The organism is Marisediminitalea lipolytica (genome assembly GCF_001758465.1).
In the GTDB taxonomy this organism is placed as follows: Bacteria; Pseudomonadota; Gammaproteobacteria; order Enterobacterales; family Alteromonadaceae; genus Alteromonas; species Alteromonas lipolytica.
In genome coordinates this window covers 461,372-576,714 of record NZ_MJIC01000015.1, presented here as the reverse complement: position 1 = coordinate 576,714, position 115,343 = coordinate 461,372, and the positions used below count along the sequence as shown (strand labels likewise).

Here is a 115,343-nt window from a genome sequence, read left to right as displayed (position 1 = left end):
ATCTTGGATAGGCGATGTCAGCGACTGTATTTCTCCCTGAAGGGCATAACCTTTTTTCGGCATCGTGCGAATAATATTGGCGGAGGATATCTGCTTAATTCTGCTTCTGGTCTGGCTCACCAGATTTGTAAGTGAGTCATCACTAACTATTCGTCCTTCCCATATTTTAGTGAGCAATTCTTCTCTACAGACCTTTTGGTCCTCTGCAGACAGTAATAATTGAAATAACAGCAAAGACTTGTCATCTAACTCGACAGCGGGGGTTTGAGCATTTTGATGCCTGAAAGACTCCAGGGAATAAGCCTGGGCTTTACTGAAATCAATTACAATGTCGGCGATCTGAATTTTTGAATTTGAGTCGAAATCCATAGCAACCCTTTTGCATATTCCTTGCTAATCTCACTAAATTCCTAAAACGGCAAGCCGTAACACTTTGGAACGGTATTGGTCATATTTAATACACTAATTGGTAACCGTAGCACTTGGTAGCACATACGTACACCTGTCGGTAGTTATTAATTGCCTAATTTTCCACCACCCCTGAATTGGAGCAGCAAATATCGGGGATCTCCTAAACCATTTAGAAAACCTGAAACAGCCTTATTGAGGAAGTCAGACCGTTCAGGAGATACCGGATAGCCCTTGTAGGGCTTCCGGCATGACGGGATGTTTTAATACCGGAAACCTCCTAAAGAGCTTCCGGTACGACGGGTTGTTTTTGGGGTCGTCGTCGTACCCAATATTTCCGTCATCCCCCGAATTTGCGCAGCAAATATCGGGGATCTCCTAAACCATTTAGCAAACCTGAAATGGTTTTATTGAGGTAGTCAGGCTTTTAAGGAGATACCGGATAGCCCTTGCAGGGCTTCCGGCATCACAGGATGTTTGTGTGCTGAACATTCTCCGTCATCCCCGAATTTGCGCAGCAAATATCGGGGATCTCCCAAACCAGTTAGCAAACGTGAAACAGCCTGGTTGAGGGAGTCAGACTGTTGAGGAGATACCGGATAGCCCTTACAGGCCTTCCGGCATGACGGGATGTTTGTGTGCTGAACATTCCCCTTGTTCCCCGTCATCCCCGAATTTGCGCAGCAAATATCGGGGATCTCCTAAACCATTTAGCAAACCTGAAATAACCTTATTGAGGGAGTCAGGCTTTTAAGGAGATACCGGATAGCCCTTGTAGGGCTTCCGGCATGACGGGAATTTTTTGATACCAGATAGCCCTTACAGGACTTCCGGTATGGCGGGATTTATATATATATGACTATGAGGACGTCATAGCGGAAAACCGTGAGTTAAGAAATCACCCCACCTTCTTCTACCATTTTAGCAATGGCCGCGTCGTCGTAGCCCAGGTCGGCCAGTAACTCGGTGTTGTGCTCACCTTGTTTAGGGCGCGCGAAGTCTGGCTTACCCGGCTCCTGAGCAAACTTAATAGGCACGCCCAGATGGGATTTGCCTTCGCTGTCTTTTACCACCATTTCGCGCACGGCCAGATGTTCTTCCTGCATGGCTTCGTACAGGTCACGAACCGGTGCCCAGCACACATTGACGTCTTTAAACCACTCGGTCCATTCGGCCAGGGTTTTAGTCAGAAAAGTTTCTTTGAAGAACTCAACAACCGGGCGTTGAACGGGCCCCGGCAGCTCCTGACAAAGCGGGTATAAATCCTCACGGTTAAGCGCCACCAGCAGGTTATAGGCAAACTTGGTTTCGCTGCCGCCCAGGGTTAAGTGACGGCCATCTTTAGTTTTATACACCTGATACATAGCCGAACCGCCCCAGGAGCGTTCGTCTTTCACCACTGGTGCCCGGTTTTCAGCAAACACCGGCCCCATTACGTTTGGCGTCCAGGCTACCAGGGTATCCTGCATTGATATATCAAGGTAATCGCCTTTGCCGCTGGTGTGGCGGGCATATAAAGCCATCAGAATGCCAGAGAGCGCCATCAGGCTGGATGCCATATCGGCACAAGGCACACCAGGGCTGGCAGGCTCGCCATCAGCACCTTCGTTTACGGCTACCAGACCAGAATCGGCCTGAATAGATAAGTCATGAGCGGCATTTAAGCGCTTGGGGCCGGTCTGACCATATGCAGAAATAGAACAGTACACTACACCGGGGTTACGGGCAGACACCACGTCATAGCCAATACCTAACCGGTCGACCACGCCGGGACGAAAGGCTTCGATCACCACATCGGCGCTATCCATTAATTTAAGCAGTGCTTCTTTAGCTTCAGGATGCTTAAGGTTGAGCGACAGGCTTTTTTTACCGCGACCGATGTTACGAAACCAGATTGATTCGCCATCGGTTTTTAACCCTACTGCGCGGGTTGGCTCACCCGTAGGCGGCTCAATCATAACCACATCCGCGCCGTGGTCAGCCATCATCATGGATAAATGCGGGCCAGGTAAAAACTGGGACAAATCGACAACCTTAATACCGGATAGCTTCATAACATTCTCTGCGTTAGTAGATAAATAGCCGCTACAGGCGACAACAAATATTGAAAACAGGATAGCTATAACGATAATGTTATGTCAATATAACTTATTATTGATATTGTATTCCCTAGAGAAAGCGTTATGTCTGTGACTGCATCAACACCGCCCGTTTATCAGGCCTTTTGCACTGTGCAAGGCCGAAAAGTTCGTTACCAGATTTGTGGCAACGGCCCGGCGGTACTGGTGATCCACGGCTCGCCGCAATCGTCCCGCGCGGTGATTCCGTTGGTGCAGTACCTGGCTAGCCAGGGCTTTTGTGCGATTGCCCCGGATACGCCGGGCTATGGTTTATCTGCCCCGCTTAGCGAACCTAAACAAACCACCACACTGGATTACGCCCGCGCATTACAGGCCTTCGCCAAAGAACTGGGGTTAGCACAGTATGGTTTATATGGTTTTCATACCGGCGCAGCCATTTCCTGTACGCTGGCGGCCATTGCGCCGGATGAAGTGACTGCCTTAACCTGTGATGGCCTGACTGCCTGGACGAAAGACGAGCGCAATACTATTTTGCAGGGCTATTTACCCCCCTTTACCCCGGCCTGGGATGGCAGCCATATGACCTGGCTGTGGGCGCGTATTGAAGAACAGGTGGCGTTTTTCCCCTGGCATATCGCCGAAGATCGCTGCCTGATGGAATTTGATATGAGCCCGGTACCGCGCCTGCACGGTAATGTGATGGACGTGCTGGAAGCGGGCGATGGCTATCGCCATGCCTATCATGCTGCCTTTACCTTTGTTACCGAAAACTGGTTGCCTAAGGTTAATTGCCCGCAGTTGTTTGTGTGTCACCAGCACGATCCCCTCGCCAGCCATTATGAGCGTGAGGTATTTAACGGTTTTAATACCGAATTACATGCCGACATGGGTGAGCTGTACAGCGCTATCAGCCTGTGTTTAAAACAGCAACCCGGCACTGAATTTAGCGCAGCCCCACAAACGGCGTCCGACCAAAACGGCATTACCCATGGCTGGGCGGGCAAGGCTGGTGAAGCGCTTGCGTATTCAGGAAAGTTAACTCACAACACCAAAACCCCAACGCTGCTGTTATTGCCCGGCGCAGGCGAGTCAAAAGCACTGTTTGCGCGGCTCATTTCGTTTTTATCCGTTAAATACAATGTGATTGCGCTGGATTTACCCGGCCAGGGCGATTCTGAAAGTCTGGAACACCCACCAGCCAGTGTTGCAGAGATAAGCGAGTTTATTCATCAGGCATTAAACAAGCTGGCAATTACTGAGTACTGTGTTGCCGGACATGGCCTGGGCGGACGCATTGCCGCCTGGCTGGTAGAGAATAACTATGCCTCGCGCGGCGCAGCGCTTAATGTTAATACCCAGCCGGATACTCTGACCGACGACTGGTTAGCCAACTTTGCCAGCGACTTAACCCCAGTATGGGATGGCGCGCATCTGGTACGCGCTTTTCGTATTGCACGCTGGGAGCAGATTTACACTCCCTGGTTTAACCGCACCATTGCTGGCCGTAAACGCCCGGGCGGCGTATTAGAGCCTGCGGCAATTCATCAGCGTGCGGTAAATATTTTAAAAGCACGCAATGCCTGGCCTGCTGCGGTTGCCGCTGAAACCACTTATTCATGGCTAAACAGCAAACCAGCTGGAGAATGTTTTAGTTACTACGCCGTACCGGAAAATCAGCTTTGCGATACAGCGTTACTGGAACAATCAGGTCTTAGCATTCACACCACCGGCGCTCAGGATATGGACTGGTTGGCTGCACTAGAGAAGGTAATGGCATGACGGAAATATTAATCTTTAAATACCTGCACCTGTTGTGCCTGGTGTATTGGTTAGGCGGTGATTTAGGTACCTTTATTGCCAGCCGGTATTTGCTTAATACCACGTTAAGCGCCGAAGCCCGTCTGGTTGCTACTAAGATTTTAATTGCGTGCGATCAGGGACCGCGCTTTGCCATGCCGCTGATCTTACCCACAGGGTTACAATTGGCTTATGGCCTTGGCGTACTGAATGTTCCCGCGCTGGTCATGGCGCTAATTTGGGTAATTACCGTAAGCTGGCTGGCCATTTTAATTACCTTACATTTTAAGCACGGCAAACCGCCCGGCTGGTTAACCACCAGCGATTGGGTAATTCGCATTGCCGTGTGTGTAGCCACCTTAGGCTATGGCGCTGCCAGTGTTATCACCGACACTGCACTGGGGGCCGACTGGGCTGGCTTCAAGCTCACCTTATTTGGCGTAACGGTGCTCATGGGGCTGTGTATTCGTATTCAGCTCAAACCCTTTTTTGCAGTGTTTGCCAACATTATTAATAATACCGTCGATGCGCATACCAACCAGGTAATTGCCGCAAGCATTGGCGGTGCCCGCCCTTATGTCTTTATTATCTGGGGATTATTGTTCCTGATTTCGGCATTAGGCCTTCATCTCATCATTTAATCTGTGGAGTATTAGCAATGAGCTATCAAACTATCCGGGGCAAGATTCTGTATACCAGTTTAAAGCCCGAGCGCATGAATCAGGAACGTGGCCGTGAGTACTTCTCGCTCACCGTACAACAGGACGAAACCCGCGTGATGCACGCGCACTGCGAAATCGATGATGAGCCAGCAGTTATTCGTGACATCACCATGTCGTTCGACAAAGACAACTACCCGCTGGACTGCTTTAACCGCATTACCGTAGGTCACAAGTTTGAAGGCACCGGCTGGTTCCGCTTTACCAAAGACATGGCAGAGTGTGAAACCTACAACCAGCGCGATGGTCGCATTACCCAAAAAGTGCCACTGGAAGAACCTATTCGCTGGTTAGGCTCACACCCGATTGTAGGCGATGGCCTGGCGTGTAAGGTGTACGACCGCAGTCAGGGTGTAGGTAAGCAATTATTTAAGAACATGGCGCTGACCAGCCCGGATCACCGCGGTGCCACCGGCCCTATGCTGTTTCGCTTAGGCTATGGTCTGGAATACCTCGGCGAGAAAACCATTACCGTACCGGCTGGTACCTTTGACTGTTACCACTTTGCTTACACCGATACCGCAGCAGACCTGCCGGAAGAGCACCCTAAATATGAAGTCTGGTGTACTAAGGACCACTTTATTGCGGTGGCGGCAGAAGCTGGCGGTTACATGATGACCCGCTACGAATTAGTAGAGTATTCTGTCGAATAACTACTGCGTTAGTAAGTGTTTAAACCGGTAGTGTGCGCGCCACGCCACAATGCCGGTTTTTACCAGATAGTCGATAAGGATCGTGGCAAAAATCCATTCAATATCAGCCCCCACAGCAAGCAATACGTAAGCCACGCTAAAGCGCACCAACAGTGGCCCCACAATCACACTCACCATCGGCCAGCGCGTATCACCACTGCCCTGTAATGCGCCCACATACACAAAATCCGCCGCCATTACCGGCTGAATGAGCGCAAAAAACAGGATAAACGAGGCGGTGTATTGCACTACTTCACCCTCTATCACCAGCCACACGGCAAGTTCATCAGCAAAGATGCCTAATAAAACCCCCAGTACCGACATAAGCCCTACGGCGATGGTCATCGAGGTACGCACCACGTTTTCGGCCTGTGCGGTATTATCCTGCCCCAACGCCTGACCCACCATAACGGCGGTAGCAATAGAAAAGCCAAAGCCAATCACAATAGACACCGCCATTAGCATAATACCGGCACCATAGGCGGCGTAGGCCGCATCGCCAAAATGCGCCACCACCCATAAAAACGCCAGCACCGAGCCCTGGCGAATAAGCTGTTCCAGCACTGCGGGGTAACTGATTCGCCAAATCGGCATGACCTTAGACAGTGGCCAGGCTCCTTTAAATAACCCGGTTAACTTTGGCCATAACATCACCAGCATCAGCGCCAGGCCGATAATGTTACCCAACCCGGCCGCTATCGATACCCCACCGGCGGCGGTAAAACCCAACGCGCTGTGGTGATGCACCAACCACCAGGTCAGACTCACGGTAAGCATATTTAAAAACACGCCGCAGACTAGCGGAATAGTAGTGATATTCATGGCGCGCAGGGCACTGGCCAGAATCAGGTAAATACCCACGCCCGCGATATACACCGTTAGCTGGCGAATATAATCCACACTCTCGGTGAGTGCATCGCCTTTTAGACCCAGTCCGTGCAGTAAAGGCTCTGCTGCCAGCCAGAACAACAGTGACATAGGAAGCGTAATAATTAACGACAGTAACAATGAAGCGCGCATCCATTCATTGGCCTCGGCAGGTTGTTGTTTGCCGATACTGCGCGATACCAGTGCCATGGTTCCCACATTCAGGCCCAGTAAAATGGCCTGCACAATAAAATATAAGCGCTGCCCGCCGGTAACCGCCGCCAGGGTATGACTCCCCAACGGCGCCACAATTTTAATAGTGATAATGCCAACAATGGCCGACATGGCCTGCACCCCACCGGCAGAAATCACCAGTGCCAAAAGCTGACGAATATTGACTGCATCACTTAGTAACGGCCCGGCGTCGGAGGGGCTTGTTTGCAGGGGCGTTTGGGCTTGAGCTTGGGATTCGGACATGTGACCAGACAAATAATTGAACAATAATGATAATCACTTTGTTCTAATAGCATGTCAATAATTCAACCAGGTCATAAGCACTGGCTGCAAAACAATTTTTTAAATCCTTGATAAATGTCATGAGCAAGCACGAAAGCCTTCCCTACATTGGTTATTGCAATAACAAAAAATAACCAACACCACTCACATTGAACAACCGTTGAAGGGAACCTACACATGAACAACGTTAACGTGCATTCCTCCTCTAAGGGCTTTAAGCGACTTCTTCTTGCTACCGCTGTATCGCTTGCCTGCCACAACGTTATCGCCCAGGAACTGGAAAAAATTACCGTAACCGCCCAGTACAAGGAAGAAGACTTACAATCCGTCCCCATTGCGATTACCGCGCTGGGTGAAGAAGATATTGAATTGCGTAACATGACCAACGCACTGGATATCAATGAAACCGTGCCCAACATTAACATTGCCAAAAACACCGGCGCCGCTACCGGCATGAAAGTATTTTTACGCGGTATCGGTGAAGATGAATCCCGCGCCGGTGCAGACCCCGCCATTGGTATTTATGTCGATGGTGTTTACATTGGCCGTCAGACCGGCGCGTTGCTGGATCTGGCCGACATTCAGTCTATTGAGGTACTACGCGGTCCGCAGGGTACATTGTATGGCCGTAACTCAAATGGTGGTGCACTCAGAGTAACCACTCGCCAGCCCAGTCTGGATGACGAGGTAAAATTAAAACTGAGTGCAGGTAATTACGATTTAGCTTCGGGTTATCTGATGGTCAACAAAGCGCTCAGCGACAAGCTGGCGGCACAAGTTTCGCTGTTTACCCACAACCGCGACGGCTTTATGACCAACAAAGACAACGGCGACAAGCTGGGTAAGGTAGATAAGGAAGGCGCAAAGATTGGCGTAAAATACTTCGGTGACGTGTGGGATTTACTGCTTTCTGCCGACTTTTCCGCCGATAACTCTGAGCCGGGTTATCCTGCCCGTGTGTTGGATGACGACGGTGATATCTTTACCACTACCCAGGCCGAATTTCCGCTAACGCCATTAATTGGCGGCGATACCGAACTGGGCGATTTCTTTAACAGCACCTATCAGCGTGGCTTTAGCTTCTCGGCCCATCGTGCCTTTGGCGACATGGAGTTTGATTCACTCACCTCCTACCGCTCACTGGATAACCAGTTATTCAGTATTATCAGCCTGCCTTACTATCAGGATTTAGCCCAAAGCCAGCGCACCCAGGAATTCCGTTTATCCGAAGCTAACGACAGCTACGAGTGGGTAGCGGGTTTGTATTTATACAACGAAAAAATCGACCAGTACTCTGAATTCGTTTCGGGTTACTCACGCATTTTCATTGATACCAACTCAGCTGCGTTGTTCGGCCAGTACACCTATCATGCCAGTGAGCAATTACATCTCACCGGTGGTCTGCGTTACACCTGGGAAGAAAAAGACTTTACCGGTATCGCCAGCCCGGATTACTGGAGTGCACTCGGCCGCGGTAACGCCGGCGAACAGTCTAATGACTGGAGGAATTTATCCTGGAAAGCCGTTGTGGCCTATGATGTTAGCGACGATCTGATGACCTACGCCTCGGTAACCACCGGCTTTAAATCAGGCGGTTGGTCGGTAGACAGCTTCCTGGCGGTAGAAGACGAAACGGTTGTTACCTATGAAGTGGGTATGAAGAGCGATTTAACCAAAGCGCTACGCTTAAACATCAACGGCTTCTTTAACGACTACACCGACTTACAGGTAAATGGTTCAACTGCTGTGGGCTTTACCCGGATTAATGCCGGTGACGTGGAAACCTATGGTATTGAGGCCAACCTGACCTATCAAATCACCGACGACCTGTTAATCGATGCGTACGTGGGCACCCTGGATGGCGAATATAAAAGCCTGACCGAAGAAGCCCAGGCGCTGATTGCCGATGATTATGATTTAAAACAGGCGCCACCGCTGACCTATGGCTTTAACCTGTCTTACTTCAAAGAAGTAGGAACCGGAAATATTGTGGCTAACCTGCAATATGCCTATACCGACAAGCAATACAACGATTTGGCCAATGCCGAGTTAATCGCTCGCGATGAAACCAACATCGTGAATGCACGTCTGGGCTATAAATGGGGCGGTGATATTGAATACAGCATTGCAGCATGGGCGAAAAACCTGCTGGATGAAGAATATGCTGCCGCGGGCACGGCCGGTAACTCGTCAATTTACCCCGGCGATCCACGCACCGTAGGTGTGGATTTTAGTGTGACGTTCTAAGCTGTTGTAATCTCCGTTTTAATCCGTCATCCCCGAATTTACGCAGCAAATATCGGGGATCTCCCAACCCCTCAGGCAAATCCAAAACAGCTTCAAACTGAGTCAGGCTGTTCAGGAGATACCGGCTCACAGGCCGGTATGACAGAGTATTTTGCTACCAACGCAGGGGTCAAACAGTAACCCGTCATCCCCGAATTTGCACAGCAAATATCGGGGATCTCCCAAACACTTCGGTAAATCCAAAGCAGCTTTTCGAACAGTCAGACTGTTCAGTAGATACCGGCTCACAGGCCGGTATGACAGGGTATTTTGCTACCAACGCAGGGGCCAAACAATAACCCGTCATCCCCGAATTTGCGCAGCAAATATCGGGGCTCTTCCAACCACCTCGGTAAATCCAAAACAGCTTTTCGAACAGTCAGACTATTCAGGAGATACCGGCTCAGAGGCCGGTATGACAGGGTATTTTGCTACCAACGCAGGGGCCAAACACTAACCCGTCATCCCCGAATTTGCGCAGCAAATATCGGGGATCTTCCAAACACCGAGGTAAATCCAAAACAGCTTTAAACTGAGTCAAACTGTTCAGGAGATACCGGCTCAGAGGCCGGTATGACAGGGTATTTTGATACCAACGCAGGGGCCAAACAATAACCCGTCATCCCCGAATTTGTGCAGCAAATATCGGGGATCTCCCAAACCCTTAGGCAAATCCAAAACAGCTTCAAACTGAGTCAGTCTGTTCAGGAGATACCGGCTCACAGGCCGGTATGACAGCGTATTTTGATACCAACGCAGAGGCCAAACAGTAACCCGTCATCCCCGAATTTGCACAGCAAATATCGGGGATCTCCCAAACACCTCGGTAAATCCAAAACAACTTTAAAGTGAGTCAGACTGTTCAGGAGATACCGGCTCACAGGCCGGTATGACAGGGTATTTTGCTACCAACGCAGGGGACAAACAATAACCCGTCAGCCCCGAATTTGCACAGCAAATATCGGGGATCTCCCAAACACTTCGGTAAATCCAAAACAGCTTTAAACTGAGTCAGACTGTTCAGGAGATACCGGCTCACAGGCCGGTATGACAGGATGTTTTGATTCCGGTGCAACGACCGGTATAACAGCGTATTTTGATACCGACGCAAGGGCCGGCAAGTCGGGATATTTTGATACCGGCGTAAGGAACAGTATGACGGGATATTTTTATACCAGTTGGAAGGTAAATCACAATTAAAAAAAAAGCCCCGGTATGACTGGTCGCATCCGGGGCTTTGCGTAAACTTGATTATGAGAGCAATTAGCGTTCGATAAGCTCTATAAGTTCGCCGGCGGTGCCTAAGTAAAGTGCACTCTTACGACCCTGGTACAAAGCTGTTTCACTTTGGATTACGGTGCCAAGCGCGGGCAAATCCACCGCCTCGAGGCTATCCACTAAAAAGCTCACCATGGCAATACCAGAGGGTAATCCACAGGAGGTCACAGGGCGCATGGGCAGTGACTTCACTTCGTCGATTTCGATAAATGTTTGCTCGCTAAACTGGATGCTGGCAATGGGCATACGTTCATCCACGTTGCGGCCCAGCGCATTGTTAATTACCGTTACCTTGGTATCAAATGCCAGTGGTTTGGAGTTACTTAACTGAGCATATAGCGCCATTGATTCATCCCGGTCTGCCACCAGCAGTACCGGGATAAACAAACGGTCGACTTCGCATCGCGGCATGGGCAAATCAAAAGGCGGCACTTCGCGTAATACGCGGGTTAAATAGAGTACTTCGCCAGCCGGGCCGGTAGCCTGGAAGGCTTCGATGCCATCGCTTACGTCCAGTGGCTTAGGGTCGCCAATGATGGTAAACGGACTGTCCTTAAACTTCTCGGCCAGGGCGTACACGTCATCTACCAGTACTTCCAGTGACATCCAGCCAAGGGTTGAGATAGGCTTACTAATGTCACAGCCAGGCTGCTCAATAAAACGAACCCAGGGATCGCCAAATTGATTCGCCATAAGTACATAGGGTTTACGGGCCAGTGCAGGTAAGCCCCATGCATCGGCTACTAGCGAATCTATCTGACCTTCCTCACAAACGGTCACGCCCAGATACTCGGTATAAGCGCTCACGATTTCTGCCAGATTGTTACACACCAGGGTGCCACAAAGTACGGGGCCTAAGGTGATATTGTCTTGCTGTGCTGCCATGCTGTTTTAACCTGTAAATTTGTTAGCGTAAATCGGCCAGGACTTTGCCCATGGACTGTCCGGAAAGTAACCGTTCTACCGCATCATACACGCCTTCAAGGCCGGTAAATTGCGGCTCGTCGATACAGACTTTTAGCTTGCCTTCGATAAAGTCAGCAAATAGCGCATCACGCGCTGGCGGCCATTTATCGGCGAGTAAACCGTTCATAAAACCGCGTACCGAGGCGCTCTTATAATAAAGCTTATTCGCAATGCGCGGGCGCGAGACCACTTCGGGCTTACCATCGAGATCCGCCGCGGCACCACCCACTATTAACCGTCCATGCGGAGCCAGGTTATCCAAAAACGCGTCGTGAATAGGGCCACTAACGGTATCAAAAGCAATATCGAGTTTGTCTTTGTAATGCGCATTTAAGAACTCAGACACATCGGTCGTGCGATAATCGATAATACAATCGGCGCCCAGGGATTTTACAAACTCGCCTTTCTTTTCACCGCCGCAAATAGCAATCACATGGCAATCGAGGTTCTTCGCAATCTGCACCAACAAATGACCAAGCCCACCCGCCGCAGCCGAAATTGCCACAGTCTCGCCCCGTTTAATCTCGCCGATATGATGCAATGCTACATAGGCTGATACGCCGGTGGAGGCCAACACCAGCCATTCAGGACGAGCATCCGGTACTTTATAAAAATCGCTCGCTGCACCGATGTTCCACTGACGGTAACCGGAAGGAAAACGGGTAGTCACTACCACGTCACCCTGGTCGAAATCAGTAACGCCTTCACCTACCGCTTCCACTACGCCCAGTGCTTCCACACCGGTCAGAATAGGTAAGGTTAACTTAACGTAATCCACCGCGTCGCGGGCAATCTGGGTATCAAAAATACCATTCACGCCACAATACAAATTACGCACTGCCAGTTGCCCGGCCGCTGGCTGAGCAAGAGGCAACTCAATTATATTAGTGGCTTCACGAAAGGTTTGTGCAAAGCGCTGAAGCTGAATGGCGGAATAGTGTGCTGGCAGCATTGGCGTTACCTGTTAAACAATAGAGCGGGATAAAAAATGTAGAAACAGAAGCAGAGCAAGGTTGGACTAGCTCTGCTTCAATCCGGGCACGGTTAGAAGGGTTTGGTTGCACCAATAAAGGCTACACTTGAAATGCCAATCCAGTACACATAAGCCATGTAGCGCGAAATACGGATAGACTTTTCTAAGCGGGTTTCGACTTCGTCGTTTTCGCCCTGGGCCAGAATGCGGAACATCTCGGTCCACTCACGCATAACAAAGCGCAGGTGCAGGCCAATCATCAGCATGAAAGAGAACAGTAATACTTTAACTGAGAACCATTTTTGGCCGACTTCAGCGTTAAACGGGCCGTGTCCGAGCAGTGAGCTGATAGCACAAATCAGGATAAGCGGAATAAACACAAAACGAATACGCTCATCAATCTTAGTCAGCATAATACCGCGATCGGTTTCGCGATAAATAAACGCAGACCAGCACAGGATTAACCAGGCAATAAAGAACACCCAGCTAATGGTCAGCGCGATACCACCGAAAGGCTGAACACCCCAGAAGTAGCCCATGTGAAAACCCAGCGGGAACAGTAACAAAATACCGCTACGAGCAAGAATATCAATGCGATAAGCCGTTTCCATGTGGCGGCGTCGCTCTGCCATCGGCAGCTTTCGATTTACAATGTTGTACGAGGTTTGAAAAACACCCCATTCGCCACCTAACCAGTAGACCATAGCGAGGATGTGTACCCATTTTAAAACGGCAAGTTCAGTAATTCCCATTTGCTGATTCACTATTATTGTTTATAGAAGATGCAACCAGAGTAAGTTTTCGGCGTTTGCCGCTCCTTAACAAAAATCAAAGGATCGCGACTTTTGTTTGGCTGAAAGTAAAAAGCCCGCACAGATAGCGGGCTTTGGCAGTGATTAATGCTTACAATCAGGCGCTGAAAAAGTCGCGCAGAATCCTGGCAACCTGCGCAGGCTGCTCAAAAGTGCACATGGCACCACCGTCAGTTACCACCGCAGTCTGGCAATCCTTAATCCGCTCTGGGCCGGTAGCAAGCAGTTCTTCGCTGTAGAATAAATCGTGTTCAGCGCTGAACACCAGCGTGGGGCAGCCAATTTGTTCCGGCCATTGCTCCGATGCCATCCAGTTCATGATCATTTCGTGAATATCATATTTACGTAATCGGGCTAACTGGCCATTAATGAAGGGCTTGTAACGCACTTCCAGTGGCGCAGTGGGTGCCAGCGCAGCATAACGTAACCAGGCTTCGGCAATAAACTTACCTTCGGTATCCATGGGGATATCCCGGGAAAGCGGTTTGCTTTTAATGGCAGTAAGAAAACCTTCGATTTGCGCTTTGGTGATCAGCATCTCGCAGGAAATAACCAGCTTTTCTACCCGCTCCGGGTACTTGGTTGCAACAGACGACGCCAGCGCACCACCAGAATGGTTACCGGCCAGAAACACTTTATCAAAGCCCAGAGCATCAATCAGTTTAACCGTGGCATCGGTGATCACATCCATGCTCATGGATTCTGGCTCGTAAGACTGGCCATGGCCAGCCATATCCGGCGCAACCACGGTAAAGGTATCGCTTAGCAGTGGAATGATGTCATCCCACTCTACTCCGCTCATGGGCGACTGATGCAATAAAAACAACGGTTTGCCGGTGCCCGCAATTCGATAATGTAACTGCCCTTCAGGCAAATCCAGATAACACTTACGCATGATGACTTCCATTTTGTAACGATGCCAGGATAAAACCCAGCGTGGTTATGCCAGATAACCTTCTGTAATGAACAGCTCTGGCGCATAATCAACGATGGTAGAGCTGCCTGAAAGGGACTTCTTTGATAATTGTCATACCCATATTGAAATTATCTCAGCAGGATTAGAAGCTGGATCTTAAACAACATTTGTTATAATGTTAGGTCATTATACTTTAGGCATTCCGCCGATCGTCCAGAACCCAACCTCAGGTTGGCTTTCAATGGTGCGTTTTCCAAGGAGTTTACACCATGTCTGATATTATTCAGAACCTCAAAGCCATCGTTGGTGAAGATAACCTGCTCACTGATGAATTGAGCCGCCAACTCTATGTTACCGATGTATTTACCCGCGGACCGGCTGCCCTTGCCGTTGTTCGTCCAACGTCAACAGAGCAGCTTGCTGCCGTGGTGAAAGCGGCTGTTGATGCAGATATTCCGGTGGTACCTCGTGGTGGTGGTATGTCTTATACCTCAGGTTACGTGCCTAAATACGAAAACAGCATACTGCTGGACACCTCAATGATGAACAAAGTGGTCGAAATAAACACCGACGATATGTTTGTCACCGTGCAAGCCGGTTGTACCTGGCAGGATCTGCACAACGCATTAAAAGACACAGGATTCCGTACACCGTTCTGGGGCACCTTATCCGGCGTGTATGCCACGGTAGGCGGTGGCCTGTCGCAAAACTGTATATTCTGGGGTTCAGCGCTTTACGGCCCATCGGCGGACTCTGTGGTGTCTATGTCGATAGTACTGGCCGACGGCAGCGTGCTGGACACCGGTAGTGCCGCGCATAAAAACGGTACTCCGTGGTATCGCCATTTTGGCCCGGATTTAACCGGCTTATTCGTGGGTGACTGCGGCGCGTTAGGCTTTAAAGCCACCGTTACCTTAAAACTTATTCCACAAACCCCGGCTCGTCGTGGTTTATCCTTTGCTGCTGAAACCGGCGATCAACTACTCGCCTTTGCCAGCGAAGTGTCGCGTCAGCAACTGGCTACCGAAGTCTGTGGTTTTGACCCCTTCCTGCAAGGGCAGCGCTTAAAGCGTGAAAGTCTGGCGAAAGATTTTAAAGCCCTTGGTGGCGTAATGAAGGCTGCCGGTGGTTTTGGTAAAGCTCTTAAAGCCGGCGCAAAAGTGGCACTGGCTGGCCGTGGTTATATGAAAGACGTGAAGTTTTCTATTCATACCCTGGTTGAAGAACGCTACGACGAACTGGCAGCTATCAAAGAAAAAGCCATTCGCGAACTGGCCAAAGAACATGGCCTGCGCGAAATTGAAAACAGTATTCCAACCATTATGCGCGCCAATCCGTTTGGCCCGGTCAACTCCATGATTGGCCCGGAAGCAGAGCGTTGGTTACCCGTGCACTGTGTAGCGCCGCATTCTAAAGTTCGTGATGTATTTAAAGCCATTGGCGAACTGTACGAACAGCACGCCGAGGATATCGAAAAGTACGAGATTGGCTGCGGCTACCTGTTTGCCACCATTGGTAACAGCGTTACAGTTATCGAGCCGGTATTCTTCTGGCCGGAAGCCCTTAACGAACTGCACAAACATGCGGTAGAAAAAGAGCATCTGAGCAAACTCAAAGAGCACGATCCTAACCCGGACGCCACCGCTAAAGTGTATGAACTGCGTAAGGGGCTTATCGAGATCTTTACCCGCTTTGGCACCATGCACATGCAGTTGGGTAAGTCGTACCCGTATCATGAGCAGGTAAAACCAGAAGCATTAAGACTGGTTGAGGCCATTAAACAACAAGTGGATCCGAAAGGTCTGCTTAACCCTGGCACCCTTGGCCTGGAGGCAAAATAATGGCGTTAAACAACACTAAAGTTATCCTTAAAGAAACGCCGGTAGGCATGCCAACTGCCGACCAGTTTGAAGCCGTACCAGCCGATCTGCCAGCCATTGGGGAAGGCGAGGTGCTGGTGAAAAACCTTTGGCTGTCGCTGGACCCTTACATGCGCAGCCAAATCAGTGCGCGCCATATTTCTGGTGCAGTGCTGCCCGGCGACACCATGAAAGGCGAGACCATTGCCGAGGTGGTAGAGTCCAATTCAGCCGATTTTAAAGCGGGCGACAAAGTACGCTGTTTTGGTGGCTGGCAAGCCTATGCTGCATTGCCTGCAGCGGCGCTGACCAAAGTGCCGGATAACGTAGAGCACTCGCCTTATTTGCTGTCTATTTTAGGTATGCCGGGCTTAACCGCTTACGCAGGCTTAATCTGGCAGGCACAGCCTAAAGCGGGCGATACTGTTGTAGTTGCTGCTGCAACGGGTGCCGTGGGTTCGATGGTGGTTCAACTGGCTAAGCAGCACGGTTGCCGCGTAGTCGCCATTGCCGGCGGTCAGCACAAGTGCGATTTTGCCGTTAACGAACTCGGTGCCGATGTGTGCATAGACCGACACAAGGAAGACCTTGCCACGGCGCTGGATACCCATTGCCCTGATGGCATTAATATTTATTTCGACTTAATTGGCGGTGATATTTTAGAGCTGTGCAGTCAGCGTTTGGCGGTAGGTGCGCGTATGATCCTGTGTGGTCTGGCAGCCGACTACAACCGCACCACCAGCACTCCGCCCCCGGGGCCATCGCCGGTATATATCATTAAATCCCGCGCCACGGTGTTCGGTTTGGTGGTATATGACTTTGAGCCTCGCCGGGCGGAATTTATTGAAGCCTGTGCATCGCTGGTTGGTGAAGGAAAAATTAAGATCCGCGAACAGGTAGTAGAAGGACTTGCCAACGCCGGCCAGGGATTTGTTGATCTGCTTTCCGGTGATAACTTTGGTAAGGTGCTGGTAAAAATCGCCTGATAACAGGTTTTGCCCCACCATTACATTTCGTTTGAGTAAACTCACAAGCCGACCACTTAATTAGTGATTTGGTCGGCTTTTTGTTGCGGCTTGTGGATAAATTTGCCCCCTGGCTGTTCCAGCTGAAATTGCGGTTAACCCCCTGCCTTGCAGTCAGTTTTTATTTCGATACGTTTTTAGGTTACACTTTTTGTATTAAAAACGTTAAGAAAAAAACATGACTTGTGAATTACCGCCAATCTGGCTGATAAACCTCGACAAATGCGCCGACAGACTGGTTTCGGCCACCGAACAGCTCCAACGCGCAGGGCTGACTGCCGAGCGTTTTAGTGCCGTCAACGGTAAAGCGCTCAGTGAAGAAGAAATAGCGGCCTGCTATGATGAGCAGGCTAACAAAGCCTTTTTCAGGCGGCCTATCTCACGGGGAGAAATCGGCTGTTATCTTAGCCATCGAACGCTATGGCAACGGATGGTCGATGAGCAAATTGAAGTCGCCGTAATCATTGAGGACGACATTATTATCGATCCTAAATTTGGCGAAGTTATCAGTAAAATCGCACAGGTTAAGCACTGGGATATGATAAAACTGGCGGCCCGCCGGGGTTGTGAAGGCGATGAACGTTTTGATTTAGGTGATGGCTATTCGCTGGTTAACTTTGCCAAAGTCCCAAATTGCACCACTGGCTATGCGATCACCCTGAGTGGCGCGAAAAAACTGCTTAGCCGACGCCGCTTTTTCCGACCGGTAGATGTTGATTTGCAGTTTTACCCTGAGCTCAACCTTAGCGTGTTCGCCACCCAACCTTACCGGCTCTCAGCTAACAAGGAGTTTGATAGTGAAATTGACAAAATTGGCGGCGGTACCCGTAAAAGCGGCACCACATTCTGGCGCAACATTCGCTACCGTTGGCAACTGTGGCGGATCCGTAAATTCAGTAAATCCGGCGATGTGGATAAGTTGGAATTACAACCGTAAAGGTTGTTAACGGCTTTTACAGGCTACTGTTATCCGCGCAGGACGGCAGCCAGTTGAGGATTCGAACCTTGCCAAAGATTGCTTTACTGTCGGCAATATCCGCTTGATAGTAATCAACCAGCATGGCTTTTTCGTCTTCAAACATACACGAAGGGCTAAAGGAGTAATCACCTTTTCCTTCCAGATGCTCATCTAACGCATTGGTGTAACATTCAAGGTTCTCGCTGTTACCTTCAAATACCGGGGAGAAGTAGTATGTGTCACCTTCAATCGCCAGCGCCGAGCAGTAAAACGTTTCTGCCCATGCAGACTTTAACAATCCCCCGCTAGTCACAACTAAAACCACCTTAAACAGTTTAAGGCTGAATCCCCTGTGCATACTGTGTCATCCTTTACTGTTAGCTACCTTCTTAAGTTATCTGTTTCTGGTTATTTTTTCCACAACCCGGAACACTTTAATTATTCTCAAGCTGAGCAACGGCAGGCTTATAGCCCTGCGCCGCAGATAAACTCAGCCAATGCTGACTCAACCGGGCGTCTTCCGCCTTACCCGCGGCGGTGGCATACATAACAGACAAAGCATACTGCGCTTTAGCATTACCAGCCTCGGCAGCCCGGGAAAACAACGCTGCAGCTTTTTCCAAATCCCGTTCCACCGCTAATCCGGTTTCGTATAACCAGGCCAGTTCGGTCATTGCCGCGTAATTGGGGGGAGTCTGTTCACTAAGATGAATAAGCTGGGTAAGTGCCTGCTCGTTTTCGCCGCGCATCAGCAAACGTTTTACGCTTAACATGGGGTCGCTGTCTGCGGCATCGTCGTCGGTAAGTGACTGCAACAATCGCCCGGCGTCTTCATCGCCATCCAGTGCGGCGACCATCAACCAATGGCGTGCGGTTTCAACTGCTACTAATTCAGGGTGTTCAAGCGCCATTAGCCCTACCTGATAAGCCCCAGCGCGACTGCCCGCCTCTGCTGCCTGCAGATAATAATCACGGGCTATAGTCAGGTTAGATTCCACGCCTTTCCCCTGCTCATAAAGGATCCCCAGATTAAACAAGGCTTCTGATTTTCCGGCCCCTTCGATGTGCTGCCACATGGCGTGGGCCAGCGTGTAGTTTGCCATTTTATACTCGGCATAGGCCATATAGAGCTGAACTCTGGGCTGAGCGCTAACAAACTCATCAGAAAGACGTTCTTCGGCACTGGCCTGAAATCCGGCTACCGACAGCATGAGCAGACATGCAGGAATAATATTGCGCATAGTTCACCTGTTACCTCAACCTTATTACCTAAGCCTAAGACAAAATGAAAACAGATGATCTCCTACTTTAGGCCTTTTTTGGCCAGGCCGTGTTAAACAGGCAAAAAAAAGCAGGCCAGTGGATGAGGGCCTGCTGCAAAGGATTCTAATAGAGTTAAGAGACACTATTAAAACTACGTACGCGTTTAATGTAACCTCTTAAAAAACCAATTGCAAATAATAATTATTCTCATTAATGAATTTTGCTAATACCGCTAACCAGGCTATCGATCACCATTCTGATCTTGGGTGACAGATGCCGGGTAGGCGGATACAACGCCCAAATCCCTTCCCGGGCTATCTGCTGATTGGGTAATAATTCAATCAGTTCACCCGACTCAAGGTAAGGCCTGATGTAATAATCCGGCAATTGAATAATGCCGAGGTTTTTTAGCGCCGCGTCTATTAACGCCACACCACTGTTGCAACGTAATCGAGGTTTAACCCGCACGATCTCGGTTTTACCGTTACGGTTAAATTTCCAGTTGCCTGAGGTACCTAAAATACACTGGTGATTCGGCAATTCTGATAACGAATGCGGCGTACCCTGCTTTTCCAGATAGGTTGGTGAAGCGGCAAGATGCCATGCCCGACTGGATAAGCGGCGAGCAATTAACGACGAGTCTTCCAGCTCGCCCAGGCGAATCGCCAGGTCGTAACCATCGTGAATCAAATCCACCACCTGGTTGGTAAGGGAAAGGTGAATTTCGAGGTCCGGATGGGCAGCCGAAATGTCATTAACGATTGGCGCGATTACCCTTTCTCCGTAGGTAACCGGGGCGGTCATTTTTAACTTTCCGGTAGGCTTGGCCTGCAGGTCAGTCACCACTTTTTCGGCGGCCGAGAGCTCTTCCAGAATAGGTTTGCAGTGGCGGTAGAATGTCTCACCAGAGTCGGTTACCGCCACCACCCGGGTGGTGCGGTTAAGTAATTTTGTGCTTAAGCGGTTTTCCAGTTTTGCAACCTGCCGAGAAACCTGCGCCGTAGACATGCCCAACCGTTTGGCCGCCAGGGTAAAATTCTGCGCTTCCACCACCGCCACAAACTCATTAATCCCTTCCCAGTTCGCCATAAATCCCCAATTATTACCATATGGTAAAAGTGATTTGCATAATTTAGCTATTGTTACTGATTCTATCAGGTCTACAATGAACAGACATAATATTTATGATAACCAAGAGGATTTTGAAATATGGCAGATGTGATTACCTGTAAAGCAGCGATTGCCTGGGAAGCGGGCAAACCGTTAAGCATTGAAGAAGTGCAGGTTGCACCACCGAAAGCCGGTGAAGTGCGCGTAAAAATTGTTGCCACAGGTGTTTGTCATACCGATGCTTTCACATTATCAGGTGATGATCCGGAAGGCGTTTTCCCGGCGATTTTAGGCCACGAAGGTGGCGGTATCGTTGAGTCTGTGGGCGAGGGCGTTACCTCACTGAAAGTGGGCGATCACGTTATTCCTCTTTACACTGCAGAATGTGGTAAGTGTAAATTCTGTACCTCAGGCAAAACCAACCTGTGTAGCGCAGTGCGTGAAACCCAGGGTAAAGGCCTGATGCCTGACGGCACTACCCGCTTTACCTGTAACGGAAAAGAAATTTTCCACTACATGGGCTGTTCTACGTTCTCTGAGTACACCGTACTGCCTGAGATTTCACTGGCTAAGGTAAACCCGACTGCGCCTCTGGAAGAAGTGTGTCTGCTGGGTTGTGGTGTTACCACCGGTATGGGCGCGGTAACCAAAACCGCCAAAGTACAGGAAGGCGATACCGTCGCTATCTTTGGTCTGGGCGGTATCGGCCTGTCAGCAATTATCGGTGCAGCTATGGCCAAAGCAGGCCGTATTATCGGTATCGACTTAAACGAGTCTAAGTTTGAGCTGGCTAAGAAGCTGGGCGCAACAGACTGCATCAACCCTAAAGACTACGACAAGCCTATCCAGGAGGTGATTGTTGAAATGACCGACGGCGGTGTGGACTACTCATTCGAGTGTATTGGTAACGTGAATGTAATGCGTTCGGCACTAGAGTGTTGCCACAAAGGCTGGGGTGAGTCGGTTATTATCGGTGTTGCTGGTGCCGGTCAGGAAATCTCTACCCGTCCGTTCCAGTTAGTCACTGGTCGTGTATGGCGTGGTACTGCCTTTGGTGGCGTAAAAGGCCGTTCTGAATTACCGGGTATCGTAGAAGATTACCTGGCCGGTAAATTCGCTCTGAACGATTTTATTACCCACACCATGCCGCTGGAAGACATCAACGAAGCCTTCGACCTGATGCACGAAGGTAAGAGCATCCGCAGCGTAATTCATTACAACAGTTAATAACTGCGCCCGCCGCCAGCAGTCGACCCACAATCCGGGCGGCGGGGTAGTTTTTTCTTTGGACATTGGAAAGTAACATGACAATAGAAAATATCAGTTGTAATAAGATCTTTGGTGGCTGGCATAAGCAGTATACCCATCGCTCTGAAGTCAACCGCTGTACCATGCGATTTGCGATTTATCTGCCGCCGCAGTGCAGCAACGGCACTAAAGTGCCGGTGGTTTACTGGCTTTCGGGCCTGACCTGTACCGACGAAAACTTTATGCAAAAAGCCGGTGCACAACGTGTTGCCGCTGAGCTGGGCATCGCCATTGTCGCGCCAGACACTTCACCACGCGGCGATGACGTGGCAGACGACGATAATTATGATTTGGGCAAAGGTGCAGGCTTTTACGTAAATGCCACCCAGCAGCCCTGGGCTACTCATTACCACATGTATGACTACGTGGTAAAAGAGTTACCGGCGATTATCGAAGAAAACTTCCCGGTTTCGTCAACCCGTGCGATTGCCGGTCACTCTATGGGTGGTCACGGTGCATTAAGCATTGCGCTTAAAAACCCGGGCATGTTTACCTCGGCATCGGCGTTTAGCCCAATCACCAATCCGGTTAACTGTCCGTGGGGCCAGAAAGCATTTACTGCCTATCTGGGCGATGATAAAGCAGCCTGGCAAGCCCATGACACAGTGTGCCTGATTAACGACGCCAAAGAGCAGGTGCCAATGCTGGTTGACCAGGGACTGGACGACAGTTTCCTGAGTGAACAGTTAAAACCGGAAGCACTGCAACAAGCGGCTGAAGCCAATCAGTATCCGCTCACGCTGCGTCAGCATGAAGGCTACGATCACAGCTATTACTTTATTGCCTCGTTTATTGCCGATCATCTGCGCTTCCATGCCGATCATTTCTGAATAAACGACGTTTGATTACAAAGGCTGCCTGCGAGGCGGCCTTTTTTTTGCTCTGAAAAGGTTTCAGGCTGAATAACTACTTATAATTTGCCACACCCTTAAGTGGTTTACCGTCCACCTGATTAGCTCTAAATTAAACTTATGACGATCAGGAAAAGGAAGTTGCTGCAATGAAAAAGACCCGCCATTACAGAGCTGCAGCATTAGTGGGCATGTTATCGCTTACCGTATTTATGGCCTATTCTAATTACCACAGCCAACACGGTGCAGCGCAGAAAAAACCGCAGGTAACTGCGAAGAACGAGGCTCAGGCACAGTTACTCGTACAGCGCTGATAGTGTATCCGGACTAATCAAAACTCTTGCTGATAAGACAACGCAATAAAGTCCAGACCGGGGTTTGGCTCTTTTAAGCCGGCATTGGAATAGTGAAAATATCTTACAGAAACATGATGCTCATTGTTTTTACCAAATTGCATCATGAGGCCCAGCCGGTCTTCAAACTGATAGTGGGTGCTGACATTCTTACCGGCAAAGTAAGTATCATCAATAAACGACACGCCAATACCCGCTTCTAAAAATACCGGCGCCTGATTTATATCACCAATTTGCTTAACCAGTACCGGTGAAATAGCCAGCACAAAGTTACTGTCGTGGGCATCATGTTCGCCATATTCCCACAGGTTTACGCTGGTTTCCCAAAACAGGCGAATATCTTCACTGATGGCATCAAAAGCACCGGCGTTATATCTGGCGGCCAGCTTAATTCCATCCACGTCGCCTTCACCGTGAATGTAGTCAACCGAATAACCAAAGTTACCGGCATAACTAAAACCCGGCAGGAGTGTAATTACTAAGGTCAGTAATAATTTTTTCATAATAGGATCTTTTTAGTGTGTTAGTTGAGTCACACATTTTAAATCCTATTAATATGGATGTTTATTGCTATAAAATCTCGCAAACAATCTACCATACAGAATGATCTTAACAGTTTTGTTATATCTGCTAAGCATCCGTTTTACGACTGAACAGACAAGACGATAAGTAACCAATCAACAGGATAAAGCTACGATCAACGTCCTGTTTTTCGGCGTAGTAATTAACTTGCAATTAGTTTTAGTACGATGCTGCTAATAGTGAAATAACTCCGTCAGGGATTGGGGTAGCGGCCTTGGTGTAAGTTTTTGCCATAACGACTCAGTGATCTCCGCCGGTTTACCCAACAACCGGCAACGCACAATGACACTCCCCATAATGGCGTCGATTTCGAGCTCCCGGCCTTTTTCAAAATCAATTAACATCGACGTTTTAATGGAGTTAAAGGATTTGATTAGCTGAAACATCTCATCCACTTCATCCGGCGTTATTGCAACTGCATCATAGCTCGCAGCCCTGGCAGTTTCCTGCATTGCACCATACACTTGCTTAGCCAGCTCCGGGCGATGTGTGAGATCGTAGGTTTTTAGCTGCTCCGCGGCAGACAATGGGTTTACCCCACAATTAACGATTAACTTACGCCATAACTCTTTACGAATGTCATGGCTTAGCTCCAGCGGCACCCCTTGATCCAACCAGTGTTGTGCCAGTTCAGTTAGCGCTGCGGGCAGCGTATCACTGGCAGGCCAGGGCCCTAAAATAATTTTATAAATGCCTGTAGTGGTGGCAACACCTGGTTGCGATATTTCGCCGCCACTGCGCACCGATAAGCCTCCCCACACCCGCTCAGAGCCTAAATAACTTGCCAGTAATGGCTCATTATCCACCCCGTTTTGCACTGACAATACCGGGCATGAGCCCGCTTGAAACCAACTGCCAAGTTCAGCCAGCGCACTTTGTGTCTGAGTGGCTTTCAGCGCTATTACGATAACGTCAAAGTCATCAGCCTTACACGCTTCCTTTAACTCAGCATGGGAATAAGCCGGCAAAGCGTGATGACGGACTTCACCATCGTGTACCACGGTAAGACCATTTTGTTTAAGCGCTTTCAGGTGCTCGCCACGCGCCGTTACCGAGACATTTACTTTGGCAGAGGCCAGGCGCTCGGCATAAAAGCTGCCAATCGCGCCGCAGCCCATCATCAGTACATTCATTGGTTGTCTTACAAGTATTAGTTATTACTCACACATTAATGGGAGTTTTTGCGATGTTCAACTACCAATACTGACAACGCTATATCTGACAATCCCGTATTACCGAAGACAAATAGCATGCTAGTAAAAATTTCTTACCGGATTCGAACAGATAGCGGCAATAGCTTAGTCATCCAGGTCAGAACCACAGCAACAGATTGGTAAAGTCTCTTCTAATCCGGATGTTGACGTACAATTCTTGACGACTTTTTAAAGGCAAAAAAATCCCTGTTACGTCTGAACAGGGATTTGTACCTACAAGTTATTAAGAGCTTCCCGTTAAAAGCAAGCTAATGTAGTGATTAGTCGTATTACTTTGTGCGCCACCAGAGACTGCCGATTTCGCGAATGGTATTAGTTCCGCAGTGAACCTCACCGGCTATCGCATGGTGGGTAAGCCAGTCGTCGATGTAATGCACTTTCAGGCCTGCGGACTGATACGCAGAAGTGACCGCCTGCTGTAAAATATCGCTACCCTCGATAACCGGACCAAATTGTTTAGGCGCAATATAGTTGTGCTCGTCAATGACAATACCATTAATAGCACCAGGGTGAGCTGAAAGCAGCCTGCCCGGGCCATAGGTTATTTCCATATCAGCGGCTGGCTGGACGTAATCGATTAGCTGAAAATCACGCAGGTCTTCCGGGTCGACAAATGCCTGTTTTACTATCCCCGGGATCTCTATAATTTCATCATCGCTAAGGCCGAGCTCACGTACCAGTAGCGCTCTGTTTTCGTCAATTTTTGCCTGGGCAAACTGATTATCTTCCATTAACTTAGCATTGCTGAGTAAATCATTGATGGTTTTATCGGAGTAATCAGCCTTTGAGTACGCTTTTACATCACCATAACCGTCCGCCTGGGCCTGTTTTAATATAGCAATTAAGGCTTTCGGACTAAGGATCGTCATTTTCCAGCCACGCGGTGTATCGGCAGGCACAAACTGCACAAATTCATCCACATGCCCGATTGCTAACCATGACGTATCCAGTACGATAGGATCCTGCACTTTCTGGCTCGCGAAGAAAGTACGCCAGTCTTTATGCGGCGAAATACCATCCCCGGCATCACCATAAATAATTCTGCCTACCGGATAGGTGACGCCATTCAGTGAATAGGGCGGTACAGTTTCCAGGTTGCCAAACGAATCAACCTGGTGATAGCCCACACCACCTAATTGAACCGCGCCGAATCCCGGCCCTTTAAAATCAAACACCGCCCGGCCACCAACCCGGCCCGGCTGAGATGAACGAAGCGCAATCTTAATCACTGCATGTTCGCCGTCAGGTTTAGGCATAGACACATAGCCAAACTCAACATAGTCCTGAGCCCAGTTGTCGGTTGTTGTCATTATTTTTACCGGCTCACCAAGCCCGGAGGCGGCAACACCGGCGCGCAAGTCTTTAATAAAGCCTTGGTGATTAGCACTATCGCCCGACTCAGATGACAGTACAATGTCGGCATCTTCGGTATGGTTAAACGTCACTACGGGTGCAACCTGCATCATCAGCGAATCCTGTTGAGTTCCCTGCGCTGTTTCCGCTGTGACAGTAAGTTCAATTACACCATCCCACTGCTGGCTGTCTCTGACCACATCCCTGGCATCCACGCCCAGTGTAGCACCCCGTTTAATTTCCTCTGCGGTAAATGCGGCACCAGACTCCAGGTATTGCCACTTGCTGTTACGTTGAATAAATACGCGTGTTTGGGCTTTACTGCTGGCATTAACACTAATACTGGCCGATTGAGTGCCTTCTGGTAAGGCTAATAACCTGACTGGTGCAAAGTTCTGGCTAGCACGTGGGGTATTGTCCTGTGCATCATGACAGGCTTCCAGCGCTTCATCTGACAAGGCAGAACCTGAATCTGCACAGCGATTTTCACTATCACCGATATTTGGCAACACAATCGCGCCGGCGATGATACTCGCCTGGTGTTTGTCCGTTATATCGCTGGTTCCGGCAATATCAACCATACCATCACGATTCGAGTCGCCAAGAATAAAAGTCGAGCTAACGGACTCTTGCGCAGTAGGCGCACCGTCGCAGGCAACCAACATAAAAGAGGCGCCTAAAATGGCTAAGGTTAATTTACTGAAATTATTGTTCATCCTGGATTTCTTCTTTTACCTGTAGTGAATGAGATGTCGCGTTTACCGCTATCTAACATGCATAGTTAACCTTAATAAAACGCTCAGTGCGTGTATATAACCATTGAGGGGTATGAAGAGTTGGAGCACCGTGGTGGCTTAGCCATAACCCTGACTTTATAGTGTGCTTGTTGATTAACGCGCGTTCTTGTTGTTTTTAGGCATGTTAAACAGACTTCAAAATGATATATCACATTACCGTCTGTTTTTAAAACAGGGGGAGTGACAAAGCGGAATCACTGCGAGAAAATGACCTACTAGCGCCGGTGCAAATCGTACTAAGAGCCCGAAAAACAACAAGGAGAGTTGTATGGGTATGCCATTAAGAATGTCATTAGCAGCCGCCATTTTTACGGTATCTGTAATTTTCGGCTGCTCGACCACCACCATATCCGAGAAATCGCCAGGCGTTTTTAGCGTAGTTAGTTACCAGGTCAATATCCCTATGGCCGAGGTTCAACCTTCACTGACAGAATTACAAGGCAAGCAGAAATCGCTTATCGTGTTGCCTGTCACCACCGGGACTAATGCTGGCATCAACACTAACCTCATACACCACTTTTTGTTGCAACTGGATAAAAGTCTACGGGAAGCGGACCTTAAAGTAGTTGACTCCGACAGGGTAACTAAGCTGCTAGATGATATAGAAGACGCTAAAGCAACCGATAAACACCCCGGCCCGATTATCGACGTTGCCGATGCCGCAATCTTACCGACATTACAAACCGTGAGTCTTTCACAAACTTTTTCACCGGCAGCAAACTCGACCGTTGACGGACTACCCCAGCACTCTTCGGCCAGTTGCCGTTTCCATGCAGCGGTAACAGGCAAAGTGACGATATATGACTTATCGACTTTTAAAATAATAGCAACACTGATATTGGAGGGCACCGAAACAACCACCTTGGCTACCAGCAACGAAAAATGTCCGCTAGGTGAGGACGACACGTTTAACTTAACGTCACAGGCCGCCAACAACGCAATCGGTTTAGTCATGCCTGAGGTTCAGCACATATTTAGCCAGCCCGGATATGTATTAGACTATCGAAAAAAAGGCGATATACACTTGGTGAAAATATCTTTGGGAACTAAACAAAAATTGAAAGCAGGGCAGAAAATCGATTTTGCAAGAAGGTTTTTAAAGCGCAATTATCTCGGCGGTGAACTGATAATTGATACCGTACAATACGACTTTCAAGGTATTGTCTCTGACATGATTGATACTGATATTGCCTGGGTTGAGGTCCACAGGGAAGCTGAAACGCAACTGATGATAGGTGATCAGGCGAAAGTACATACGGGTCCGGATTGTAACTTTGGCGGTTTTAAAATGCCTGATCTGTTAAACCTTTTAAAACGTCCTTCGGAAGAGTAGAAAGAAGCCTCAAGGCAATAATAGTGTCTGCATTATTATTTGGTTAAGCCAAGAAATAACGCTTTTTGAAAAATACTCATCAGGCTAATTCTCCGTCAAATGCCGAACAAATATCCCCCGTTAACTCTTGTTACCGCACAATGATTACGGCTTATCGATACCACCGCCAAACAGCAACTGAACAAGTTATCATTGTCACATACCTGTTTATGAGTTGAAGCTTTGAAATATCTAGTTAGTTGTTGTTCTCTGTTGCTGGCCTGCCCAACCCTGGCCGATGGCCCGCATATCGAGAGAGTGGTGGTATTTGGCAAACAAAGCGATCTCATCGGTGAGTCTATTTCTGCCTCAGAGGGCGTTATCGGCGCAGGCGATATTGCCCAGCGCCCCCTGTTACGCGCGGGCGAAATCCTGGAGTTTGTACCCGGAATGGTGGTAACCCAGCACAGCGGTTCGGGCAAGGCTAACCAGTATTTTTTACGCGGGTTTAACCTTGATCACGGCACCGACTTCAGCATTACACTTGATGGCATGCCGGTTAATATGCGTACTCATGGCCATGGTCAGGGCTATTCCGATCTCAACTTCATCACGCCTGAATTTATTCAACAAATTAATTACCAGAAAGGCCCGTACCGGGCAACGCAGGGGGATTTCTCTGTTGCAGGCGCGGCTAACTTTGCGCTGGTGTCATCCTTCGCAAAGCCCTTTGCAAAACTTGAAGTAGGTGAAAATGGCTATCTTCGTACCGTTGCCGCAACCAATATCGCAGTAGGTGACGATAGTCTGGCCCTGGGCGGTGAATGGCAACAATACGATGGCCCCTGGACCGATATTAACGAAGATATTGGCAAGGCCAGTGTTTTTGCCCGCTATCGAAAAGCCACCAGCGACAGCGTGTTACATGTGACCTTGTTAGGCTATGACAACCAGTGGGATGCCGCCGACCAAATCCCCCTGCGGGCGGTACAACAAGGTCTGATAGATGAGCTTGGCTCCATTGATAACACTTTAGGGGGGGATTCCAGCCGCTACAGTCTGTCACTTAACTGGCAAAACGCTGACTGGTTAGTGAATGCTTACGCTGTTTCTTCCAGACTGAATCTGTTTTCTAACTTTACCTACTACCTTGAAAATCCTGAACGTGGTGATCAGTTTGAGCAGGTGGATGAACGAACCCTCTATGGCGGCAGCGTTTCACGCTTTTATTCCGCATCGGTGGGTGATACGCACTTTCATCTTATCGCCGGGCTGGAAACGCGGTTCGATGATATCCGTGAAGTCGGACTGTACGCCACCGACCAGCGGGAGCGGCTCGGCACGGTTCGTCGCGATAGCGTGAATGAATATTCAGTGGCAGGATTTTTACAGCTGGATGCAGACCTTACCGACAACCTGACAGCCCATGCCGATATCCGTCATGATTACCTGGCGGTCGATGTAAACAGCGACAATGAACAAAACAGCGGTGACGACAGCGACCATATCACCAGCCTGAAAGCGGGCATTAGCTACATTATCAATGATGCATGGCAAGCCTACTTTAATGCTGGCCAATCGTTTCATTCTAACGATGCTCGCGGCGCAGTAATACGTATTGATCCGGCTTCTGGCGAAGTCACAAATCCGGTTGATCTTTTGGTACGCGGCGAAGGTGCAGAAATAGGTTTACGTGTAGCACGATATCGCTACTACAACGCATCACTGTCGCTTTGGTATCTTAATAACGATTCCGAACTGGTGTTTGTCGGCGATGCCGGTAACACCGAAGCCAGCCGGGCGTCACAACGCCGGGGAGTAGAGCTTTCGGTGTATTACTGGTTTACCGCTAACCTGACCACCGACCTGGAACTGGCCTGGACTGACTCACAATATCGTGAAGATGAAGAGGGCGAAGGGCGGCATATTGAAGGCTCACTGCCTGTTGTGGCGAGCCTGGGCCTTAACTGGCAAATGAACGATGACTGGCGCAGCGATGTACGCCTGCGTTACTTTGGTAAACGCACGCTGGACAGTTTTAAAACGCACCAGTCTGAAACCTTTACCGTGGTAAATGCCAGTCTGGTGTATGAAACCTCGCAATGGCAAACCAGTTTATCCGTGCTCAACCTGTTCGACAGTAACGACCACGACATTGACTACTGGTATGCCAGCCGCCTGCCCGGAGAACCCACTCAGGGCACAGACGACCTGCATTATCATCCCATCGAGCCGCGCACTCTCAGAGCGGCAGTAAGCTACGCCTTTTGACCATGCTTTCTGAGTTTAAGGCTGATAAGTGACACCAGCGCCAGGTAGGCTGTTAACGCCCCTATAGCAAGCCACGCTTCACCGGTCATCACCAGGCCGGGAAGCAGGGCGATAAGTAAAATTTCCAGAACCGACGTGGGCACATAGGCTATCGCGTAGTCGTCGAGTACTTTGGACTGACTTTTCGGGTCGACCACGCGCAGCAGTAAAATTCCCATTGCCACAGTGCCGGTCATCCAGCCCCAGGAAAACACGCCCTTTTCAACCCATTCATCACCAAACAACCAGGGGGCTACAACAAAGGTCAAAAACAAACACAGGGCAATCCCCGCCACAAACACCGTTAACAGCGGCGCAAAATAGTCAATCACCAGGCTGATTTTAATAGAAGCTATACCAAAAAATACCAGATAATCGGTGGCGGAACCGGCGCCCATCTGAAAAATGCGACTGTCAAAATGGGTCAGATAGCCTGTTTTATTCAACAGGATGCGTAAGCCATAGCCGATTAAAAAGGCACAGGCAAACACCGGTACCGAGACCCACTGCCCGGCCGACGACAGCACCGCCGACAAATGGTAAGCCAGCAGGATAACCAGACCAATTAAAGCAAAGTGCAGGGTGAAGGTATTGATTGATGCCGAGGAAACAGTTTCGACACCAAGGCTTTCCCGCTCGTTATGCGGAATTAAACCTTGCCGAAAATGCAGCTCCAGCTCTTCGAATTTTCGCACATGGGTGATCACACCCAGGCGGGACAGAACATTAACGATTAACATGCCGCCCAGCACCGCTAAAAACACGCCCAGGGTGGCGAATGTCAGCGCCAGCGTCATTGCACCGTCCCAGCCTAAGTCGGCCAGCGTATTACCAACGGCGACAGCCGTGCCGTGCCCGCCCATAAACCCGGCTGGCATTAAAATACCAAAAGCCCGGGGTAAATCAGGCCAGATGATGCCAATCAGCACCATGCCCAACAGCACGGCAAGTAAATACTGAGACACCATCACTATTTGATTAAACGCCCAGAGTCGACCAGTGCGCTGAATCAGGGTAGTGTAATCGGGCAAGCGGGTCGTTAGCCCCAGACAGGCAAAAATAACTGCGATCAGCAAACCACCATAACTACTGGCAAAGTTTAACTGGATAACATTAAGGCCGTTGTTTGCCAGTACCAGCGCCAGCAAACCCGCCAGCAATGCCACCGGAATATACAATCGTTGTAATAACGTTATTTTTACCCGCAACACTTTGCAAAGCAGCATCAAACCGCTTGCAATACCAATATCGTTGGCTAGTTCCCAAATATTAATACATCACCTCCGATATTCTTTATCACTTAATCTCAGCGGGTGCTGGCATTAAGCCAGCCCTGCTGATTTTTCTTAGTAGCCCAAGGCTTCTGCTCCGGGTCGGCGTGGATCGGCGGCACCGTAAAAGAAGCCGTCTTTGTATTCCACAGACTGCGTACTGCCCATGGTAAATGGCGTAGATTCAATACTGTGCCCCATGGTGGATAAAATAGCGCGGGTGTCAGGACTGATCCCCGGCTCCAGATAAACTTTATCCGGTAACCACTGGTGATGAATGCGTGGCGCATGGGTTGCTTCAGCCAGATTCATTTTATGGTCAATTACGTTCATCAGTACCTGCATAACGCTGGTAATAATGCGGCTGCCACCCGGACTGCCTGTAGCCATAAAGGGTTTACCGTTTGCAGCTACGATCACCGGCGTCATAGAGCTTAACGAACGCTTGTATGAGCTAATAGCATTGGCTTCACCGCCCACCAGTCCATAGCCATTTGGCGAACCGGGTTTAGCAGAAAAGTCGTCCATACCGTTATTTAACAGAATACCGGTACCCGGCACCATTAAACCCGAGCCGTAGGAGTAATTCAGCGAATAGGTATTCGACACCACGTTACCAAACTTATCCATTACTGAGTAATGGGTTGTGTCCGGGCTTTCCGGGCGACGCGGCGTGCCGGGGTTAACTTCGCTGGACAATCTGGCTTTATCGGCCGGGATCGCCGCAATGGTTTGTTCAGCGTAAGCTTCGCTGGTCAGCCATTCAACCGGAATATCGTTAACATCCGGGTCGCCAAGGTGTTTACTACGGTCGGCATAAGCCTGGCGCATAGCTTCGCTCATCAGGTGAATGGTGGCTGCTGAGTTATGGCCCATGGATTCGATATCGTAATGTTCAAACACGTTAAACATTTGCAGGATATGCACACCACCAGAGCTTGGCGGAGGCATAATGATGATCTCTTTACCACGGTAAGTGCCGCGCAGCGGCTCACGTTCGGCAACCTTGTAGTTGGCGAGGTCTTCCATGGTAACAATGCCGCCGTTTGCCTGCATATCAGCCACTAACTTTTTGGCAATGGCGCCTTTATAAAACGCATCAGCGCCATTTTTTGCAATTTGCTCCAGCGACCACGCTAAATCGGACTGTATCAGGGTATCACCACTTCTGAGCGCCACACCATTGTCATCTAAAAAGACTTTCATTGCCGCCGGTTCCTGACTCAGGCGTTTGGTAGAACGCTTCAGCGAATAGGCCATATCGTCAGTAACGCGGATGCCTTCTTTGGCCAGTTTTATGGCTGGCTTCACTAACTCTTTAAGGGTCATGGTGCCGTATTTTTTTACCGCCAGATCAAACGCGGCTACCGTACCGGGAATACCAAAGCCAGCACGGGTTGAGCGAATAGCATGTTCATCTACACTGCCATCCGGTAACAAATACATATTACGGTGCGCGGCACCCGGTGCCATTTCTTTATAATCCAGTGCGATGTATTTATCTTCTTCAGCGATATAAGCCAGCATGAAACCGCCACCGGAGATATTACCGGCACGAGGCAAGGTAACAGCCAACGCAAAGCCTACGGCAACCGCAGCATCTACCGCATTACCGCCTTGTTCCAGAATTTCTACGCCAATCTCCGTGGCCAGGGCATTTTGACTGGCAACCATACCATGGCGAGCCGACACCGGGTGTTCAATGCTGTCATATTCGATGAGCGGTAAATCTGCGGTGGTTGGCGATGGCGCTTGCTGGGCAACAGCAACCGAGCAAGCAAATGTAAACACTGATGACAGCAGAGCCGTTCGCAGCAGTTTAAAGGTCTTAGTTTTCTGCATAAAGATCTCTCTTGATAAAAACAGCGATGGTCCTGCAAAAGCAGGCCATCGCGTTTAACGGCTAAGGATTTAGAAGGTATATACTGCTTTAGCAAACAGATAACGCCCCTGGAAGCCGTAAGGAGAGAAGCCTGGGTAAGCAGAAATAAAGTCAAACTGACCAGCATTTTCCACGCCACCAGCTCGCTCTACACCTGACTCAGGATACTTATCGAACAGGTTGTTTACACCGGCTGAAATGTTCAGATCATCAGTTAATGCATAACCAAATTCAGCATCGATAATCACTGCACTATCAATAGTTACGTCACCGGCAGTGGTAGTGCCAGGCTGTGTAACATCACCATAATAGTTAGCTCGCAGCGTAACATTCAGGGCATCTTTGCTCCAAATTGCCGAGAAGTTACCTTTGGTTTCTGGTGCCGCATTTTCTAAACGCGCACGTTCACGACGGGCAAACAACGAGCTTGGTTCAAACAAAGAAGCAGGACCAACGGTAGCAATAACATCACTGACTTCGGTATCGTTAAAGTTTAAGCCGGCTGACAGGCGTAAATCACCGGAGAACGCTTCAAAGTTATACGAGGTGGTGATATCGATACCCTGAGTTTCGCTGTCTACACCATTAATAAAGAAGCGTGCCGCGGCAACACCTTCGATGTTATTTTCGGCAAAGATTTGCTCAACAATGGCACTCTCGCTGTCATCGTTACCCAGAGTTTCTGATAACACGATACGATCATCAATTTCGATGCGGTACGCATCTACCGTAACATTCAGGTTCTGAATTGGCGTCCAGGTGAAACCGATACTGTAGTTAATCGATTCTTCAGCTTGCAGCTGACCGCCACCTAAGGCCTGTGCAGCTGGGCTTGTAGCTGGCATAGTACCAATATCAAAGGCCTCACCACCAACAAAGTTAGTGGTTACTGAGGTGTAGAACTGCTGTTGCAGTGAAGGGGCACGGAAACCGGTGCTTACCGAACCACGAACTGAGAAATCATCAGTAAACGAATAACGCGCCGCCACTTTAAAGTTAGAGGTACTACCAAAATCTGAGTAATCCTCAAAGCGCGCCGCAAGCGTTGTATTAAGATCTTCGGTAATGTCGATATCAAACTCAGCATAAATTGAGTAAGAATCACGATCTTCGTCTACTTCGCCTGCTTCAGAGAAATACAGAGAGCCCTGGGCAAATAGGGCTGACGTTGGATAAACCGGGTTGCCGTTGGCATCAAAGATCGGGTTACCATCTTCATCCAGAGACTGGCGGTTTGTATAAGCCTCTTCGTCACCGGCGTTGATTTCAAACACTTCCTGACGATATTCCAGACCCCAGGCGAATGAGACATCAGAGAACATGTCACCTAAATCGATAAAGCGTGAGAAATCCAGGTTCACCCCGGTTTGACCGTACTTAAGCTCACCACCATAAAATTCGGTTGGCGTATCCAGCAGGTAAGTTACGTTAGCAGTATTTTTGTTGGTATATTCCACCGAGTTGTAACCGGTTACAACGCTGGCGTTATAATCCCACTCACCAGCAACACCACGAACTCCTGCGAGGAAAGACCAGTCAGAAATATCTGCATGCATGCGCGGACCAAAGCCGTCAGGATAGATTTCCTGGATCAGGAAACCTTCGTCGCCTGCTTCACGGAAGAACGCGCCTGAGACAGATTTTCTGTCCTGGAAAGTTGCCGTAGAATACAGTTCTACACCATTCCCCAGAGAATAGCCTGCGTTAGCCAGTATGGTTGAAGATTCAGTTTCCGGCGCACCTACGCGGAAACGGTCACGATTGGTGGTAATTTCGCGCGGGTCAAAAGAGCCGTCTTCCAGCATCGGATAGGTATCACCATCATCCATACCACCACGATTGGTGCGGTTAGCATGGTTATACTCAGCAGTTAGGTTTAAGAAACCGTCATCACCCAGGGCGAAGCCAATGTTACCGGCGATGTTATAGTTTTCACCGTCGCGGCGGGAAATATCGTCACCGTAAATACCGGCAACACGGTTGCTACCGTTAGGCACTACCACGCCATTGGCATCAGTTTGAACACCGGTCATCTCTGGCAATCCGTCCAGCGTGGTATCGTAATAACCACCAGAAACCGAGATAGAGCCGCCTTCGCTGGCATCTTTGGTTACGATGTTGATAACACCGGCGATAGCGTCTGAACCATACTGTGCAGCAGCACCATCACGCAGAATTTCAACGCGTTTGATGGCAGATGAAGGAATTGAGTTTAAATCCACTGATACCGAACCACGACCGGCAGAACCATTGATGTTCAGTAACGCACTGCTGTGAAAACGACGACCGTTTACCAATACCAATGTTTGATCGGGGGCCAGACCGCGTAAGGATGCAGGTTTGATGTGCTCAGTACCATCTACCAGTGAAGGCTGGTAAAAGTTAAAGCTTGGTACGACATTTTGCATCTGGCGGTTAATATCGTTAAATCCGCCTTTTTGCAGGTCGTCCGCACTGATTAAATCGATAGGGACGTTACTTTCGATAACCGTACGGCCCGGACGGCGAGAACCGATAACCGTGATCTGTTCGGTTTCTTCATCGCTTGCTTCTGGCCCGGTTTCCTGCGCACTTACGTAGTTTGCGCCAACCAACATGGGTAACCCCAACACTATAGCACTGGTTACTTTGTTCCAAGAAAATGCCTTCATTGCTTGTTACTCCTATGAATTTTTTATTGTTTTTGTAGATGAATTATTTATTTGGGTTGTGTGTCCTAGCTTAATATTTTTAAAAAGGTGACTGGCACCAACTGTCGCACCATTAAACTCATACATCGCGTCTAACAGTATTTGCCAGATAAATTCCACACTGCTTACTTCAGGCAAAAGCAGAAATCCGGTTTCGTTGTTTAAGTCGAACCGAATAATGGTTGTAATTACTTGCTCAATAGAAGTGCGAATGACTTCCAGATTTTTGCAGGCCGCAGCAGAGATATCCACGGCACATATTTTAGCCAGCACCTGTTGAGCCTGAGCACCGTACAGCCCCAGACAGGCGTAGTGCTCATTTAACGGGAACTGGTACAGCGGGGTGTCGGTAAAAGCCGATTTTTCGCTATTGCCGGTTAAATCCAGCTGCCAGTATTCGTTGTCAGTCAGCTTAAAAACGGCACAAAGCTCAGAGACTGATTCGCCTGTATTCACCTGTTGAGGAACTGGCAAACCAAGTGCCTTGATAGTGGCTGCCGCCTCATCTGAAATCACACTGGCGTAGTCGGCAAACACCGATAAATCACACAGTGAAACAGCCAGTGGCTGTTCTGGTTGCTGGCCGGCATAATGGCTGACCACCAGCCCCCGCACGCCGGGCACATACTGCGCTTGATGAGCATCATGCCAGCCGTTTAACAGACTCTGGCGCTGCGCAAACAGGTTTGTAGTATTCAGGCTCATGCCACACACTCCTCGGTGATTTGCGGTGTACTCGGTGATGTCAGAAGCTGCACCTCTGCCGACAGTAACTGGCCGCTTTCAGACTTTATGGTTAGTGACTGCGGGGCCTGCTTAGCGTAAATAATCGCCATACCGGTCACGCATTTAAGTCGCGGGGAGTAGCAACACGAGGTGACGCGACCAACCAGCCGCTGTTGGTCAACGACCAGTAGATTTTCTTTTATTTGAGACGCCAGACTGGCCGGGGCTTTAAACTGCACCAGTTGTTTATCAAGCTCACTGATATAATCGCCCAGCATATGACGCGTGTTTTGCAAAGCAGGCTTGGTGGGATCGACAGCCCATTGCAGTCCCAGCGAATCTGGTGTGGACTCAGGATCGGAGTCCTGGCCAATAGCGATATCACCGTGCTCTATTTTGAGTCGGCGTAAGGCCTCGTTGCCCAGCGGTTTTACTTCGGGTTGGTTGAGCAAATACTGCCACACTGCCACCGCATGATGTTGCGGCACGTGCAGCTCGAAGGCCGGTTCTGCAATACAGTTTATTTTGAATAGCCGACACGTAATGCCACCGGCCTCAACCTCGCCATTAGCCAGTTCAGCACCAGCCATGCGGTTTGTATTGGCGACACCAAACACCCCGGCCAGCAGTGCCGATGACCGCGGCCCGGCAATAACCAGCTTGGTCCATGCCGAAGCCACGTTTCTGACCACCGCTTTAAGCTGGCCAAGCACCTGCGTTTTTTCCAGTTCCATCGCCAGGCTATCGGCTCTTGCCTGACTGGTGGTTACATAGAAATGCTGTTCACCCAAACGGTGGACTACAGCATCTCCCGTAACGGCGTACAGTTTATTAACTTGCAGCGCATAGCGACTCTCGCCTACCGCCAGAGTGGAAAATGTCGCGGCAAACACAGACTCCAGCAAAGTAAGCGCCTGCTGACCCACCACATCAATACCACCTTGCATGGTGACATCACAAATGCCAACGTGCTGGTACACATGCTTCATTTCATTTTCGATAATGGTATCGCTGTTCTCACCATAGCAGCGGGGGCGCAGCCATTTACCCGCAATGTCCATGCTGGCGTTAAGTGCAACATGTTCATCATGCAGTGGCGTTTTACGGGTAACAAACCCCGTACGGCCAGCCAGGTGCCCGACAAACTCGGGAGAGAAAGGCGGACGCGCTGTGGTCACCCCGGTTTGTGCTACGCTGCGCTGGGTTTCAGCCGCCACCAGCCTGGCTGTATTCAGCGCCGAATGCCGCCCCTGAGAAGGCCCCATACCGACCGTTGAATAACGTTTTACCAGTTGGATATGGGCATAGCCGTCTGCTACCGAATTAACAATATCGGCAATCTGTAAATCTTCATCAAAATCGACAAACTCTTTACCCTTAGGGTGGGCAAAGATAGGCCATGGCACATTGGGTATGCCCATTCGGATTGGGTCATCGTATTGAGTGGAGTCTGAAGCTGGTTTTACAGCTTGTGCTCCAGCCCGGGCACCATCATCGATAACATCCTGCAGATCCCAACAACCGTTAAGCGCACCGCAAATCGCGACATTCGAGGCCAGGTTATTGATGGCAAAAGCACTCATTTTTTCGTCATATGACAATGTGGCTCCGCCCTGACACAGCAACTGATAGGTCGGCACATAACCGCCCGACATACAGAGCAGGTCACAGCTGATTTGGGTTGACTGATTGCCACACTCGCCGCGACCGGTAATACGACGAATCTCGACCTGACTCAAATGACCGGTTTTGCTGTCTGCTTTGGCACTGAACACGGTGGAATGGGTGAAAACTTCAATATGTTGCGCCCTGACCTTAGCAGCCAGTTCATTTTCTGCCGCCTGCTCACGCAGATCCACAATCGCTTTGACCTTAACCCCGGCCTCCATCAGATCAAGGGCCAGAGCATAAGCATTGTCGTCTCCCGCCAGCAAGACGGCTTCCTTACCCGGCTGAATGGCGTACAGCCGCATAAAGCGCTGAGCAGCAGTTACCGTCATAATGCCGGGCAGATCGTTATTGCGAAACACCACCGGCTGTTCAATAACACCGGTACTGACAATCAGCTTTTCGGTACGCACTTTATGCATACGGTTGCCACTGATCACAGGGAGCCAGTTATCGGTAAACCAGCCGTTACACACACTGTTTGTCATTACCGTAATATTGTCGGCCGCTTCAATCTGGCTGATAAGTTCCTGTCGGGTGTTACCGGCAACTTCGCCTTCGACATCAAACCGGCAGTAATTTAACGAGCCACCGAGCACAGGCTGTTCTTCAACCAGTAAAACCCTGGCACCTTGTGCCGCACTTGCCAGCGCGGCTGACATACCAGCGGCTCCGCCACCGATTACCGTGACATCAAAATGGTGATACTGCTTATCAAAATAGCCAAAAGGCGTTTCGGTATTTAACACCCCAAGTCCGGCTACCTTTCTGAATAAGGGCGCCCATTTTTCCCACACATTTTTGGGGCGGAAGAAAGCCTTGTAATAAAAGGCGACTGGCAAAAAACGAGAGACCAGACCAAGCATCGCCATGCGATCAGATTTTAGGGAACCCACATAGTTTTGCCCGGTAACCTGCATACCGGGTTTTAACTTGATCACGTCACCCAGCGCATTGGCATGGTCGGGAAGCTGTACCAGGGTATTGGCATCATGCCCCAGTGAAGTCATGGAGCCGCGCGGGCGGTGATATTTAAAAGAACGGCTGAGTACGCTGATGTTATTGGCGAGCAAAGCTGAAACGATAGTATCGCCTTCGAAGCCTTGCAGGGACTGCCCTTCAAAATGAAAGGAAATGGTTTTATCACGGTTGATCAGGGTACCAAATGGCGCTGGCAGACGCAGGTTCTTAATCATGTTCTTCCTCCCCGTCAGCAGAATTTGCCGCATTGGCCGGATAGGCTTTGATAATGCGGTCGGTAACGCGACAACGTTCCAGATACAACCAGAATGCCGACGGGTTATGCCGCCACAACTCAGTCACTACGCCTGTGCCGTTTTCTTTAAAAAACACTTGTTCTGCCCAGGCGGCAGAGGCATCAGTTGCGGTTTCGTCGCGCGGTTCAACTGCGCCAGCAAAGCTAAATTCAGACACCGGACGAGGCCCGTTTTGCGGGCAAGGGATTATTTTCATTGGAACAAAGATCCTTGAATAATACTGGGACTAATGCACTTCTGCAGTCGCGCCAACTTCATTAACTTGTTTAAAGCGGTAGAACCGCTCGAGGGCAAAATCTTCGATCAACGCTGGCGGTTTGCCGGTCGCCACACACTCGGCCATGGTTTTGGCCGAAACAGGCGCCGCCTTAAAGCCATAGGTGCCCCACCCCGCATTAAGGTAATAATTTTTCAGTGGGCTCAGCCCCATAATTGGGCTGTAATCCGGTGTCACATCGGCAATTCCGCCCCACTGCCGCAATATTTGCGCATGCTGTAAAAAGGGGAACAATTCGATAATCGCACTGGCCAGCATTTCTTTGCGCTCTAAGGTGGCTCTTGAGCTGTACAGCGGATAATCGTCAGCGCCACTGCCAATCACAAACTCGCCACGAGACGTTTGGTGCGTAAATACTTTTAACTGCGGCGAACTCACATGGGGGGTAAGTAAGGGTTTGTAGTTCTGCGTGACCATTGCCTGTAGCGGGTAGGTTTGGATTGGTAAGCGTATCCCTGCTTTAGCCGCTATCAGAGAACTGTGACCCGCTACCGCCTGCACCACACAGCCACAGCTGATTTTCCCGCGGTTAGTTTTAACCTCAGTTACCCGGCCATTCTCAATGGTAAAATCCTCAACTTCAGTAAGTTGATGTAATTCTACGCCACGCTCACAAGCGCCTTTGGTGTAGCCCCAGACAATGGCATCATGTCGGGCGGTTGCGCCATCGGCATGCCATAAGCCAGCTAAAATAGGAAAGCGTACGTTCTCAGACAGATTTAACTCGGGCGCAAGCTCTTTGATGGTCTGGCGATCAACCATTTCGATGTTAGTGCCGAGATGTTTACCTATCTCTGCCCGCCAGCGGAAGTTTCGTAATGTCGTATCATTATGCGCCAGCGTTAACTGACCGCGCTGCTCGTGCATAATGTTATAGCCGAATTCATTACTGAGATCCTGATATAACCTGGCTGACTCTTTATAAAAATTAACGCCGGTCTCAGTTAAATAATTTGACCGGATGACAGCGGTGTTTCGAGCACTGTTTCCGCCACCTAAGTAAGCTTTATCAAGCAATGCCACATTGGTAATACCGTGGTACTTCGCCAGATAATAAGCCATGCCTGCACCATGGGCGCCGGCACCGATAATCACTACGTCATAATGTGACTTTAGTGATTTTCCAGCAGAGAAATGTGGCTCTGCAGGATAACGGCGGCTCAAGCCATACTTCAATAAACCAAACGGCATTCGCCACCTCTTAATGTTAAGCCTTAATGCAATAAAAAAAGCAAGTGGTCCACTACGTGAACACACTTGCGAACACATGAAAAGTAAATAAGGAATACTTATAAGATAAGTCAGAAAGCACCGCTAAAGCGGCTGCATTTCCAACAATCTTCGTGATCGATAATGGTAATATTGCATTTTTGTGTCAACGGATTGCCTTAAGTATTAGTAATACTTATGATAGACATCAGACATTACTAATAATGAAATTTCCCATTTACGGACAGACAGCAATGAGTAAGTCACTGGATCTCAACGCTTTAAAAATATTTGTTGTGGTAGCCGAATCCAAAACCCTGACTCAGGCGGCAGAAAGGCTTGGGATTACCCAGTCAGCGGTGTCACAAACCCTGAAGCAGCTGGAAACAATCACCGACAGTGTGCTGATAGAGCGAAGCTCACGGCCATTGCGCCTGACCCCCAGTGGCAGCTTGCTGTATGCCCGCTCACAACCCCTTTTAAACGACAGCAAAAACCTGCTGGACGATGTAAAAATGGCAGCCGGAGGCGGATTAAGTGAGCTACGCATTGGCATGATTGATTGTTTTTCGGATGTTGGGGGGGAACAACTGGTGCGGCAGTTACAGTCTTTCTCGACTAACTTTACCTTGCGTACAGGCCTGGTTTCGCCGTTGTCGCAGGCTTTATTAGAGCGCGAACTCGACCTGCTGGTGACCAGCGATCCCATGACGGAACAAGCCGACTTACAACGCTTTCCAATCATCCGCGATCCCTTTGTCATTGTCGTGTCGGATCAGCTTGAGCTGGACTCTGAAACGCCTGGCTGGCTGGCCAAGAACCTGCCGTTTATCCAGTACGACCGAACCACCCGGTTAGGCATGTTAACCGGTATCATCACCAAGCGACTGCGCATTGAGCCCAATACCCGGTTTGAACTGGACAGCACTGAAATGTTGTTAAAATTTGTCCGCCAGGGGCATGGCTGGTCGATCATTTCCAGCCTTTGCATGGTTGGTTCAATCGAGCTGTTGCATAATATTAAAGTGCTGAATCTGGATGACGGCGTAAACGCACGCTATATCTCTTTGTTAAGCAGGGAAGGAGAATTCAGCTCTATTCCTGAACAAGCCGCCCGGATATGCCGGGGCATATACGACGAAAATGTGCTTCCCCACCTGAACCGTTTGGCCCCCTGGCTTGCGGGCAAAGCAAAATCAACTACAAATATGCCATTGATTTAAAAGAATTTAAATTTCAACCAACCCAAAAGCCACCTTTATTTCGCTATATTACGAAATAAAGATTGCCTATATTTCGTTAATTCGCTAAATTACGAATTAATAAACTACACAGGCAGTCAAGTTATGTCAGATGTATTTCAGGCGCTTTCCAGTCCGGTGCGCCGCCAGATACTGCACTTGTTGAAACAAAAAGATTATTCCGCAGGTGAAATTGCCGAACAAATAGATGTGGCCAAATCGACACTGTCTGGCCATTTTAATGTACTGAAAAGTGCCAATCTGGTTGTCACGGTTAAAGAAGGCACCACTATTACTTATTCATTAAACACCAGCGTATTGGAGGACGTGCTGACCAGCATGCTTAATCTGCTGGACTCCCCCAAAACCGAATCAACTAAGGAGCAACCATGAACACGATTAAACTGGCTGGATTGATAGTTACCGTTAGTGTTATTGCCTCGGTTACCGCGTTGATGCAAATACCCCCGGAGTTCACGTTGCCTGTTCACTGGGGCATCAGTGGCAAGGCAGATGCCTCGGCCAGCGCGACCTTTGCGTTATTTGTGCCGCCACTGCTGATGCTGGCGCTAACCGGGTTATTAGCTTCGCTTAAATTTTTAGAGCCGAGAAAACGGCATCTGGCACAATCCAGGGTAGGTATTCATGCCATTTTCTGGGCGCTGATGGCACTGTTTATTGCCGTGGAAGCAGGTTACTTAATGCTGGCCAACGGCTTTGATGTGCCCATGTTCCAACTAATAATCAGTGCTTTGGGCATTTCTTTTATGATTATGGGCAACTATTTTGGCAAGGTACGCAGTAACTTTTTTATTGGTATTAAAACGCCGTGGACACTTTGCAGTGATGTAGTTTGGCAGAAAACTCACCGCCTGGCAGGAAAATTAACCCTGGCCGCGGGCTTATTAACCAGCGTGCTTGTCTGGGTATTACCAACAAATCTCGCTGGTTTACTGGTAGCGGGTTTACTAGTGCCCAGCCTGTTAATCCCGACAGCGATGTCCTGGTGGTACTGGCGTGCATTGTAATAAAGCCGCCACTTCCACGAATAAAATATTCGCAATGACTGGTCGGACTTAAAATTATATTTAGCCACCTACTTGCTCATTGCAAAAGAATTGGGTTTAATGGACTTCTAAGGCGTGGTTAATAATTAACCAAAACAGTAACACGGAGGTAACCTGAATGCGGGTTAAAGGCGCTTTTAAAATTTTGTTATGTTTTGCTCTGTCACTGCCGGCAGCAGCTGTACAGCCTGATTCTGAAGATGCACTCACAAAATTCCGTCAGGAACACGCATTCCAGGGCCCGACCACCAGCTATCCATCACAGCAACGGGCGGTAGCCAGCATCGACGATAGTTATCTGCCTTTTATATTTTCGTTGTTTTCTATCACCATGATTATGCTGGCAGTAAGAAGTCAGCAACGACAGGATTATTCAAAGTATCGCGACCCTCGCTTTAAATAGCACCGAGAACTACAGACAAAAAAATGCCCGGCTAAACCGGGCATTGTTATTTTTAACTACCGCAACCTGAAGGTTAAGGGCGCAGCGCTCGCTCACCACGGGCCAGACCACACACACCAGTACGTGAAGATTCGATAATTTCGGTGCATTGCGCCATGGTGGTCGCAAAGGCATCCAGTTTATCGGTGGTACCGGTAACTTCCATAGTGTAATTGCTTAACGATACATCCAGGATATTAGCCCGGAAGATATCCGCATTACGCTTCACTTCAGCACGGATTGCTTCGGTGCGGGTAGCGACCTTAATCAGCATCATTTCGCGTTCGATGTGGGCGTTTTCAGACAGGTCGATAACCTTCAGTACGTCCACCAGCTTATTTACCTGCTTGGTGATTTGTTCAATTACCTTGTCGTCAGCCTGAGTAATAATTGTCAGGCGTGACAGGCTTGGATCTTCAGTTGGTGCTACACACAGAGAGTCAACGTTATAACCACGTTGTGAAAATACACCAACAATGCGGGACAACGCGCCCGGCATGTTTTCCATTAATACTGAAATAACTCGTTTCATCAGGTTCTCTCCGTCTTACTTAAACGCATGTCGTCCATTGCGCCGTATTTAATTTGCATTGGATATACGTGCTCGTTTTGGTCTACCGCAATATCCATAAATACCAAGCGATCTTTCATGGCAAAGCACTGCTCCATGGCGGAATCGAGTTGGTCGAGAGAATCGACTTTGATACCCACGTGACCGTAGGCCTCTACCAGTTTTACGAAGTCAGGCAGTGATTCCATATAAGAATGAGAATGACGACCTTTATAGATCATGTCCTGCCACTGACGCACCATACCCAGTGCACGGTTGTTCAGTGAAATAATTTTAATCGGCAGGTTGTACTGCAAACAGGTGGACAGTTCCTGAATATTCATCTGGATACTGCCGTCACCGGTAACCACCACAGAGGTGGCATCAGGATGCGCAAACTGCACGCCCATTGCTGCTGGTAAACCGAAGCCCATGGTACCCAGACCACCAGAGTTGATCCAGCGGCGTGGCTTATCATACGGATAATACAATGCAGCAAACATCTGGTGCTGGCCAACATCAGAGCTTACATAAGCATCACCATTGGTGTGCTTGTACAGTGATTCGATAACCTTTTGCGGTTTAATAACCGTGTCGCCCTGCTCAAAGCTCAGACACTTGCGGCTACGCCACTGATTAATTTGCTCCCACCAGTCAGCCAGTTTGGCTTTTTGATCGGGTAACTCTTCCGGCGTTAACAGACCCAGTAGCTGTTCCAGTACAGTTTCAACAGAACCCACTACCGGAATATGTGCATTAACGGTTTTCGAAATCGATGCCGGATCGATATCCACATGGATAATGTCAGCATGGGGGCAGAATTTATCAACGTTGTTGGTTACACGATCATCAAAACGGGCACCCAGCGCTAAAATGCAGTCTGAGTTGTGCATGGTTTTGTTGGCTTCCATCGTGCCGTGCATGCCCAGCATACCAACGAACTGCTCATGGGTACCAGGGAACGCGCCCAGGCCCATAAGGGTACAGGTTACCGGAGCACCTAACAGCTCAGCAAGTTGCGTTACCAGACCAGAGGCTTCAGCCGTGATCGCACCACCACCAACGTACAATACCGGACGTTCGGCTTGTGTCAATGAAGCAACGGCTTTCTTAACCTGCTTCATGTGGCCACGTACGGTTGGGTTGTAAGAGCGCATGGTAACGTCAGACGGGAACACGTATGGGTGCTCTTCCATCACGTTAACGATATCTTTAGGCAGATCGACCACTACCGGGCCCGGACGGCCGGTGTTAGCAATGTAATATGCCTTTGCAATCGCATCCGGAATATCTACTGCGCGTTTAACCAGGAAGCTGTGTTTAACGATTGGGCGTGAACAACCCACCATATCGGTTTCCTGGAAGGCATCTTCACCAATGTGCATAGACGGTACCTGACCAGACAATACCACCATTGGGATAGAGTCCATGTAGGCGGTTGCGATACCAGTTATGGTATTGGTAGCACCAGGGCCTGAGGTGACGAGCACAGTACCGGTTTTGCCTGTCGAACGCGCGTAACCATCTGCCATGTGGGCAGCTGCCTGTTCATGACGCACGAGGACATGTTTGACATCATCCTGAGCAAATAATGCATCATAAATGTCAAGAACGGCACCACCCGGGTAACCGAATACATGTGTAACTCCTACATCTTTTAGCGCTTCCACCACCATGGCGGCGCCCGACATCATCTTCACGGTGCTATCTCCTAATGGATTGTTAATTTATGCCAATCATAAATTAATGCAGTGTCTTACTACTTGATTAAAGGCAAATGACAGTTTGTTTAGCTTTGCCAGAATATTCGTTCTTCAGCGTGAATAACCATTCGGTGCTGAAGTACGCGGACTATAACGAAGGCAGGTGGAAGATCAAACAACTTTTTGAATAAAAGTGAGATACATATCCCAAATAATGATTATATTAGGATATATATCCTATTTTTAGACTTTTAAAACACCAAAACGAAATTTTTATATTTACAGCAAATTAACAGTACAAAGAACAACAGCTACTCTGCAAGGCTTAATAAATAAGGCTTACCCAATTTCGGCAAGTGATAAATTCAATTTAATTTATCACTTTAAATTAGGATAAATATTTCGTTTATGTTTTTCCCAGTTTATCCCCACAGAATCTCCGGATACCAGCAAATATAGCGACCGACAAAACAAAGACCCTTTAAACAAGCGTAGTTTAACGGAAATGCGGTGACAAAACGACCAATGCCTGACCGCAAAGTGTCCGCAGCGGACACTTTAACTGTCCGGCCTTCCTTGAGCGGACACTTGAAAACGAAATAAACCTTGAAATACATATACTTAAAAAATGGCACGTTACTGGTATTAAACAGTTATACGCAACCAATGCATAAATAACTGTTCGGGAGGGACACTTATGATTTTAATTCACTTTATTGCTGTACCCATAGTATTGCTGGCAACTGCAGCTTGCATCACGCTGATGGAAACAGGCGGTGTGAAATGATCAAGGATACCAGTGCCCAGGATGCGGTAATTGTGCCCAAGCGTAACAAACTCAAATTGGTTCTGGTTAGCGCAGCCGTGTTAATCACCCTGGCCATATCTGCTGAAGCCATTCTAACCTCTGATACCGCCGCGAAATCAGTCGAACGCGCCAGCGTGCAGATTGCTACGGTAGAACGTGGCGATCTAACCCGGGATATCGCCGCAACCGGTCGAATCGTTGCTGCCAATGCACCACAAGTCTATAGCCCGGAAGAAGGACTGGTCACCTTGTTAGTGAGAGCCGGCGATAAAGTGTCGAAAGGTCAGGCAGTAGCCCGTGTTGAAAGCCCGCAGCTGCAAAACCAGTTACAGCAGGAGCGTTCAGAACTGGCTCGACTGGAAGGCGAATTATCCCGCAAACGCCTGGATGCCCGCCGTCAGACACTCTTGCTCAATAAACAACTGGACCTTGCCAATGTTGAGCTAACAGCCGCAGAGCGCGAGAGCCGCCGCGCCAAAGCTTCGATTAAGACAAACATTATCAGTCAGATAGACTTTGAGAAAGCCGAGGACGAACTGGCCCGGGCGAAACTCAACGTCAATCATGCCGAACAGGAAGTCGCTCTGGCCAAAGACACCCTGGCGTTTGAAGTGCAATCAGCACATAACACGGTTGCCCGCCAGCAACTGGTCGTTGACGAACTGGAAAGGAAAGTGGGCAATCTGACGGTTACCGCCAGTGTTGAAGGGGTTGTCGGTAACCTGTTTGTTACCGGTCGTTCGTTGGTGACGCCTAATCAGCCATTAATGACCCTGGTAGATTTAACCGCTTATGAAGCCGAAATTAATGTCGCAGAAAGCTTTGCCAATGAACTCGGCCTGGGTATGGATGTGGAGCTACAGATTGGCCGTCAAACGGTAATGGGAACACTGTCTGCGATCTCCCCGGAGGTCACAGAACGCGAGGTTACTACACGCGTGCGTTTTGATCAGAACAGTCTTAGCCAGATTCGCCAGAACCAACAGGTTACCGCACGGATACTGCTTGAAAACCGCAGTGACATTGTAAAAGTTCGCCGGGGTAGTTTTTTACAGGCCGGCGGTTATGTTGCGTACAAATTAGAGGGGCAGATTGCCTCGCGGATCCCGATTGAGACCGGTGCAACCAGTATGCGCGAAGTTGAAATTATGGCCGGCGTACAACCGGGAGATCAGATCATTATCTCCAGCTATCAAAGCTTTGAACAAGCCGAATCCATTTTATTGCGTTAAGCATGCTTGCTTGTGATCGCACTTAATTTAAAAGGAATACAGACATGTTAACGATGAAGAATGTGAGTAAAGTTTACCAGACCGAGATGGTCCAGACCCATGCCCTGCGTGACTTTGACCTGGAGGTTAAAGAAGGCGAATTTATTGCGGTTACCGGTCCGTCCGGCTCTGGCAAAACCACCTTTTTAAATATCGCCGGGATGCTCGAGCCCTTTTCGAGTGGTCAGTATATGCTCGACGACGTTAACGTCGGCGCCTTGTCAGACAATCAGCGTGCTGATTTACGTAATCAAAAAATTGGGTTTATCTTTCAGGGCTTTAACCTGATCCCCGACCTTAATTTGTACGAAAATGTTGAAGTGCCTTTACGTTACCGGGGCATTAAAGCGGCGGAGCGTAAAAAGCGTATCGAAGCTTGCCTGGAACAGGTTGGTCTGGCTAGCCGGGCAAAGCATTTACCTCAACAACTCTCTGGTGGTCAGCAACAGCGCGTGGCCATTGCCCGCGCCCTGGCGGGTGAACCGCGCTTTCTACTGGCCGATGAACCAACCGGCAACCTCGATAGCTTAATGGCCCGTCAGGTGATGGAGCTACTCGAGCAAATTAACCGGGACGGCGCGACCATTGTGATGGTTACCCACGATCCGGAACTGGCTCGAAGAGCACCTCGCAACATTCAGATTGTTGATGGCCAGGTTGCTGACTTAACCCTGTATCAGGGTGTCGCCCGGCAGACAGATCGTGCCGTAGTAGGAGGCTGATATGTTTCTACACTATATTGATTTAGGCTGGCGTAGTCTGCGCCGCACGCCCACGGTAAGTTTTCTGATGGTGCTTGCCATTGCGCTGGGAATAGGCATTACCATGACCAGTCTGTCGGTGTATCACATGATGTCCATGGATCCCATAGAACAGAAAAGTGACCGCCTGTTTCATCCCCAGTTACAAACCATGGATGACGGGAATGACACCTGGTCTGAAGATAATCTGCCTTTTCAGCTGACCTATCAGGATGCCCAACACCTCGCACAAGCCCCCGTTGGGCGATATAAAGCGGCGATGCTGCGTACCGGCTTCACCCTGCATATGGAAAATTCTGACGTCCGCCCATTTATTCAGAACGCCCGGGCAACCCATGCTGATTTTTTCAATCTGTTTGATTTACCTTTTATTTATGGTTCAGCCTGGACACAGGAACAGGCGGATGATGCCAGCCCGGTGGTGGTGATCAGTGAAGCGCTCAATGACAAGTTGTTTGGCGGCCGTAACTCTGTCGGTGAGCAGTTTTTTCTGGATGATACGGCATTTCGGGTCGTCGGCGTGGTTGCTCCCTTTACCACTCACATGAAATTCTACGATGTGAACAATGGCGCTTTCAGAGACCATGAAAATCTGTACATCCCTTTTAGTCTGATTGCTGTCATGGATATTGATACCTGGGGTAACAGTAATGGCTGGAAGTTTGAAAACATACGCTCCATGAAGGATAAACGTCAGTCCGAGATTTTCTGGTTACAGTTCTGGGTGCAACTGGACGATGACGCAGCAGTAAAACAATACGGTGAATACCTGATGGGCTACATGGCGGAACAACAAAAGTCAGGACGGTTTAATCGGGAAAACCTGCAGTTTGGTCTGCGCAATGTGAATGACTGGCTGGATTACCGTAATGTGGTTTCCGAAGATAACGAAGTACTGGTTGCACTGAGCTTTATGTTTCTGGCGGTGTGCCTTGCCAATATTCTGGGCCTGTTGCTGGCTAAATTTATGCGCCGCGCACCAGAAGTGGGTGTCCGCAGAGCCTTAGGTGCCAGCAAGCGCCAGGTATTCCTGCAGCACATTGTTGAGGTCTCTATGCTTGGCCTGATTGGCGGATTATTAGGGATAGCACTTGCCCAGTTAGGGCTTTGGGGTGTCCGTCTCACACAGGAATACTACTCGCCACTGGCGACTATGGATATGACCATGCTGTTATCTGCCCCGGTGATTGCAATCGCGGCGTGTGTGATTGCCGGGATGTATCCGGCCTGGCTGGTATGCAGAACTACGCCAGCTACTTACCTTAAAACCCAATAGGAGCCACGCTATGTTAGAGATTAAACCCATTATCAATGCCTTGCGTCGTTCTAAAGTGGGGGCGGTATTGCTGCTCATCCAGATAGCCATTACCACGGCTATTGTGAGTAATGCCGCCTTTATCATTCAGGACCGGATGACCTACCTGCAGCAGGACACCGGCTACCCTGAACAGGACATCTTCTCACTATCGGTGATGACCTACGGCAAGGATCGTGACTTGTCCCAGCAGTTTGAAGAAGACGAAAACATGCTGCGCAATCTGCCAGGCGTGGTTGATGCGGCAATTACCAATGCGGTGCCGTTAAGCGGCTCTGGCAGTGCGTCTGGAATGGGGCTTAAACCTGCGCCAGAGCCCGGCCGCAGCGTTCGGGCTGGCTACTTAATGGCCGACGATCACATGCTCAATACTCTGGGCGTAACGCTGAGTGAAGGGCGTAATTTTTACCCGGACGACGTTATTGTAACCCAGGACCCGAACAAATTACCCAAAGTAGCCATTGCAACCAGAACCTTTGCCGACGAGGCATTTCCTGAAGGCGATGGTCTGGGCAAGATGATGTACATTGGCGATCGCCCGTTTAAGATCATCGGTATTGTAGACAAGATGAAAGGCCCGTGGCTCAAGGATGACCGTCCGGACAACGTGATCATTTTTCCGTATATAAAAGCCGAAACGTACCAGCATATTATAATTCGCACCGAACCCGGCCAGCGCGCCGCAGTAATGCAGACGATTGAAGATAAAATGCTGGCCGCTTATGACAAACGCGTTATTACCAATGTGATTGCAATGGATGAAGATAAGCGCCAGTACAACGCGTCGGATACGCTGATGCTGCGGATGCTGATGGTACTCATTGTGGTGCTGGTAGCGATCACTGCCTTAGGTATCTTTGGCCTGACGCTGTTTAATATCAGCAAACGTACTCGCCAGATTGGTACACGTCGCGCGCTGGGCGCCCGTAAATCCGATATTATTCGTTACTTTATGGTGGAAAATACGCTGATTTGCGCCGGCGGCCTGCTGCTTGGCTGTACTGCGGCAATTCTTATGGGTCAGCAGTTATTGCAGCGTTTCTCGTTGCCTGCGCTGGAAATGCAATATGTGGCTGGCACTGCGCTGATGGTGCTGGTAATGACATTGCTTGCGGTGATTTTTCCGGCCCGCAGGGCGGCTCAGATTTCACCAAGCGTTGCGACCCGCAGTATTTAACGGTAATGTCATGGAATGACCCATATGGACAAAATTCTACTCGTTGACGACAACCCGGCAGTGCTTGAAGCACTGTCGTTACTACTGGAAATTCATGGCTATGCCGTGGTGACAGCCAGCACACCGTTAGAAGCACGCCAAATCGTTAACTACCAGGCTATTTCGCTGGTGATTCAGGACATGAATTTTAGTGCTGACACCACCTCCGGCGACGAGGGCAAGCAGTTGTTTAACGCATTGCGCGAGCTTAATCCGCATCTGCCGATTATCTTAATTACCGCCTGGACAGAACTGGAACATGCCGTTGAACTGGTCAAAGCCGGCGCTGCAGACTATATCGCCAAGCCCTGGGATGATCAGAAGCTGGTTAATACTGTCGCCAACCTCATCGAACTGGGCAAAGCCAAATCACACAGTGCTACGCTGGCAAAACAACAGGATGCCTTTTGGGATACCAGACAAGCCGCAAAGCAAGTCGGACTGGTGTATCAAAGTACCGCCATGCAACGCCTGATTGATATGGCAGTTCAGGTCGCCAAATCAGATATCAGCGTTCTGATTACCGGTCCGAATGGCAGTGGTAAGGAAAAAATTGCGCAGCTCATTCAGGCCTGTTCGGCGCTGAAAGATAAACCTTTTGTGAGTATCAATGCCGGTGCGTTACCGCCGGATTTAATGGAAGCCGAGTTATTTGGTGCCGAGCCCGGCGCCTATACCGGCGCACAGAAAGTCAGGATAGGCCGGTTTGAGGCAGCCGATGGCGGTACCTTATTCCTTGATGAAATTGGGAATCTGTCTCCCGCTGGTCAGATGAAATTACTACGGGTGCTGCAAACCGGCGAGTTTGAAAGACTGGGCTCGGTCCGCACGCAAAAAGTCAATGTTAGAGTGATTTCAGCAACCAATGCCGATCTGCATAACGATATTCAGCTTGGTCGTTTTCGCGAGGACTTATACTACCGGCTCAATGCTATCGAACTCAGGCTGCCGCCTTTGAATGAACGGCCGGACGATATTATGCCGCTGATTGCCCATTTTCTGCCCGGGCGCGAGATAAGCCTTGAGGTACAAAAAGCCCTGACAGAGTATCCATGGCCCGGCAACGTGCGGGAGTTGGAAAACGCCTGCAAGCGGGTAGCGGTGTTAAAGCCTGATGGACACATTGCACTGGCTGATTTTGCATTGACCCACAGCTACGCCCCGGTAAGCCTGCCAGCTGTCAATGAACCTTCTCGTCTGGCGCTGGAGCAGGCGATTGAAAAACACGAAGGGGTAATTGCCCGGGTAGCCAAGGAATTCGGCATGAGCCGGCAATCCTTATATCGCCGTCTTAAAAAGTTTGGAATTGAATATTGAGAACTGCCCTGCCGCCATTCTTCAACGTCTACCTGGCGCTGGTAATTGCCATTACCCTGGCATTTGTGCCACTTTTCTGGCTATTGGAGTGGCCCATTAGCGAGAAAGCCGGGCTGTTTGCGGTCACACTGATTGGCTGTATGCTGGTGATGAATAAAGGCCTGGCTACCCTCTCAACGTCACTGGGTGCCCTGAAAGTAGGATTGCTGAATTTTAAAGACGGCGAGTTCTCAAACCAGCTGGTGTACCGGGAAAAGGATCCACTTGGCGACTTGTGTCTGCTTTACAATGAATCGGCAGAAAAATTACGTCAGGAAAAACGCTGGTTACATCAGCGAGAGTTAATGCTGGATAAAGTGCTGCAAAGCTCACCGGAGATTTTATTGCTGGTGAACGATGATAAGCAGGTGGTTTTCAGTAACTATGCCGCCCGGGACTTTTTTCAATCCACCAGCCGCCTGGAAGGGTTTGCTCTCGACACCTTGCTGGAAAATCTCTCGAACCCCGCCGCTGTTGTTTTACGAGAGGCCAGAGAAGGTTTATTCACCCTGCCCCGACCATCCGGCGAAAGCGAAACCTGGCACTTGTCTATTGGGCAGTTTGTATTAAATAATCAGCTTCACAGACTGTTTATTCTTAAACAAATGACCCGGGAACTCAGCCGTCAGGAAGTGGCGGTGTGGAAAAAAGTCATTCGCATTATTAGCCATGAACTGAATAATTCCATCGGTCCGGTGTCGTCTATGCTACACAGTGGCAAGCTGCTGAGCGAAAACCTGGATGAACCCAGATTATCCAGAGTATTTGCGACGATTTCAGAACGTATTGCCCATCTGAGTAATTTTGTTCAGGGTTATGGGAAATTCGCCAAACTCCCTGAGCCGCAACCAGAACGCATCAACCGCGTTGCCTTTATTTCTCAGCTTCAGCAGCAGTGGCCGTTTCACTACCAGGAAAAAGGGGAAGGCGACTTATATGCAGACACCATTCAGTTAGAACAACTGCTGATTAATTTGTTAAAAAATGCTCATGAATCAGACTCCGCGCCTGAGGACATTATGCTGACTATTAACCTGAATAAGCAGCATGCGGTGATTGAAGTCAGTGATGGCGGAAAGGGCATGACAGAAACGGTATTGTCGCAGGCTTTGATCCCATTTTACTCGACCAAAAGCACAGGAAGTGGCCTGGGTCTGGCGCTATGTCGTGAAATTGCCGAAGCCCATCACGGCCAGATTGTATTGCAGAATCGCAGTGAGGGCGGGCTAACGGTGAGGGTTAGCTTCCCCACGTTAGCCAACATTTAAAATATAAGACTTTAAAGAGAATTACTTTAAAGCAAACACTTGTTCTACCGGGATATTAAAGTGTGCAGCAATCTTCAGAGCAATCACCACAGAGGGTGTAAACCTGCCCGTTTCCACGGTACTGATTGTTTTACGTGATACCCCAATCGCATCGGCCAGTTCCTGCTGAGAGATCTTATGCTGTAAACGCAGTTTATGGATATGATTATCCAGCTCTTCATTCATCAGCCTCGTCCTCGCGCATTTTAGTCATGATTAACAGCCCGTGCGTAAGTAAGGCGATACTCAGCAGAATTTGAATCATACTGCTCAGCGACAATGGCGCAATGAGTTGAATAAACCATTTATCGTCACCAAAGTACGCTAACACTAAGCCTCCAAACAACATTACATGACACGTGGTGCGTAAACTCAGCGCACTCACATAATCCACATACTCATCATTAAACTTAAGCGTCCAGAATCCAAGCCGCGTAGTGTGCTTAGAGAATTTCATTGATTTCAGCGAGATCACAAATGCACTAACAGCGCTAATCAGTGTTATTAACCCGAGCCCCCAGGAGACCACTGTTTCTTCAGTATCAAGCGAAGACAACGCCGTTGCCAGCAGAAACACGGCGAACACGACACTTATCTTTCCGGTATAAGTGAGGTACTGCTGCTCGGTCTCTGGCGTTATTAAAACTGTATTTTCCATCGTTTTACCCTTCCTTTTGTTAGTGGCTGTTAATACCGGGAACAACCGTTACCTTTACGTTACAAATGAAACCTAAACACACCATATGTAACCCACAGGTGTCAATGATACCCATAGGTTACATGAAAGCAATCTATTTTTTGTACAACATCAGGTTCACGTGCTTTTTAGGGGTAAAAAAAACTTATCAATACAGGGTAATGGCAACAAACTTTGCCGTGATGATGGGCGCTCTGAATGGCCTTAAATTGAATAACCCCAGTGATTCCACTACCATCATTATTACCGATTAGGTTCACTGTCTGCCTTTGCGAAGCCGCTCAGATAACAGGGAAGTCGTGTTCATTAATCACCAGGGAGAACAGGTATCACGTCACACTGGACTCAATGTACGCCACGCAGTTAAGTACAATTCATCAACCTTTAACGCCCAACACTGTTGTTACCAACAACGGTGAGGAGACACAGAATGGAATTTATTCGCAAGCCAATGCTTATGGCAATGGCTATCCTAGGATTAGCTGCTTGTTCTAGTAATGAAAACGAAACAACCCGCTCAATAACGCCGGTAACTGCCGAAACCGCAGCTCAGAGCCGCGCAGAGGCTCCTTACTTATGGCTTGAAGAGGTCGAGGGTGAGCGGGCATTAAGCTGGGTACGCAGCCAAAACCAACGCACGCTGGCACAACTACAAGCTGACCCGGTTTACCCTGAGCTTGAAGCCAAAGCTCTGGAAGTGGTGAACGCTGCTGAACGTATTCCCTATGGCAACATTCGCCATGGTGAGGTGTATAACTTCTGGCAGGACGCTACACATATCAGAGGCTTGTGGCGCAAAACCCCACTGGCCAGTTACGCTGGCGAAAATCCTGACTGGGAAACCATTCTTGATGTCGACCAACTCGCAAAAGCCGAAGATAAAAACTGGGTATTTAAAGGTGCCAGCTGTTATACGGCCAAAGAAACCGTGCACTATCGCTGCTTAGTAAGTTTATCTGATGGCGGTAAAGATGCGGTTACTGTACGCGAATTTGATCTGGCGGATAAACAGTTTGTCGACGATGGCTTTATTCTGCCAGAAGCCAGAACCGGCACTGAATGGACTGATAATGACACACTGTTAGTGGCAACCAACTGGGGCCAGGATGGCTCAACACTTACAGAATCGGGCTATCCTACTCAGGTTAAACGCTGGCAGCGCGGCACCGAGCTAAGTGAAGCCGAAACCCTGTTTACTGCTAAGAAAACCGATGTTGGCGCATTCCCTTTTACGCTGGAAAAAAGTAACGGCACAAAGATTGAGGCCGTCGTGGTAGCAACCACCTTTTTTACTTCTGATTATTTCATCTTTCCGGCTGGTACTACTGACGCAGTTAAACTCCCTGTGCCGCCCAAAGCCACTATTACCGGGCTGTTTGACGACCAGTTGTTGTTCAGACTGGAGCAGGACTGGTCAATCAACGTAGCAGGGGCTGACCACCAATACAAAACAGGCAGTTTACTGGCCATGCCATTTAGCGAAGACGGCCAGCTAACCGCAGCAACATTGCCTGAAGTGGTTTTTGAACCCAATGACAAGCAGGCCATTGAATCGGTTTCAATGACCAAAGGGCAACTGCTGATGACTCTCAGCGACAACGTAGCAGGCAAGGTCTTTGCGATAACCAGAAAGGGCTCTGACTGGCAAAGCAAACAACTGGCATTACCGGCCAATGGTACGCTGGCAGTCTCGTTTGCTGACAAGGATGAGGACACTGTTTTTATCAATTATGAAGGGTTCTTAACGCCAGACTCATTAATGAGTTACTCGGCTACCAGCGGCGAAATTAAAACCCTTAAAAGCCTGCCCAGCTGGTTTAACAGCGACGATCTGGTGGTTGAACAAAAAGAAGTTGCCTCTAAAGACGGTACGCTGGTTCCATTCTTTGTTATTCACAAAAAAGGCATTAAACACGATGGTAAAACCCCGACCTTGCTTTACGGATACGGTGGTTTTCAAATATCCATGCGACCCAGCTACAGCGGCCTGCGTGGTAAATTGTGGCTGGAACGTGGTGGCGCATTTGTGCTGGCCAACATCCGCGGTGGGGGAGAATTTGGTCCCAAATGGCATCAGGCGGGCTTAAAAACCAAGCGGCAGGTGATTTACGACGATTTTATCGCCGTAGGCGAGTGGCTAATCGACCACAAACTGACCTCACCTGAACATCTTGGTATTCAGGGCGGATCCAATGGCGGCCTGCTAATGGGCGTCATGCTCACACAGCGACCAGATTTGTGGAACGCGGTCATTGTGCAGGTTCCCCTGCTGGATATGCTGCGCTTCCATTTACTGTTAGCCGGTGCCAGTTGGGTTGGAGAATATGGCTCACCGGAAATACCGGAAGAGCGGGAATGGCTGGAAAAAATGTCGCCCTATCATAACTTCCATGCTGAACAGGAATACCCTGAACCATTCTTTGTTACCTCAACCAAAGATGATCGCGTGCATCCCGGACACGCGCGTAAAATGGCTAAACTTTTCGAGGCAGCCGGTAAACCTTTTTACTACTACGAAAACATTGATGGCGGCCACTCAGCCGCCGCGAATCAACAGGAAACGGCCAAACGTGTGGCTCTGGAGTTTACCTACCTCACCGAGAAACTCATGAGCACGACCCGAAAGTAGTTACTCAAGCGAGTGTTTAAAGCGAGACTAGTAAGCCCGTCAATGACGGGCTTGTTATTTTTGCTTAGGCACCCACGCCCACACCATCTCACAAATTAACGGTTCAATGTTATTGGCGTCAGTAACCCTGACATTGACTACTGTCTCCCCTTTTTCCTCTGTCTGCATCATGGCAATTTGCTCCTGACTGAGTGTGGCAACGGCAGTCATATCACCACTCGCCCGCTTTACGTATTGCAGGTTCATGGATTTAATCAGCGGCAGTTTGTCACCGGGCAGGTTAAGCCCAACCACGAAACCGGTAGCGGACTCAGCCAGTAACGCCATCGCAGCGGCATGCACACTGCCAATGTGGTTTTGCACTTTTTTATAATTAGGCTGGCGAAAGGTGACCTGGGTAAAATCGGTGGAAACAATGTCCACTTTGGCGGTACCCGCTAATTTAACCTTATAGCGAAACATCCAGGTCAGCAGACGGCTGCTTAACCACGCCGGATATTGATTTACGCGCTCAGCATAGCGCCGCAACGGATTGGTAGACATAACAACTGGCCCAACTGGTTAGACCAGGCAAGCCTACGGATAATTAGTTTACAAAGCAAGCAAAAGGCAACCTGATTAAATTAACCCTGCGAAAAGGCGGCCACACAGATTGTTACGACAGGTTTAAAGAATATAAATTCTTAGAAAATTGCTCAGAGAATCAGAATGATAAGTTGCGCAATCGCAGAGCGACATGCAAGTTGTCGCTGGCCCCTTGGGGTCACGATTTGCTATTTTCTTAGTTTTGAATTTTTTTAAACTTCTCTGAAAGAGAAATTGGAGCGGGAAACGAGACTCAACTGGCAACCAAGTTGTCGCTGGCCCCTTGGGGTCGCGAATTGCTTATTTTCTTTGTTTTGGATTTTTTAAACTTCTCTGAAAGAGAAATTGGAGCGGGAAACGAGACTCGAACTCGCGACCCCAACCTTGGCAAGGTTGTGCTCTACCAACTGAGCTATTCCCGCTTAAGAGTGGCACTTCGTTTGAAGTGGTGCGCATTTTACAAAATTATTTTGCCAGTGCAACACCTATTTTCATTTTTTTTGTTTTTTTTGCTTGAATGCTCAAATACTAAACACTTTTGCCCGATAAAACTGTAATTCGGCTATAGATTCGCGAATATCGTCCAGTGCCTGGTGCGTACCCTGCTTGGTAAATCCCTCTAATGCTTCAGGTTGCCAACGGCGCACTAATTCTTTAATAGTGCTTACATCGACATTGCGGTAGTGAAAATATGCTTCGAGCTCTGGCATGTATTTCACCATAAAGCGGCGATCCTGACCGATGGTGTTGCCGCACAGCGGAGACTTACCAGCATCGACAAACTCAGACAAAAACGCAATGGTTTGCTGCGCGGCGGTGGCTTCGTCGATCTTACTTTCGCGGCAACGCTGGGTTAATCCACTCTCACCATGCACCCGGGTACACCACTCATCCATACCATCAAGCAGTTCATCACTCTGGTGGATGGCAATCACCGGCCCCTCTGCCAGCACATTAAGCTGCGAGTCGGTAACAATGGTGGCAATTTCCAGCACTTTACAGGTTTCAGGGTCAAGACCGGTCATTTCCATATCGATCCACACCAGATTGTCATTGTTTTTTGCCATTAGCCTTGCCTATTTTCTCTCAAAAGGTGACACATAAAGTGGACAAAAGGTATCATGCACAGCCTAAAACGCAAACATTGAGACCGGCGTGGCCAAGAAACCCAAACTATCCCATCGACAAAAGCGACAGGTCGCGGCAAACCGCCAGAAACGCCTGTCTGGCAAACAGCAGTCTTCATCAGCAGATTTATCATCTCTGGTCGCTGGCCGGGTAGTGGGTCGGTTCGGCAAGCAGGCTGATGTTCAGGATACACAGGGTGACATTGTGCGTTGCCATATCAGACGGACGATTAAATCTGTTGTATGTGGCGACGAGGTGCTGTTTGCCCGTTCCGAGGTGCCCGACGAAAATATAGGCGGCGTTATCGAAATTGTACAGGACCGCCGCTCGGTACTCACCCGGCCCGATTTTTACGACGGCGTAAAACCCATAGCCGCTAACATCGATCAGATTATTGTTGTTTCCTCGGTTAAGCCCGAATTGTCGCTTAATATTATCGACCGTTATCTGGTTGCCTGCGAAGACACCGATATCAAACCCCTGCTGGTATTAAATAAAGTCGAACTGCTTAACGACAGCGAGCGCGAGGCTGTGTTAGATGCGTTATCTATTTACAAGGATCTCGGCTACGAATTACTGCTTACCAGTTGCAAAAGCTCAGAGGGTATAACCACGCTGCATGAACGCCTGCGCGATAAAACCAGTGTATTCGTAGGTCAGTCCGGTGTTGGCAAATCCAGTATTATCAATCAGGTTTTACCGGACGCCGATGAGCTGGTGGGTGAAATATCAGAAAACTCAGGATTAGGTACGCACACCACTACCGCCGCTAAATTGCTGCCCATTCCATCGGGTGGTGAACTGATTGACTCGCCGGGAGTGCGCGAATTCGCATTATGGCATCTGCCGGTAGAACGCATTACCTGGGGCTTTGTGGAGTTTCGCGATTATTTAGGCGGGTGTAAATTTCGCGACTGTAAACACTTAAACGACCCTGGCTGTATTATTCGTGAAGCCGTGGAAGAAGGTAAAATCAGCCAGTCCCGTTACGAAAACTACCACAAGATCATTGCAGCTATGGCTGAGCAGCGCCCAGCCTTTGCAAATCGACTTATATCAAACCCTGATGAGCCATAACCTTCTGGTGGTATGTTTCGCGGCAAAATCGGCTACAATAAGCACCCTTAACCACTAATGCTAATCAGGCGTAGCCTCGCAACCCTCAATTAGGAGCAATAACTTTGTTGGATTGGTTGAAAGTAAACCTGCAGTATGTACTGCCTAAACACCTTATTTCCCGCCTGGTGGGCAAACTGGCAGCGGCTGAAGCTGGCGCCCTGACCACCTGGCTAATTAAAGTGTTTATCAAACAGTTTAAGGTCAACATGGATGAAGCCATGTACTCTCAACCCGAGGATTATCGTACGTTTAATGCGTTTTTTACGCGTCCCCTCAAACCAGGCGTGCGTCCGATTGACGACAACGACGACACCCTGTGTCACGCTGTAGACGGTACTGTCAGCCAGTTTGGCGATATTGTCGGTGAAGACCTGATTCAGGCCAAAGGCCACAAATTTACTTTGTCTGCCTTATTGGGCGGCAACCCGGATTTAGCCAAATCCTTTAAAGGCGGTAAATTTGCCACAATTTATCTGTCACCTAAAGACTACCACCGTATCCATATGCCTATTGAAGGCAAGTTAACGGATATGGTGTATGTGCCCGGCGAACTGTTTTCAGTTAACCCGTTAACGGCAGAAAACGTACCCGGACTATTTGCCCGTAACGAGCGGGTAGTTACCATTTATGATACCCCGGTGGGTAAAATGGCTATCGTCCTGGTTGGCGCTACTATTGTAGCCAGTATTGATACCGTTTGGGCCGGCACGATTACCCCGCCAGCCGGAAAGCATGTCACCCACTGGCGCTACGACGAAGATGAAGGCGTATCACTGGCCAAAGGCGAAGAGCTGGGTCAGTTTAAGCTTGGGTCCACTATCGTAGTGTGCTTTGAGTCGGATAAGGTGGATTTCGCCAACCTGGCCCTTGAGCAGGTCACGCGGCTGGGTCAGCCATTTGCCCATAAAATTACGCCAACTGCTGATTAATGGATCCCGTTAAAAAGAGTCTGATCAGCCTTCATATTGCGGTTGTTCTGCTTGGTGGTACCGGACTCTTTTCAATTATTATTCCGCTAAACGCCATCGACATTACGTTGGGGCGAAGCCTGTTTGCCTGTCTGGCACTGTGCCTGTTTGTTAGGGCTGGCAGAGAACACCTGCGACTGGATCGAAACCTCGACTACCTTATTGCAATAGGTTTGGGGGCCTTAATGGCGGCCCACTGGGCTACCTATTTTGCCTCGATGCAATATGCCGGGGTATCGGTGGGTATGATAGCCATGTTTACCTTTCCGGTCATTACGGTGCTGATGGAGCCCTTGTTTGAGCGAACCCGACTGGCGTGGCAGGACATCGTAAGCGCACTGGTGGTAATTGCCGGCATCATCTTAATTGTGCCAGAAGTCTCTCTGGATAATGATGTCACTCTGGGTGTTGGCTTAGGCGTTATTTCGGCAGTTTTGTACGCGGTCAGAAACCTGTCGCTGCGAAAATACTTCTCACACTATAGCGGCGCCCGTTCAATGGCGTGGCAAACGCTGGTTATTATTCTCTGCTTGCTCCCCTTTAGTGAGCTTATGCAGAGTCAGCAAGAGACAAGTGTATGGCTACTGCTATTGGCTCTAGGCACCTTGTTTACGGCGTTACCACACGCATTGGTGGCTAACAGCCTTGCTCATTTACGGGCGAAAACCTTTTCGCTGATTGCCTGTATGCAGCCTTTTTACGGTGTGATCTTTGCGGTCATACTGTTGCACGAAGCACCGGGTTGGCAAACCTTGCTAGGCGGAATTTTGGTGACCTCCGCCTCAATTTATGAAACAGTAAACACACATAAATCGGCATCTGCGTCTAACGAGTAATAGCTATGTGGATCCTAGGACATCGCGGCGCCAGCGCTGCAGCACCAGAAAATACTCTGGCGGCTTTTTCGTTAGCAATGGTACAACACGCCACAGGTGTTGAACTTGACGTTTACCAGGCAGAAGATGAAATTGTTGTCATTCATGATCGCTGGTTAAACCGCACCACTAATGGCAAAGGCATGGTGACCAGTCACCCGTTGTCCTATCTACGAAGCCTTGATGCCGGCAAAGGGGAGCAAATCCCGTTGCTGTCTGAAGTATTCGGGATCCTCCCGCCCTACGCGGTGCTGAATGTCGAAATCAAGCATCTGACTAATGTTGATAGCTGGCTGAGAAAAATACGCGAAGGCCTGGCACAAAACCGTTTTCCCGCAGAAAATCTGATTATCTCGTCGTTTAATCATCGTTGGATTCGACAAATTAAACAGGCATGGCCAGAAGTGCGTATTGGCGCACTCACGGCTACTTATCCAGAAAATGGTCTGGGCTTTGCCCACGATTTGGATGCCTTTTCATTACATATGGCCCTGGATGTGGTTGACGAATGCTATGTTAAAGAGGCCCACAACGCAGGCTTAAAAGTGCTGGTATACACCGTTGACCATCCCGAAGATATGCAAATGCTAAAAGCATGGGGGGTAGATGGTATTTTTACTAACGTGCCGGATATTGCCCGGGACGTACTTGCCTGACTACAACTTAGCGGTTATCGCTGGCGAGGTGTTGAGAAACCACCTTACCCCGGCAGCAACGGCACTTACGGCATAATTTCAGGTTCAGCCAGTGGCCCAGAATGATAAGGCCGGCACCGAACGCAATAGTGAAAGGTTCGCCGGACTCGCCAAACATATCCTTAAACCAGTAAATCGCACCGCCGCTGAGTAACAACAGTAACGGATAATATTTACCGTGATAACGGATAGCGCCGCTTATTAAGGCCACGCTACCAATCAGGATAGACAGGCTGAGGATGGTTCGTTCAAACCAGGTTTGCCCGAACATACTGGATGCCAGTAAGGGCAACAGCGGGATCGCAAGACAATGCAAAGCACACAGGCTCGAGATCCAGATCCCGAGGCGGTCTAAAAATGTCGGATTGTCGATGGGTGATTGCATAACTACCTTACCTTGCGTTGATGATATAATATAACATCCCGCTTATATTGCAAAGTAACTCGTCTATTCTTTGTACGTTTGGCCGTTAATTTACGATGAGTGACATACGGCGGTAGGTTGCATCAGTTAGGTGCAGCAATCGCCTGTTGAGCGGTAGTCGCATAACGCTGAACTGGCACTTTGACCGGTTCAAAGTACGCACTCATTGCTTTTAAAGCGATATTGTTTGCCGGTAAATTGGCCAGCTTTTGCTGTAAAAAAGCAATGGTTTCAGGGTGAGGATGGGCTATGGCGATTACTTTTTTGTGTTTTGCCGCCAGAGACAGCAGTCGCTGCCATTGGGTATTCATAAATTCGTCAGTCAGCACATGATCTAAAAATACGTGCCGTCTGGCATTGGGAATATGATATTGCCGTGCTATCTGCTGCGCCACCGTATGCCGGGTAGTGCGGCTATCCACAAAAAACAGTCCGGTTTCCTGTAGGGCGTTCATCACCGTTTGCATGGCATCGCCCGAGGCTGTTAACTGACTCCCCATATGATTGTTAACACCAATAGCGTAGGGCACAGACTGTAACGCCGCATCGATGGTATGAGAAATCTCATCCTGGTACATAGAAGAGGTTATCGCACCTGGTCCAAGTGCCTTGTGAGATTGCGCTTCCATCGGCAAATGCAGCATCACATCCCGGGCTTGTGCGTGAGCTCTTTCAGCAAATTGCTGGCCCTGTGGCGTGTGCGGCAGAATAGAAAAAGTAACTTCAGTGGGCAGGGCAAAAGCCAGGTCATCGGTGGGACGATAACCCATATCATCAATGATCAGATAAATTTCAGCCGCATCGTCTGGCGTTGTCGACTGATTCGCAGCAGTCACTGGTAAGCTAGCAATTACTAACCATAAGACACAACAAATACCCAACCGTTTCAAAGCGCACTAAAACCTGATTCATTTTTATTATTGGCTAACAGCATACCAGCCAGCGCGTTAAACACAATATTTAAGCGTCATCGAAAAAGTGCAGACTTTGCAAAACAAAATGTGCCAGGCGGCACAGAACGCTGGTTTGAATTAGATATCAAGCCATTGCAGTGGATTAAGGGCTTTACCCTTGTGCCGAATTTCAAAATACAAATTGGGCGATGACTGCCCCCCACTTTGACCTAGCAGGGCAACGGTTTCCCCTTTGGCTACTGAATCACCGGCCGAACGCAGTAGCGCCTGGTTATGCCCGTACACCGACATATATCCATCACCGTGTTCAATAATGGTTACCAGGCCAAAGCCGCGTAACCAATCAGAATAAATTACCCGGCCATGGGCAATGGCTTTTACCGCACTGCCTTCGCGGCCGTCAATCATAATGCCTTTCCAGCGTACCTGCCCCTGACGACGCTTACCAAACAGTCGGCGTAAAGTGCCCTCTGCGGGTTTGAGTAATTTGCCTTTATCGCTGGACAAACCGGTCAGTTCCTGTGGGATCTGGCTCTCGCGCTGAGCTCGCTCAATAGCTTCAAGCAGCGCCTGTTCAGCCTCACGCAGCTGCGCAATGCGCGTTTCCTCACTGGCAATTTTACTGCGTAATTTGACCAGGGTTTGCTGGCGGTCCTGCTGGCGGGCCAGCAGTTCATTTTGTTGTTTTTCCTGATCCTGTAGCAGGCTGCTCAGTTCTTCGGCCTTTACCCGCAGTTGTGCATTTACCTCGGTGAGTTCGGCAACACTGGTTTTAAACTGGGTAATTTCTTTTTGTCGAGCTTCATTGAGATACTTGTAGTATGTAAGTACTCGCTCAAAGCGTGCTGCGTCCTCCTGATAAAAGACCATTTTTGCGTAGTCATAATTACCGGAGATAAAGGCGGTTCTTAACTGCCCACCCAGTAATTCCTGCTGCTGCGAAATAGACTTCTGCAAGGCTTTTTGTTGCCGGGTAAGACCAGCCTGTTGCTCGCGATTGTCAATAAGGGCGGTTTTAGTGTGATTAAGGCGTTTGGCTACTTCACCAATGCTTTTTTCTGATTCGGCCAGTACCGACTGTAATTTTTCGGCATCGGCCTTACTGCCCTGTAATGCCTGCTGACGGGCTTTGAGCTCTTCCTGTAACGCAGCCAGTTCCTGCTGGGCATCCTCTGTTTGCGCCACAGAGGCCAAAGGCAATGCCCCATACAACAAAACCACCAGCCCAACGCTGGTGGCAAAGTTTCGCAAGGACAGAGCCGTACGCCGCATGGAAGTCGTTAGGACTTCAGAGTCATAATTGGCGTACCGGTCATTTCTTTGGGCTGCTCCATACCCAGTAAATGCAGTATGGTAGGTGCAACATCACTTAACGTACCGCCGGTGCGGGCCTCAGCACTGCGACCAAAATAAATAAAGGGTACCGGCTCACTAGTGTGCGCTGTGTGCGCCTGACCGGTATTGTTATCCACCATCTGCTCGGCGTTACCGTGGTCAGCGGTAATCAGACACTCACCACCAGTTTTCTTCAGCGCTTCGACAACACGACCAATAGATGTATCTACCGCTTCACAGGCTTTGACCGCCGCGTTAAAGTCACCGGTGTGACCTACCATGTCACCATTAGGATAGTTACAAATAATGACATCATATTTGCCTGACTCAATGGCCCCTACCAGCTCGTCGGTGAGCTTTTCAGAATTCATTTCCGGCTGCAGGTCATAGGTTGCCACGTCGGGTGAAGGAATAAGAATGCGATCTTCACCTTCAAATTCTTTTTCTACACCGCCCGAGAAGAAAAACGTAACGTGTGCATATTTTTCGGTTTCAGAAATACGCAGCTGCGTTTTATGCTGCTTCTCCAGCCATTCGCCCAGTACGTTAACCAGTTTTTCAGCCGGAAAGGCAACGGGTGCATCAAAATCAGCCGAATACTGGGTCAGCATAACGAAAGCAGCTAATTCAGGTTTAACCGCCAGTTCAAAACCGTCGAAGTTTTTGTCCACGAACACCTGAGTTAACTGACGGGCGCGGTCGGCACGGAAATTCATAAAGATAATCGAGTCGCCATCTGCAACACTGACACTGTCACCAATAACCGTTGGCGGTACAAATTCATCATTTTTGCCCGCATCGTAAGATGCCTTTAGGCCCGCAACCGCAGATTCCGCAGTCGCTTCACCCTTGCCCTGAGTAATCAGATCGTAAGCTTTTTGCACACGATCCCAACGCTTGTCACGATCCATAGCGAAATACCGACCAATAATGGTTGCAGTCTTGCCACAGCCAATCTCAGCGAATACTGCATCGGCTTTTTCCAGTGATGCCTGGGCGCTTTGTGGTGGCGTATCACGGCCATCTAAAAAGGCATGCAGATACACTTTTTTCGCACCACGGTGAGCTGCCATGCGAATGGCGGCAAAAATATGGTCTTCGTGGCTGTGTACGCCGCCCGGCGATAGCAGCCCCATAATGTGAACGGCTTTGTCGTTACTGACGGCATCGTCAATAGCCTTTACCAGGGCCGGGTTATGTTCAAATTCGCCATCAGCAATAGACTTGGTCACCTTGGTGAAATCCTGATACACCACGCGACCGGCGCCTAAGTTAACGTGACCCACTTCAGAATTACCCATCTGACCTTCAGGAAGACCCACGTCCAGGCCCGAACCGCTAATTAGTGTATGCGGATAATGTGCTGTCAGCGCATCCAGATTGGGTGTGTTGGCCGCCAGAATTGCGTTCTGATCGGCATCCTCACGATATCCCCAGCCATCGAGTACGATTAATGCCAGTGTTTTTTTGGATTGCGTCATGGGTTCTCCTGTAAAAAAGTCGTTGCCCTTATCAGGCTGTGCTGTTCGGGTTAATGATCCGCTTACCCGGTATATTATTAGGTACCGTATTTACCGGGCTTTGGATTGTTCCGTAGGGCGAGGCATAACGCTATCTTACCAAACCCGGGAAGGTAGTGAAGAGCAGAACACGAATTTATACCGATTCGCTTAATCAAATTAACTAATTTAAGCAACTGAACTAAGGTCATTTTACCGTTTGGGACATGCCAGCCGAAGTGCAGGCAATGCACAAAGCTGGTTTCTGTTGTTTTTTTCTATATACTTTGCACACTTTTTTTAAACAATCCGATGCATTGGGAAGACGTAATGGATCAACTCATCGAATTTGCCAGCAACAATTTTCTTCTGGCAGGGATCTGGCTGGCGCTGGTTATTATGCTGATTTACAGTTACATCAGCGGTCTGATTTCGCCCGTGAAAGAAGTAAGCGTGCACGAAATGACCTTACTGATTAATCGCGAGGATGCCGTAGTACTGGATACCCGCAGCGCCAATGACTTTAAAGCCGGTCATATTACCGGTGCGCGCCAGATTAAAGCCGAAGAGCTGCGTGAAAAGAACTTCTCTAAGCTTGAAAAATACCAGGACACACCCATTATTGTGGTTTGTGCCATGGGCAACAGTGCTCGCAGCGTTGCCGCTGCCATGACCAAAAACGGGTTCAGCAAGGTCAACGTGTTGAAAGGCGGAATGAATGCCTGGACACAAGCTGGCTTACCTGTTGCAAAATAAAACAACCGAAAGGCCATTATTGTGAGTAAAGTTGAAATCTACACCAAAGCCTACTGCCCCTTTTGCACGCGGGCTAAAGCATTGCTGCAAAGCAAAGGTGTTGAATACACCGAGTACGCTATAGACGCAGACCCATCGTTACGGGATGTAATGATTGAGCGCGCTAACGGCGGCTACACAGTGCCACAAATATTTATCAACGATCAGCACATTGGTGGTTGTGACGATATGGTTGCACTGGAGCATCAGCAAAAACTCGACCCGCTGCTGGCCAGCTAATAATTCTTATAAATTAAAAATACATTTAGGTAATATCATGTCTGACGAAAACCAAAGCAACCAAGAAAACGCCGCAGCCGCACAGGGACAGGCTCCCCAGTTCAATATTCAGCGCATTTACACAAAAGATATTTCTTTTGAATCGCCTAATGCACCGGCTATTTTTACCAAAGAATGGAAACCAGAAATCAAACTGGACATCGACACGTCTACCGACAAGCTTGACGGTAACCTGTTTGAAGTCGTTCTGTCGGTAACGGTAACCGCTAAAATTGCCGAAGAAACCGCGTTTTTATGTGAAGTACAACAAGCTGGTATCTTCATGATTGGCGACATGCCAGAGCAAAACAAAGCGCACATGCTGGGTTCGTTCTGCCCGAACACCCTGTTCCCGTATGCTCGTGAAACCATTTCAAACCTGGTTAACCGTGGTACTTTCCCTCCACTGAACCTGGCACCAGTAAACTTTGACGCTATCTTTGCTGCTTACATGCAAAAACGTGCTCAGGAAGCTCAGGCGTCTCAGCAACAGTTAGACGCTTAAGTCTGACATGAATGACGCGTCGGTTACCGTTTTAGGGGCAGGCTCATACGGCACTGCCCTGGCTATTTGTCTGGCTCGTAACAACACCCCGACAGTTTTGTGGGGGCGCGATCCGGATCAGTTACAAGCAATGGCGGAACAACGCCAGAACGAACGGTATTTACCCGGCGCGACCTTCCCGGCAGCACTCACGGTAGAGGGCGATTTAGCCCAGGCCGTATCGCAAAGCCGCGACATACTGGTTGTGGTACCCAGCCATGCATTTAAAAACATGCTGGAACAACTTGCACCGCTACTCAGCGAATCGCAGCGCATAGTTTGGGCCACCAAGGGGCTTGAACCCGGTAGCGGCCGCCTGTTAAAAGACGTTGCCACGGAAGTCCTCGGTGAGCGATACCCGCTTGCCGTATTATCCGGCCCTACCTTTGCGAAGGAAATGGCTGCCGGGTTACCTACTGCTATTTCCCTGTCGTCAACCGACGATAACTTTAATGATGATATGGCCGCTAAGCTCCATTGCGCCAAATCATTCCGGGTATACAAAAACCCTGACTTCACCGGTGTACAGCTGGGCGGAGCGGTTAAAAACGTCATCGCTATAGGTGCCGGACTGGCCGACGGACTGGGTTTTGGTGCTAATGCACGTACCGCACTGATTACCCGGGGACTGGCCGAGCTTACCCGCTTGGGTGTAAAAGCCGGCGCCCAGCCGGAAACCTTTATGGGTATGGCCGGCTTAGGCGATCTGGTATTAACCTGTACCGACAATCAGTCCCGTAACCGCCGCTTTGGTCTGGCGCTGGGCAAAGGTACTTCGGTAGAAGACGCCATGACCGAGATTGGTCAGGTGGTTGAAGGCTATCGCAATACCGAGGAAGTGGTTATTCTGGCGCAAAAGCTGGATGTTGAAATGCCCATTTGCGAGCAAATCTACGCCGTTTTGTACGAAGGCAAATCGCCCAAAGACGCTGCACTGGCACTGTTAGGCAGAGAGCTCAAATCTGAATAGCGAGCCTTAGCTTGTTATTCATACCGGAATTGCAAAGCAATATCCGGTAACCCCTCAATTTATCTGATGAACTATACAGGCCTTTGCCTGTTATTCACATGCTACCGCGCACCGTCGTAGCCAAACTGACGCCAGGATTCATACACAAATACCGACACCGCATTAGACAGGTTCATACTACGGCTATCCGGTAACATCGGGATTCTGACGCGCTGTTCCGGCGGTAATGACTCGATAATCTCATCGGGTAATCCTCGGGTTTCCGGCCCAAATAACAGTGCATCGCCTTTCTGATAGCTGACATCCGAATGGAACGCTTTACCTTTGGTGGTACAGGCAAAAACCCGGGCAGGCTGGCGTTCAGCCAGATAAGCGGCAAAATCCGGATAGCGTTTTACTTCGGCAAATTCATGATAATCCAATCCGGCCCGGCGCACCCGCTTGTCGTCCCAGTCAAAGCCCAGAGGTTCGATTAAATGCAGCGCATAACCACTGTTGGCACACAAACGGATTATATTACCGGTATTCGGCGGAATTTCTGGCTGATACAACACGATATCCAGCATGGCAGCTCTCTCATTAATTTATCCGGCGGCATTATGAAAGCTTTCGGCTAACGGGTCAAAGCTCAGCGCTGAAGAAGTCAAATATCCTGCGCATCACGGGTTCTCGCACAGAGTCACTTTCGATAAGCAGTTCATGGCGGGCGCCAGCAATATGCACATACTCAGCGTGCGGCATTCCCGCTATCACCCGGGCCTGGCGTTGATTATCCACTACCCTGTCCTGCTCAGCACAAAAAGCCAGCACCGGTACTTTGATTTCACTGGCACACTGTTCGACTTCCCACATAGCAGCACTGGCAGCCGCCAGCCACTGCGCTGTAACACCGCCCAGCTGTATCTCAGGATGCTCGCTATACTCGGTTCGGAACAATTTGTAGCGGATTTCGCTGGCTGTCAGCGGATTGTCACCGAAAGCCACCGGACAATAGTCACGCTGACCAAAAAAGTAGCCACTTGCCCCCGGAACAAGCCGGTTATACAGGTTATTAACTGTTATTAATACTCTGCCCAGCCAGTCAGGCAGGGCCGGACGGATGCCAAACATGGGCGAGCAAAATACCACCCGGTTAAACAGCTCAGGGCGTTGTAACACCGTTAACGCACCAATTGCCGACCCCATGGAATGACACAATAAATTAAGCTCACCACACTGCTTTGGTATTACCACCTCGTCGATAAAGCGACACATATCGCCCACATACTGGCTAAAGTGGTCAACATAACCTTGCTGGGCGTTTTTTCGCATTCGCCCGGACAGTCCCTGCCCCCGGTGGTCCAAAATAAACACGGCAAAACCGTTACGATACAATTCGTAAATCACTTCTTTATATTTAAGTAACGATTCTATTCTGCCTGAACTAATTAACACCGAGCGCTCGGCATGCTGTGGAATACAGCAGGCATAATTTACCCGGATGTTGCCATCTCCCACAAAGCTGCCCTGCGTTACCTGTTGCGACCAGAAAGGTGCAATGTCGCGGGCCATTAAATCAGTAAGTTGTACTTCGTTACTCAGATACCAGTGATTAGTTTGCATTTTGGGTAGTTATTTTTCTTTATGCTGTCAGCTTGGATTAATCCTGCCATTATGGCAATGTGAATTGGAACATTCCTTTAGATTTACGCACAAGGAGAACAGGATGAAGTGTACAAAGCTAAAATCAGGACTGGCCTTGTTATTATGCCTCTGCTGGACCTCAGCCATGGCTGCTACCCAACCGCCGCGGGCGGCGCCTGCAATGCCAACGGGCGATGCGGATGTGGCTCACAACAACCTCATTGTCAGGATTGATCCTAAATATCCGCCTCAGGCAGCCAGAGACGGCCTGAATGGCTGGGTAATGCTGTCTTATACCATTACTGAAAACGGTTCGGTCAGCGATATTTCAGTACTCGATAGTAGTCCTGAACGCGTTTTTGACCGCGAGGCACGCCGGGCTCTGTCGAAATGGAAATATAAACCAGTAATCAAGCAGGGCAAACCCCAGGCCGTGCCCGGGGTTATGGTCTTACTGGAATTTGCGCTGGCAGATTAAGCCATAAACCCTAGGTCAGCACTGGCAAAATTTTGCAGATTAGGCAGTATTTCATGCAACTGCGATTCACTTAATCCGTACCATCTTGCCAGTGTGGCAGCATACTGATCCACCGCCAGGGTGGGGATTATCCGACCATCACCCATGTCGTCATTACTGTCGAGCGTTAACGCTGGCATGGTACCAACGATATCTCCGCCATTAACCGCGCCGCCCACTACTATTTGGTGCCCGCCCCATCCATGATCAGTGCCATCACCATTACTGGTTAGCGTGCGACCGAAATCCGAGGCAGTAAAAGTCGTGACTTGCTGTGCCAGTCCCAGCTCTTCCGTGGCCTGATAGAACGCCTGTAAGCCACCAGCCAGCTCAGCTAAGAGTAACGGCTGGTCAATTAGTTGGTTATCATGAGTATCCCAGCCGCCCATAGCGACAAAAAACACCTGTCGGGGCTGATTAAGATGCTGCTGTACGGCAATCATTTTTGCCACTGTTTGTAGCTGTTGAGCCAGGCTGGTAGCCGGAAATAGGGTTTGTAATTCAGGCGCCAGCATCAGCGAGGTATTAACCAGTTCGCCGGTTCGCCGTGTTCGATCAACGATTTGCCGGTACTCCCGGGCAAACAGCGTATCAGCCCCGGTGTGAATACGGTCTAAAAAGCCGGCATTCTGATTAAGCCAGTCGTGCTCAGGGTTAAGCCCCACTATGGCATCAGCACCCTGGGGACCCAGAGCAAAAGGTAGTACCTGATTACCGGTTTGCCACAAATTACTCCCGGCCAGCGACAGATTCATTGATAAGGCAGCCTGAGAATCGCCTAACAAGTCGGCCATACGACCGGCCCAGCCAGTTAAAGCCGGATCCTGTGGGATGCCGCTTTGCCAGTGATTTTGCTGATCAGAATGGGAAAACAGTTGTGGTGGTAACAGCGCGCGCCCGTTAAGAATACGCGTTTTATCAACCGGTTCAATTAAGGTACCTACATTCGCAACAAAGCTCGCCGCACCGCTATTAAATAAATCAGCCATGGGGGCCAGCGACGGGTGCAAACCAAAAGCAGAGCCATAAGCAGCGCTTTGCAGGTTAATTATCTGCTCCAGCGGAACAGCCAGGTTTTGCCGGGTAGCGGCATAAGCCTGATAGCCCGGGTTATCCGTTGGGATCAGCATATTGAGTGAATCGTTGCCACCCAGTAAAAACACACACACCAGCGCTTTGTAGTCAGTAAAGCTGTTGGTGTTGGTAGCAGCATTAACCAGGTTAAACTGACTACTGGTTGCCAACAGACTGCCAGCACCGGTCAGGCCCGCCAGACTCCGCTTAATAAATTCACGTCGTTGCATCATCGCTCCTTAATTTTGCACCGCAAACTGAGGGGAAACCCCGGTTAAATAAACCAAATTGGCCATCATCACCCAGGATGGCGCACTCTCACTTCTTTGCTGCCAATAGGCAATAACATCCAGCAGTGTGCTGCGCATCTCTTCGTCCATAGTGCCAGCCAGCAACATCAGGTCGAGGTAGTCCACCAGCGCATCGGGATCATCACTTCGTGCGGTCAGCGCTGAAAAATCGAGAATGCCGACGTCGTCCTCCACAATGACACTACCGCGCAGGCTGTTAAACTCCACCATGGAATACACATGATTCATGTAGCGGGTAACGCTGATCTCATTGGTTATCTGAAACTCTGGTGAGCTCAGCCCTGCCACACGGATTTCACCTGGCAAACTGTAATCCGGCCGGTAAAAATTAAACACACTCGGTGCGCCCAAAGGACTAAGACCAATATTGTAATCAATAAATTCGTGGCCCATACCACCATCGCGAGCACTTGAATTAAACACTCGCATCAGGTGCGCCAGTCGCAATAATGGATTTCTTAGTTTACCCGTATCCTGTTCGTCAGACAGCCGGGCACTGTCATCCAGTAAAATCGCCCGGATAACCGCCTGCATATCTCCTCGGACACCATGGCCATTGTCAGCGAAACGGCTCGCTACTCTGGCAACGTAAGCCGGCGAAGGATTACTGGTCACCAAACGCTGAATAAGCTGTCTGGCAATAAACGGCGGTACATTGTCGTGATAAAACAGATTATCCAGCGCAGCGGTTAAATCGGTGTAGGCATCCTGGCCAGCAGGCAGTACCTCGCCATTCAGCAGCATTTTTTCCCCCTCGTCGTGAAATGCTGCGTAGGCTTGCATAGGCGAAACCCCATCATAGTTGTCTTCCCACCACTGCGAGCGCCCGGCAAAATTCCAGCCGGTAAACACATGAGCAAAGCCTTTTATAATCGTTTGATCGTAGGTGGGTATGGGCTGACCGTTTTGATCTAATTTAACGGTGCCGTCGGGGTTCAGCTCAACCAGTCCGATAGTGAATAATTGCATAACTTCGCGGGCAAAGTTTTCATCCGGCCGGATATTTCTGTCGGCATCCGGCTTTTCATTGCCCAGCATGCTGAGATACATACCCATCATGGGGTGTAAGGTGACAGCTTCCAGTAAATCTCTGAAATTGCCAAAACTATGGGCCAGCAAGGTGTCGTAATAGGAAGCCACGCCCCGGGGATCGCCGCTGATACGGGTATCGTGGGTAGAGATAACAAAAATTTCCGATAGCGCGAAGGCCACCCGCTGACGTAACTGATCTTCTGCCCGAACCGATTGTTGCCACCAGGTTTCGACCCAGTGATGGGCATAAATTTCCGGCTCAGGAAACGTGCTGTTAAGCAAAGGCAGATGTTCGGCTACCGGTAACTGAAACTGTTGCTCAATCCATTGCGAATAACCCGCTTCGCTAACCGCCTCGATAGACTCAGGCGTAGGGCCAAAACTGGTTTGCAACAGGAATCGCGAAGCCTCAGCCGGCGTTGGCGCAGCCACAGGGGTTACTGCAACGGGAGGAGAAGTAGCACTCGTGGTGTTATTGGCTGCTTCCTGACCACCGCCACAGGCACTCAAAAAGCAGGCTGCTAAAACGAACAAAATCCATTTTTGTATCATACAGTTCAGGTCACTCTGATTTCAGACTGACCTCATACTGTCACTTTTTGGATTAGGCTACGGTATTTTAAATGGCGGTTACGTATTATTTGCCGTAATCAGGCACAAAACGATGATGCGACGGGTCGTTGAACAACGGCGAGGTTACCACCAGATCCGCAGTGGCCGGTGTACAGGCAACCGGCACATTCCATACCGAGCACAGTCGCAACAGGGCTTTTACATCCGGATCGTGAGGTGCCGGATTTAACGGGTCCCAAAAGAAAAATAAGGCATCGAGTTTATTTTCAGCAATTAAAGCACCGATTTGCTGGTCTCCTCCAAGGGGGCCGCTTTTGTACCGGTGAATTTCCAGACCGGTCTCATCGCTGAGTAATTTACCAGTGGTGCCTGTTGCCACCAGTTTAAAAGGCGCAAGTATCGCCTGATGCTGCTTAACCCACCGCAGTAATTCAGCTTTTTTGTGATCATGGGCGACCAGGGCAACTGTGCGTGCCGTCATAAAATTTCCTGTAAATTGGTTGTTATGATTTTTCCCGCACTATGGCAAATACCGGAACAGGCGGCAAGACATTCACTGTAAATAATTAAAAACGCATAATTAACCGCCAATTCGTAAATATTTATACATATTTATTGCATAAATATTCTTTCGATGTATCATTATCGCTCAATACAATTACACTATCTGTACGTGCCTGAAAAATAGAACAGCTTAGTGGAAAATAATGACAGGATTTGGACATGAATAAAAAAATCAACCGGCAGCATGTGGCGGTTGCTTTAAACCAGTTTAGCTCTCCCCTGGCTGGCTACACTATGCGGTGTTTTTTGCGACGATGGGAACTATCATCGCCGAAGAAGTAATTGCATTTGCTGTAGCACACTTTTTACCTTTGTGGTTTATCGGCCTGCTCACAAGCACCAACACAAAGGTAAAAAGTGTTTTTTTAATTTTGTAACCAAACAAATTCAAACGATCAAATTATGTTTAACGTAGCAGTGATAGGCGCCAGCGGCTATACCGGGGCGCAGTTAGTCAGTTTAATCAGCGGACATCCACAAATGTCCTTGCAACACGTGCTGGTATCAGAAAACAGTCAGGATGCGGGTAAAACCATAGCTCAGTTACACGGTAATCTGGCCCACCTGACACAGCACGTACTGGAACCCTTAGCCCCCCATCGCCTGGCTGAACTGGCTAATGCCATGGACGCCGTTTTTCTGGCTACCCCCCATGAAGCCAGTCACGACTGGATGGCTGAATTATCTGCTGGCAAAGCCAAAGTATTTGACCTGTCCGGCGCATTCCGCTTAAAAGATACCGAGGTCTTTGCCAAACACTATGGCTTTGCGCACACCTCTGAAGCTTGTCTGGAACAGGCTGTTTATGGCCTGGCTGAATATAACAGTGAAGCCATCAAACAAGCTGATATCGTTGCAGTACCCGGCTGTTATCCCACCGCTTCCCTGTTAGCTTTAAAACCCTTATTTAATGCTGGTGTGCTGGACGAGTCCGTGCGCCCCATTGTTAATGCGGTTTCTGGCGTCAGCGGTGCGGGTCGCAAAGCCAGCCTGGGCACCAGCTTTTACGAAGTGAGCCTGCAAGCCTATGGAGTGCTGGGCCATCGTCATACACCAGAAATAGAATCGCACTTAGGTACACCGGTTATCTTTACACCGCACCTGGGTAATTTTAAGCGCGGTATTCTTGCTACCGTCACGGTAAAGCTTAAAAGCGGCACCAGCCAAACTGCACTGGATAAACTGTATAGCGACGTGTATGGTGAGCAGCCTGTTGTGCGTTTGCGCGAAAGTTTCCCTAAAATTGATGACGTTGCGCATACGCCCTATTGTGATTTGCACTGGAAAGTCGATGAACAGTCCGGTTACGCGGTCATTACCAGTGCCATCGATAACGTAATGAAAGGTGCAGCCTCACAAGCGATGCAATGCGCTAATTTAGCGCTGGGCTTAGCGGCGACCGAGGGCTTAATTCATGGCTGAGGTTAAAACGCCGGTAGTGATCAAAGTGGGTGGCGCATTACTGGAAAATCCCCAAATTGCGGGCCAGTTATTGGGTGAGATCAAAGCACTGCAGAGCCTGCGTCCGGTAATATTAGTTCATGGCGGTGGACCTCTGGTAGAAACGCTGTTAGCGGCCATGCAATTAACCAGCACTAAAATTGACGGTTTGCGGGTCACACCCGATGAGCAAATGCCCTACGTATGCGGCGCGCTTGCCGGAAGTGCAAACAAAAGCCTGTGTGGACTGGCAATTGGTGCGGGCATTACGCCGGTAGGTTTGTCATTAATGGACGGTGGCATTACCCAATGTAAAGTCCTCGACGAAAAATACGGCGCGGTGGGCGTCCCCTCGGTTGGTAAAGCGGACTTGTTAAATCAGTTACTTTCTGCCAGTTTCCTGCCGGTAATCAGTTCGATAGGCAGTAACAGTGACGGACGTTTACTTAACGTCAACGCTGATCAGGCCGCAACGGTCATCGCAGAACTTATGGGCGGTGATTTATTGTTGCTGTCTAACGTTGACGGCGTTCTGGATCAGGATAAACAGCTGATAAAAGAACTCGACCAGTCGCGTATTGATGAAGAAGTTGCAAAGGGCGTGATCAAAGACGGCATGTTAGTTAAAGTGGCAGCGGCAATGCAGGCAGCCTCAGAACTGGCTAAGCCGGTAACCATTGCTAACTGGTCGGCGCCGCTGACAGCAATATTAAATAATCAAACCGGAACACGCGTAATTCCGGCCTCCCAGACATCTGGAGCATAAAATGAAGCAGGATTTATTGACGTTTGCTAACTGGACACCAGAGCAAATGCAGGAGCTACTGTCCTTAGCGGTACAAATTAAACAAGCCCCACAGGCTTACTCACAAGCATTAGCGGGTAAGTCTATTGTGGCGTTATTTGAAAAGCCGTCACTGCGTACGCGCGTAAGCTTTGACATTGGCATCAACCGTTTAGGCGGTCACATGGTTTACCTGGACAGCCAGTCAAACAAACTGGCCGGCCGTGAAGACTCGGTAGACGTTGCCGCTAACCTGGCCTGTTGGGCCGATGCCATTGTGGCGCGTGTGTTTTCACACAGCACGCTGGAAACCTTCGCCGAAGCAGCCAAGGTGCCGGTAATTAACGCGCTGTGCGATAAATATCACCCGTGTCAGGGTCTGGCTGATTACCTTACCTTATTCGAAAAATTTGGCAGCTGTGAAGGCCTCACCATGGCTTATGTGGGTGATGGTAACAACGTTACCCATTCACTGCTTATCGTTGGCGCCCTGCTGGGTTGTCATCAGGTTGTGGTAACGCCGAAAGGCCACGAAGCAGTGCCGGAAATTGTTGCCCAGGCCAAAGCCATTGCCGAGAAAACCGGCGTGAAAATCATTGAGTCAAATGACGTAGCCGCCGCGAAAGGCGCCAACGTGATTTACACCGATACCTGGTTATCAATGGGCGACGACACGCCACTTGAAGCCATTAAAGATAAATTTATGCCGTATCAGGTTAACGAAGCATTAATGGAACTGACCGGTGCAACCCATGTGTTGCATTGTCAGCCAGCGCACCGTGACCTGGAAATCACCGGCAGTCTGATGGACAGCGATGCATCGCTGCTCATGCAACAGGCTGAAAACCGGATGCACGGCCAAAACGCTATTTTAACCCATTTACTTGGAGCCTAGTCAGGACACCATTATGCGCAAAATCAATAAAGTTGTGCTTGCCTATTCAGGCGGTTTAGATACTTCAGCCATCATTCCATGGTTAAAAGAAAATTATGACTGCGAAGTTGTCGCGTTTGCGGCCGATGTTGGTCAGGGCGATGAAGAGCTGGAAGGCTTAAAAGAAAAAGCCATCGCCACCGGTGCCAGCGAGTGCTACATCGTTGACCTGAAAGAAGAATTCGTTAAAGAATACATATTCCCAACCATTACTACCGGTGCAGTTTACGAAGGCGAATACCTGTTAGGTACGTCAATGGCACGTCCGGTTATTGCTAAAGCGCAGGTTGAGATCGCCCGTAAAGTTGGCGCCGATGCCCTGTGCCACGGTTGTACTGGTAAAGGTAATGACCAGGTGCGCTTTGAAGGTGCCTTCAACGCATTAGCCCCTGATCTGGCGGTTATCGCCCCATGGCGTGAGTGGGACATGGTTTCCCGTGAAGACCTGCTGGCTTACCTGGCCGAGCGTAATATTAAAACCACCGCGTCTGCGACCAAGATCTACAGCCGTGATGCCAATGCATGGCACATCTCCCACGAAGGCGGCGAGCTGGAAGATCCATGGTGTGAGCCTAGCAAACAGGTTTGGACCATGACCGTTGATCCGGAAGACGCCCCGGATCAGGCAGAACGCGTTAACCTGAAATTCTTTGAAGGTGCTCTGACCCACGTTAATGGCAAAGAAGTGTCTCCATACGAAGGCCTGGTTGAACTGAACAAGCTGGCTGCGGCCCATGGCGTTGGTCGTATCGACATCGTGGAAAACCGCCTGGTGGGCATGAAGTCTCGTGGTTGTTACGAAACTCCTGGGGGCACTGTACTGCTTAAAGCTTACAAAGCGCTGGAGACCATGGTACTGGACAAAGCTTCGTTTAAGCATCGTGAGCAGCTGGCGCTGGAATTCTCTCACGTTATGTACGACGGCCGCTGGTTCACCCCGCTGAGTGATGCCCTGATTGCCGGTGCAGCTTCGTTTGCCAAGTATGTTACTGGTGAAATCGTGGTTAAGCTCTACAAAGGCTCGGCGACCGTCACCCAGCGTCAGTCGCCAAACAGCCTGTACTCTGAAGACTTCGCCACCTTTGGTGCCGACGATGTTTACGATCAGAAACACGCCGAAGGCTTTATCCGTCTGTTTAGCTTATCAAGCCGTATCGCGGCACTGAAAAAGCAAGGAGAGTAATAATGGCATTGTGGGGAGGCCGGTTCGCTGCCGGCAGCAGTAACATGTTCCGCCAGGTCAATGATTCTTTACCCTTTGACCAGGCTATGGCCGCTCAGGATATGGAAGGCTCAATCGTATGGTCCCGCGCACTGGCTAAAGCCGGCGTGCTGACCAGCGAAGAACAGCAGCAGTTAGAAGCTGCGCTCAGCGAATTGAAAGCCCAGGCGGAAGCCGGTGAAATCGACTTTAACGCCAGCGGCGAAGAAGACATTCACAGCTTCGTAGAAGCGGCGCTGATCGACAAACTCGGCGATGTGGGGCGTAAGCTGCACACCGGCCGTAGTCGTAACGACCAGGTCGCAACGGATTTCCGTTTGTGGTGCCGTACCCACATTGAATCATTAAAAACCGATGTAACGGCTGTGGTACGCAGTCTGTTACATACGGCGAGCCGCCACCAGCAAGCGATTATCCCGGGTTACACGCACTTACAGCGCGCGCAGCCCATTCGCTTCCCACACTGGTGCTTAGCCTACGTGGAAATGTTTAAGCGCGACTTAAGCCGCCTTAACGATCTGCATGCGCGGATGAATCAGTGTCCGCTGGGCTCTGGTGCTCTGGCGGGGACTACCTATCCGGTTGACCGTCATGAAATTGCTGAGCAACTTGGCTTTACCAGCCCGTGTCTGAACAGCCTTGATGCCGTATCAGACCGTGATTTCGTACTGGAGCTGTTATTTACTGCCAGCACCAGCATGATGCACCTGTCGCGCCTGGCTGAAGATTTAATTTTTTACAACTCAGGCGAAGCGGGCTTCCTGCAACTGGGCGACAGTGTAACCTCAGGTTCGTCGCTGATGCCGCAGAAGAAAAACCCGGATGCGCTTGAATTATTACGCGGTAAATGTGGCCGTGTATTTGGTCATTTACAGGCATTACTGGTGACCATGAAAGGGCTGCCTCTTGCGTATAACAAAGATATGCAGGAAGACAAAGAAGGCGCTTTCGACGCGGTTAACCAGTGGCACTGCTGTTTATGCATCGCCTGCGAAGTACTCGATAGCCTGGCACTCAACGAAGAACGTTGTCGTATTGCCGCTGCTCAGGGCTACTCCAATGCCACCGAACTGGCCGATTATCTGGTAGGTAAAGGCATTCCGTTCAGAACGGCCCATGATATTTCTGGTCAGGTTGTTTTACTGGCGCTGGAACACAACGCCCCGATCGAAGACTTATCATTAGAACAGCTGCAGTCCGTGTGCAGCGATATTGACGAAGATGTTTATCCGGTTCTACAGCTGGAGTATGGCGTGGACAAACGCAATATTCTGGGCGGAACCAGTGCCGAAACGGTAACCAAGGCACTGTACCAGGAACTGGAAAATATGGATAAGCTGGGATAACAAACCATGGTGCTATCGCATCACGAAAGTATTGGGTTATTCAGAAGCTCCGCCCCTTACATCAATGCACACCGGGGTAAAACCTTTGTGCTGATGTTTGGTGGTGAGGCCATTGAAGACGATAATTTTCCGCATATTATTCAGGACATCGCGCTGCTAAGCAGTCTTGGCGTGCGCTTAGTGCTGGTGCACGGTGCACGGCCACAAATTGATCAGCGTGTGGCGCTGCGTAAAACCGAGCCACGCTTTAGTCATGAAGTACGCATTACCGATAAAGAAACGCTGGAATGTGTTAAAGACGCGGCGGGTTCTGTGCGTTGCCATATCGAAGCCTTACTGACCATGGGTCTGCCCAACTCACCGATGCACGGCGCACATATTCGTGTGTGTACCGGCAATCTGGTGGTTGCCAAACCGATGGGCGTGCTCGACGGTGTGGATTTTGAAAACACCGGCCAGGTCCGTCGAATCGATACCAATGGTATTAACGATCACCTTAACGACGGTTCCATAGTACTACTGTCGCCAATGGGCTACTCCTCTACCGGAGAGGTATTTAACTTATCGCACGAAGATGTTGCCACCCAGGCCGCTATTGCACTAAAAGCCGATAAGCTCGTGGTGTTTTCAAACTACTCGGGCATCTTCCGTAAAGACGGTAAGCTGATCCGAACCATTGAGCGTACCGTGCTGGAACAGTTACACCGGGACGGTGAACTGATGACCGAAGATACGGTTATCCGCGCCCTGACCACCAGCATCGCCGCCGGTATACCGCGCGCTCACTGCGTAAGTTACGAAACCGACGGTGCCCTGCTACAGGAACTGTTCACCCGCGACGGCGCCGGTTCACTGGTAATGGAAAATCACTATGAACAGCTGCGTGAAGCCACTATCGATGATGTCGGCGGTATTCTTAATCTGATCAAGCCACTGGAAGAAAGCGGTGTGCTGGTGAAGCGTTCTCGTGAGCGTTTAGAAAACGAGATTCATCAGTTTATCGTGATTGAACGTGACGGCATGATCATCGCCTGCGCCGCTTTGTATCTTTATCCGGATGACGGCTCTGCTGAGCTGGCTTGTGTGGCCACTCATCCTGATTACCGTGGTAAAAACCGTGGCGAGCGTATTCTGGATGAGGTACGCGAGCGCGCGATCGCGGCCGGTATCCAACGATTATTTGTGCTCACCACTGTTACCGGGCACTGGTTTTTGGATCAGGGCTTTAAAGCGGCTACTGTGGATGCCCTGCCCGCGCAGAAAAAAGAGCTGTATAACTTCCAGCGCAAATCCAAAGTTTACACGCTGGATATTGAGTAATTTATCAGCCTGTACCAGATATGGTTATGCATTCTGGTACAGTTTGATTATTCCCTACCGCCACTTTTCAAATGTAAACAAATCGTTATAATGGCAAATTAACTGGTTAGACCAGAAGGCCATTTATGCTTACTACCCACGCTGTCACCATTAACTGTACCGATGATGTGCAGTTATCAGGTTTACTTTATCGTTCTAAGGTTGCCCCCATTGCGGCCGTGATGATCGCCCCTGCAACCGGGATTAAACAAGGATTTTACGCCCGTTTTGCACAGTTTCTTGCCGAACAGAACATCGCCGTGCTGACCTTTGATAACCGTGGAATTGGCGCCTCCCCTAAAGACCATAAAATCATGGGGGAAACACTGTTACAGGACTGGGGGCAAAAAGACATGCCGGCAACACTGGCTTGGTTACAGCAGCAATTTCCGGCCTTGCCTACCCATTTGATTGGCCATAGTGCCGGTGGTCAGCTGGCTGGCTTAATGGCAAACGCCACAGAGTTAACCACTTTAATTACCTATGGCAGCTCCTCGGGTTGCCTGCGTAACTTTACCGGCAATTATAAATACCAGGCGTGGTTTTACATGAATGTGTTTATTCCTGTCACCAACGCGCTGTTTGGCCGAACGCAGTCGCACTGGATGGGCATGGGCGAACCATTGCCTAAAGGGGTCGGCGCTCAGTGGCGACGCTGGTGCAATGGACAGGGTTATGCCAAAACCGAATTCGGCACACATATTAAGCAGCACTATTACGACCAGCTCACTCAGCCTGCGCTATGGATAAGAGCGACTGACGATGAAATCTCCCCACAAGCCAATATGGACGATATCCTCAGCGTTTATAAAAACCTTAACGTTACTAACAAGATTATCCATCCTCAGGAGCATGGTTTACGCCATCTGGGTCATATGAGCTATTTTTCCAGACAGGGTTTACCGCTGTGGTCAGAAATCGTTACCTGGATTAAACAACACTCTTAGCGAGATTAAAAAAGAGGGGGCATTCCATCGCCCCCTGAGGATCAAAAGAAGGGAACAACATTTCGGTAGTCTGTAGCCCTACCGACGTTGAGACACATCTGAAAAGCAATGACAGTACACGCCCTAGTGGAAGCTAATGCACTGTTATAAGAGTTATATCAAGAGCTGTGCCAAAACCAAAAAAATAATATAAAACAATAAGATATATATTTTTATGGATAGATGAGCGGGAATTGAAGTGAGTAAATGTTGCAAAACGACTACAGAATTTACCGGCTACACGGGTGCGTAGCCGGTACTGACAATAAATTTAGATGCTTACCCGCTTGTAGGGGCGGTATTCCGCGCGCCAGTAGTTCTTTTCGATACTGGCCAGCAGGTTGTCGTCAGTTTGCTCCAGTGCCAGTCCTTGCTGCATCGCGACTTTAGCCACAGCAAAGGCTATCTGACGGCTGAGCGCTGAAATTTTGCGTAGTGGAGGCAGTAACTCGCCTTCACCGGTATTCGCCAGTGGCGACGCATTGGCTAACGCATTACTTGCTGCCATCAGCATTTCATCGCTGATTAAACGCGCTTTAGCAGCGATTACGCCAAGGCCGATACCCGGAAAGATATAGCTGTTATTACACTGCGCCACGGGATACAGCTGACCGTTATATTCAACTGGCTTAAACGGGCTGCCAGTGGCAATGATCACTTCGCCGTCAGTCCATTCAATTACCTGCTCCGGACGGGCTTCGACCTGACGGGACGGATTGCTCAGCGGGAAAATAATCGGTTTATCACTGTGCTGTTTCATGGCTCGGACCACCTGTTCGGTGAACAGGCCCGGCTGCCCGGAAACACCAATCAGAATATCCGGTTTAGCACAGTTAACCACATCCAGCAGCACCGGATATTCGCCACTGTAGGACCACTCAGCCACTTCAGCCTGGGTATGCTGCAAGCGCTGCTGGAAGTCGCGCAGGCCTTCCTGACCTTCCATAACCAGGCCATAGCGGTCGACCATAAAGATTTTCTTACGGGCCTGTTCGTCACTTAAACCCTCATACACCATTTGCTGAATCAGCATTTCGGCGATACCACATCCCGCCGAACCGGCACCAACAAAAGCAACGTTCAGATCAGATAAGCGCGCATCACGCATACGGCATGCCGCCAGAATGGTGCCCAGTGTAACCGCAGCCGTGCCCTGAATATCGTCGTTAAAACAACACACCTCGTCACGATAGCGCTTGAGTAATGGCATAGCGTTAGGCTGGGCAAAGTCTTCAAATTGAACCAGTGCTTCAGGCCAGCGGCGATTAACCGCCTTAATGAATAAATCGAGGAATTCATCATACTCCTGCTGTCCGATGCGCGGATGACGCGCGCCCATGTACATCGGATCATTAAGCAGTTTTTCGTTGTTGGTACCCACATCAAGCATAACCGGCAACGTGTAAGCCGGGGAAATGCCGCCACAAGCGGTGTAGAGTGACAGTTTACCGATCGGTATGCCCATGCCCCCGATACCCTGATCGCCCAGGCCCAGAATACGCTCGCCATCGGTAACAACGATAACCTTTACTTTGCGTTTGGTCGCGTTACGCACGATGTCATCAATCTGGTCACGCTCTTCCCAGGAAATAAACAACCCGCGGGAGCTGCGGTAAATATCAGAAAACTGCTCACAGGCATCACCTACCGTTGGCGTATAGATGATGGGCATCATCTCTTCGATGTGCTCCTGGATCAGACGATAAAACAGCGTTTCGTTGGTATCCTGGATCGCGCGCAGGTAAATGTGTTTATTCAGCGGCTCGTCAAAAGAGCTGTACTGCATATACGCGCGCTCAACCTGTTCTTCGATAGTTTCGTAGCGCGGTGGCAATAACCCGGTGAGGTTAAAGCGTGCTCTCTCTTTAGCAGTAAATGCACTGCCCTTGTTGAGTAAGGGAGTTTCCAGCAGCGACGGGCCGGCGTGCGGTATATACAAATACCGCTGATCGTCATTAGACATTGTTTTTAACCAATTTTATTGTTCATTTTGAGTGAAGACGTCAGAAGATTTCCTCTACGTCAGGTGTTGAGTCTTCCTGCTCAGCCGGATCCATTATTTCGTCATCAAGAACGTAAACGGTCGGCTCAGTGCCCCTCAGGAAATACTCGAATAGTGTGGTATGGTCTGTGCGCCGGGTCAACTTCCCACTGGTACGATCAATACGCACCCGCACAATATCTTCTGGTACCGCCATGGCTTCCTCTGGCACATCCTGTAATGCTACCTGCATAAAACGAATCCACGCGGGTTGTGCTGCCATCGCACCACTTTCGGTGCCCACCATAGCATTACCCATCCAGCCAAAGCGATCCGGATTACGTTTGGCCAGCGGGTTGTTGTAGGCTGCCCGGCCAAGCTGGCGGTTCATGTCATCAAATCCCACCCAGGTGGTCGCGACCAGGTGACGGCTAAAGCCACTGAACCAGGCATCACGGGAATCGTTGGTAGTACCGGTTTTTCCCGACAGGTCGGTGCGTTGCAGAATATTTCTGGCTCGCCAGCCAGTGCCTTGCCAATAGGTTTTCTTATTCCAGCTACCATTAGCACGCACCGCAGTTCGCATCATATCAGCCACTAAAAAGGCGTTTGGCGCTGAAATAACCCGTGGTGCAGCCAGCACCTCCTGCGTTTTTTCTGGCGCGGGCAGGGTCTGATTCAGCTCGGCGGCTAACAAGGCTTCAATGTCCTGCTCAGGATCCATAACAGCGTCATTTGTGGTGTCTGACTCTGCGCTGCAATCATCACAGGCGACTACCGGGTTATGTTGCCACAGCACTTCCCCGGTTTCATTGTACACCCGGTCAATAAAATAAGGCTCGATCAAGAAGCCGCCGTTGGCAATAGCTGCCATGCCCCGGACTATCTCCAGCGGAGCATGAGAGCTTGAACCTAAAGAAACGGTTTCGTCACGGTGAATATCGGCTTTATCCAGACCAAAGCGGGTTAAATGCTCGATAGTATTATCCAGCCCGACCCCACGCAGTAAGCGCACCGACACCACGTTTTTCGACTTACCCAAAGCGACGCGCATCCGAATAGGGCCATCATATTCTGCCGGCGAGTTCTGCGGACGCCAGGCAACCCCTGTGGCTTCATCCCATTCGTTGATCGGTGCGTCGTTAATTATACTGGCAACGGTATAACCGTTATTCAGCGCGGCTGAATAAATAAAGGGTTTAATATTCGAGCCAACCTGACGCTTAGCCTGGGTAGCACGGTTGAACTGGCTCTGGTAAAAACTATAACCGCCGACAATAGCCTGAACCGCACCGTTGTATGGATCCAGTGCGACAAACGCACCACTGACCTGTGGTAGCTGCGCCAGTCGCCACTGACCTTCCTGCTCACGGATATACACAATGTCACCCGGGGCGACAATATCGCTGGCCTGTTCCGGTGATTTGCCCTGACGGGCGTCACTTAAAAACGGACGCGCCCAGTCCATGCCTTCCCATTCAATGGTTCGCTCAATGCCCATTACGTCGCGGGTGATAAAGGTTTGTTCGGCCACACTGGTCACCGCTACCGGAAAGACAAAACCAAAAGCCCCGACGTTATCCAGGCTGTTTATCAGTTGATCTTCGGTGACAGTGCAGGGCCAGTACGGGTAAATGGCAGGCTGAATACATTCTTCCTGTGGGCTATTGTCGGCGTCTGCGGCGGCTGATTTTTTGCTGTCCGCCGGCCATAACCTCGCGACAGCGCCGCGATAACCATGACGCTCATCATAATCGTGCAGATTTTGCTTTACCGCAAACTGTGCCGCTTGCTGCAGTTCTGACGACACGGTGGCATAAACCTGATAGCCGCCGGTTTCGGCTTCTTCTTTACCGTACAGCTCGACCATTTCGCTATAGATAATGTCGGCAAGGTAGGGCGCGTCCAGCTCTATTTCGGCACCGTGTTTTTCTGCCGTAACCGGAGCACTGGCCGCCTCGTCGAACTGCTGACGGGTAATGTAGCCCTCATCCAGCATGCGTAATAACACAATACGGCGACGTTCTACAGATCGCTCTGGCCGGCTGATAGGATTTAGCACCGACGGGGCCTGGGGTAAACCGGCGAGGGTAGCAATTTGCGCCAGCGTGAGTTCATCCAGCTTTTTGCCGTAATAAACCTGAGCCGCCGCACCAAATCCAAAAGAGCGATGGCCCAGCTCTACTTTATTCAGGTACAGCTCAAAAATTTCGTCTTTGGACAGCTCCGCTTCCATGTGAAAAGCAATAAAGACTTCTTTAATTTTGCGGATAAAGGTTTTTTCGCGGGTTAAAAAGAACCCCCGGGCTAACTGCTGGGTGAGCGTACTGGCGCCCTGACTTTTCTCACCGGTGATGACTAAGTTAATGAAAGCGCGGGTAATGCCGATAGGATCAATACCAAAGTGGTCGTAAAAGCGATTATCTTCGGTAGCCAGAATCGCCTTTTGCAGCATCTCAGGTGTCCCTTGCAGGGTAACCGGTATACGGCGCTTAACGCCGTACTGAGAAATGAGTTTGCCATCATGCGTATAAATACGCATAGGGGTCTGCAAGCGCACATCCTTGAGGATGGCGACACTGGGAAGATCCGGCTTGATATAAAAATATATACCGGTAAGCGCAATACCACCGAGCACAGCACCGATAAATCCGATTAATAAGAAGGTTTTAATGTACTTCACAATAAGAATAAACAGGGCTTTTTGGCGAAAATGACTTATATTTTATACCTAAGTGTATTTATTAGAACCATTAAATGGAAAATTTTTAAGTAACATCATATGTTAGAAATTGTCCGATAGTAAATGAGAGTTCAGTTGACATGCTAAAATCGCTGTTCAAAAAGAAGCAACCCCCCATTGTCGGTCTCGACATCGGGACCCGTTGCGTAAAAGCGGTCGTGCTGGAAGGCGCCGAAGGCGACTATACGCTGACCGCCTTTGCTTGCGAACCGATTATTAAGGACGCCTTCAGAGAACGTGAGATCAGCGACTTTGACGCCGTAAGCGTAGCCCTGCGCAAAGTACGTCTGGCGCTTAAAACCAAATTAAAGCCTACCGCCATCGCGGTGGCGGGCACTTCGGTAATAAGCAAAATTGTTCACATGGAGCCGGACCAGAGCGATTTTGAGCTGGAAGGACAAATAGAAGTCGAAGCCGACAGTCTTATTCCCTATCCGTTAGAAGAAGTTTATCTGGACTTTGAAGAAGTGGGGTTAAGTACAACCCATACAGGCAAAGTTAACGTGTTACTGACCGCTGCGCATAAAGACGTGGTGGACTCACGCGCCACACTGGTCCGCGAACAAAGCTTTGAACCCAAAGTCGTCGACGTTGAAACTTATGCCCTGGGTAACGCTATTGATTATTTTTATCCCCACGAAGATCCCGAGCTACGGGTTTGCTGCATCAATATCGGGGCTTCCCTGTTGCAGGTTTGCCTGTGGCGGGATGGTAAGGTTGAATACACCAAGGAGCACACTTTCGGCATTGATTCGCTGATTCAGGATCTGGCTATCATTCATATGATGGACCGCAAAGACGCCGAAGAAAAGCTGATAAATAACACACTTCCGGCAAACTGGGCGACCGATACCCTGCCTATTTTTGCAGCCAATCTGCAACAGCAAATTAACCGTGCCTTACAAATGTACATGAGCACGATGCATGCTGATCGCCCGGATAAAATTGTTATCTGTGGTGCAGGCGCCGTATTGCCAACCCTGGCTGAGACCCTGCAACAGGACCTTGGACTGGACGTTGAGGTGTTTAACCCGTTCAGCAACATCAAGATTAGCGACAAAATAAATGGCGAAGCGGCGCAGCAAATTGCGCCACTGATGGTAGTGGCGGCGGGCCTGGCCAGCAGGGGGATGTCCAAATGGCACATGTAAACCTGCTGCCCTGGCGCGAACAACGTCGTCAGCAACAAAAGCAACAGTATATTGTTGTGCTGGCCCTGGTCGGCCTGATTACCGGTCTGATTTTCTGGCTTATTGGCCAGTTTATTGATACCCAAATCAGTAATCAGAATGCGCGTAACCAGTATCTGCAATCACAGATCACAGCGCTGGACAGCCAGATTGCCGAAATTAAGAAGATTAAGGAAAGCAAAGCAGCTATTGAGCAGCGTATGGCACTCATCGAACAGTTGCAAAGTAGCCGGAACCTGGCCCCGCAGGTGCTCGATGAACTCGCCCGACTGGTGCCTCAGGGCGTCTCTTTCAAATCCTTACAACGGATTGGAGCCAAAATTCAGGTGCGCGGCACCAGCGAGTCCAATAACCGACTGGCAGAATTTATGCGTCAGTTAGAAACCTCCAAAGTATTTACTTCGGGCGAGCTGTCTTCGATTGTTGCCGACACCAGTGCCAGTGACGCAGTAAGTGAGTTTACGCTGACCTTTTCGATTAGCGAGCAAGTCGCAATGGAAAAAGAACAACAAAACCGGAGCGGCAAATGAAGAAATTTGACTTTGCCAAACTAAAAGAGATGAACGATCTGGACTTTGAACAGATCGCCACCTGGCCCTTTGAAATTAAAACCGTCGTTGCGGTATTTATTGCCATCGTAGTGTCCGGGATAAGTTACTTTGGCATTATCAGCCCCAAACTGCCCTTGTGGGATCAGGCTGAAGCCAAGGAAGCCGAACTGAAAATGCAGTTTCAGGCTAAGTATCGCCTGGCAGCCAATTTATCGGCCTATAAAGAGCAGTTGGCCAAAATTGAAGAAGACTTTTCGTCGATGCTGAAATCGCTGCCAACCCGCAACGAAACGCCTGGACTGCTGGATGATATTACCTATGTTGGAACAAGCTCTGGTCTGACTTTCAGACTGCTGAACTGGGAAAAGGAAATTCCGAAAGAGTTTTATACCGAACTGCCTATTCGCATCGAGGTTTCCGGTCGTTATCACAACTTTGGCGAGTTTGTCTCTAAAGTTGCTGAGCTGCCACGTATTGTGACCATGCACGACTTTGAAGTGCAAAGCGATCAGGATGGTCTGCGGTTACGCTTGCTGGCTAAGACTTATCGTACCGCCACCAATGATCAGGAGGAGAGCAAGTAATGCGTAGTTTAACTCGCCTCCTGAGCATTGCAGTGGTAGCCTTGACGGCTTCTGGCTGTGCCCCGCAAATTGACGATTTGGTTGCCTATACCAACGAGGTCAGACTGAACACCAGGCCCAGCATCGAACCTTATCCTGAGTTTGAGCAACAACCCGCGTTTATTTACAGTGCGCAGGATTTTCGCAGTCCCTTTACCCGACCCAAAGCCACGCAGGCACCGGTTGTGTTGCAAGCCAGGGTCAACTGCCTGCAACCCGACACCAGCCGGGCCCGGGAGCCATTGGAATCTTATGGTATTGATGCGTTGTCATTTACTGGCAGTTTCCGCTCCAACGGTGATACCTGGGTGTTGTTTAAAACCAACGATGGTGGCCTGTATCAGGCTAAACGGGGAAGCCGGCTCGGGTTATTTTTCGGTCGTATCATAGCGATAGGTAACGACAAAGTAGTGATTGAAGAACTTGTTCCTGACGGCGCTGGTTGCTGGCAGAAAAAAGAAACAACGCTAACGATGAAATCGTAAGCAGGAGATTTACAGATGTCTAAGCGATATATCTTTAACGAAAGACTCAACCGGCAGTCAAAGCGACGCTACTGGGTAGTCGGCGCTGTGGTTACATTTTTACTGTTTAACGTAGTTGCCGCAGAACTTCGTGCCGAGGAATCTCCGCAGTTAATTAACCCTAATGCTGAAGCCGAAAAAGTCTTTAAAACAACCCTCACCAACATTGATTTTACCCGGGGTTCAGAAAGCCGGGCAATTACCACGGTGAAGTTTAGTCAGCAGCAGGTAGCGCCTCAGGTAATTGAAGCCAACGGCAAACTGATTGTGACGTTACCGGCTACCGAATTAGCTGAAGATCAGTTACTTGAGCTGGATGTAACCGCGTTTGGCACACAAGTCAGCACCATTGAAACGTTTCAGGACAAAGATGCCGCACGTATCGAGTTCAACTACAGCGGCCAGGTAAATACCGAGACCTCAACAGAGGGCAACACCCTGACCATCACCATGGCACCAATGACCGCGGATCAGATTGCTAAGTTAGAAAACAGCCAGTATCAGGGCGCGCCGATTTCGCTGGATTTTCAGGATGTGCCGGTTCGTCAGGTGTTGCAAATCATTGCCAAGGTCAATGGCTTTAATCTGGTCACCACGGATACCGTGAGCGGTAATGTGTCCATTAGTTTAAGCGGTGTACCGTGGGATCAGGCACTGGACATGATTCTTAAAATCAAAGGCCTGGATAAGCGTCAGGAAGGTAATATTCTGCTTATCGCGCCAAGCGAGGAACTGTCCCAGCGTGAGACACAGAAATTACAGTCTGATCAGCAGGTTGCACAGTTAGCCCCGCTGGCATCTGCCAGTATTACGGTCAACTATGCGAAAGCCTCGGAGCTGTCACAAATTTTAAAGTCCAGCGAAGGCAGCGGTGGCATTTTATCTGATCGCGGCACAGTGACAGTAGATAACCGCACCAATACTATTCTGGTCAGGGATACCCAGGCGTCTATCGACGAAGCCAGAAGAGTTATCGAATCGCTCGACATTCCGGTAAAACAGGTACTTATTGAATCCAGAATGGTTACTGTGCGCGATAACGTGGATGAGCAACTGGGCGTACGCTGGGGTTTTTCTGACCGTCAGGACGACAATGGCGTATCCGGCTCACTATCCGGCGCAGATACCATTGCCAGCGGCACGATCCCCGCACTGGGTGACCGCCTTAACGTAAACCTGCCAGTAGCCAGCGCAGCAGGCAGCATCGGTTTTCAGATCGCCAGCCTCGCTGATGGCACCATTCTTGACCTCGAACTGTCAGCACTGGAGTCAGAAAACAAAGGTGAAATTATTGCCAGCCCGCGTATTACCGTGGCGAACCAGCAGGAAGCCTACATTGAGCAGGGTACCGAAATCCCGTATTCTCAGGCCACCTCAAGCGGTGCAACCTCAGTAGAATTTAAAAAGGCGGTATTAAGCCTTAAGGTAACGCCACACATCACTCCTGATAATCGCATTATCCTCGATTTAATCGTGACCCAGGATACCCGCGGTGAAACCGTGTCAACGGCTACCGGTGATGCCGTTGCCATTGATACGCAGGAAATTAAGACCCAGGTACTGGTTGAAAATGGCGAGACCATTGTACTGGGTGGTATTTTCCAGCAGGTAAATAGTAATGACGTGAGCAAGGTTCCCCTGTTTGGTGATTTGCCCGTGGTTGGAGCCCTGTTCCGTAATAGCTCAACGGTATACCAGAAACGTGAATTATTGATTTTCGTGACACCAAAAATTGTTACTGAAGCGCTGTAATCATTGTAATATCACGCCGTCGCATCGTCCCTGAGCCGCCGGATAAGCCTCGCGCGGCTCCGAACGATGCCCGTAACCCTCAGTCTAAGCGTCATTTTTAGGGCTTTCGCCCTAATCCCTGCAACAAAACTTGCATAGCGGTCTGAGAAACTGAGATAATCCCGCTCTCGAAATTTTTACGAGGTTTTGTGTATGTGCTTATTAGCGACAAAATAAGCACGTGTGAACGGGTGGTTGAGGAAAACAGTGGATTCTGCCCTTAACATTATTAAGTTGTGAAATAAGCAAATATGGCTGAAAAACGTAATATCTTTTTGGTTGGTCCAATGGGCGCAGGTAAAAGTACCATTGGTCGTCACTTAGCAGATGAGTTACACCTTGAGTTCTTCGATTCCGATCAGGAGATTGAACGTCGTTCCGGCGCAGATATTACCTGGATCTTTGATCTTGAAGGTGAAGATGGATTCCGCAAACGCGAAGAAAATGTCATTAATGATTTAACTGACAAACAAGGTATTGTTCTGGCCACTGGCGGCGGTTCTATTATGACCAAAGCCGTTCGTAACCGCTTGTCAGCCAGAGGGATTGTAGTGTACCTGCGAACCACCATTGACAAACAGGTTGCCAGAACCCAGCGTGATAAGCGCCGCCCCTTGTTACAAAAGGATGATCCGGAAAAGGTATTAAGAGAACTCGCTGAACTGCGCAATCCGCTTTACGAAGAAGTAGCCGATTACGTTGTTGAAACCGACGATCAGTCAGCGCGTGCCGTTGCTAACCAAATCATCAGCAAGATCGGGTTATAACATTTAAAGGAGCTATCTGCGTGTCAACCTTAACCGTAGAACTTGACGAGCGTAGCTACCCTATCCAGATCGAAGCCGGACTGTTATCACAGCCCGGCTTTTTTGTACCTTACATTAAAGGTCAGCGTGCCGTTATCGTAACCAACGAAACGGTTGGCCCGCTTTATCTGGAAAGAGTACTGGCTGCTTGTGGTGACAAGCAAACCGATGTCATCACGTTGCCTGATGGCGAACAATATAAAACCCTTGAGCAGTTTGAGGTTGTCATGACCCGTTTGCTTGAGATGAACGCCGCCCGAGACGTCACGTTAATCGCCCTGGGCGGCGGTGTCATTGGCGATCTATGCGGGTTTGTTGCGGCAACTTACCAGCGCGGCGTGCCCTTTATTCAGGTACCCACCACCCTGTTGTCCCAGGTAGATTCATCAGTTGGCGGCAAGACCGCAGTGAATCACCCGCTGGGTAAAAATATGATTGGTGCTTTTTATCAGCCCATTCTGGTCGCTATTGATATCACCACACTCAATACCCTGCCACCACGTGAATTTGCTGCCGGCATGGCCGAAGTGATTAAGTACGGCATTATCTACGACGCCGGTTTCTTTGACTGGCTGGAAGCCAACCAGCAGACACTTAAAGAGCTGGATGGCGAGGCACTGACTAAAGCCATTTTCCGCTGCTGTCAGATTAAAGCCGAAATCGTTGCTCAGGATGAACGGGAAGGTGGCATTCGCGCGCTGCTGAACCTTGGCCATACCTTTGGTCATGCGATTGAAGCCGAGCAGGGTTATGGAAACTGGTTACATGGCGAGGCTGTGGCCGCTGGTATTATCCTTGCTTGTAAAACCGCAGAACATTTAGAGTGGCTGACTGCGTCAGAAACCCGTCGTGTGGAAGACTTGCAACAGCAGTTTAATCTGCCGGTATCCGGTCCCGACAGCATGTCGGTGGAAGACTATATGCGTCACATGGCCCGCGACAAAAAAGTCGAAGCCGGCCAGATTCGCTTTGTTATTCCCCAGGGTATAGGTAAAGCAGTGGTGACCAAAGCGGTAACTCAGCCCATTCTGGATGCAGTGTTAGGTTAATTAGTCCAAATCCCTGGCCGACTGTAGAGGAATAACCCGTGGCATCAGAGCTGCACAGCAGACTTGAATACTTAGTTAATTACTCGTCTCAGCTAATTTTTGTTAGCGGTGACACCATAGCTGAGCAGCAAAGAACGCTGGAATCTTTTGTTTTTCAACAGTCGGACAACACTGAGCTGGCGTTTATCACTGCCGAGCCCTCAATGACGGTAACCGAATACCGGGGCACGCTGTGTAAACAGTTACTTGGCCAGGTGGTGGGCAGTTACATTCGCCCACTCAATGAACTACTCGCCGGACTGAATCACCACGCCGGACCGGTGCTGATTACCATTACTCAGGCACAGCATATTCCGAACAGCTTTTTGCAGGAACTGTGGGAACTGGTACTGCAAAGTCGCTTTGCTAACAATAAACAGCACCTAAACGTACTGCTGTTTGGCGAAAGTGAGTGGGCTGAACAGGCAAAGGAGTGGCTGCCAGCCAAAAATACCAGCACGCCCCTGCTAATTAGCAGCCAGTCTTTTACTTCTGACGATTACAGCAGTGACGTCGACAGATTACTCGCAGAACGTCGCGCCGCCTTTGAACGTTACAGAAAGGAGCGTGGCGAAGCGGGAGCGACACCTTTTACCCCCAACCGCCTGCGTTCGCCCTGGCTATGGTTAGGCATCACGCTGGTTTTCGTATCCTGTTTTGTGGCAATTATGGGCTGGCAGTATGGCACCACCATAACGACCCTGTTCAATCCAATTGAATCGCAGCAACCCGCTACCGAACAATCCGCGCTGGTTGAAGCACCGGCAATTGTAAAACCAACCCGTACGCTAAGCGTAGTCAAACAGGATGTGGACACTACGGCCAATGAGCCGCCACCCGCTATCGAAACCGACGCAGATAGCAAAGCGCCATCAACACAGCCCCGGGTTATCAGCAGCTTTAATGATGCGCTAAAAGCATTACCGGAGAAGGCAACTACGGTTACCACCATAGAGAAGCCAACCGGGATTGAACCACAAGCCGTAACGGCAAAGCCATCCGTGACGCCTACCGAAGAACCGGTAACCCGTCCAGCAACCGAAGCTGATACAGCAACAACCGTTGCTACCACTGTGGATACACAGGCCCCTGAGTCCGCAACCTCCCCTCGTGAGCCAGCAGCAACACTGCCGCTGGCCAACGCGATGCTGCTGGAAGATGACAACAGCGCATACTGGGTACAAATCGCTGGCATGAAAGACCACCAGCTGGCTGCGGATTTTCTGCGTGACAACGACCTGACCAATCGCATTATTGTTTACCAAACCTATCGCTATGGCGGTGACTGGTACGTGCTGCTTTGGGCAGAATCAGCGCCTTCGCTGACTCAGGCTCAACAGCAACTGGCTGCACTGCCCACATTTCCTGGCAGCGACAAGGCATTTATAAAATCGGCCCGGCAGATCAAGGCCGAAATCGCCAACCAGCAATAGCTATAAATTCAGGATTTCACGATATTGCTGGTTGTCGAGATCCGCGCTGGCAGATACAATTATCGATTCGATAAAGTCGTACGCATCCAATGGGCAGTTACCCTGGTGCGGGATGCGGGGCATCGTAGAGTAGAACTTGCTATGCCTATTAAAATAAAAACCACAGCGTCAGTGAGTAGTTACCAACATAATGGCCGTCAGTAAACACCGGGCTTTCCTCAAGTGGGCAGGAGGCAAATACAGCCTGGTTGAACAAATCAATGCACACCTGCCAGAGGCCAAAAAGCTCATAGAGCCTTTTGTTGGCGCTGGTTCCGTGTTTTTGAATTCTGACTTTCAGCATTACGTTCTTAACGACATTAACCCCGATTTGATTAATTTGTACAACTTGCTTAAAGCGCAACCTGATGCGTTAATCAACGATCTTAAGCATTATTTCTCTGCTCACCATAACAGCGAAAACATTTATTACGGTCTGCGGGAAGAATTTAATCAAACCAGTGACGAATATTACCGGGCGTTGCTGTTTGTCTATTTAAATCGCCATGGCTACAACGGATTATGCCGTTACAGCCTGAGCGGGCGCTTTAACGTGCCATTCGGGCGTTACAAGCGGCCTTATTTTCCCGAACGGGAAATGTATCATTTTGCCGAAAAGTCACAAAAAGCCAAATTCACCTGTTTACCTTTTGAACGGGTTTTCCAGCATGCCCGCCGTGGAAGCGTAATTTATTGCGACCCACCTTATGCGCCAATCAGTAAAACGGCGCTGTTTACCAGCTACGCGGCAAAGCAGTTCAGCCTTTCCTGCCAGCATAAACTTGCGGTGCTTGCTCAACGCGCTGCGTTTAAGCGCCACATTCCTGTGCTGATTTCCAATCACGATTTACCGCTCACGCGCCAGATGTACCATGGCGCGCGGATCTCAACGCTCAATGTAAAACGCTCTATCAGTCAAAAAGGCAGTGCGCGTAAACCGGTGAGTGAACTACTGGCATTGTTTCATCACAAACCCGTCTATCCCATAGGCGCAGTAGAACACCCGATTGATAATAAATAGCGGGAAACAAAGTAAGTAAGTACTAAGGTACCAGCCACTTCACCAACAATACTAACCCTGCCACCAGTAACACCACAAACACCACGCCCACTATCAGATACGGCGCTATGGTAGTCTGGTTAAAATCCTGCTGGTATTTTTTTTGGCTTTGCACACCAAAAGCGCTGGCCAGTACACTTTGTACTACGTTTAACCAGCCTGGTTTTTCAGCCATGATTTACCACAGCGAATTATTCGCTGTCGTTGCCCTTGTGGCGGGACAATAATTCCAGCAAATCGAGGAAATGAAATCGGTACGAAGTAGAGCGTCCCGTAAGCCAGGTTAACCAACTCACCTGTTCAGCTTCGAGGACTGAGGAAACACAATTTTCGACGCAATCCGTAGCGTCAGAACGAACAGCAAAATTAAAACTGCCAACAGTTAGCATCAGAGCAAATACGGCTCCGGCTACCCGCCAGTTCAAGCTTTTCTTTAGCATTGTCATAACAAGACTGTCCCAAACAATCATCCATTGTTGCAATTATAGCCAGTTTGTCACATCTGGCAATCAAATTTTTAACCAAAAGTACAAAGGCCACACTAGTGTGTGGCCTTTGCGTGCACATAACATAAAACACTGAAACAGTGTTAAAAGTCTCTTACAGTTCGAAATCTACTGAGTAAGAAACAGTGTATTTGATTGAATCGTTATCACGCTCAGGAGTGTTTGCGAAATCATCATTATCATCTAAATCAGTACCGCTAATCATAAACGCGAAACCATCTTTAGAAACAGTTACACCGTAATCGATATAAGCATCTGTTACGCCGTTAAAAGATTCCGCGAAATCACCCTGGTGATGACCTAAATGCAAACCGATTTCAGTACCGCTTTCCAAAGCGAAACCATAATCAAGAGACAGGTAGGTTGCCTGGCCAAAACCGAAATCTTCACCAGGACCTTCATCAGGCTCAGCATTCGCTAAAACAGATAAAGTTGCACTGAAGCTACCGTAACCGATGCTACCGTAAACTTCACCAAAATCGTAGCCAGCATTCTCGTCGTAGTTGTAGTAAAGGTATCCTACGTCATAGCTAAAGTCGCCTGCTTCACCAGAGTAACCGAAGTACAAGTCATGCTCATAAGAGTAAGCATCAGACTCTTCGTACTTAACATTTGATGCCCACGTACCGGCATAAAAGCCGCTGTCGCTCGCATAATCGATACCGCCTTGTACAGCAGCTTCGTTCATGGTTTGCGTCAGACCACGCCAGATGTAGTTGTTAGTTACGCTTACATTCGCAGACAGACTGTCAGCCAGAGCAGCCTGAGAAGAAAGGCAAGAGCCAACAACGGCCAGAGTTAATAAAGTTTTATTAAATTTCATGTGTGTTCTCCGTATAAATCACGCATAAGTGTTTTTATTTAAATGACTTTTCTGTCTGTTATTATTTTTCTGCTGACTTTATACGCAAAACTAGTGCCCAATTATCCAACCTCTTGCCATCACTTACACATTATTAATAAACATCTGTTTTTAATGTGTTTTTATTCACAAACTTTACATATAATTATTTACTTTCTTCACCAACGCACAATCAATCAGCATTATTTTGCACCAAAACAATGCAAAATCCCCATAACAGGGCGAGATTTGCTCTTTTGCCCGGTTTGATATTCCGCTAAAATATTGGCCAGTTTATAAGCGGCCTTGTGTCTATTCGTCGAGTACAATAATAACCAGACGTAACACCCCGGACACCAGACCATCCCCCGTACCCTACACAGTCTATAAAAGGTTATTCATGCAACAGTTTTTAATAGCGCCGTCGATTTTATCGGCCGATTTTGCTCGTTTAGGTGAAGATGTCCAACGCGTACTCGACGCCGGCGCCGATGTGGTGCACTTTGACGTGATGGATAATCACTATGTGCCAAACCTGACCTTTGGCCCGATGATTTGTAAAGCTTTACGTGATTACGGCATTACCGCACCTATTGATGTGCATTTAATGGTATCCCCGGTGGACGACCTGATTAGCCAGTTTGCCGATGCCGGGGCCAGCTATATTAGTTTTCATCCCGAGGCCAGTCAGCATGTAGACAGAAGCCTGCAACTGATCGCCGATAAAGGCTGCCAGCCGGGACTGGTGTTTAATCCCGCCACACCACTGCACTACCTCGACTATGTTATGGATAAACTTCACCATATTTTATTGATGTCTGTAAACCCGGGGTTTGGCGGCCAGTCATTTATTCCTTCCACGCTGGATAAATTACGTGAAGTAAAAGCACGTATCGACGAATCTGGACAAAACATCCGTTTGGAAGTTGACGGCGGGGTGAAAGTCGATAATATCGCTGCCATTGCTGCCGCCGGCGCAGATATGTTTGTTGCTGGCTCAGCTATTTTTAATCAGCCCGACTATGCCGCAGTCATCCAACAGATGCGGACTGAACTGGCGTCTATTTCTTCTAAATAAGCAGGTATTGAGTGATGAGTGCGAAACCAATTGTATTAAGCGGCTGCCAACCTTCCGGACAGCTTACCCTGGGTAACTACATGGGTGCGCTAAAACAGTGGGTCTCTATGCAGGAATCCCATGATTGCCTGTATATGATTGTAGATTTACATGCCATTACGGTACGTCAGGAGCCTGAAAAACTAAAGCAGGCGTGTCTGGACGGCCTGGCGTTGTACCTTGCTTGTGGTATTGACCCGGCAAAAAGCACACTGTTTGTGCAGTCGCACGTGCCGGAACACGCCCAGCTGTCGTGGGTACTTAACTGTTTTACCCAGATGGGCGAGCTTAACCGCATGACCCAGTTTAAAGACAAGTCTGCCCGTAACGCCAATAACATAAATGTGGGATTATATAGCTATCCTGTGCTGCAGGCCGCTGACATCCTGTTGTACCAGGCTCATGAAGTCCCGGTGGGCGAAGATCAAAAGCAACATTTAGAGCTTACCCGTGATATCGGCACGCGCTTTAATAACATTTACGGTGACACCTTCCGAATTCCAGAGCCGTATATTCCGGAGTTTGGTGCCCGGATTATGAGTTTGCAGGAACCGGATAAAAAGATGTCCAAGTCTGACACCAACCCAAACAACTTTATTGGTTTGCTGGAAGATCCGAAAAAAGTGGCCAAGAAAATTAAGCGCGCGGTAACTGACTCAGACGAACAGGCGCGTATTTACTTTAACTGGGCCGAAAAGCCGGGTGTAACCAACCTGCTAACATTATTATCTCTGGCTACCGGTAAATCGGTTGATGAACTGGTGCCAGCCTACGAAGATAAAATGTACGGCCACCTGAAGTCTGATGTAGCCGATGCCGTCGTCGCCTTAATTGAGCCGATTCAGCAGCGCTACAATGAGCTCCGCGCTGATCGCGCCTACCTTGACGACGTAATGCGTAAGGGCGCCGAAAAAGCGCAGGCCCGCGCCGCTGCCACCTTGCAGGCAACTTACGACGCTTTGGGATTTATCGCCAAACCCTAAGCCAAGCCGGTGCATTAGCAATTGATTCTACTGATCGATAATTACGACTCCTTCAGCCACAACCTGGCCCGGTATTTTCTGGAGCTGGGTTGTGAGCTGAAGGTTGTTCGCAATGACGCAATTACCCTGGACGAGATAGACCCCGCCGTCTTTGATGGCATTGTGATCTCTCCGGGTCCCTGCACACCTGACGAATCCGGCATTAGCCTGGACGTTATCCGGCATTTCGCCGGCGTTATTCCTGTCATGGGCGTGTGCCTGGGTCATCAGGCAATCGGACAGGTATTTGGCGCCACGATAACCCGGGCTAAACAAATTCGTCACGGTAAAGTTTCTGCCATAAAACATAATGACGATGCCTTATTTAAAGACGTTCCCACCCATTTTAATGTTACCCGCTATCATTCACTGGTGATCGCGCCACAAACACTGCCCGATTGTTTAGAGGTACTGGCCTGGAGCGACAGCGATGCGTCGCCGGAAATTATGGCAATCAGGCATAAAACGTTACCCTTATGGGGCGTTCAGTACCATCCGGAATCATTGCTGACAGAATATGGCCACCAGGTACTGCTTAATTTCCTCACTTTAGCTAAGGTAAAGCGCAAACAGGCCGATATGACCTGTGTATCCGAATTTAACGGGCAAGTTGTCTCGCTTTCCTGAAAAACGAAAGTCGTCAGTCATTTTACCTGCTATATTGGCTAATTTGCGTGACATGTTAAAACATGTCCTAGTCTTCGTATTGCAAACAGTTTACTGTTTATTTATCACAAGGATAGAGCGTAATTTTCATGGCAGAGCAACTGTTGGCTCCACCAGCCTTTGTAAAACGGTTTAATTATTTACTCCTTGCCCCGGAACGGGCCAGGGAGATGATCGGTCGTCGTGCCCCCGGTGAGGTAAGTTATGCCGAATCAGAACAAAGTTTTACCCGCCGTCAGTTGCTTAAGGTCGAAAAAGACGCCATCAAAAACAAGCTGGAGACCGCCAAACTCCAGGCCAATTACGTCGAACAGATAAATCAGCAACTGCACGCTGTTATCAACAAAAAATTGCTGCAAATACTTAACGACAGCAATGCCGTCTGCGAGACCCTGTTAAACTGGTCCGAAGACGTCACCGACCTGATTGATTTATTGTCGACCCCTTCGGCTACGGTCAGCAAGGTTGAAGCCGTCGCGGCTAACATTCCCTGGTTGGTAGACGAGTTACTGCGCCAGGTAAATCAACCCCAGTACCGACGTCGTGACGCTCGTGGCGATGTCATTGCCGTCGACACGTTAAAAACTGCCCTCAGCTTTATTGGTATTGATAACGTTAAACGCGTGCTGCCCGCGCTTATTTTTAAGCAAAGTCTGCCAGTGATTACCGACCCGTATCCGCAAATTAAGCATAAAGTCTGGGAATATAGTCTGGTATGTGCGAGAACCGCTGAGCTCATCGCCAGTCATTACCGGGTTAGTTCATTTGAGGCATTTTCACTGGCAATGTTTAGTCAGTTAGGCCGCAGCGCTATTTTAAAACTGTACTTTCGCTTGTTCGAACAGGTCCATCTGGATTTCTTACGTCACGCACAAAAAGCCAAGCTGCGCAATTTACATTCGGCATTAGTTCAGCTGATCCCCGATGCCAAAAGACTTATCACACTGATAGACGAACACAGCGAAAAAACAACGCTGCACCTGGTGGAGTTTATGGTGTTTAAGCGTCTTAATTACGTCAGCCCACTGCAACAACTGCTTAAAGATATCGATCCGGAAGATGCATCCCCGTTAACCCAGATGCTGTTAGACTGCCGCTATTACGCCAAATACCGCATGCTTAAGGATAACAACCTGTTTCTGGACGACGAAGCCGAACATTTTCTGGCCGGTTGCGCCATACCACCAGCATTGCAACAAAAGCTGGCTAACATTACCCTGAGTCAGCTGCCAGTTTTATCCGATTTGTAACGATTAGCCGCCAATAAAGCCCGAAAATCCCATTTATTTTTGCATTCCTGAAGATTCATAATCATTCAGCCGTAAACTCAAATTTACATCCGGTCGGCCGCCCTGATTCTGTATGCCATAAAATCACCCTCTGATTTTCCACTATTCACAATTCATTCACTTAAATGGATAGTTATTCATTTTTTATGCAATTAGAGCCACACCCCTTGATTTTACTGACCTTGAGGTCTGGTAATACACGAGACAACGCCCCTTTAAGGTGGCATACTGAGCCGCTTAATACCGTATAAAACGCATAAAGCTCACGCTCGCAAGACGCTGAGCATTTATGTTAATGACTAACAGTTAGAGGTGAAAAAATGCAGGTAACCCGCGAAACGTTTGATCAGGTCATGGTACCTAACTACAGCCCAGCCAAAATGGTGCCGGTACGTGGTCTGGGTTCACGAGTCTGGGATCAGGCTGGAAACGAGTTTATTGATTTCGCCGGCGGCATTGCTGTAAACGCATTGGGCCATTGCCATCCTGAATTAGTAGCAGCGTTAACTGAACAAGGCCAGAAATTATGGCACCTGAGTAACGTTTTCACTAATGAACCCGCTCTGCGTCTGGCCAAAAAACTGACTGACCACACCTTTGCCGAGCGCGTCTATTTTGCAAACTCAGGCGCGGAAGCCAACGAAGCCGCGTTAAAGCTGGCCCGTCGTTACGCGCTGGAAAAATTTGGTGAGCAAAAACAAAAAATCATTGCTTTTACCCAGGGTTTCCATGGCCGTACTTTCTTCACCGTAACCGTTGGCGGTCAGCCTGCGTACTCTGACGGCTTTGGTCCAAAACCAGGCGCCGTAGAACACTGCGATTACAACGACCTGGCGGCATTTGAAAGCCTGATTTCAGATGACACCTGCGCCGTAATGATGGAGCCTTTACAGGGTGAAGGCGGCATCATCTCGCCTGATCCGGCCTTTGTTAAAGGCGTGCGTGAGCTGTGTAATAAGCACAACGCCTTGTTAATTTTTGACGAAGTGCAGTCAGGTGTTGGCCGGACTGGTCACCTGTACGCTTACATGGGACTGGAAGTCGTACCGGATATTCTTACCACAGCTAAATCTCTTGGCGGCGGCTTCCCTATTGGTGCCATGCTCACCACTACCGAGATTGCCCAGCACCTGAAACCAGGTACTCACGGCAGTACCTACGGTGGTAACCCGCTGGCTTGTGCCGTAGCAGAGCGTACCTTTGACATTGTTAACGACCCGGCGGTACTGGCTGGCGTAAAACAAAAAGAACAGTTGTTCCGCGATACCCTGGCGACCATTAACAACAAGCATCACGTATTCAGCGAAATTCGTGGTAAGGGCATGTTACTGGGCTGTGCTTTAAATGAAGACTTTAGTGGCCAGTCGCGCTTATTCCTGGATGCATCAACCCAGCAGCAACTGATGTGTCTGGTAGCAGGCGCTAATGTTGTTCGTTTTGCACCGTCGTTAGTCATCCCTGACGAAGATATCGCCGAGGGTCTGACGCGCTTTGAACGTGCCGTAGCGAGCGTAGTAGCAGCTCGCTAAGCGTCCGGGGACCAGTCATGTACATTATTCGCCCAATTTCGTCGAGTGATTACAACGCGTTGTACGCAGTAGCAGAAGAATCCGGCATTGGCTTTACGTCATTGCCGGTTAACGAAGCCCTGTTAAAACGTAAAATCAATAAGTCGCTGGATGCCTTTAGTCAGGATGTCAGCAAGCCCGGCGGTGAGTCTTATCTGTTTGTGATGGAAGATATCACCACGGGTGAAGTGGTTGGCACCACGGGCATCGAAGCCGCCGTGGGCACAGACGATGCCTTTTATCACTATCATTTGGGCAAAGTGGTCCACGCCTCCCGTGAGTTAAATATTCATAACACTGTAGAAATACTGACGTTTTGCAATGACTACACAGGGGTCAGCGAAATCTGCACATTGTTCTTACGGGAAAGTGCCCGCCACGGTGTTAATGGCAGATTTCTGTCCAAGGTGCGTTTTTTGTTTATGCAGGAACACCGCGAACGATTTGCTGACATCGTGATTGCCGAAATGCGTGGCGTCAGTGACGAAAATGGACGCTCACCCTTTTGGGAGTGGCTGGAAGAGCATTTCTTCTCGATGGATTTCCCCACTGCTGATTATCTGACCGGTATTGGCAATAAGGTGTTTATCGCTGAGTTAATGCCCAAGTACCCCATTTACGTCAATCTGCTGAGCCCGGAAGCACAGGCGGTGATTGGCAAGGTGCACAAAAAAACCGAACCAGCCCTGCGCTTACTGCAGGAAGAAGGGTTTAGCTGCCGTGGCTACGTCGACATCTTTGATGGCGGTCCTACGGTAGAAGCACGCCTTAGTCATATCAACACGGCTCAGCGTAGCCGCCGGGCCGCGGTCCATATTGACGACCAGTCTGCCGCGCAGGAAGGCGAATTATGCTACATCATCAACACCAAAATCGCCGATTTCAGAGCGGTTGTTGCGGATGTGAGTTTCGACGAGCTCACCGGACAGGCCGTGCTATCGCACAAGGCCGCCGCCTCACTGGCAGTGCAGGAAGGTGATTTCGTCCGCTTTGCCAGCGTAAAGCCACGCAAATAGCGGCAAATTATCACTAAAATAACAGCATCAGGACAGAAAAACATGCAACAAGCCATTCATTACATTGATGGTCAGTGGGTTGCCGGAGAAGGCGCTCCCATTGCTTCGGTTGATCCGACCAAAAACGAAACTTTCTGGCAGGGGCAGTCGGCTTCCGCCGCTCAGGTAGATAGTGCCCTTACCGCCGCCCGCGCCGCTTTGCCAGCGTGGTCGGCCAGCACAGTCGAGTCTCGTTTGGCCATCATCAAACAATTCGCAGAGTTGTTAGGTAACAACAAACAAGAACTGGCAGCATTAATTGCCCAGGAAACCGGTAAACCACTGTGGGAAACCGCAACTGAAGTGGGTGCCATGATAGGCAAGATTCCCATTTCAGAAAAAGCGTATTTTGAGCGTACCGGCACCGTCGAAAATCCCATGCCAGTAGGCAAAGCGTTTATCCGTCATAAACCCCATGGCGTGGTTGCGGTGTTTGGTCCGTATAACTTTCCCGGTCACCTGCCTAACGGTCATATTGTTCCTGCATTGATTGCCGGAAATACGGTGGTTTTCAAGCCCAGTGATCTGACCCCTGTCGTTGCTGAGTTTACTGTTAAGCTCTGGCATCAGGCCGGACTGCCTGCTGGCGTGCTTAACCTGGTTCAGGGCGAAGTGGAAACCGGTAAAGCGCTGGCCTCGCACCCGCAAATTGATGGCCTGTTTTTTACCGGTAGTTCGCGCACTGGTAAGCTGTTACACGAGCAATTTGCCGGTCATCCCGGTAAAATTCTGGCGCTGGAAATGGGTGGCAATAACCCAATGATTGTGACTGATGTTGCCGATACCAAAGCCGCCGTACACGACATTATTCAATCTGCTTTTGTGACGTCTGGTCAACGCTGTACCTGTGCCCGTCGTTTGTTCATTCCTGCTACACCAGCGGGTGATGAACTGGTACAAGCCCTGGTTAAAGCCACTGAGAACATTTCAGTAGGACACTATGATGCCGAGCCTCAGCCGTTTATGGGTGCCATGATCAGTGCTAATGCAGCAAAAGGCATGGTCGCCGCTCAGCAACAGTTACTCGATGCTGGCGCTGATGCGCTGTTAACCCTGGAGCATCTTGATGAACAAACCGGACTGGTAACCCCCGGCATTCTGGATGTCACCGCCATTGCCGACACGATGGAAGACGAGGAACACTTTGGTCCGCTGCTGAAAATTATTCGTTACAGCGATTTTGATACTGCCATTGCGCAGGCTAACAATACCCGTTTTGGTTTATCCGCCGGTTTGCTTAGCGACAGTGAGGCCGATTATCAGCATTTCTTTACGCATATTCGTGCCGGTATTGTTAACTGGAATCGTCCTATTACTGGTGCCAGCAGTGCTGCACCGTTTGGCGGTATTGGCGAAAGCGGTAACCACCGTGCCAGCGCCTACTACGCGGCCGATTACTGTGCTTACCCGGTGGCGTCGGTGGAACTCGACAAAGTCGCTTTGCCTGGCACTTTAAGCCCTGGTTTAACGCTGTAGTACGAAAGGATTTCATTATGCATAACAATATTACTACCCTGTTTGATGCGCTATGGGCTGACTACGTGGCCATTACTCCCAGTGCACAGCGCATCCACAAGTTACTGACCGGCGAAGAAAACAGCGCCCGGATAGTGAATGATCATGTGGCGTTCCGTACCTTTAATCTGGAAAAGTGTCAGCTGTCACATCTGGCAGCGCACTTTCTGGCTCTGGGTTATGAAGCGAAAGGCGAGTATGACTTTAAAGCAAAAAAAGTCAGTGCCAGACACTTCGAACACCCCGACCAGACACAACCAAAGGTATTTATCAGCGAACTGCGCGTGGCTGAGTTTTCCTCTGAAACCCAGCGCATCATTCACGCACTGGTAGAGCAAATGCCAGCACAAGCAGTACAGGCTGACAATTTCCTGTATTCTGGTCGTCACTGGCAACTCTCGACTGACGAATATCAGTCTTTGATCAGCGAGTCAGAATACGCTGGCTGGTTAGCTGCCTGGGGATTCAGAGCCAACCATTTCACGGTAAGTGTTAATCATCTGAATAATATTGATAACCTGACAGACGTGAATACGTTGCTGAAAGAAGCAGGCTTTGTGCTGAATACTTCTGGCGGCGAAATTAAGGGCGGCGAATCAGTTTATCTGGCGCAGTCTTCTACCATGGCAGATCAGTTCGAACTGGCATTCAGTGACGGCAGTTTAACCATCCCCAGCTGTTTTTATGAGTTTGCACAACGCTATACTATGCCCGATGGCATGTTATATCAGGGTTTCGTTGAAGCCTCTGCCGACAAAATTTTCGAAAGTACCAATGCCCGTTAACGCGGCATAGTTTCAGATAAACGTGCCCTGCAACTGCCGCGGCACGTTTATCAATGCCTACAAAGCTTTATTAGCAATTTGCCAGCCTTTGGTATGCTTTAAGATAAATTGTTCGTAAGGCATCGGCTTTTCAAATAAAAAGCCCTGATACAGATGAATCCCGATATTTTCCAGAATGGGTAAGTAGGCCTCGTTGTCGATACCTTCGATAATCACTTCAAATCGTAAACTATCCAGCATTCTGAAAATGCCGTTTAACAACGAACGGGCACGTTCGGATTTATCAATGCCCTTAACCAGACTGCGGTCCAGCTTAATCACGTCAAAATCAAACTTGCGCAAATAACTTAAAGACGAAAACCCGGAGCCAAAATCATCCAAAGCGATAATAAAGCCCTGATCTTTGAGCGCAGCCAGACATCCAATCGCCGCCTTTTCATCCTGAATAAAAATCGACTCGGTAATTTCAATTTCGATAAGTTCCGGAGACACAAAGTGTTCAGCACAGATATCCGCCGCCTGCTGGGGGAAAAATTCGCTCAGCAACTGATTAGCACTAATGTTAACCGATAAAGGCAAACTTATCCGTTCGGCTTCCAGCATGCTGATATATTCGCAGGCCGACTCCAGTGCCATCAGCCCTATTTCGGTATCCAGTTCGTACTTTTCAGCTAAGGGAATAAACACTACCGGGCTTACCACGCCATGCAAGGGAGAGAACCAGCGACACAACAACTCGCCACCAACCAGGCGACCAGCGACGTTGTATTTTCCCTGGACGTGAAACTCCAGCATGCGGTTTCTGATGGCACGACGCAAATCACTGAGCAGCGAAACCTGCTCTTTGACATGCTCAGTTAACCCCTCGTGGTACTGATAGACCTTACCTTTACCACTGGTCTTAGCCCGGTACATAGCTGCGTCTGCGTTCTGGATAATTTCTTCGATAGACTGTCCATGTTCACTGTAACGGGCAATACCAATACTGGCTGACACTGACAACTCCGTTTTGCCATTTCTGAATATTTTTTGTTCCAGCCGGGCAATAAACGCGGTGCATTGCCTGCTAAATTCATCATTGTCTGCTTCCGGCACCGTAATAATAAACTCATCACCGCCCCAGCGGGTGACCAGAGCAGGGGCAAGGAATGTCTGTTCTAACTGACTGGCCACCAGCTGCAGACATTCATCACCCAGTTCATGACCGGCAATATCATTGATATGTTTAAAACCGTCCAGGTCGATAAAGGCCAGTGAAAATGGTGTATTGGCTGCCATCAGCGATTCCAGCTCATCGCGTAAGCCAATACGGTTTTTCAGACCGGTTAAATCATCATGAATCGCCAGTAATCGCAGTTGTTGCTCATTTTGCTTACGTTCACTGATATCTCTGAGTGTAGCGATAACGTAAGAGGAGTTCTGGTGGTGATCCTCAAACATCGCCAGTGACACATCCACAGCAATATGCTTACCGCTTAGAGTGGTTAACTCCGTTTCAAATCTCTCCTGGCGGCTCTGAGCAATTCGTTTCAGTGGTTCTGCGGCTTGTGGCAAGAAGCGTTCAAGATGCTGCTTTTCCGATTCTTTTCGGGAATTTAAGCCGCTTAACTCACAAAACGCCTGATTAGCTTCGGTTATAATCAAATGCGTAGACAATACCAGCATAGGTTCCCGTGAACTGGCAAAGGCTGATGCCATTAACTGAAACGACTGTTCCGCTTTATGCTCGCGGGTTTTGTCTTTGGCCATACCAACGATGTATTTGGCCACGCCAACACTGTCTCTCTCGAGCACCCGCCCACGGGCTCGCGTCCACTGATAACCATGCAGGCCACGAATACGGCAGATAAACTCAACATCGTCGCTTTCGCCATTGACGGCCATGGACCATTTAAGCTGCATTTGCGACAAATCATCCGGATGAACCCGGTGCATTAAATCGATGGCATTTTGCTGAATTTCACGCGCTTGGACATGATGCAGGCCAAAAGAGCGGATCCGAAAGGTGTCATCATCCGCGTGCCACTCCCAGTAGCTTTCCTGACTTGCCCACAAGGCCAGTTCCAGCTTTTCCTGAATACTACGGCTCTTCGTGAGGGCATCATACAGCTCACGGCTTTTGTCTGTCAGCAATGTCTCAGCTTGCTTACGCGCCGATTTTTCCCGTTTTAATCGGCGTTCTAAGCTGGTCAGGGAAGGGGCTTTTAAAGAATATTCGTTCACGATTCAATTAATTTAACGTCTATCTTATAGGTGTGGGGAGAAGATAGCGGCGTAACCTGATGTTCCACCTGCTCGGAAAAGTACCCGGCGGCACCATCAATCAGACCTTCGGCCAGTGCATAAAGGTCATGAACAGAATAGTACTCCAGTGAAATACTGTTATCCGTTCTGGCTAACACTTTAAAAGAAGGTAAATCTGCATCAGGATAGAGTTTGCGAACCTGGACGTGAATGTCATCATCCAGGCAGTCGAGGATTTCCAGCACCGATTGACGATTAATCATCATCTCGGCGTGGCCACCGGATAACACGCTAAACAGGTACTTTCCGTAGTCATACAACAGCTCGTTGGCTGAACGTCCGGTTTTATTTATCAGCACAACCATGATTTTTTCCAGCTCACTGAAAGGGTAATAACCCACCGCAGTGAACGCGCCGTCGTTCTCAAGATTCGCTTCTTCCAGCACTTCGTCTGCGAATTCCGGCGACACATGCTCTTCGAGCATTTCAACCAAAGAAGTAAAAACCACTCCAAGCATAACTGCTCTCCCTATAAACACTCATTTCAGTGTAGAAGATGCTGGGAAAAGTACCTACATTTTAAGCAATTTAATGTGATTTTCAGACTTTAGTTTAAATTTTTGAGTTTAGTGGAGATTTAGGTGATTCACGCCCTGATAACCAGGGCGTGAGATGAAGAGAATTACGCTTCGATTTCAACCTGGTCGACCCGTTGCAGGCCTCGCGGTAGCTTATTACCACGGCGGCCACGCTCACCCTGATAATGCACCAGATCATCAGCCGACAGCGTCATGCTGCGCTTGCCTGCAGTGATCTTAACCGCAGCACCATCCGGCACCACTGCCAGCACTTTTAGATACTCTTCATGTATCTGCGCCTTCGCCGATGGAATACTGATAATTTTATTGCCTTTACCTTTCCCCAGGCTGGGTAAATCACGTAGTGGGAACAGCAACATCCGGCCTTCGTTGGAAATCGCCATACACCAGTCGGTGTCCAGGTTTTCGACCCGCTGAGGCGTCAGCACTTTCGCCCCGGTTGGCAGGTTCAGATAAGCTTTGCCCGCTTTGTTTTTACTGATCATGTCAGCAAAGGTACCAACAAAGCCGTAACCGGCATCAGAGGCCATCAGGTATTTGCCATCATCGCTGCCCATTACCACATGGGCAAACTGCTCTCCGGCAACCACACTGAAACGGCCGGTCAGAGGTTCTCCCTGACTTCGCGCCGAAGGTAACCCGTGTGCGTCACAGGAAAAGGCCCGACCGGAGGTATCAATAAACACCACCGGCTGATTGCTCCGTCCCTGGGCACTGGCCAGAAAACTGTCACCGGATTTGTAACTTAGTGCCTCAGCATCGATATCGTGCCCTTTGGCACAGCGAGCCCAGCCTTTCTCAGACAACACCACGGTAACCGGTTCGCTGGGCACCAGCTCTTTCTCGCTAAGCGCCTTGGCTTCAGCGCGCTCAACAATTGGCGAGCGTCGATCGTCGCCATAGGTCTCGGCATCCTGCAGGATTTCTTTTTTAATTAAGGTTTTTAAACGGCGATCTGAACCTAACAGTTGTTGCAGGTGATCGCGCTCTTTTTCCAGCTCATCCTGCTCGCCCCGGATTTTCATTTCTTCCAGTTTGGCAAGGTGGCGTAACTTTAATTCCAGAATCGCTTCGGCTTGCTTGTCGCTCAGACTAAAGCGACGCATCAGCTCCGCTTTAGGTTCATCGTGAAAACGAATAATCTCGATGACCTCATCTATATTCAAAAAGGCAATCATTAAACCTTCAAGAATATGCAATCGTGCCAACACCTTATCCAGACGGTATTGCAGACGGCGGGTGACCGTATCTTTTCTGAAAGTCAGCCATTCGCTAAGGATGGTTTTCAGATCTTTAACCTGCGGACGACCATCCAGACCAATCATGTTAATGTTAACCCGGTAGCTCTTTTCAAGATCGGTGGTGGCAAACAAGTGCTGCATCAGTTGTTCGGTATCCACCCGGTTAGAGCGCGGGATAATGACCAGGCGGGTAGGGTTTTCGTGGTCTGACTCGTCGCGCAAGTCACTAACCATAGGCAGCTTTTTCGCCTGCATCTGCGCTGCAATCTGCTCCAGAATTTTGGCACCTGAAGACTGATGCGGCAGCGCGGTAATAACCACATCACCATTTTCCTCATGGTATTTGGCCCGCATTTTAATGCTACCCCGACCGCTTTCATACAGCTTTTGAATATCGCTGCGCGGTGTAATTATTTCGGCATCGGTAGGGTAATCGGGGCCCTGAATATCTTCCAGTAACTCATGTAGTTCAGTCTTACTGTTATCCAGTAATTTAGCGCAGGCATTCGCGACTTCCCGTACATTGTGTGGGGGAATATCCGTTGCCATCCCAACCGCAATACCGGTGACGCCGTTGAGTAAAATATGCGGTAATCGGGCCGGTAAGACCTGAGGTTCATTAAGCGTACCATCAAAGTTAGGGATCCAATCAACCGTACCCTGACCCAGTTCTGCCAGTAGTACCTCACTGAATTTCGACAGTCGCGCTTCGGTGTAACGCATGGCGGCAAAAGATTTAGGGTCGTCCGGTGCCCCCCAGTTTCCTTGTCCGTCGACCAACGGATAACGATAGGAAAATGGCTGAGCCATCAACACCATAGCTTCATAGCAAGCCGAGTCGCCATGAGGGTGAAATTTACCTAACACATCACCAACGGTACGGGCCGACTTTTTATATTTAGCCGTAGCACTAAGACCCAAATCTGACATTGCGTAAATTATGCGTCGCTGCACCGGCTTAAGGCCATCACCAATATGGGGGAGAGCCCGATCCATGATAACGTACATGGAATAATTCAAATAAGCGTCTTCGGTAAATCGTCGAATGGGGAGCTGTTCGACACCGTCTTGGTTAATGGTAATTTCGTCGCTCATGGGTACTGTTTTTTCTCATCTTATTATGGACACCAATCTGCCTGAGGAACTTTCTAGCCGCAGCGATTATTATCCCATTGTGAGTTAATCCGCCATGAAGCGCAATAGATCATCTGTGCCACCGGGAATAGATTAATCCTTATTCAATCAAGCTTTTGCAGACGACGTAAAGTTAGGGTTTAATAAGCACTCAACAATTACCTGACGTGACTGGATAAAATCATTTTGAACGGCAAATTTTCCGTTATAGCCTGTTTTCTTGTGCTTTGTTGGTTGTGCACACCGGCTTATGCTGCCGTCCACCTTTACGACGGTGAGCAAACCCAGTTACTGGCAGACAATTTTGCTATTCAGCACGAGACCGGCGGCGCCTTTACCATTCGCGATATAATGAAGCGACGCCACGATTTCACTTACCAGGCTGACAACAATCCTAATTACGGTTTTAGTGATAAAGGGCTGTGGCTGCACACTGAACTGTCTAATTTATCCAACAATGAAGACTGGGCATTTTCGCTTAATTTCAGTCAGTTGGATAAAGTGGATTTTTATCTGGTGGTGGACGATGAAGTCATTGCCCAAAGCCATCAGGGTAAACTCCAGCCTGAACAGGTGTACCGAATCCCTCTGTTTAAAGCGACAATTCCGATAGGTGAAAAAGCAGAGCTTTTTATCCGCGTACAGAGCAATTCATCCAGTCTGATTGTGCCAATCTATGTCATGTCAGAAGCCTCTGAAATCGTCATCAGCCAGATCGACAACCTGGCCTGGGGGCTGTTTTACGGCGGCTTATTTATTCTGGCGATTTATAATCTGGTGCTGTTTTTAGGCTCCCGGGAACAAAGTCTGATTGGCTATGTTGCCTACATATTAACTGTACTGCTCTGGCAGTTTGTCTGGGGCGGACATATCACGTTTTTCTTTCCGGAAACGCTGTCGCCATTACTCACGCCGTATACGTCGTTAATCTTTTCGCTGATTGGCATTAGCTCAGGGATTTTCTCGGTTATCTTCCTTGAGACCCGCACCAATTCACCGTCTATGCACTCGGTTGTGGTGGCGTTTTTATGGTTGCAAGCCGCCATGGGTATCACTACGTTAATCGATATCTTTCCGCCTGCCTGGGAACATAACCTGGTGTATGGCATTGGCATGTTCTCAATCATCAGCTATATCGCCGCTGGCTTTGAAGCCTATGCCAAACACTACCGCCCTGCCCGCTATTTTATTTTTGCCTGGGGCATTCTGGCGGTTGGCGCCATTGTGGGCATGTTAAGTCTGATTGGCGTAGTCCCCTCGAATATGCTGACTACCTATTGTTTTCAGGTGGCCGTGTTTTGTGAAGCGGGCTTGTTCTCAATTGCGTTAATGGAGAAAAGCCGCAGCCAGTTAGAAAGCGAGGTTAATCAGGCTACCGATGAACTTCGCCACAACATGGAGCTGATTGAGGAACAGAACGCCCGCCTGGATATTGCCCGCAAGGATGCAATTAAAGCCAGCAACGTAAAATCCCAGTTTCTGGCCAATATGAGCCACGAAATTCGCACCCCGCTCAACGCGATTCTTGGTTTTAGTAAAGAACTGACCAACCTGACTCTGCCCGTCGACAAAATGGAGCAGGTGCGGATCATTAACACCGCAGCTGATAACCTGTTAACCATTGTTAATGATGTGCTGGATTTCTCTAAAATTGAAGCCGGTAAACTACAAATCAACAACCAGCCTTTTTCCCCCAACTCGCTGATTGAAGAAATGGTCACCATCATGTCAAAATCCGCCCACATGAAAGGGCTGGAGTTTGTGCTGGACCTTGGCCCGCTGCCGGAAAAACTGATTGGCGATGTATTTCGGATCCGCCAGATACTGAATAACCTGCTCAGTAACGCCCTTAAATTTACCTCTTACGGCCACATTAAACTGGCTGTACACGGCAAGGCTCTGCAACACGGTATCCACGAACTGGTGATAAAAGTAGAAGACACCGGGATTGGCATCAGCCGTAAGGACAAAAACAAACTCTTCAGCGCGTTTTCGCAAATAGATGATGCCCTTAACCGCAGCTACCAGGGAACCGGTCTGGGTTTGGTGATTTGTCAGGAATTAGTCA

99 protein-coding genes, 1 tRNA gene and 1 pseudogene (2 of these 101 running past the window's edge) are annotated in these 115,343 nt (G+C 49.3%); 57 read left to right on the top strand and 44 right to left on the bottom strand.

Annotated features, from left to right (window positions below):
• A protein-coding gene (locus tag BFC17_RS17085; protein ID WP_070177688.1) for a winged helix-turn-helix domain-containing protein crosses the window boundary here: on the bottom strand, positions 1–369 show its beginning. The gene continues 2,172 nt to the left of window position 1, outside the view; the window shows 369 of its 2,541 coding nt (coding positions 1–369); it begins with the start codon at positions 367–369; the stop codon falls past the left edge of the window.
• A gap of 929 nt (positions 370–1,298) precedes the next feature.
• Positions 1,299–2,462 carry a CaiB/BaiF CoA transferase family protein gene (locus BFC17_RS17080; RefSeq protein ID WP_070177687.1) on the bottom strand — a complete coding sequence of 388 codons (1,164 nt, stop codon included), beginning with the start codon at positions 2,460–2,462 and terminating at the stop codon, positions 1,299–1,301.
• 129 nt (positions 2,463–2,591) lie between these two features.
• Between BFC17_RS17080 and BFC17_RS17075 the strand changes: the two genes are divergently transcribed.
• From BFC17_RS17075 to BFC17_RS17065, 3 genes are read left to right on the top strand one after another with little or no spacing between them, the layout of a single operon-like run.
• Positions 2,592–4,268, top strand: coding sequence for an alpha/beta fold hydrolase (locus BFC17_RS17075; protein WP_070177686.1), 1,677 nt, complete (start codon positions 2,592–2,594; stop codon positions 4,266–4,268).
• Positions 4,265–4,927 (top strand): hypothetical protein, encoded by a 663-nt coding sequence (locus BFC17_RS17070; RefSeq protein WP_070177685.1) that lies wholly within the window; start codon positions 4,265–4,267, stop codon positions 4,925–4,927. Before BFC17_RS17075 ends, BFC17_RS17070 begins: the two co-directional genes overlap by 4 nt.
• 17 nt (positions 4,928–4,944) lie before the next feature.
• The gene (locus tag BFC17_RS17065) at positions 4,945–5,658 is read left to right on the top strand and encodes a DUF3108 domain-containing protein (protein WP_070177684.1); all 714 of its coding nucleotides are present in this window, start codon (positions 4,945–4,947) and stop codon (positions 5,656–5,658) included.
• Here the strand turns inward: BFC17_RS17065 and BFC17_RS17060 are convergent, their stop codons facing one another.
• Entirely contained in the window at positions 5,659–7,041 is a 1,383-nt protein-coding gene (locus BFC17_RS17060) for an MATE family efflux transporter (protein WP_070177683.1), read from the bottom strand.
• Positions 7,042–7,257: 216 nt separating this feature from the next.
• Between BFC17_RS17060 and BFC17_RS17055 the strand changes: the two genes are divergently transcribed.
• On the top strand, positions 7,258–9,327 hold the full coding sequence (locus tag BFC17_RS17055) for a TonB-dependent receptor (RefSeq protein WP_070177682.1): 2,070 nt from the start codon (positions 7,258–7,260) through the stop codon (positions 9,325–9,327).
• 1,302 nt (positions 9,328–10,629) lie between these two features.
• On the opposite strand, the gene BFC17_RS17050 is transcribed toward BFC17_RS17055, so the two are convergent.
• The 4 genes from BFC17_RS17050 to BFC17_RS17035 form a co-directional block, all read right to left on the bottom strand.
• Positions 10,630–11,529, bottom strand: coding sequence for a hypothetical protein (locus tag BFC17_RS17050; RefSeq protein ID WP_070177681.1), 900 nt, complete (start codon positions 11,527–11,529; stop codon positions 10,630–10,632).
• Positions 11,530–11,551: 22 nt separating this feature from the next.
• Positions 11,552–12,562: a zinc-binding dehydrogenase gene (locus tag BFC17_RS17045; protein ID WP_070177680.1), complete on the bottom strand. Its 1,011-nt coding sequence runs from the start codon at positions 12,560–12,562 to the stop codon at positions 11,552–11,554.
• 92 nt (positions 12,563–12,654) lie between these two features.
• The gene (locus BFC17_RS17040; RefSeq protein WP_070177679.1) at positions 12,655–13,335 is read right to left on the bottom strand and encodes a hypothetical protein; all 681 of its coding nucleotides are present in this window, start codon (positions 13,333–13,335) and stop codon (positions 12,655–12,657) included.
• A gap of 157 nt (positions 13,336–13,492) precedes the next feature.
• Entirely contained in the window at positions 13,493–14,290 is a 798-nt protein-coding gene (locus BFC17_RS17035) for an alpha/beta fold hydrolase (RefSeq protein WP_070177678.1), read from the bottom strand.
• Between the two features lie 290 nt (positions 14,291–14,580).
• On the opposite strand from BFC17_RS17035, the gene BFC17_RS17030 reads away from it, so the two are divergent.
• The 3 genes from BFC17_RS17030 to BFC17_RS17020 all read left to right on the top strand — a co-directional run bounded on the left by BFC17_RS17030 (position 14,581) and on the right by BFC17_RS17020 (position 18,132).
• On the top strand, positions 14,581–16,152 hold the full coding sequence (locus BFC17_RS17030; RefSeq protein WP_070177677.1) for an FAD-binding oxidoreductase: 1,572 nt from the start codon (positions 14,581–14,583) through the stop codon (positions 16,150–16,152).
• Positions 16,152–17,156, top strand: a complete 1,005-nt coding sequence (locus tag BFC17_RS17025) for an MDR family NADP-dependent oxidoreductase (protein ID WP_070177676.1) — start codon at positions 16,152–16,154, stop codon at positions 17,154–17,156. The genes BFC17_RS17030 and BFC17_RS17025 overlap by 1 nt, the downstream gene beginning before the upstream one ends.
• A 217-nt stretch (positions 17,157–17,373) precedes the next feature.
• Entirely contained in the window at positions 17,374–18,132 is a 759-nt protein-coding gene (locus tag BFC17_RS17020; protein ID WP_070177675.1) for a glycosyltransferase family 25 protein, read from the top strand.
• Positions 18,133–18,148: 16 nt separating this feature from the next.
• Here BFC17_RS17020 and BFC17_RS17015 read toward each other — a convergent pair whose 3' ends face one another.
• The 3 genes from BFC17_RS17015 to BFC17_RS17005 all read right to left on the bottom strand — a co-directional run bounded on the left by BFC17_RS17015 (position 18,149) and on the right by BFC17_RS17005 (position 20,505).
• Positions 18,149–18,466, bottom strand: coding sequence for a hypothetical protein (locus tag BFC17_RS17015; RefSeq protein ID WP_139142113.1), 318 nt, complete (start codon positions 18,464–18,466; stop codon positions 18,149–18,151).
• A 121-nt stretch (positions 18,467–18,587) separates the two neighbouring features.
• Positions 18,588–19,394, bottom strand: coding sequence for a tetratricopeptide repeat protein (locus BFC17_RS17010; RefSeq protein WP_070177673.1), 807 nt, complete (start codon positions 19,392–19,394; stop codon positions 18,588–18,590).
• A gap of 232 nt (positions 19,395–19,626) precedes the next feature.
• Positions 19,627–20,505 carry a LysR family transcriptional regulator gene (locus tag BFC17_RS17005; RefSeq protein WP_070177672.1) on the bottom strand — a complete coding sequence of 293 codons (879 nt, stop codon included), beginning with the start codon at positions 20,503–20,505 and terminating at the stop codon, positions 19,627–19,629.
• 120 nt (positions 20,506–20,625) lie between these two features.
• Between BFC17_RS17005 and BFC17_RS17000 the strand changes: the two genes are divergently transcribed.
• From BFC17_RS17000 to BFC17_RS22635, 3 genes are all read left to right on the top strand, one after another.
• A complete protein-coding gene (locus tag BFC17_RS17000; protein WP_070177671.1) occupies positions 20,626–21,753 on the top strand; it encodes an S-(hydroxymethyl)glutathione dehydrogenase/class III alcohol dehydrogenase in 1,128 nt (375 codons plus the stop codon).
• 77 nt (positions 21,754–21,830) lie between these two features.
• The gene (gene fghA / locus BFC17_RS16995; protein WP_070177670.1) at positions 21,831–22,664 is read left to right on the top strand and encodes an S-formylglutathione hydrolase; all 834 of its coding nucleotides are present in this window, start codon (positions 21,831–21,833) and stop codon (positions 22,662–22,664) included.
• 170 nt (positions 22,665–22,834) lie between these two features.
• Positions 22,835–22,999 (top strand): hypothetical protein, encoded by a 165-nt coding sequence (locus tag BFC17_RS22635; RefSeq protein WP_175439592.1) that lies wholly within the window; start codon positions 22,835–22,837, stop codon positions 22,997–22,999.
• 17 nt (positions 23,000–23,016) lie between these two features.
• Here the strand turns inward: BFC17_RS22635 and BFC17_RS16990 are convergent, their stop codons facing one another.
• The 3 genes from BFC17_RS16990 to BFC17_RS16980 form a co-directional block, all read right to left on the bottom strand.
• Entirely contained in the window at positions 23,017–23,541 is a 525-nt protein-coding gene (locus tag BFC17_RS16990; RefSeq protein ID WP_070177669.1) for an acyloxyacyl hydrolase, read from the bottom strand.
• Positions 23,542–23,793: 252 nt separating this feature from the next.
• Positions 23,794–24,753, bottom strand: a complete 960-nt coding sequence (locus BFC17_RS16985) for a ketopantoate reductase family protein (protein ID WP_070177668.1) — start codon at positions 24,751–24,753, stop codon at positions 23,794–23,796.
• A 350-nt stretch (positions 24,754–25,103) separates the two neighbouring features.
• Positions 25,104–26,903 carry a protein-arginine deiminase domain-containing protein gene (locus BFC17_RS16980; protein WP_070177667.1) on the bottom strand — a complete coding sequence of 600 codons (1,800 nt, stop codon included), beginning with the start codon at positions 26,901–26,903 and terminating at the stop codon, positions 25,104–25,106.
• 349 nt (positions 26,904–27,252) lie between these two features.
• On the opposite strand from BFC17_RS16980, the gene BFC17_RS16975 reads away from it, so the two are divergent.
• Positions 27,253–28,317: a hypothetical protein gene (locus BFC17_RS16975; RefSeq protein WP_070177666.1), complete on the top strand. Its 1,065-nt coding sequence runs from the start codon at positions 27,253–27,255 to the stop codon at positions 28,315–28,317.
• 222 nt (positions 28,318–28,539) lie between these two features.
• Positions 28,540–30,567: a TonB-dependent receptor gene (locus BFC17_RS16970; protein ID WP_083271796.1), complete on the top strand. Its 2,028-nt coding sequence runs from the start codon at positions 28,540–28,542 to the stop codon at positions 30,565–30,567.
• Here the strand turns inward: BFC17_RS16970 and BFC17_RS16965 are convergent.
• The 7 genes from BFC17_RS16965 to BFC17_RS16935 all read right to left on the bottom strand — a co-directional run bounded on the left by BFC17_RS16965 (position 30,555) and on the right by BFC17_RS16935 (position 41,588).
• Entirely contained in the window at positions 30,555–31,832 is a 1,278-nt protein-coding gene (locus BFC17_RS16965) for a sodium/glutamate symporter (protein ID WP_070177665.1), read from the bottom strand. The two genes, BFC17_RS16970 and BFC17_RS16965, sit on opposite strands and share 13 nt — an antisense overlap.
• 120 nt (positions 31,833–31,952) lie before the next feature.
• Positions 31,953–33,719 (bottom strand): gamma-glutamyltransferase, encoded by a 1,767-nt coding sequence (gene ggt / locus BFC17_RS16960; RefSeq protein WP_070177664.1) that lies wholly within the window; start codon positions 33,717–33,719, stop codon positions 31,953–31,955.
• A 69-nt stretch (positions 33,720–33,788) separates the two neighbouring features.
• Positions 33,789–36,410, bottom strand: coding sequence for a TonB-dependent receptor plug domain-containing protein (locus tag BFC17_RS16955; protein WP_070177663.1), 2,622 nt, complete (start codon positions 36,408–36,410; stop codon positions 33,789–33,791).
• A 12-nt stretch (positions 36,411–36,422) separates the two neighbouring features.
• Positions 36,423–37,154, bottom strand: coding sequence for an aminomethyltransferase family protein (locus tag BFC17_RS16950; RefSeq protein WP_070177662.1), 732 nt, complete (start codon positions 37,152–37,154; stop codon positions 36,423–36,425).
• Positions 37,151–40,039 carry a 2Fe-2S iron-sulfur cluster-binding protein gene (locus BFC17_RS16945; protein WP_070177661.1) on the bottom strand — a complete coding sequence of 963 codons (2,889 nt, stop codon included), beginning with the start codon at positions 40,037–40,039 and terminating at the stop codon, positions 37,151–37,153. The genes BFC17_RS16950 and BFC17_RS16945 overlap by 4 nt, the downstream gene beginning before the upstream one ends.
• Entirely contained in the window at positions 40,032–40,316 is a 285-nt protein-coding gene (locus BFC17_RS16940) for a sarcosine oxidase subunit delta (protein ID WP_070177660.1), read from the bottom strand. Before BFC17_RS16940 ends, BFC17_RS16945 begins: the two co-directional genes overlap by 8 nt.
• A 30-nt stretch (positions 40,317–40,346) precedes the next feature.
• Positions 40,347–41,588, bottom strand: a complete 1,242-nt coding sequence (locus BFC17_RS16935; RefSeq protein ID WP_070177659.1) for an FAD-dependent oxidoreductase — start codon at positions 41,586–41,588, stop codon at positions 40,347–40,349.
• 272 nt (positions 41,589–41,860) lie between these two features.
• Between BFC17_RS16935 and BFC17_RS16930 the strand changes: the two genes are divergently transcribed.
• The 4 genes from BFC17_RS16930 to BFC17_RS16915 all read left to right on the top strand — a co-directional run bounded on the left by BFC17_RS16930 (position 41,861) and on the right by BFC17_RS16915 (position 44,317).
• Positions 41,861–42,829: a LysR family transcriptional regulator gene (locus BFC17_RS16930; RefSeq protein WP_175439591.1), complete on the top strand. Its 969-nt coding sequence runs from the start codon at positions 41,861–41,863 to the stop codon at positions 42,827–42,829.
• Between the two features lie 123 nt (positions 42,830–42,952).
• Positions 42,953–43,240, top strand: coding sequence for an autorepressor SdpR family transcription factor (locus tag BFC17_RS16925; protein WP_070177657.1), 288 nt, complete (start codon positions 42,953–42,955; stop codon positions 43,238–43,240).
• Complete coding sequence (locus BFC17_RS16920; protein WP_070177656.1) at positions 43,237–43,875, top strand: SdpI family protein; 639 nt, start codon at positions 43,237–43,239, stop codon at positions 43,873–43,875. The genes BFC17_RS16925 and BFC17_RS16920 overlap by 4 nt, the downstream gene beginning before the upstream one ends.
• A gap of 157 nt (positions 43,876–44,032) precedes the next feature.
• Positions 44,033–44,317, top strand: a complete 285-nt coding sequence (locus BFC17_RS16915; protein WP_070177655.1) for a hypothetical protein — start codon at positions 44,033–44,035, stop codon at positions 44,315–44,317.
• A gap of 73 nt (positions 44,318–44,390) precedes the next feature.
• Here BFC17_RS16915 and ilvN read toward each other — a convergent pair whose 3' ends face one another.
• Together ilvN and BFC17_RS16905 are read right to left on the bottom strand one after the other, a co-directional pair.
• Complete coding sequence (ilvN, locus tag BFC17_RS16910; RefSeq protein ID WP_070177654.1) at positions 44,391–44,888, bottom strand: acetolactate synthase small subunit; 498 nt, start codon at positions 44,886–44,888, stop codon at positions 44,391–44,393.
• Complete coding sequence (locus BFC17_RS16905; protein WP_070177653.1) at positions 44,888–46,606, bottom strand: acetolactate synthase 3 large subunit; 1,719 nt, start codon at positions 46,604–46,606, stop codon at positions 44,888–44,890. The genes ilvN and BFC17_RS16905 overlap by 1 nt, the downstream gene beginning before the upstream one ends.
• A gap of 786 nt (positions 46,607–47,392) precedes the next feature.
• Between BFC17_RS16905 and BFC17_RS16900 the strand changes: the two genes are divergently transcribed.
• The 6 genes from BFC17_RS16900 to BFC17_RS16875 are packed head-to-tail and all read left to right on the top strand — an operon-like array spanning position 47,393 to position 54,604.
• Complete coding sequence (locus BFC17_RS16900; RefSeq protein WP_070177652.1) at positions 47,393–48,649, top strand: efflux RND transporter periplasmic adaptor subunit; 1,257 nt, start codon at positions 47,393–47,395, stop codon at positions 48,647–48,649.
• A 44-nt stretch (positions 48,650–48,693) separates the two neighbouring features.
• Entirely contained in the window at positions 48,694–49,410 is a 717-nt protein-coding gene (locus tag BFC17_RS16895) for an ABC transporter ATP-binding protein (protein ID WP_070177651.1), read from the top strand.
• A gap of 1 nt (position 49,411) precedes the next feature.
• Positions 49,412–50,725: an ABC transporter permease gene (locus BFC17_RS16890; RefSeq protein WP_070177650.1), complete on the top strand. Its 1,314-nt coding sequence runs from the start codon at positions 49,412–49,414 to the stop codon at positions 50,723–50,725.
• Between the two features lie 10 nt (positions 50,726–50,735).
• The gene (locus BFC17_RS16885; protein ID WP_070177649.1) at positions 50,736–51,941 is read left to right on the top strand and encodes an ABC transporter permease; all 1,206 of its coding nucleotides are present in this window, start codon (positions 50,736–50,738) and stop codon (positions 51,939–51,941) included.
• Between the two features lie 24 nt (positions 51,942–51,965).
• The gene (locus BFC17_RS16880) at positions 51,966–53,297 is read left to right on the top strand and encodes a sigma-54-dependent transcriptional regulator (protein WP_070177648.1); all 1,332 of its coding nucleotides are present in this window, start codon (positions 51,966–51,968) and stop codon (positions 53,295–53,297) included.
• On the top strand, positions 53,294–54,604 hold the full coding sequence (locus BFC17_RS16875) for a sensor histidine kinase (RefSeq protein WP_229680918.1): 1,311 nt from the start codon (positions 53,294–53,296) through the stop codon (positions 54,602–54,604). The genes BFC17_RS16880 and BFC17_RS16875 overlap by 4 nt, the downstream gene beginning before the upstream one ends.
• A 21-nt stretch (positions 54,605–54,625) precedes the next feature.
• On the opposite strand, the gene BFC17_RS16870 is transcribed toward BFC17_RS16875, so the two are convergent.
• Together BFC17_RS16870 and BFC17_RS16865 are read right to left on the bottom strand one after the other, a co-directional pair.
• On the bottom strand, positions 54,626–54,829 hold the full coding sequence (locus BFC17_RS16870; RefSeq protein ID WP_070177647.1) for a helix-turn-helix transcriptional regulator: 204 nt from the start codon (positions 54,827–54,829) through the stop codon (positions 54,626–54,628).
• Positions 54,822–55,301, bottom strand: a complete 480-nt coding sequence (locus BFC17_RS16865) for a hypothetical protein (protein WP_070177646.1) — start codon at positions 55,299–55,301, stop codon at positions 54,822–54,824. Before BFC17_RS16865 ends, BFC17_RS16870 begins: the two co-directional genes overlap by 8 nt.
• A 469-nt stretch (positions 55,302–55,770) precedes the next feature.
• On the opposite strand from BFC17_RS16865, the gene BFC17_RS16855 reads away from it, so the two are divergent.
• A complete protein-coding gene (locus BFC17_RS16855; protein ID WP_070177644.1) occupies positions 55,771–57,969 on the top strand; it encodes a prolyl oligopeptidase family serine peptidase in 2,199 nt (732 codons plus the stop codon).
• A 54-nt stretch (positions 57,970–58,023) separates the two neighbouring features.
• Here BFC17_RS16855 and BFC17_RS16850 read toward each other — a convergent pair whose 3' ends face one another.
• The 3 genes from BFC17_RS16850 to orn form a co-directional block, all read right to left on the bottom strand.
• Positions 58,024–58,512, bottom strand: a complete 489-nt coding sequence (locus BFC17_RS16850; protein WP_070177643.1) for a DUF4442 domain-containing protein — start codon at positions 58,510–58,512, stop codon at positions 58,024–58,026.
• A 388-nt stretch (positions 58,513–58,900) separates the two neighbouring features.
• Positions 58,901–58,976 (bottom strand) — tRNA-Gly (locus tag BFC17_RS16845).
• 99 nt (positions 58,977–59,075) lie between these two features.
• On the bottom strand, positions 59,076–59,621 hold the full coding sequence (gene orn / locus BFC17_RS16840) for an oligoribonuclease (RefSeq protein WP_070177642.1): 546 nt from the start codon (positions 59,619–59,621) through the stop codon (positions 59,076–59,078).
• An 88-nt stretch (positions 59,622–59,709) separates the two neighbouring features.
• Here orn and rsgA point away from each other — a divergent pair, with 88 nt between their 5' ends.
• From rsgA to BFC17_RS16820, 4 genes are all read left to right on the top strand, one after another.
• A complete protein-coding gene (gene rsgA, locus BFC17_RS16835; RefSeq protein ID WP_070177641.1) occupies positions 59,710–60,759 on the top strand; it encodes a small ribosomal subunit biogenesis GTPase RsgA in 1,050 nt (349 codons plus the stop codon).
• Positions 60,760–60,863: 104 nt separating this feature from the next.
• Positions 60,864–61,730, top strand: a complete 867-nt coding sequence (gene asd / locus BFC17_RS16830; protein WP_070177640.1) for an archaetidylserine decarboxylase — start codon at positions 60,864–60,866, stop codon at positions 61,728–61,730.
• A complete protein-coding gene (locus BFC17_RS16825; RefSeq protein WP_070177639.1) occupies positions 61,730–62,605 on the top strand; it encodes a DMT family transporter in 876 nt (291 codons plus the stop codon). Before asd ends, BFC17_RS16825 begins: the two co-directional genes overlap by 1 nt.
• A gap of 5 nt (positions 62,606–62,610) precedes the next feature.
• Entirely contained in the window at positions 62,611–63,300 is a 690-nt protein-coding gene (locus tag BFC17_RS16820; RefSeq protein WP_070177638.1) for a glycerophosphodiester phosphodiesterase, read from the top strand.
• A 7-nt stretch (positions 63,301–63,307) separates the two neighbouring features.
• On the opposite strand, the gene BFC17_RS16815 is transcribed toward BFC17_RS16820, so the two are convergent.
• The 4 genes from BFC17_RS16815 to gpmI all read right to left on the bottom strand — a co-directional run bounded on the left by BFC17_RS16815 (position 63,308) and on the right by gpmI (position 67,493).
• The gene (locus BFC17_RS16815; RefSeq protein WP_070177637.1) at positions 63,308–63,724 is read right to left on the bottom strand and encodes a MerC domain-containing protein; all 417 of its coding nucleotides are present in this window, start codon (positions 63,722–63,724) and stop codon (positions 63,308–63,310) included.
• Between the two features lie 122 nt (positions 63,725–63,846).
• Positions 63,847–64,599: a divergent polysaccharide deacetylase family protein gene (locus BFC17_RS16810; protein ID WP_083271794.1), complete on the bottom strand. Its 753-nt coding sequence runs from the start codon at positions 64,597–64,599 to the stop codon at positions 63,847–63,849.
• 195 nt (positions 64,600–64,794) lie between these two features.
• Positions 64,795–65,949: a murein hydrolase activator EnvC family protein gene (locus BFC17_RS16805; RefSeq protein WP_083271793.1), complete on the bottom strand. Its 1,155-nt coding sequence runs from the start codon at positions 65,947–65,949 to the stop codon at positions 64,795–64,797.
• Between the two features lie 8 nt (positions 65,950–65,957).
• Positions 65,958–67,493 (bottom strand): 2,3-bisphosphoglycerate-independent phosphoglycerate mutase, encoded by a 1,536-nt coding sequence (gpmI, locus tag BFC17_RS16800; protein ID WP_070177636.1) that lies wholly within the window; start codon positions 67,491–67,493, stop codon positions 65,958–65,960.
• 348 nt (positions 67,494–67,841) lie between these two features.
• Between gpmI and BFC17_RS16795 the strand changes: the two genes are divergently transcribed.
• The 4 genes from BFC17_RS16795 to gpsA are packed head-to-tail and all read left to right on the top strand — an operon-like array spanning position 67,842 to position 70,099.
• A complete protein-coding gene (locus BFC17_RS16795) occupies positions 67,842–68,267 on the top strand; it encodes a rhodanese-like domain-containing protein (protein WP_070177635.1) in 426 nt (141 codons plus the stop codon).
• A gap of 21 nt (positions 68,268–68,288) precedes the next feature.
• Complete coding sequence (gene grxC, locus BFC17_RS16790) at positions 68,289–68,546, top strand: glutaredoxin 3 (RefSeq protein ID WP_070177634.1); 258 nt, start codon at positions 68,289–68,291, stop codon at positions 68,544–68,546.
• 37 nt (positions 68,547–68,583) lie between these two features.
• On the top strand, positions 68,584–69,090 hold the full coding sequence (gene secB / locus BFC17_RS16785) for a protein-export chaperone SecB (RefSeq protein ID WP_070177633.1): 507 nt from the start codon (positions 68,584–68,586) through the stop codon (positions 69,088–69,090).
• A 7-nt stretch (positions 69,091–69,097) separates the two neighbouring features.
• Positions 69,098–70,099 carry an NAD(P)H-dependent glycerol-3-phosphate dehydrogenase gene (gene gpsA, locus BFC17_RS16780; protein ID WP_070177632.1) on the top strand — a complete coding sequence of 334 codons (1,002 nt, stop codon included), beginning with the start codon at positions 69,098–69,100 and terminating at the stop codon, positions 70,097–70,099.
• Positions 70,100–70,200: 101 nt separating this feature from the next.
• On the opposite strand, the gene trmL is transcribed toward gpsA, so the two are convergent.
• Positions 70,201–70,665, bottom strand: coding sequence for a tRNA (uridine(34)/cytosine(34)/5-carboxymethylaminomethyluridine(34)-2'-O)-methyltransferase TrmL (gene trmL, locus BFC17_RS16775; RefSeq protein ID WP_070177631.1), 465 nt, complete (start codon positions 70,663–70,665; stop codon positions 70,201–70,203).
• Positions 70,666–70,720: 55 nt separating this feature from the next.
• Positions 70,721–71,701 (bottom strand): alpha/beta fold hydrolase, encoded by a 981-nt coding sequence (locus tag BFC17_RS16770; RefSeq protein ID WP_070177630.1) that lies wholly within the window; start codon positions 71,699–71,701, stop codon positions 70,721–70,723.
• Between the two features lie 241 nt (positions 71,702–71,942).
• Here BFC17_RS16770 and BFC17_RS16765 point away from each other — a divergent pair.
• A pseudogene (locus BFC17_RS16765) lies at positions 71,943–72,200 on the top strand (energy transducer TonB); the annotation flags it as partial.
• On the opposite strand, the gene BFC17_RS16760 reads toward BFC17_RS16765, so the two are convergent.
• The 3 genes from BFC17_RS16760 to BFC17_RS16750 form a co-directional block, all read right to left on the bottom strand.
• Positions 72,197–73,546, bottom strand: a complete 1,350-nt coding sequence (locus tag BFC17_RS16760; protein WP_070177628.1) for a DUF1501 domain-containing protein — start codon at positions 73,544–73,546, stop codon at positions 72,197–72,199. The pseudogene BFC17_RS16765 and the gene BFC17_RS16760 overlap by 4 nt on opposite strands.
• Positions 73,547–73,552: 6 nt before the next feature.
• Positions 73,553–75,166 (bottom strand): DUF1800 domain-containing protein, encoded by a 1,614-nt coding sequence (locus BFC17_RS16755; RefSeq protein WP_175439590.1) that lies wholly within the window; start codon positions 75,164–75,166, stop codon positions 73,553–73,555.
• Between the two features lie 127 nt (positions 75,167–75,293).
• On the bottom strand, positions 75,294–75,710 hold the full coding sequence (locus BFC17_RS16750) for a methylglyoxal synthase (RefSeq protein WP_070177627.1): 417 nt from the start codon (positions 75,708–75,710) through the stop codon (positions 75,294–75,296).
• A 485-nt stretch (positions 75,711–76,195) separates the two neighbouring features.
• Here BFC17_RS16750 and argC point away from each other — a divergent pair, with 485 nt between their 5' ends.
• The 7 genes from argC to BFC17_RS16715 all read left to right on the top strand — a co-directional run bounded on the left by argC (position 76,196) and on the right by BFC17_RS16715 (position 83,825).
• Positions 76,196–77,215 carry an N-acetyl-gamma-glutamyl-phosphate reductase gene (gene argC, locus BFC17_RS16745; RefSeq protein WP_070177626.1) on the top strand — a complete coding sequence of 340 codons (1,020 nt, stop codon included), beginning with the start codon at positions 76,196–76,198 and terminating at the stop codon, positions 77,213–77,215.
• The gene (gene argB / locus BFC17_RS16740; protein WP_070177625.1) at positions 77,208–77,999 is read left to right on the top strand and encodes an acetylglutamate kinase; all 792 of its coding nucleotides are present in this window, start codon (positions 77,208–77,210) and stop codon (positions 77,997–77,999) included. Before argC ends, argB begins: the two co-directional genes overlap by 8 nt.
• A 1-nt stretch (position 78,000) precedes the next feature.
• Positions 78,001–78,912 (top strand): ornithine carbamoyltransferase, encoded by a 912-nt coding sequence (locus BFC17_RS16735; RefSeq protein ID WP_070177624.1) that lies wholly within the window; start codon positions 78,001–78,003, stop codon positions 78,910–78,912.
• 13 nt (positions 78,913–78,925) lie between these two features.
• Complete coding sequence (locus tag BFC17_RS16730) at positions 78,926–80,134, top strand: argininosuccinate synthase (protein WP_070177623.1); 1,209 nt, start codon at positions 78,926–78,928, stop codon at positions 80,132–80,134.
• Positions 80,135–80,136: 2 nt separating this feature from the next.
• Positions 80,137–81,519 (top strand): argininosuccinate lyase, encoded by a 1,383-nt coding sequence (gene argH / locus BFC17_RS16725; RefSeq protein WP_070177622.1) that lies wholly within the window; start codon positions 80,137–80,139, stop codon positions 81,517–81,519.
• A gap of 6 nt (positions 81,520–81,525) precedes the next feature.
• Positions 81,526–82,839: an amino-acid N-acetyltransferase gene (gene argA, locus BFC17_RS16720; RefSeq protein ID WP_070177621.1), complete on the top strand. Its 1,314-nt coding sequence runs from the start codon at positions 81,526–81,528 to the stop codon at positions 82,837–82,839.
• A 125-nt stretch (positions 82,840–82,964) separates the two neighbouring features.
• Positions 82,965–83,825 carry an alpha/beta hydrolase family protein gene (locus tag BFC17_RS16715; RefSeq protein ID WP_070177620.1) on the top strand — a complete coding sequence of 287 codons (861 nt, stop codon included), beginning with the start codon at positions 82,965–82,967 and terminating at the stop codon, positions 83,823–83,825.
• Between the two features lie 310 nt (positions 83,826–84,135).
• On the opposite strand, the gene BFC17_RS16710 is transcribed toward BFC17_RS16715, so the two are convergent.
• Positions 84,136–85,827 (bottom strand): NAD-dependent malic enzyme, encoded by a 1,692-nt coding sequence (locus BFC17_RS16710; protein WP_070177619.1) that lies wholly within the window; start codon positions 85,825–85,827, stop codon positions 84,136–84,138.
• A gap of 40 nt (positions 85,828–85,867) precedes the next feature.
• On the bottom strand, positions 85,868–88,528 hold the full coding sequence (locus BFC17_RS16705) for a penicillin-binding protein 1A (protein WP_070177618.1): 2,661 nt from the start codon (positions 88,526–88,528) through the stop codon (positions 85,868–85,870).
• A gap of 140 nt (positions 88,529–88,668) precedes the next feature.
• Here BFC17_RS16705 and pilM point away from each other — a divergent pair, with 140 nt between their 5' ends.
• The 9 genes from pilM (at position 88,669) to BFC17_RS16660 (ending at position 97,654) form a co-directional block, all read left to right on the top strand.
• A complete protein-coding gene (pilM, locus tag BFC17_RS16700) occupies positions 88,669–89,739 on the top strand; it encodes a type IV pilus biogenesis protein PilM (protein ID WP_070177617.1) in 1,071 nt (356 codons plus the stop codon).
• Entirely contained in the window at positions 89,727–90,308 is a 582-nt protein-coding gene (locus tag BFC17_RS16695) for a PilN domain-containing protein (RefSeq protein WP_070177616.1), read from the top strand. The genes pilM and BFC17_RS16695 overlap by 13 nt, the downstream gene beginning before the upstream one ends.
• Positions 90,305–90,913: a type IV pilus inner membrane component PilO gene (locus BFC17_RS16690; RefSeq protein ID WP_070177615.1), complete on the top strand. Its 609-nt coding sequence runs from the start codon at positions 90,305–90,307 to the stop codon at positions 90,911–90,913. The genes BFC17_RS16695 and BFC17_RS16690 overlap by 4 nt, the downstream gene beginning before the upstream one ends.
• The gene (locus tag BFC17_RS16685; RefSeq protein WP_070177614.1) at positions 90,913–91,437 is read left to right on the top strand and encodes a pilus assembly protein PilP; all 525 of its coding nucleotides are present in this window, start codon (positions 90,913–90,915) and stop codon (positions 91,435–91,437) included. The genes BFC17_RS16690 and BFC17_RS16685 overlap by 1 nt, the downstream gene beginning before the upstream one ends.
• Positions 91,438–91,452: 15 nt before the next feature.
• Complete coding sequence (locus BFC17_RS16680; protein ID WP_070177613.1) at positions 91,453–93,228, top strand: type IV pilus secretin PilQ; 1,776 nt, start codon at positions 91,453–91,455, stop codon at positions 93,226–93,228.
• A gap of 290 nt (positions 93,229–93,518) precedes the next feature.
• Positions 93,519–94,034 (top strand): shikimate kinase AroK, encoded by a 516-nt coding sequence (gene aroK / locus BFC17_RS16675; protein WP_070177612.1) that lies wholly within the window; start codon positions 93,519–93,521, stop codon positions 94,032–94,034.
• A 20-nt stretch (positions 94,035–94,054) separates the two neighbouring features.
• Entirely contained in the window at positions 94,055–95,122 is a 1,068-nt protein-coding gene (gene aroB / locus BFC17_RS16670; RefSeq protein ID WP_070177611.1) for a 3-dehydroquinate synthase, read from the top strand.
• A 38-nt stretch (positions 95,123–95,160) separates the two neighbouring features.
• Entirely contained in the window at positions 95,161–96,594 is a 1,434-nt protein-coding gene (locus BFC17_RS16665) for an SPOR domain-containing protein (protein ID WP_070177610.1), read from the top strand.
• 190 nt (positions 96,595–96,784) lie between these two features.
• Positions 96,785–97,654, top strand: a complete 870-nt coding sequence (locus tag BFC17_RS16660) for a Dam family site-specific DNA-(adenine-N6)-methyltransferase (protein WP_070177609.1) — start codon at positions 96,785–96,787, stop codon at positions 97,652–97,654.
• A 22-nt stretch (positions 97,655–97,676) separates the two neighbouring features.
• On the opposite strand, the gene BFC17_RS16655 is transcribed toward BFC17_RS16660, so the two are convergent.
• The 3 genes from BFC17_RS16655 to BFC17_RS16650 all read right to left on the bottom strand — a co-directional run bounded on the left by BFC17_RS16655 (position 97,677) and on the right by BFC17_RS16650 (position 99,022).
• The gene (locus BFC17_RS16655) at positions 97,677–97,868 is read right to left on the bottom strand and encodes a DUF2970 domain-containing protein (protein ID WP_070177608.1); all 192 of its coding nucleotides are present in this window, start codon (positions 97,866–97,868) and stop codon (positions 97,677–97,679) included.
• A gap of 16 nt (positions 97,869–97,884) precedes the next feature.
• A complete protein-coding gene (locus tag BFC17_RS22325; RefSeq protein ID WP_139142112.1) occupies positions 97,885–98,139 on the bottom strand; it encodes a hypothetical protein in 255 nt (84 codons plus the stop codon).
• 154 nt (positions 98,140–98,293) lie between these two features.
• Positions 98,294–99,022, bottom strand: coding sequence for a TorF family putative porin (locus BFC17_RS16650; protein ID WP_070177607.1), 729 nt, complete (start codon positions 99,020–99,022; stop codon positions 98,294–98,296).
• A gap of 418 nt (positions 99,023–99,440) precedes the next feature.
• Here BFC17_RS16650 and rpe point away from each other — a divergent pair, with 418 nt between their 5' ends.
• From rpe to BFC17_RS16610, 8 genes are all read left to right on the top strand, one after another.
• Positions 99,441–100,118 (top strand): ribulose-phosphate 3-epimerase, encoded by a 678-nt coding sequence (gene rpe, locus BFC17_RS16645; RefSeq protein WP_070177606.1) that lies wholly within the window; start codon positions 99,441–99,443, stop codon positions 100,116–100,118.
• Between the two features lie 14 nt (positions 100,119–100,132).
• Entirely contained in the window at positions 100,133–101,140 is a 1,008-nt protein-coding gene (gene trpS, locus BFC17_RS16640; RefSeq protein WP_070177605.1) for a tryptophan--tRNA ligase, read from the top strand.
• Positions 101,141–101,161: 21 nt separating this feature from the next.
• On the top strand, positions 101,162–101,806 hold the full coding sequence (locus BFC17_RS16635) for an anthranilate synthase component II (RefSeq protein ID WP_070177604.1): 645 nt from the start codon (positions 101,162–101,164) through the stop codon (positions 101,804–101,806).
• Between the two features lie 128 nt (positions 101,807–101,934).
• Complete coding sequence (locus tag BFC17_RS16630; protein WP_070177603.1) at positions 101,935–103,095, top strand: HDOD domain-containing protein; 1,161 nt, start codon at positions 101,935–101,937, stop codon at positions 103,093–103,095.
• Positions 103,096–103,454: 359 nt separating this feature from the next.
• Positions 103,455–104,663, top strand: a complete 1,209-nt coding sequence (locus BFC17_RS16625) for an aspartate aminotransferase family protein (RefSeq protein WP_070177602.1) — start codon at positions 103,455–103,457, stop codon at positions 104,661–104,663.
• Between the two features lie 17 nt (positions 104,664–104,680).
• Entirely contained in the window at positions 104,681–105,718 is a 1,038-nt protein-coding gene (astA, locus tag BFC17_RS16620) for an arginine N-succinyltransferase (protein ID WP_070177601.1), read from the top strand.
• A gap of 42 nt (positions 105,719–105,760) precedes the next feature.
• The gene (astD, locus tag BFC17_RS16615) at positions 105,761–107,233 is read left to right on the top strand and encodes a succinylglutamate-semialdehyde dehydrogenase (protein WP_070177600.1); all 1,473 of its coding nucleotides are present in this window, start codon (positions 105,761–105,763) and stop codon (positions 107,231–107,233) included.
• 17 nt (positions 107,234–107,250) lie between these two features.
• Positions 107,251–108,057, top strand: a complete 807-nt coding sequence (locus tag BFC17_RS16610) for a DUF1338 domain-containing protein (RefSeq protein WP_070177599.1) — start codon at positions 107,251–107,253, stop codon at positions 108,055–108,057.
• Positions 108,058–108,114: 57 nt separating this feature from the next.
• Here BFC17_RS16610 and BFC17_RS16605 read toward each other — a convergent pair whose 3' ends face one another.
• The 3 genes from BFC17_RS16605 to parC form a co-directional block, all read right to left on the bottom strand.
• Positions 108,115–110,280, bottom strand: a complete 2,166-nt coding sequence (locus tag BFC17_RS16605) for a putative bifunctional diguanylate cyclase/phosphodiesterase (protein WP_229680919.1) — start codon at positions 110,278–110,280, stop codon at positions 108,115–108,117.
• Positions 110,277–110,819 carry a heme NO-binding domain-containing protein gene (locus tag BFC17_RS16600; protein ID WP_070177597.1) on the bottom strand — a complete coding sequence of 181 codons (543 nt, stop codon included), beginning with the start codon at positions 110,817–110,819 and terminating at the stop codon, positions 110,277–110,279. The genes BFC17_RS16605 and BFC17_RS16600 overlap by 4 nt, the downstream gene beginning before the upstream one ends.
• A 164-nt stretch (positions 110,820–110,983) precedes the next feature.
• A complete protein-coding gene (parC, locus tag BFC17_RS16595) occupies positions 110,984–113,236 on the bottom strand; it encodes a DNA topoisomerase IV subunit A (protein WP_070177596.1) in 2,253 nt (750 codons plus the stop codon).
• Between the two features lie 261 nt (positions 113,237–113,497).
• Here parC and BFC17_RS16590 point away from each other — a divergent pair, with 261 nt between their 5' ends.
• Positions 113,498–115,343 carry the 5' portion of a hybrid sensor histidine kinase/response regulator gene (locus tag BFC17_RS16590; RefSeq protein WP_229680920.1) on the top strand. Its footprint extends 1,247 nt past the window's final position, so the window shows 1,846 of its 3,093 coding nt (coding positions 1–1,846); the start codon lies at positions 113,498–113,500; the stop codon falls past the right edge of the window.

Coding starts and splice junctions, on each gene's coding strand:
- BFC17_RS16855 (WP_070177644.1), top strand. CDS start 55,771: ATGGAATTTATTCGCAAGCCAATGCTTATGGCAATGGCTATCCTAGGA.
- BFC17_RS17075 (WP_070177686.1), top strand. CDS start 2,592: ATGTCTGTGACTGCATCAACACCGCCCGTTTATCAGGCCTTTTGCACT.
- trpS (WP_070177605.1), top strand. CDS start 100,133: ATGAGTGCGAAACCAATTGTATTAAGCGGCTGCCAACCTTCCGGACAG.
- fghA (WP_070177670.1), top strand. CDS start 21,831: ATGACAATAGAAAATATCAGTTGTAATAAGATCTTTGGTGGCTGGCAT.
- BFC17_RS17020 (WP_070177675.1), top strand. CDS start 17,374: ATGACTTGTGAATTACCGCCAATCTGGCTGATAAACCTCGACAAATGC.
- BFC17_RS16680 (WP_070177613.1), top strand. CDS start 91,453: ATGTCTAAGCGATATATCTTTAACGAAAGACTCAACCGGCAGTCAAAG.
- BFC17_RS17065 (WP_070177684.1), top strand. CDS start 4,945: ATGAGCTATCAAACTATCCGGGGCAAGATTCTGTATACCAGTTTAAAG.
- BFC17_RS16730 (WP_070177623.1), top strand. CDS start 78,926: ATGCGCAAAATCAATAAAGTTGTGCTTGCCTATTCAGGCGGTTTAGAT.
- orn (WP_070177642.1), bottom strand. CDS start 59,621: ATGGCAAAAAACAATGACAATCTGGTGTGGATCGATATGGAAATGACC.
- BFC17_RS22635 (WP_175439592.1), top strand. CDS start 22,835: ATGAAAAAGACCCGCCATTACAGAGCTGCAGCATTAGTGGGCATGTTA.
- astA (WP_070177601.1), top strand. CDS start 104,681: ATGTACATTATTCGCCCAATTTCGTCGAGTGATTACAACGCGTTGTAC.
- BFC17_RS16695 (WP_070177616.1), top strand. CDS start 89,727: ATGGCACATGTAAACCTGCTGCCCTGGCGCGAACAACGTCGTCAGCAA.
- BFC17_RS16610 (WP_070177599.1), top strand. CDS start 107,251: ATGCATAACAATATTACTACCCTGTTTGATGCGCTATGGGCTGACTAC.
- BFC17_RS16975 (WP_070177666.1), top strand. CDS start 27,253: ATGGGTATGCCATTAAGAATGTCATTAGCAGCCGCCATTTTTACGGTA.
- BFC17_RS16980 (WP_070177667.1), bottom strand. CDS start 26,903: ATGAACAATAATTTCAGTAAATTAACCTTAGCCATTTTAGGCGCCTCT.
- BFC17_RS17060 (WP_070177683.1), bottom strand. CDS start 7,041: ATGTCCGAATCCCAAGCTCAAGCCCAAACGCCCCTGCAAACAAGCCCC.
- BFC17_RS16660 (WP_070177609.1), top strand. CDS start 96,785: ATGGCCGTCAGTAAACACCGGGCTTTCCTCAAGTGGGCAGGAGGCAAA.
- BFC17_RS17045 (WP_070177680.1), bottom strand. CDS start 12,562: ATGCTGCCAGCACACTATTCCGCCATTCAGCTTCAGCGCTTTGCACAA.
- BFC17_RS16685 (WP_070177614.1), top strand. CDS start 90,913: ATGCGTAGTTTAACTCGCCTCCTGAGCATTGCAGTGGTAGCCTTGACG.
- BFC17_RS17080 (WP_070177687.1), bottom strand. CDS start 2,462: ATGAAGCTATCCGGTATTAAGGTTGTCGATTTGTCCCAGTTTTTACCT.
- ggt (WP_070177664.1), bottom strand. CDS start 33,719: ATGCAGAAAACTAAGACCTTTAAACTGCTGCGAACGGCTCTGCTGTCA.
- BFC17_RS17055 (WP_070177682.1), top strand. CDS start 7,258: ATGAACAACGTTAACGTGCATTCCTCCTCTAAGGGCTTTAAGCGACTT.
- BFC17_RS16600 (WP_070177597.1), bottom strand. CDS start 110,819: ATGCTTGGAGTGGTTTTTACTTCTTTGGTTGAAATGCTCGAAGAGCAT.
- BFC17_RS16930 (WP_175439591.1), top strand. CDS start 41,861: ATGAGTAAGTCACTGGATCTCAACGCTTTAAAAATATTTGTTGTGGTA.
- BFC17_RS16885 (WP_070177649.1), top strand. CDS start 50,736: ATGTTAGAGATTAAACCCATTATCAATGCCTTGCGTCGTTCTAAAGTG.
- BFC17_RS16735 (WP_070177624.1), top strand. CDS start 78,001: ATGAAGCAGGATTTATTGACGTTTGCTAACTGGACACCAGAGCAAATG.
- BFC17_RS17000 (WP_070177671.1), top strand. CDS start 20,626: ATGGCAGATGTGATTACCTGTAAAGCAGCGATTGCCTGGGAAGCGGGC.
- argC (WP_070177626.1), top strand. CDS start 76,196: ATGTTTAACGTAGCAGTGATAGGCGCCAGCGGCTATACCGGGGCGCAG.
- BFC17_RS17025 (WP_070177676.1), top strand. CDS start 16,152: ATGGCGTTAAACAACACTAAAGTTATCCTTAAAGAAACGCCGGTAGGC.
- BFC17_RS16865 (WP_070177646.1), bottom strand. CDS start 55,301: ATGGAAAATACAGTTTTAATAACGCCAGAGACCGAGCAGCAGTACCTC.
- BFC17_RS16805 (WP_083271793.1), bottom strand. CDS start 65,949: ATGCGGCGTACGGCTCTGTCCTTGCGAAACTTTGCCACCAGCGTTGGG.
- BFC17_RS16890 (WP_070177650.1), top strand. CDS start 49,412: ATGTTTCTACACTATATTGATTTAGGCTGGCGTAGTCTGCGCCGCACG.
- BFC17_RS17040 (WP_070177679.1), bottom strand. CDS start 13,335: ATGGGAATTACTGAACTTGCCGTTTTAAAATGGGTACACATCCTCGCT.
- BFC17_RS16625 (WP_070177602.1), top strand. CDS start 103,455: ATGCAGGTAACCCGCGAAACGTTTGATCAGGTCATGGTACCTAACTAC.
- BFC17_RS17050 (WP_070177681.1), bottom strand. CDS start 11,529: ATGGCAGCACAGCAAGACAATATCACCTTAGGCCCCGTACTTTGTGGC.
- BFC17_RS16895 (WP_070177651.1), top strand. CDS start 48,694: ATGTTAACGATGAAGAATGTGAGTAAAGTTTACCAGACCGAGATGGTC.
- argA (WP_070177621.1), top strand. CDS start 81,526: ATGGTGCTATCGCATCACGAAAGTATTGGGTTATTCAGAAGCTCCGCC.
- BFC17_RS16900 (WP_070177652.1), top strand. CDS start 47,393: ATGATCAAGGATACCAGTGCCCAGGATGCGGTAATTGTGCCCAAGCGT.
- gpmI (WP_070177636.1), bottom strand. CDS start 67,493: ATGACGCAATCCAAAAAAACACTGGCATTAATCGTACTCGATGGCTGG.
- BFC17_RS16850 (WP_070177643.1), bottom strand. CDS start 58,512: ATGTCTACCAATCCGTTGCGGCGCTATGCTGAGCGCGTAAATCAATAT.
- BFC17_RS16990 (WP_070177669.1), bottom strand. CDS start 23,541: ATGAAAAAATTATTACTGACCTTAGTAATTACACTCCTGCCGGGTTTT.
- BFC17_RS22325 (WP_139142112.1), bottom strand. CDS start 98,139: ATGACAATGCTAAAGAAAAGCTTGAACTGGCGGGTAGCCGGAGCCGTA.
- BFC17_RS16985 (WP_070177668.1), bottom strand. CDS start 24,753: ATGAATGTACTGATGATGGGCTGCGGCGCGATTGGCAGCTTTTATGCC.
- BFC17_RS16650 (WP_070177607.1), bottom strand. CDS start 99,022: ATGAAATTTAATAAAACTTTATTAACTCTGGCCGTTGTTGGCTCTTGC.
- BFC17_RS16920 (WP_070177656.1), top strand. CDS start 43,237: ATGAACACGATTAAACTGGCTGGATTGATAGTTACCGTTAGTGTTATT.
- parC (WP_070177596.1), bottom strand. CDS start 113,236: ATGAGCGACGAAATTACCATTAACCAAGACGGTGTCGAACAGCTCCCC.
- BFC17_RS16945 (WP_070177661.1), bottom strand. CDS start 40,039: ATGATTAAGAACCTGCGTCTGCCAGCGCCATTTGGTACCCTGATCAAC.
- BFC17_RS16820 (WP_070177638.1), top strand. CDS start 62,611: ATGTGGATCCTAGGACATCGCGGCGCCAGCGCTGCAGCACCAGAAAAT.
- BFC17_RS16770 (WP_070177630.1), bottom strand. CDS start 71,701: ATGCAAACTAATCACTGGTATCTGAGTAACGAAGTACAACTTACTGAT.
- ilvN (WP_070177654.1), bottom strand. CDS start 44,888: ATGAAACGAGTTATTTCAGTATTAATGGAAAACATGCCGGGCGCGTTG.
- BFC17_RS16870 (WP_070177647.1), bottom strand. CDS start 54,829: ATGAATGAAGAGCTGGATAATCATATCCATAAACTGCGTTTACAGCAT.
- BFC17_RS16715 (WP_070177620.1), top strand. CDS start 82,965: ATGCTTACTACCCACGCTGTCACCATTAACTGTACCGATGATGTGCAG.
- BFC17_RS16710 (WP_070177619.1), bottom strand. CDS start 85,827: ATGTCTAATGACGATCAGCGGTATTTGTATATACCGCACGCCGGCCCG.
- astD (WP_070177600.1), top strand. CDS start 105,761: ATGCAACAAGCCATTCATTACATTGATGGTCAGTGGGTTGCCGGAGAA.
- BFC17_RS16795 (WP_070177635.1), top strand. CDS start 67,842: ATGGATCAACTCATCGAATTTGCCAGCAACAATTTTCTTCTGGCAGGG.
- BFC17_RS16935 (WP_070177659.1), bottom strand. CDS start 41,588: ATGCCGTTTGGTTTATTGAAGTATGGCTTGAGCCGCCGTTATCCTGCA.
- argB (WP_070177625.1), top strand. CDS start 77,208: ATGGCTGAGGTTAAAACGCCGGTAGTGATCAAAGTGGGTGGCGCATTA.
- BFC17_RS16940 (WP_070177660.1), bottom strand. CDS start 40,316: ATGAAAATAATCCCTTGCCCGCAAAACGGGCCTCGTCCGGTGTCTGAA.
- BFC17_RS16955 (WP_070177663.1), bottom strand. CDS start 36,410: ATGAAGGCATTTTCTTGGAACAAAGTAACCAGTGCTATAGTGTTGGGG.
- BFC17_RS17070 (WP_070177685.1), top strand. CDS start 4,265: ATGACGGAAATATTAATCTTTAAATACCTGCACCTGTTGTGCCTGGTG.
- BFC17_RS17035 (WP_070177678.1), bottom strand. CDS start 14,290: ATGCGTAAGTGTTATCTGGATTTGCCTGAAGGGCAGTTACATTATCGA.
- BFC17_RS16915 (WP_070177655.1), top strand. CDS start 44,033: ATGCGGGTTAAAGGCGCTTTTAAAATTTTGTTATGTTTTGCTCTGTCA.
- BFC17_RS16630 (WP_070177603.1), top strand. CDS start 101,935: ATGGCAGAGCAACTGTTGGCTCCACCAGCCTTTGTAAAACGGTTTAAT.
- gpsA (WP_070177632.1), top strand. CDS start 69,098: ATGAATGACGCGTCGGTTACCGTTTTAGGGGCAGGCTCATACGGCACT.
- aroK (WP_070177612.1), top strand. CDS start 93,519: ATGGCTGAAAAACGTAATATCTTTTTGGTTGGTCCAATGGGCGCAGGT.
- BFC17_RS17010 (WP_070177673.1), bottom strand. CDS start 19,394: ATGCGCAATATTATTCCTGCATGTCTGCTCATGCTGTCGGTAGCCGGA.
- BFC17_RS16950 (WP_070177662.1), bottom strand. CDS start 37,154: ATGAGCCTGAATACTACAAACCTGTTTGCGCAGCGCCAGAGTCTGTTA.
- BFC17_RS17005 (WP_070177672.1), bottom strand. CDS start 20,505: ATGGCGAACTGGGAAGGGATTAATGAGTTTGTGGCGGTGGTGGAAGCG.
- BFC17_RS17030 (WP_070177677.1), top strand. CDS start 14,581: ATGTCTGATATTATTCAGAACCTCAAAGCCATCGTTGGTGAAGATAAC.
- rpe (WP_070177606.1), top strand. CDS start 99,441: ATGCAACAGTTTTTAATAGCGCCGTCGATTTTATCGGCCGATTTTGCT.
- BFC17_RS16825 (WP_070177639.1), top strand. CDS start 61,730: ATGGATCCCGTTAAAAAGAGTCTGATCAGCCTTCATATTGCGGTTGTT.
- BFC17_RS16690 (WP_070177615.1), top strand. CDS start 90,305: ATGAAGAAATTTGACTTTGCCAAACTAAAAGAGATGAACGATCTGGAC.
- BFC17_RS16760 (WP_070177628.1), bottom strand. CDS start 73,546: ATGATGCAACGACGTGAATTTATTAAGCGGAGTCTGGCGGGCCTGACC.
- BFC17_RS16880 (WP_070177648.1), top strand. CDS start 51,966: ATGGACAAAATTCTACTCGTTGACGACAACCCGGCAGTGCTTGAAGCA.
- secB (WP_070177633.1), top strand. CDS start 68,584: ATGTCTGACGAAAACCAAAGCAACCAAGAAAACGCCGCAGCCGCACAG.
- BFC17_RS16750 (WP_070177627.1), bottom strand. CDS start 75,710: ATGACGGCACGCACAGTTGCCCTGGTCGCCCATGATCACAAAAAAGCT.
- BFC17_RS16655 (WP_070177608.1), bottom strand. CDS start 97,868: ATGGCTGAAAAACCAGGCTGGTTAAACGTAGTACAAAGTGTACTGGCC.
- BFC17_RS16925 (WP_070177657.1), top strand. CDS start 42,953: ATGTCAGATGTATTTCAGGCGCTTTCCAGTCCGGTGCGCCGCCAGATA.
- BFC17_RS16965 (WP_070177665.1), bottom strand. CDS start 31,832: ATGCTGCTTTGCAAAGTGTTGCGGGTAAAAATAACGTTATTACAACGA.
- BFC17_RS16815 (WP_070177637.1), bottom strand. CDS start 63,724: ATGCAATCACCCATCGACAATCCGACATTTTTAGACCGCCTCGGGATC.
- pilM (WP_070177617.1), top strand. CDS start 88,669: ATGCTAAAATCGCTGTTCAAAAAGAAGCAACCCCCCATTGTCGGTCTC.
- trmL (WP_070177631.1), bottom strand. CDS start 70,665: ATGCTGGATATCGTGTTGTATCAGCCAGAAATTCCGCCGAATACCGGT.
- argH (WP_070177622.1), top strand. CDS start 80,137: ATGGCATTGTGGGGAGGCCGGTTCGCTGCCGGCAGCAGTAACATGTTC.